General features: G+C 65.0%; 99 protein-coding genes, 2 tRNA genes and 2 pseudogenes (2 of these 103 cut by a window edge). 48 read left to right on the top strand and 55 right to left on the bottom strand.

Going from position 1 to position 114909, the window contains the following annotated elements; genetic code table 11:
• A protein-coding gene (locus LRC39_RS08225; protein ID WP_346296912.1) for an efflux RND transporter periplasmic adaptor subunit crosses the window boundary here: on the bottom strand, positions 1-788 show its 5' portion. Its footprint begins 475 nt before the window's first position; 788 of the gene's 1263 nt are visible here — the first part of the coding sequence; the start codon lies at positions 786-788; its stop codon lies off the left edge, out of view.
• Between the two features lie 152 nt (positions 789-940).
• Here LRC39_RS08225 and LRC39_RS08220 point away from each other — a divergent pair, with 152 nt between their 5' ends.
• From LRC39_RS08220 to LRC39_RS08205, 4 genes are all read left to right on the top strand, one after another.
• Positions 941-1942: an alpha/beta fold hydrolase gene (locus LRC39_RS08220; RefSeq protein ID WP_346296911.1), complete on the top strand. Its 1002-nt coding sequence runs from the start codon at positions 941-943 to the stop codon at positions 1940-1942.
• A gap of 77 nt (positions 1943-2019) precedes the next feature.
• Complete coding sequence (locus LRC39_RS08215) at positions 2020-2289, top strand: hypothetical protein (protein ID WP_264076024.1); 270 nt, start codon at positions 2020-2022, stop codon at positions 2287-2289.
• A 98-nt stretch (positions 2290-2387) separates the two neighbouring features.
• Positions 2388-2615: a DUF3222 family protein gene (locus LRC39_RS08210; protein WP_011157204.1), complete on the top strand. Its 228-nt coding sequence runs from the start codon at positions 2388-2390 to the stop codon at positions 2613-2615.
• Positions 2605-3354 carry a transglutaminase-like domain-containing protein gene (locus tag LRC39_RS08205; protein ID WP_346296910.1) on the top strand — a complete coding sequence of 250 codons (750 nt, stop codon included), beginning with the start codon at positions 2605-2607 and terminating at the stop codon, positions 3352-3354. The genes LRC39_RS08210 and LRC39_RS08205 overlap by 11 nt, the downstream gene beginning before the upstream one ends.
• On the opposite strand, the gene LRC39_RS08200 is transcribed toward LRC39_RS08205, so the two are convergent.
• The 4 genes from LRC39_RS08200 to LRC39_RS08185 all read right to left on the bottom strand — a co-directional run bounded on the left by LRC39_RS08200 (position 3345) and on the right by LRC39_RS08185 (position 7518).
• A complete protein-coding gene (locus tag LRC39_RS08200) occupies positions 3345-4211 on the bottom strand; it encodes an FTR1 family iron permease (RefSeq protein WP_346297484.1) in 867 nt (288 codons plus the stop codon). The genes LRC39_RS08205 and LRC39_RS08200 overlap by 10 nt on opposite strands.
• Before the next feature lie 196 nt (positions 4212-4407).
• Entirely contained in the window at positions 4408-5922 is a 1515-nt protein-coding gene (locus tag LRC39_RS08195; RefSeq protein ID WP_346296909.1) for a diguanylate cyclase, read from the bottom strand.
• A 422-nt stretch (positions 5923-6344) separates the two neighbouring features.
• Positions 6345-7439 (bottom strand): helix-turn-helix domain-containing protein, encoded by a 1095-nt coding sequence (locus LRC39_RS08190; protein ID WP_346296908.1) that lies wholly within the window; start codon positions 7437-7439, stop codon positions 6345-6347.
• Positions 7440-7442: 3 nt separating this feature from the next.
• Positions 7443-7518 (bottom strand) — tRNA-Ile (locus tag LRC39_RS08185).
• A gap of 572 nt (positions 7519-8090) precedes the next feature.
• Here LRC39_RS08185 and LRC39_RS08180 point away from each other — a divergent pair.
• On the top strand, positions 8091-9782 hold the full coding sequence (locus LRC39_RS08180; protein WP_346296907.1) for a methyl-accepting chemotaxis protein: 1692 nt from the start codon (positions 8091-8093) through the stop codon (positions 9780-9782).
• An 89-nt stretch (positions 9783-9871) separates the two neighbouring features.
• On the opposite strand, the gene LRC39_RS08175 is transcribed toward LRC39_RS08180, so the two are convergent.
• Positions 9872-11116 carry an MFS transporter gene (locus LRC39_RS08175; protein WP_346296906.1) on the bottom strand — a complete coding sequence of 415 codons (1245 nt, stop codon included), beginning with the start codon at positions 11114-11116 and terminating at the stop codon, positions 9872-9874.
• A 160-nt stretch (positions 11117-11276) separates the two neighbouring features.
• Here LRC39_RS08175 and flhA point away from each other — a divergent pair, with 160 nt between their 5' ends.
• On the top strand, positions 11277-13508 hold the full coding sequence (gene flhA / locus LRC39_RS08170; RefSeq protein WP_263991695.1) for a flagellar biosynthesis protein FlhA: 2232 nt from the start codon (positions 11277-11279) through the stop codon (positions 13506-13508).
• A 330-nt stretch (positions 13509-13838) separates the two neighbouring features.
• Entirely contained in the window at positions 13839-14039 is a 201-nt protein-coding gene (locus LRC39_RS08165) for a hypothetical protein (protein WP_107343628.1), read from the top strand.
• Between the two features lie 231 nt (positions 14040-14270).
• Here LRC39_RS08165 and LRC39_RS08160 read toward each other — a convergent pair whose 3' ends face one another.
• From LRC39_RS08160 to fliI, 4 genes are all read right to left on the bottom strand, one after another.
• On the bottom strand, positions 14271-15218 hold the full coding sequence (locus LRC39_RS08160; RefSeq protein ID WP_346296905.1) for an anti-sigma factor: 948 nt from the start codon (positions 15216-15218) through the stop codon (positions 14271-14273).
• Positions 15218-15766, bottom strand: a complete 549-nt coding sequence (locus LRC39_RS08155) for a sigma-70 family RNA polymerase sigma factor (RefSeq protein ID WP_107343626.1) — start codon at positions 15764-15766, stop codon at positions 15218-15220. Before LRC39_RS08155 ends, LRC39_RS08160 begins: the two co-directional genes overlap by 1 nt.
• Positions 15767-15942: 176 nt before the next feature.
• Entirely contained in the window at positions 15943-16371 is a 429-nt protein-coding gene (gene fliJ, locus LRC39_RS08150) for a flagellar export protein FliJ (RefSeq protein ID WP_107354820.1), read from the bottom strand.
• A 109-nt stretch (positions 16372-16480) separates the two neighbouring features.
• Positions 16481-17806 (bottom strand): flagellar protein export ATPase FliI, encoded by a 1326-nt coding sequence (gene fliI / locus LRC39_RS08145; RefSeq protein WP_263991109.1) that lies wholly within the window; start codon positions 17804-17806, stop codon positions 16481-16483.
• Between the two features lie 367 nt (positions 17807-18173).
• Between fliI and ctrA the strand changes: the two genes are divergently transcribed.
• A complete protein-coding gene (ctrA, locus tag LRC39_RS08140) occupies positions 18174-18875 on the top strand; it encodes a response regulator transcription factor CtrA (protein WP_011157191.1) in 702 nt (233 codons plus the stop codon).
• 291 nt (positions 18876-19166) lie between these two features.
• On the opposite strand, the gene LRC39_RS08135 is transcribed toward ctrA, so the two are convergent.
• The 6 genes from LRC39_RS08135 to chpT all read right to left on the bottom strand — a co-directional run bounded on the left by LRC39_RS08135 (position 19167) and on the right by chpT (position 25898).
• Complete coding sequence (locus tag LRC39_RS08135) at positions 19167-20045, bottom strand: CheR family methyltransferase (RefSeq protein WP_346296904.1); 879 nt, start codon at positions 20043-20045, stop codon at positions 19167-19169.
• On the bottom strand, positions 20042-21217 hold the full coding sequence (locus LRC39_RS08130) for a protein-glutamate methylesterase/protein-glutamine glutaminase (protein ID WP_346296903.1): 1176 nt from the start codon (positions 21215-21217) through the stop codon (positions 20042-20044). Before LRC39_RS08130 ends, LRC39_RS08135 begins: the two co-directional genes overlap by 4 nt.
• A gap of 78 nt (positions 21218-21295) precedes the next feature.
• On the bottom strand, positions 21296-21661 hold the full coding sequence (locus LRC39_RS08125) for a response regulator (protein ID WP_011157188.1): 366 nt from the start codon (positions 21659-21661) through the stop codon (positions 21296-21298).
• 67 nt (positions 21662-21728) lie between these two features.
• Positions 21729-22199, bottom strand: coding sequence for a chemotaxis protein CheW (locus LRC39_RS08120; RefSeq protein WP_174270123.1), 471 nt, complete (start codon positions 22197-22199; stop codon positions 21729-21731).
• A 26-nt stretch (positions 22200-22225) separates the two neighbouring features.
• Positions 22226-25051, bottom strand: coding sequence for a hybrid sensor histidine kinase/response regulator (locus tag LRC39_RS08115; RefSeq protein WP_346296902.1), 2826 nt, complete (start codon positions 25049-25051; stop codon positions 22226-22228).
• A 190-nt stretch (positions 25052-25241) separates the two neighbouring features.
• Positions 25242-25898 (bottom strand): histidine phosphotransferase ChpT, encoded by a 657-nt coding sequence (chpT, locus tag LRC39_RS08110; RefSeq protein WP_011157185.1) that lies wholly within the window; start codon positions 25896-25898, stop codon positions 25242-25244.
• A 133-nt stretch (positions 25899-26031) separates the two neighbouring features.
• Between chpT and LRC39_RS08105 the strand changes: the two genes are divergently transcribed.
• A complete protein-coding gene (locus tag LRC39_RS08105; RefSeq protein WP_346296901.1) occupies positions 26032-26859 on the top strand; it encodes a 3'(2'),5'-bisphosphate nucleotidase CysQ family protein in 828 nt (275 codons plus the stop codon).
• Between the two features lie 22 nt (positions 26860-26881).
• On the opposite strand, the gene LRC39_RS08100 is transcribed toward LRC39_RS08105, so the two are convergent.
• On the bottom strand, positions 26882-27469 hold the full coding sequence (locus tag LRC39_RS08100; RefSeq protein ID WP_346296900.1) for a TetR/AcrR family transcriptional regulator C-terminal ligand-binding domain-containing protein: 588 nt from the start codon (positions 27467-27469) through the stop codon (positions 26882-26884).
• An 85-nt stretch (positions 27470-27554) separates the two neighbouring features.
• On the opposite strand from LRC39_RS08100, the gene LRC39_RS08095 reads away from it, so the two are divergent.
• Positions 27555-28556 carry a ketopantoate reductase family protein gene (locus LRC39_RS08095; protein ID WP_346296899.1) on the top strand — a complete coding sequence of 334 codons (1002 nt, stop codon included), beginning with the start codon at positions 27555-27557 and terminating at the stop codon, positions 28554-28556.
• On the opposite strand, the gene LRC39_RS08090 is transcribed toward LRC39_RS08095, so the two are convergent.
• Positions 28499-29005, bottom strand: a complete 507-nt coding sequence (locus tag LRC39_RS08090; protein ID WP_346296898.1) for a YHS domain-containing (seleno)protein — start codon at positions 29003-29005, stop codon at positions 28499-28501. The two genes, LRC39_RS08095 and LRC39_RS08090, sit on opposite strands and share 58 nt — an antisense overlap.
• Before the next feature lie 107 nt (positions 29006-29112).
• Here LRC39_RS08090 and LRC39_RS08085 point away from each other — a divergent pair, with 107 nt between their 5' ends.
• The 3 genes from LRC39_RS08085 (at position 29113) to LRC39_RS08075 (ending at position 31444) form a co-directional block, all read left to right on the top strand.
• Entirely contained in the window at positions 29113-29706 is a 594-nt protein-coding gene (locus tag LRC39_RS08085; protein ID WP_107343619.1) for a DUF1134 domain-containing protein, read from the top strand.
• A gap of 240 nt (positions 29707-29946) precedes the next feature.
• Entirely contained in the window at positions 29947-31227 is a 1281-nt protein-coding gene (locus LRC39_RS08080; protein WP_346296897.1) for a hypothetical protein, read from the top strand.
• 142 nt (positions 31228-31369) lie between these two features.
• Positions 31370-31444, top strand: a tRNA-Val gene (locus tag LRC39_RS08075).
• A 188-nt stretch (positions 31445-31632) separates the two neighbouring features.
• Here LRC39_RS08075 and LRC39_RS08070 read toward each other — a convergent pair.
• Both LRC39_RS08070 and LRC39_RS08065 read right to left on the bottom strand, forming a co-directional pair.
• Positions 31633-33750 carry a carbohydrate porin gene (locus LRC39_RS08070; protein WP_346296896.1) on the bottom strand — a complete coding sequence of 706 codons (2118 nt, stop codon included), beginning with the start codon at positions 33748-33750 and terminating at the stop codon, positions 31633-31635.
• 537 nt (positions 33751-34287) lie between these two features.
• On the bottom strand, positions 34288-35916 hold the full coding sequence (locus tag LRC39_RS08065; protein ID WP_346296895.1) for an NRAMP family divalent metal transporter: 1629 nt from the start codon (positions 35914-35916) through the stop codon (positions 34288-34290).
• A gap of 946 nt (positions 35917-36862) precedes the next feature.
• Here LRC39_RS08065 and LRC39_RS08060 point away from each other — a divergent pair.
• The 3 genes from LRC39_RS08060 (at position 36863) to LRC39_RS08050 (ending at position 39008) form a co-directional block, all read left to right on the top strand.
• Complete coding sequence (locus LRC39_RS08060) at positions 36863-37855, top strand: sensor histidine kinase (RefSeq protein WP_346296894.1); 993 nt, start codon at positions 36863-36865, stop codon at positions 37853-37855.
• A complete protein-coding gene (locus LRC39_RS08055) occupies positions 37852-38505 on the top strand; it encodes a response regulator transcription factor (RefSeq protein ID WP_346296893.1) in 654 nt (217 codons plus the stop codon). The genes LRC39_RS08060 and LRC39_RS08055 overlap by 4 nt, the downstream gene beginning before the upstream one ends.
• A gap of 182 nt (positions 38506-38687) precedes the next feature.
• Entirely contained in the window at positions 38688-39008 is a 321-nt protein-coding gene (locus LRC39_RS08050) for a hypothetical protein (RefSeq protein ID WP_107354809.1), read from the top strand.
• 165 nt (positions 39009-39173) lie between these two features.
• Here LRC39_RS08050 and LRC39_RS08045 read toward each other — a convergent pair whose 3' ends face one another.
• Together LRC39_RS08045 and LRC39_RS08040 are read right to left on the bottom strand one after the other, a co-directional pair.
• Positions 39174-39605: a DUF5413 family protein gene (locus tag LRC39_RS08045; RefSeq protein WP_346296892.1), complete on the bottom strand. Its 432-nt coding sequence runs from the start codon at positions 39603-39605 to the stop codon at positions 39174-39176.
• 113 nt (positions 39606-39718) lie between these two features.
• Positions 39719-41263 (bottom strand): acetolactate synthase large subunit, encoded by a 1545-nt coding sequence (locus LRC39_RS08040; RefSeq protein WP_346296891.1) that lies wholly within the window; start codon positions 41261-41263, stop codon positions 39719-39721.
• Between the two features lie 180 nt (positions 41264-41443).
• Between LRC39_RS08040 and LRC39_RS08035 the strand changes: the two genes are divergently transcribed.
• Positions 41444-42025 (top strand): L,D-transpeptidase, encoded by a 582-nt coding sequence (locus LRC39_RS08035; RefSeq protein ID WP_107354806.1) that lies wholly within the window; start codon positions 41444-41446, stop codon positions 42023-42025.
• A 68-nt stretch (positions 42026-42093) separates the two neighbouring features.
• Positions 42094-42918 (top strand): DUF2927 domain-containing protein, encoded by an 825-nt coding sequence (locus LRC39_RS08030; protein WP_246701592.1) that lies wholly within the window; start codon positions 42094-42096, stop codon positions 42916-42918.
• On the opposite strand, the gene LRC39_RS08025 is transcribed toward LRC39_RS08030, so the two are convergent.
• Together LRC39_RS08025 and LRC39_RS08020 are read right to left on the bottom strand one after the other, a co-directional pair.
• A complete protein-coding gene (locus LRC39_RS08025) occupies positions 42915-43709 on the bottom strand; it encodes a class I SAM-dependent methyltransferase (RefSeq protein WP_346296890.1) in 795 nt (264 codons plus the stop codon). The two genes, LRC39_RS08030 and LRC39_RS08025, sit on opposite strands and share 4 nt — an antisense overlap.
• Before the next feature lie 94 nt (positions 43710-43803).
• Positions 43804-44976: an isovaleryl-CoA dehydrogenase gene (locus tag LRC39_RS08020; RefSeq protein ID WP_346296889.1), complete on the bottom strand. Its 1173-nt coding sequence runs from the start codon at positions 44974-44976 to the stop codon at positions 43804-43806.
• A 346-nt stretch (positions 44977-45322) separates the two neighbouring features.
• Between LRC39_RS08020 and LRC39_RS08015 the strand changes: the two genes are divergently transcribed.
• The 5 genes from LRC39_RS08015 to mdlC all read left to right on the top strand — a co-directional run bounded on the left by LRC39_RS08015 (position 45323) and on the right by mdlC (position 51803).
• Complete coding sequence (locus LRC39_RS08015; RefSeq protein ID WP_346296888.1) at positions 45323-46588, top strand: cytochrome P450; 1266 nt, start codon at positions 45323-45325, stop codon at positions 46586-46588.
• A 34-nt stretch (positions 46589-46622) separates the two neighbouring features.
• Positions 46623-47795 carry an acyl-CoA dehydrogenase family protein gene (locus tag LRC39_RS08010; protein ID WP_346296887.1) on the top strand — a complete coding sequence of 391 codons (1173 nt, stop codon included), beginning with the start codon at positions 46623-46625 and terminating at the stop codon, positions 47793-47795.
• Between the two features lie 158 nt (positions 47796-47953).
• On the top strand, positions 47954-49048 hold the full coding sequence (locus LRC39_RS08005) for a CaiB/BaiF CoA transferase family protein (RefSeq protein ID WP_011157170.1): 1095 nt from the start codon (positions 47954-47956) through the stop codon (positions 49046-49048).
• Between the two features lie 12 nt (positions 49049-49060).
• Positions 49061-49918 carry an FAS1-like dehydratase domain-containing protein gene (locus LRC39_RS08000; protein WP_346296886.1) on the top strand — a complete coding sequence of 286 codons (858 nt, stop codon included), beginning with the start codon at positions 49061-49063 and terminating at the stop codon, positions 49916-49918.
• Positions 49919-50174: 256 nt separating this feature from the next.
• A complete protein-coding gene (gene mdlC / locus LRC39_RS07995; RefSeq protein ID WP_346296885.1) occupies positions 50175-51803 on the top strand; it encodes a benzoylformate decarboxylase in 1629 nt (542 codons plus the stop codon).
• A 10-nt stretch (positions 51804-51813) separates the two neighbouring features.
• Here mdlC and LRC39_RS07990 read toward each other — a convergent pair whose 3' ends face one another.
• The 3 genes from LRC39_RS07990 to grxD are packed head-to-tail and all read right to left on the bottom strand — an operon-like array spanning position 51814 to position 54019.
• Positions 51814-53094: a serine hydrolase domain-containing protein gene (locus LRC39_RS07990; protein WP_346296884.1), complete on the bottom strand. Its 1281-nt coding sequence runs from the start codon at positions 53092-53094 to the stop codon at positions 51814-51816.
• 59 nt (positions 53095-53153) lie between these two features.
• Positions 53154-53696 carry an O-acetyl-ADP-ribose deacetylase gene (locus LRC39_RS07985; RefSeq protein ID WP_346297483.1) on the bottom strand — a complete coding sequence of 181 codons (543 nt, stop codon included), beginning with the start codon at positions 53694-53696 and terminating at the stop codon, positions 53154-53156.
• On the bottom strand, positions 53693-54019 hold the full coding sequence (grxD, locus tag LRC39_RS07980; RefSeq protein WP_107343605.1) for a Grx4 family monothiol glutaredoxin: 327 nt from the start codon (positions 54017-54019) through the stop codon (positions 53693-53695). Before grxD ends, LRC39_RS07985 begins: the two co-directional genes overlap by 4 nt.
• A gap of 281 nt (positions 54020-54300) precedes the next feature.
• On the opposite strand from grxD, the gene egtB reads away from it, so the two are divergent.
• Together egtB and egtD are read left to right on the top strand one after the other, a co-directional pair.
• Positions 54301-55560: an ergothioneine biosynthesis protein EgtB gene (gene egtB, locus LRC39_RS07975; RefSeq protein ID WP_346296883.1), complete on the top strand. Its 1260-nt coding sequence runs from the start codon at positions 54301-54303 to the stop codon at positions 55558-55560.
• Between the two features lie 44 nt (positions 55561-55604).
• Positions 55605-56573 carry an L-histidine N(alpha)-methyltransferase gene (egtD, locus tag LRC39_RS07970; RefSeq protein ID WP_346296882.1) on the top strand — a complete coding sequence of 323 codons (969 nt, stop codon included), beginning with the start codon at positions 55605-55607 and terminating at the stop codon, positions 56571-56573.
• A gap of 25 nt (positions 56574-56598) precedes the next feature.
• Here egtD and LRC39_RS07965 read toward each other — a convergent pair whose 3' ends face one another.
• The gene (locus LRC39_RS07965) at positions 56599-57327 is read right to left on the bottom strand and encodes a hypothetical protein (RefSeq protein WP_346296881.1); all 729 of its coding nucleotides are present in this window, start codon (positions 57325-57327) and stop codon (positions 56599-56601) included.
• Between the two features lie 144 nt (positions 57328-57471).
• Here LRC39_RS07965 and LRC39_RS07960 point away from each other — a divergent pair, with 144 nt between their 5' ends.
• A complete protein-coding gene (locus LRC39_RS07960) occupies positions 57472-57816 on the top strand; it encodes a hypothetical protein (protein WP_346296880.1) in 345 nt (114 codons plus the stop codon).
• A gap of 186 nt (positions 57817-58002) precedes the next feature.
• Positions 58003-58521, top strand: a complete 519-nt coding sequence (locus tag LRC39_RS07955) for a MarR family winged helix-turn-helix transcriptional regulator (protein ID WP_346296879.1) — start codon at positions 58003-58005, stop codon at positions 58519-58521.
• Between the two features lie 83 nt (positions 58522-58604).
• Here LRC39_RS07955 and LRC39_RS07950 read toward each other — a convergent pair whose 3' ends face one another.
• Entirely contained in the window at positions 58605-58841 is a 237-nt protein-coding gene (locus LRC39_RS07950) for a BolA family protein (protein ID WP_107346500.1), read from the bottom strand.
• 162 nt (positions 58842-59003) lie between these two features.
• On the opposite strand from LRC39_RS07950, the gene LRC39_RS07945 reads away from it, so the two are divergent.
• Both LRC39_RS07945 and LRC39_RS07940 read left to right on the top strand, forming a co-directional pair.
• Entirely contained in the window at positions 59004-59366 is a 363-nt protein-coding gene (locus tag LRC39_RS07945; RefSeq protein WP_346296878.1) for a DUF427 domain-containing protein, read from the top strand.
• Positions 59367-59440: 74 nt separating this feature from the next.
• The gene (locus LRC39_RS07940; protein ID WP_346296877.1) at positions 59441-60622 is read left to right on the top strand and encodes an acyltransferase family protein; all 1182 of its coding nucleotides are present in this window, start codon (positions 59441-59443) and stop codon (positions 60620-60622) included.
• 184 nt (positions 60623-60806) lie between these two features.
• On the opposite strand, the pseudogene LRC39_RS07935 reads toward LRC39_RS07940, so the two are convergent.
• The 4 genes and pseudogenes from LRC39_RS07935 to LRC39_RS07920 form a co-directional block, all read right to left on the bottom strand.
• Positions 60807-61666 (bottom strand): annotated as a pseudogene (locus LRC39_RS07935) (AIR synthase-related protein); the annotation flags it as partial.
• Between the two features lie 103 nt (positions 61667-61769).
• On the bottom strand, positions 61770-65084 hold the full coding sequence (locus tag LRC39_RS07930) for a pentapeptide repeat-containing protein (protein ID WP_346296876.1): 3315 nt from the start codon (positions 65082-65084) through the stop codon (positions 61770-61772).
• Positions 65085-65196: 112 nt separating this feature from the next.
• Positions 65197-67407 carry a phosphoribosylformylglycinamidine synthase subunit PurL gene (gene purL / locus LRC39_RS07925; protein ID WP_346296875.1) on the bottom strand — a complete coding sequence of 737 codons (2211 nt, stop codon included), beginning with the start codon at positions 67405-67407 and terminating at the stop codon, positions 65197-65199.
• Between the two features lie 287 nt (positions 67408-67694).
• On the bottom strand, positions 67695-69059 hold the full coding sequence (locus tag LRC39_RS07920; protein ID WP_011157153.1) for a TrpB-like pyridoxal phosphate-dependent enzyme: 1365 nt from the start codon (positions 69057-69059) through the stop codon (positions 67695-67697).
• A 154-nt stretch (positions 69060-69213) separates the two neighbouring features.
• Here LRC39_RS07920 and LRC39_RS07915 point away from each other — a divergent pair, with 154 nt between their 5' ends.
• The 7 genes from LRC39_RS07915 (at position 69214) to rpsD (ending at position 73458) form a co-directional block, all read left to right on the top strand.
• Positions 69214-69702, top strand: a complete 489-nt coding sequence (locus LRC39_RS07915) for a PaaI family thioesterase (RefSeq protein WP_346296874.1) — start codon at positions 69214-69216, stop codon at positions 69700-69702.
• A gap of 82 nt (positions 69703-69784) precedes the next feature.
• The gene (gene murI / locus LRC39_RS07910; RefSeq protein WP_346297482.1) at positions 69785-70579 is read left to right on the top strand and encodes a glutamate racemase; all 795 of its coding nucleotides are present in this window, start codon (positions 69785-69787) and stop codon (positions 70577-70579) included.
• A gap of 53 nt (positions 70580-70632) precedes the next feature.
• Positions 70633-71028 (top strand): cupin domain-containing protein, encoded by a 396-nt coding sequence (locus LRC39_RS07905; RefSeq protein WP_012495190.1) that lies wholly within the window; start codon positions 70633-70635, stop codon positions 71026-71028.
• Entirely contained in the window at positions 71028-71804 is a 777-nt protein-coding gene (locus LRC39_RS07900) for an acyltransferase (RefSeq protein WP_346296873.1), read from the top strand. The genes LRC39_RS07905 and LRC39_RS07900 overlap by 1 nt, the downstream gene beginning before the upstream one ends.
• A gap of 51 nt (positions 71805-71855) precedes the next feature.
• Positions 71856-72110, top strand: coding sequence for a hypothetical protein (locus tag LRC39_RS07895; RefSeq protein WP_346296872.1), 255 nt, complete (start codon positions 71856-71858; stop codon positions 72108-72110).
• Entirely contained in the window at positions 72091-72636 is a 546-nt protein-coding gene (locus LRC39_RS07890) for a helix-turn-helix transcriptional regulator (protein WP_346296871.1), read from the top strand. Before LRC39_RS07895 ends, LRC39_RS07890 begins: the two co-directional genes overlap by 20 nt.
• 204 nt (positions 72637-72840) lie before the next feature.
• The gene (gene rpsD, locus LRC39_RS07885) at positions 72841-73458 is read left to right on the top strand and encodes a 30S ribosomal protein S4 (RefSeq protein ID WP_011157148.1); all 618 of its coding nucleotides are present in this window, start codon (positions 72841-72843) and stop codon (positions 73456-73458) included.
• 132 nt (positions 73459-73590) lie between these two features.
• Here rpsD and LRC39_RS07880 read toward each other — a convergent pair whose 3' ends face one another.
• Positions 73591-74556, bottom strand: a complete 966-nt coding sequence (locus tag LRC39_RS07880) for an IS110 family transposase (RefSeq protein WP_346295137.1) — start codon at positions 74554-74556, stop codon at positions 73591-73593.
• 368 nt (positions 74557-74924) lie between these two features.
• Between LRC39_RS07880 and LRC39_RS07875 the strand changes: the two genes are divergently transcribed.
• Positions 74925-75992, top strand: a complete 1068-nt coding sequence (locus LRC39_RS07875) for a threonine aldolase family protein (RefSeq protein ID WP_346296870.1) — start codon at positions 74925-74927, stop codon at positions 75990-75992.
• A gap of 3 nt (positions 75993-75995) precedes the next feature.
• Here LRC39_RS07875 and LRC39_RS07870 read toward each other — a convergent pair whose 3' ends face one another.
• From LRC39_RS07870 to trhA, 3 genes are all read right to left on the bottom strand, one after another.
• Entirely contained in the window at positions 75996-76280 is a 285-nt protein-coding gene (locus tag LRC39_RS07870; RefSeq protein WP_346296869.1) for a hypothetical protein, read from the bottom strand.
• A gap of 185 nt (positions 76281-76465) precedes the next feature.
• Positions 76466-77266 carry an SDR family oxidoreductase gene (locus LRC39_RS07865; RefSeq protein WP_346296868.1) on the bottom strand — a complete coding sequence of 267 codons (801 nt, stop codon included), beginning with the start codon at positions 77264-77266 and terminating at the stop codon, positions 76466-76468.
• Positions 77267-77330: 64 nt separating this feature from the next.
• Complete coding sequence (gene trhA, locus LRC39_RS07860; protein WP_107343587.1) at positions 77331-78026, bottom strand: PAQR family membrane homeostasis protein TrhA; 696 nt, start codon at positions 78024-78026, stop codon at positions 77331-77333.
• A 241-nt stretch (positions 78027-78267) separates the two neighbouring features.
• Between trhA and LRC39_RS07855 the strand changes: the two are divergent.
• The 3 genes and pseudogenes from LRC39_RS07855 (at position 78268) to LRC39_RS07845 (ending at position 82708) form a co-directional block, all read left to right on the top strand.
• Positions 78268-79736: pseudogene (locus LRC39_RS07855) on the top strand (YcjX family protein).
• Positions 79733-80842 carry a YcjF family protein gene (locus LRC39_RS07850; protein ID WP_346296867.1) on the top strand — a complete coding sequence of 370 codons (1110 nt, stop codon included), beginning with the start codon at positions 79733-79735 and terminating at the stop codon, positions 80840-80842. Before LRC39_RS07855 ends, LRC39_RS07850 begins: the two are co-directional and overlap by 4 nt.
• Positions 80843-80935: 93 nt before the next feature.
• Positions 80936-82708, top strand: coding sequence for an adenylate/guanylate cyclase domain-containing protein (locus LRC39_RS07845; protein WP_430624927.1), 1773 nt, complete (start codon positions 80936-80938; stop codon positions 82706-82708).
• Between the two features lie 24 nt (positions 82709-82732).
• Here the strand turns inward: LRC39_RS07845 and LRC39_RS07840 are convergent, their stop codons facing one another.
• On the bottom strand, positions 82733-83380 hold the full coding sequence (locus LRC39_RS07840) for a hypothetical protein (protein WP_346296866.1): 648 nt from the start codon (positions 83378-83380) through the stop codon (positions 82733-82735).
• 143 nt (positions 83381-83523) lie between these two features.
• On the opposite strand from LRC39_RS07840, the gene putA reads away from it, so the two are divergent.
• From putA to LRC39_RS07825, 3 genes are all read left to right on the top strand, one after another.
• The gene (gene putA, locus LRC39_RS07835) at positions 83524-86532 is read left to right on the top strand and encodes a bifunctional proline dehydrogenase/L-glutamate gamma-semialdehyde dehydrogenase PutA (protein ID WP_346296865.1); all 3009 of its coding nucleotides are present in this window, start codon (positions 83524-83526) and stop codon (positions 86530-86532) included.
• 253 nt (positions 86533-86785) lie between these two features.
• The gene (locus tag LRC39_RS07830) at positions 86786-87994 is read left to right on the top strand and encodes a CaiB/BaiF CoA transferase family protein (RefSeq protein ID WP_107343582.1); all 1209 of its coding nucleotides are present in this window, start codon (positions 86786-86788) and stop codon (positions 87992-87994) included.
• Positions 87995-88307: 313 nt separating this feature from the next.
• Positions 88308-89081: a ferredoxin--NADP reductase gene (locus LRC39_RS07825; protein WP_346296864.1), complete on the top strand. Its 774-nt coding sequence runs from the start codon at positions 88308-88310 to the stop codon at positions 89079-89081.
• A 156-nt stretch (positions 89082-89237) separates the two neighbouring features.
• Here LRC39_RS07825 and LRC39_RS07820 read toward each other — a convergent pair whose 3' ends face one another.
• Positions 89238-90215: a hypothetical protein gene (locus LRC39_RS07820; protein ID WP_346296863.1), complete on the bottom strand. Its 978-nt coding sequence runs from the start codon at positions 90213-90215 to the stop codon at positions 89238-89240.
• 208 nt (positions 90216-90423) lie between these two features.
• On the opposite strand from LRC39_RS07820, the gene LRC39_RS07815 reads away from it, so the two are divergent.
• Complete coding sequence (locus tag LRC39_RS07815) at positions 90424-91035, top strand: glutathione S-transferase family protein (protein ID WP_346296862.1); 612 nt, start codon at positions 90424-90426, stop codon at positions 91033-91035.
• 81 nt (positions 91036-91116) lie between these two features.
• Here the strand turns inward: LRC39_RS07815 and LRC39_RS07810 are convergent, their stop codons facing one another.
• The 5 genes from LRC39_RS07810 to LRC39_RS07790 all read right to left on the bottom strand — a co-directional run bounded on the left by LRC39_RS07810 (position 91117) and on the right by LRC39_RS07790 (position 96734).
• A complete protein-coding gene (locus LRC39_RS07810) occupies positions 91117-91614 on the bottom strand; it encodes a TPM domain-containing protein (protein WP_346296861.1) in 498 nt (165 codons plus the stop codon).
• Between the two features lie 13 nt (positions 91615-91627).
• Positions 91628-92557 carry a TPM domain-containing protein gene (locus LRC39_RS07805; RefSeq protein WP_346296860.1) on the bottom strand — a complete coding sequence of 310 codons (930 nt, stop codon included), beginning with the start codon at positions 92555-92557 and terminating at the stop codon, positions 91628-91630.
• A 4-nt stretch (positions 92558-92561) separates the two neighbouring features.
• On the bottom strand, positions 92562-93176 hold the full coding sequence (locus tag LRC39_RS07800; protein ID WP_264054796.1) for a LemA family protein: 615 nt from the start codon (positions 93174-93176) through the stop codon (positions 92562-92564).
• 77 nt (positions 93177-93253) lie between these two features.
• Positions 93254-95584, bottom strand: coding sequence for a xanthine dehydrogenase family protein molybdopterin-binding subunit (locus tag LRC39_RS07795; protein WP_346296859.1), 2331 nt, complete (start codon positions 95582-95584; stop codon positions 93254-93256).
• Positions 95585-95858: 274 nt separating this feature from the next.
• Positions 95859-96734 (bottom strand): dihydrodipicolinate synthase family protein, encoded by an 876-nt coding sequence (locus tag LRC39_RS07790; RefSeq protein WP_164639737.1) that lies wholly within the window; start codon positions 96732-96734, stop codon positions 95859-95861.
• A gap of 130 nt (positions 96735-96864) precedes the next feature.
• On the opposite strand from LRC39_RS07790, the gene LRC39_RS07785 reads away from it, so the two are divergent.
• The 3 genes from LRC39_RS07785 (at position 96865) to LRC39_RS07775 (ending at position 101223) form a co-directional block, all read left to right on the top strand.
• On the top strand, positions 96865-98982 hold the full coding sequence (locus LRC39_RS07785; protein ID WP_346296858.1) for a S9 family peptidase: 2118 nt from the start codon (positions 96865-96867) through the stop codon (positions 98980-98982).
• Between the two features lie 159 nt (positions 98983-99141).
• Positions 99142-100437 carry an O-acetylhomoserine aminocarboxypropyltransferase gene (locus LRC39_RS07780; RefSeq protein WP_346296857.1) on the top strand — a complete coding sequence of 432 codons (1296 nt, stop codon included), beginning with the start codon at positions 99142-99144 and terminating at the stop codon, positions 100435-100437.
• A gap of 3 nt (positions 100438-100440) precedes the next feature.
• Positions 100441-101223, top strand: coding sequence for an alpha/beta fold hydrolase (locus LRC39_RS07775; RefSeq protein ID WP_346296856.1), 783 nt, complete (start codon positions 100441-100443; stop codon positions 101221-101223).
• A gap of 473 nt (positions 101224-101696) precedes the next feature.
• Here LRC39_RS07775 and cbbX read toward each other — a convergent pair whose 3' ends face one another.
• The 6 genes from cbbX to LRC39_RS07745 all read right to left on the bottom strand — a co-directional run bounded on the left by cbbX (position 101697) and on the right by LRC39_RS07745 (position 109140).
• Positions 101697-102629 (bottom strand): CbbX protein, encoded by a 933-nt coding sequence (gene cbbX / locus LRC39_RS07770; RefSeq protein WP_346296855.1) that lies wholly within the window; start codon positions 102627-102629, stop codon positions 101697-101699.
• A 2-nt stretch (positions 102630-102631) separates the two neighbouring features.
• A complete protein-coding gene (locus LRC39_RS07765; protein WP_013503624.1) occupies positions 102632-103054 on the bottom strand; it encodes a ribulose bisphosphate carboxylase small subunit in 423 nt (140 codons plus the stop codon).
• A gap of 154 nt (positions 103055-103208) precedes the next feature.
• On the bottom strand, positions 103209-104666 hold the full coding sequence (locus LRC39_RS07760; RefSeq protein WP_346296854.1) for a form I ribulose bisphosphate carboxylase large subunit: 1458 nt from the start codon (positions 104664-104666) through the stop codon (positions 103209-103211).
• A 199-nt stretch (positions 104667-104865) separates the two neighbouring features.
• Positions 104866-107577, bottom strand: coding sequence for a PAS domain S-box protein (locus LRC39_RS07755; protein ID WP_346296853.1), 2712 nt, complete (start codon positions 107575-107577; stop codon positions 104866-104868).
• 15 nt (positions 107578-107592) lie between these two features.
• Positions 107593-108429, bottom strand: coding sequence for a response regulator (locus LRC39_RS07750; RefSeq protein WP_011157116.1), 837 nt, complete (start codon positions 108427-108429; stop codon positions 107593-107595).
• Positions 108430-108450: 21 nt separating this feature from the next.
• Complete coding sequence (locus LRC39_RS07745) at positions 108451-109140, bottom strand: response regulator (protein ID WP_346296852.1); 690 nt, start codon at positions 109138-109140, stop codon at positions 108451-108453.
• Between the two features lie 568 nt (positions 109141-109708).
• Between LRC39_RS07745 and LRC39_RS07740 the strand changes: the two genes are divergently transcribed.
• A complete protein-coding gene (locus LRC39_RS07740; RefSeq protein ID WP_107343565.1) occupies positions 109709-110677 on the top strand; it encodes a LysR family transcriptional regulator in 969 nt (322 codons plus the stop codon).
• Between the two features lie 289 nt (positions 110678-110966).
• Here the strand turns inward: LRC39_RS07740 and hemA are convergent, their stop codons facing one another.
• The 5 genes in view from hemA to puhC are tightly spaced (at most 13 nt apart) and all read right to left on the bottom strand, a layout consistent with a single transcriptional unit that may run on beyond the window.
• Positions 110967-112178 carry a 5-aminolevulinate synthase gene (gene hemA, locus LRC39_RS07735; protein ID WP_107343564.1) on the bottom strand — a complete coding sequence of 404 codons (1212 nt, stop codon included), beginning with the start codon at positions 112176-112178 and terminating at the stop codon, positions 110967-110969.
• A complete protein-coding gene (puhE, locus tag LRC39_RS07730; RefSeq protein WP_107343563.1) occupies positions 112175-113239 on the bottom strand; it encodes a putative photosynthetic complex assembly protein PuhE in 1065 nt (354 codons plus the stop codon). Before puhE ends, hemA begins: the two co-directional genes overlap by 4 nt.
• A gap of 13 nt (positions 113240-113252) precedes the next feature.
• The gene (acsF, locus tag LRC39_RS07725) at positions 113253-114350 is read right to left on the bottom strand and encodes a magnesium-protoporphyrin IX monomethyl ester (oxidative) cyclase (RefSeq protein ID WP_164638052.1); all 1098 of its coding nucleotides are present in this window, start codon (positions 114348-114350) and stop codon (positions 113253-113255) included.
• Positions 114347-114646, bottom strand: a complete 300-nt coding sequence (locus tag LRC39_RS07720; protein ID WP_107343561.1) for a hypothetical protein — start codon at positions 114644-114646, stop codon at positions 114347-114349. Before LRC39_RS07720 ends, acsF begins: the two co-directional genes overlap by 4 nt.
• Positions 114647-114648: 2 nt before the next feature.
• Positions 114649-114909, bottom strand: the 3' portion of a protein-coding gene (gene puhC, locus LRC39_RS07715; protein ID WP_107343560.1) for a photosynthetic complex assembly protein PuhC. The gene runs 246 nt beyond the window's last position; 261 of the gene's 507 nt are visible here — the last part of the coding sequence; the start codon falls outside the window, past its right edge; its stop codon occupies positions 114649-114651.

The raw sequence follows: 114909 nt of genomic DNA, 5'->3' as shown, positions 1-114909 counted from the left end.
AGCACAAGCAGCGCCTTGCCGGGCTGCACCACGGTGCCGCGCTCGACATTACGGGTGATCAGCACGCCGTCGCGCGGCGCCACGATGGTGGCGTAGCCGAGCCGCGCCTGCGCGGTGTTGAGATTGGCGAGCGCCTGGCTGAGCTGGGTCTCTGCCATCACGAAGTCGCTGCCACCGGGACTGGTGGTGAACACCTGCAGCTCAGCGGTGCGCACCTGGGTGCGCGCGACGTCGAGATTTTTGGTGGCATCGTCGAGCGTCGCCTTGGTGCCGTAGCCGGAGGCGGCGAGCTTGGAGGCGCGCTCGTAAGTCGCCTCGGCATTCAGCAGATTGGCCTGTGCCTGCTTGAGGGCTTCGTCGGCGGCGGGCTTGGTCAGCTCGCGAAGCTGGCGCACCCGCGCCCGCGCCTGCGCCACGGCGCCCTCCGCCTGCACCACCGAGGCCTGCAGCTCCGACGCCTCGATCGCGACGAGCTGCCGGCCCTGATGCACCTGCTCGCCCTCCTTCACCAACACATCCTTGACGGTGCCGGTGATCTGGCTGGCGATTTCGACGCGGTAAGGTGTCTCGATATGGCCGCTGGCAACCACGGTCTGGACCAGGTTGCCGCGCTGGACCAGCGCCGCGACCACTTCGGGCCCGAGCAGCAACCGGGCAAGCCCGAGACCCGCCGCGATCAGGACGAGGGCGATGCCAAGCACCGGCCATTTATGACGCCACAACCCGCCCGCCCAGCGCACCGCCAGATTGGGCCGCGGCGTGTCGATTTGCTCGACTTTCTGCAACATGATGGTCCGCGGTCGATCGCCCTGGCGAGACCTATCCCCGGACCGTTGGGCAGCCATTGCGAAAGATCAATTGCGACCACACGTCCGCGTGCTCAATTTCGCCTGCCGCTGCGGAGTCGTCCGCGGCCGATTGCCTATGGCCGAAGGATACGATGACGACGTTGATCTTGCTGGTGCTGAGCGTCGTCGTGCTGTTCACGGCGGCGGGCTGGGTGTCGTGCCGGCTGGCGCGCCGGCTGGAAGCGCGCTACCCGCCCCGCGGCGTGTTCATCAATGCCAACGGCGTGCGGATGCACGCGCTCGATCTTGCGTCTGCCCGCCCCGCCGCCTCGGGCGAGCCGACCGTGCTGCTGCTGCACGGCGCCAATCTGTGCTGCGAAGACATGCGGATGTCGCTCGGCGAGCGGCTGGCCCAGCGGCTGCGGGTGATCATTCCGGACCGCCCCGGCCAGGGCTACAGCGTCACCGGCACCGGTCCGGTCGCCTCGCCGGCCTATCAGGTGACGCTGATCCGTGAAGTGCTGCGCGATCGCAACGCCGGCCCGCTGATCGTGGTCGGGCATTCGTTCGGCGGCCTGATCGCGCTGCGCTATGCGCTCGACAATCCCGATACCGTGGCCGGGCTGGTGCTGATCAATCCGACCACCCATCCGCGGCCGCAGGGCCTGCCGCTGTTCCAGCGTGCCGCCGAACTGCTGATGAAGCCGCTGGTCACCTACACGCTGCTGCCGCCACTGTCGCTGGCGATGATGAAACGGATTTCGGCGCGGATCTTCCGGCCGGAAACGCCACCGGCGGATTACGCCGAGCGCAGCCGGCTGGCGCTGGCGCTGACCGCCAAGCGGTTCGCCGCCAGCCTCGAGGAATATGCCGGGCTGCGCGACCAGCTGATCGATCATGTGCCGCGTTATGGCGGCATCCAGGTGCCGACCGTGATCGTCGCCGGCACCGCCGATCCGGTGGTGCCGCCGCAGGTCCATGCCGAGGCGCTGGCCCAGGCGGTGCCGCAGGCACGGCTGCTGCGGCTGAACGGCGCCGGCCACATGGCGCATCATGCCCACGCCGACACCATCGCGGCCGAAATCGAGCGGCTGGCGGATGCGGTCGCGGAGCGCGCGGCGCCGTCACGCGCTGAAGCCGCCGAGCGCAGCTGACGCCGACGACGTCCGCGGCGCGATGAAACCTCAGCGCGTCGGGGACGTTCCTTTTTGCGGAACCAACGGAGTGTGTCATGACCACGTTCAAGCTGGCCTGTGCCGTGATGATCCTGTCCACAGCCACCGCGATCCCGGCGCTGGCTGAGCATCGGCACCATCGCGCGCAGCATCACCACCATCATTCGCCCTATCACCAGTCCAGCGAGCCGTATCTGCATAACTATGGTCCGCCGATCTGGCCTGGGCACACTTACGCCACCTATGACGGTCCGGTACGGGCGCTGTGCGGCCAGGGAGCCGCCGCCTACCGTGGCCAGGACGGCCGCCGCCATCCCTGCTACTAAGCCCCGCACCGGGCCACCGTTCAGTTGCAACGCCCGGCGAACGGCGGCACACTCCGGCCGCGGTCGCCCGGCCGCCACGCGTTCCACGGAATCAAGCCATGACCGACACTGCCGCCGAAGACGTCCGCAAAATCGCCACCGCCCTATTGAAGACGGCCATCGAGATCGTCTCCGAAGAGGACGGCGGCGCGCACAACCAGTGCAAATTGTGCGGCGCATCGGTGCCGTGGCTGCAGACCGGCGACGAAATCAAGCACGCGGACGATTGCCCCGTCGTGATCGCCAAGCAAATCCTGTCGTCCCGGCCGAAGCTGCATGCGGTCTGAGCCCGGCAGCAGCGGCGCCAACGCCGGCATGACCAAGACTGCCGCATCCGAGATCGCGGTTTGTCTGGCGCCGGCAGAATTCATCGACAGCGACCATCCCGACGTGATCGCGCGCGCCGCGGAAGCCACGCGCAACGCCGAAACGCTCGCCGACAAACTCCGCGCGTTGTACCTCGCGGTGCGCGACGGCGTTCGCTACGATCCGTATGTCGACTTTTCCAGCCCCGAGATTTTCCGCGCATCGAGCGTGCTTCGCGCCGAACGCGGTTACTGCGTCGGCAAGGCTTCGGCGTTCGCGGCGCTGGCGCGCGCGTCCGGCATTCCCGCACGCGTATGCTTTGCCGACGTTCGCAATCATCTCGCCACCGAGAACCTGACCCGGACGATGGGCACCGACCTGTTCGCGTGGCACGGCTATGCCGAATGCTTCACCGGCGAACGATGGGTGAAAGCGTCGCCCACCTTCAATCGCACGCTGTGCGACAAGCTCGGCGTCGCGCCGCTCGACTTCGACGGCTCGTCCGACGCGGTGATGCAGGCGTTCGACAACAACGACGCGCGGTTCATGGAATATGTGCGCGAGCACGGCGCATACTTCGATGTGCCGGTGAAATTCGTGCAGGCCGAGATGAAGCGGCAGTACCCTCACCTTGCGCAACAGGGCACCCTGCGCGGCTCGATGGAAGACGAAGCGGCGCAGGACGCGGCGGCGCGCGCCGCTGGTGCGGCTCAGCGCTGAATTTCAGCACGATTCTCGGCGACGACGACCTGTTCAGGGGCCGTCGTCTTGCGCAATAGCAGAACGACGCAGATCCAATACGCTGCGTAGAAGCCGAGCTCGAGCAGAGTCGGCTGCGACCGATAGCCGGTGAGGCCCGCCACCAGCGCGCCGATCGGTCCGCGGTCGGACAGCGTCGCCGAACTGTCCCACAGCCGCGCGGTCGACGGTAGCAAGCCGAGCTTGCTCAAGGTATCCACCCCGCTCATCAACAGCGAGGCAGCGAGCAGCAACATCATCACTTCGGTGACGCGAAAGAACAGCCGCCAGGTGACGATCCAACTGCCGAGTTGCAGCAGCGCGTAGGTCGCCAGCGCAAGGCCGACCCCGACGATGCCGCCCAGGATCGGCTCGGCCGGGGATGCGCTTTCGCTTGCCGACAGCGCGCCGAGCAGGAACAGGATGGTCTCGGCGCCCTCGCGCGCGATCGCCAGGGCGGCCAGCGTGAACACGCCCCACCAGCTCGCCGTACTGGCCTCCTGGCGCAATGCCGCTTCAAGCTCGTCGCGTAGCAGGCGCCCCTGGCCGCGCATCCAGCTGACCATGTGGACGATCAGGCCGGCTGCAAGCAGGGTCGCAATGGCCTCATAGACCTCACGGCTGGTCACTGGAATCGTAGTGCTGGATAGCGCGATGGTGGTGCCGAAGCCGATCGCGAGGAGCAGGCCTGTGGCGGCTCCGGACCACAGATAACGCCGCCCGATGCCGCTGGCGTCGTTATTGCGCAGCCATGCATTGAGGATGCCGACGATCAGCAGCGCCTCGACGCCCTCGCGCCAGACCACAATGACCACGTTGCCGAACTGCGACCCGATCATCTGCGCCAACTTCGCTTCGCCCAACCGCCGGAAGCCGCCGCATCAAGGACGGCCGACTCGCCTGCAGCCAGAAGTTGCGAAGATACACCAATTTCGCGAAAAATCCCCGGGGGGAGGAAGCAATTTAAGATCACAGCCGCGCGAATGCGGCCCTATCCAGATAGGACCGACCAAGACGCCTCGGCCTCACCACCTGCTACAGCGACGACCGCCGTCGCTCGCGATGCACCGGGGCGACCCGACTCTGGGTGGCGGATGACGCGGGACGGTCGAACAACGGGAAAAACCGCCGGTCATCCTTGAGCATGTGGCCGAGGATGACCGAATTGACCAGGAACGCGCGTAGTTCGCCGAGCGACTGCTGCCCGGCGACCACCGCCTCGCTCACCTGCCGGGCACGGATCAGCAGATGGTCGTGCTCCATCCGGTGCAGCCCACATTCATCGTAGCCGGAAGCTTCGAGCACGGCCTGTTCGTACTGAAAGTGCTCGGCGACGCGGGTGAGTAGCAGTTCGACCACCTCAGCCAGCTTGGCGGGCTCCAGCGTCTCGATCTCGGGACCGAGAATGACGTTGGCGAGGTCGAACAGCTCGCGATGCTGAGCGTCGATCATCGGCTCGCCGCATGCGTAGGTCTCGTGCCACAGGATGTCGGGGCGCCGCTCGGCGGGATCACGAGCCGCGGCGTCGGAGACGGGCCGCGTCCTGTCACGACGCGCCTGCTTGGCCGCGTACATCCAATGATCGGCACGCTCGACGAAATCATCCGCCGTCTCGCCCGGCCTGAACTCCGCGGCACCGATCGAGATCAAGAGCCGGCCGAGGCTTTCATGGGTCGACCGGCGATGCAGCTCGCGCGCCGCGATCGCCGCGCGGATCGCTTCGCCGAGCAACAGCGCCTCGCGCAGCGGCGTACGGGGCAGGATGACGGCGAACTCATCTCCGCCATAGCGGCAAACCACGTCGTCACGGCGACAATTGTGCTTGATGGTCGAAGCCGCGAGCCGCAGCACGTCGTCGCCGACGACATGGCCGTGGCGATCGTTGAATTGCTTGAAATTGTCCAGGTCGACGATCAGCAGCGAGAGAGGGCCGCTGTCGTCGCTGGCGACATGCTGGGACAATTGGTTCTCGAAGTACTTGCGGTTGCCGACCTCGGTGAGCGGGTCGGTCATGCTTTCGAGCCGGACCTGATCCAATTGGTCCTGCAACTTGCGAACCTGATCTGCGGCGGATCTCAGCCGGTCCACCAGCACCGCGTTGGCGGTCTGAATGTCCATCGTCCAGTTCAGCAGTTCGTCGACGATCGTCTGCAGTCCGCCTTCCATCCGTCCGAGCGCCAGGCGCGGCGCCGCGCTCGACAGCCGGGTCTCGTAGCCATGGGTCGCATCCGACGCTTCTTCGATCACGTCGATCAGCGCGTTCGATTGGCTGTGGACCAGCGCGCCGATCGCATGGATGCGGGTCACCGCTTTGGTCGGATACAGAAACTGCTCGTACAGGCCCGTAATGTCACTTGCGCTGGGCCGCCCGGTCGCGGCCAAAAGTGCATTGACGGCCTCGGTGAGCGCTTTGTGCCGGCCGGAGAAGAACGTGTACCACAGCTCGAAGCTGTTCGGATCGAGGGCAAGATCGAGCTCCTGGATCTGCCTGAGAGCCTGCGCCGAAATGCGATTCTTCCAGTCGCGATCTGGATCTACGGATATCGTCATAAGCGGGTACTACAGTTTCTTCTGTCAGCGCACGGAGGCCGCAAAGGGTCGGCCGCTTTCCCGGTGCTGAAGTTTAAACCCTTGCGGGGCGGCGGGGCGTTGGCTTTTCGTCTCGCTTTCGAAACAACCGGTCCCAAAATCGACGGCGACCAATCGTTCCGACAACAGTATATAGTTACCCACAAAGAAGAGTCTGCGGCGGGCGTCGCAGGAGGGAAGCGGATCAGTTAAGCACGATTCGGCTCAGAGAGATGACACCCACTTACCAGTGAGCAGTTTCGACCAGGCTTATCGCTTGCTTGGGGCGGCAGAAGAGCTCGACCCGCATTCAGGATTTTGGCTGGACGGCTTCAACGTGACCGGCCGATCGAGCCGCGATCGGCCTGCATAGCAAGCTCGTCTCTCCTCCTGTACCCGCCCAGTCACGCCGTGGTCCGCAAGAATTCGCCCAGCGTCCGCCCGCCCTCCGCCGCCTGGCTGGACAGACGGCGGACCGATTGGCCGCAATCAGCGCGCAGTTCGGACGGGCTGTAGCCGTAGCGCTGGCGGAATGCGCGGCTGAATTCCTGCGCGCAGGTGAAGCCAAAGGAGTCGGCAATCTGTTGGATCTGCCGGGTCTCGGCGAGATCGCACAGCGCCCGATGCGCAGCGGCCAGCCGCGTGTTGCGGACATAGCGGGCCGCCCCGCCGTGCGGCTCGAACAGGCGATAGAGCGCGCTCCGCGACACGCCAATGCTGTTGGCGAGACTGCCGGGTGTCAGTTTCGGATCCGAAAGCCGAGACTGCACCACCCGGCGTGCCCGCTCACCGAGGCTGAGGATCATGCCCTCCCGCGCTTCTTCCGCGCTGTGCGGCGCCGGTGCCAGACAAGCAGCGACCATTGCCTCGGTGGCACGAACGATCGCCGGCACCTCGTCCTGTGTCAGCTCCGGCAACCGTCGCTCCAGCGCCAACATGTAGTCGGACAGCAGCCGTCCGCGTGCGGTGTCGATGATCGTGTTGTTGAGCCGGTCCAGCGTGCCGGCCTGCCGGGCGAACAGATCGCGCGGGATGAACAGCATCAGAATGTCCATCGGCTGCATCTCGCCGTGGAATGCTTCACCGAGCGAATAGAAGCCGACTTGGCCGGCCGCGCCGCGCGACACCTGCTCGGCCGAGCAGCCACCATCGCTGACCACCCAATTAGCGCCCTCCTTGATCAGAAAAAGATACCAGTGGTCGGCGAAGACGGTCTTGACCCGTCGCGTCGTCCGCGAGAACCGCGTGCCGGAACTCCGCTCCTGGCACATGGCAAAACTGCCAAGATCCCAGGCCGCCAGATCGATCGCAGCTGTCCGCGACCGATGGGCAACCGGCGTCAGATCGGCCACGGGGCGCAAATACTCCCGCCAGGCGTCGAACCGGTCGTGGTCAGGCAGCCCCGCAGTCGAGAATCGAGCCGGCCGCAGCGGAACTGACAAGGACGGGGATTGATTCATTGCGGATGCCTCCCTTACGGCAAGGCTCCGCCACAGCACCTGTGGTGGGCCCGGCAGGACTCGAACCTGCAACCAGACCGTTATGAGCGGTCGGCTCTAACCATTGAGCTACAGGCCCCGCCGGCGGCCGCGAGGCGGCGGACGGTGCGGCCTCCCCATACAATGACAGGACTTCGCGGGCAATCGGCCGGTTGCGAGCGCCCGGGACCAAAACCCGGCTGGTGCAGCCGTGATCTGACCGCGCTCACTGGGCATGGCGGGTGGTCGCGGTTTCAGCCCGGGCATGCCGACGATCAGCCACGATTGAAGGTCCTGCGTCCGAGCGAAGAGTCGAACCGCGCCGATGGCGACGCAAGGGCTGACGTTCGAGGCACCGACATGCTCGGCTCGACTCAGCGATCGGGAGCAGGGAAGGTCGGAGCTGTGAGCAAAATCGATCAGTCAGCACATCGAGCTTTTGAATATCTCCCGCGGTCTCCTCTTTCATCGGCCGAAAATCGTTTCATCGAATCGATTAGTTCCGTCCTCTCTTCGTAGTGTGCGCGGACCGTGAGATCTGCAGATCAAGTGCCGATGCGCAATATGTTTGACCGCGTACAAATCGATTAGCTTTTGAACAAACATTTTAACCGAGGATGCGGCCGATCATCGCGCGACATCTCGTCGCCTATAAGTTGAATTGGACCAGCCATGCTCGCCAATGTCCCGTTACGGACGAAAATCACCACCCTCGTCGCCGTCTTGCTGATCGCGCTCTCCGGCCTCGGTTTACTTGGTCTGCTGCAGATGCGGACGTTGAATGCGAGCACTGTCGATATCGGCACCAATTGGATGCCGTCGGTCCGGGTTCTTGGCGAGATGCGCACCAACGTGGCGTTGTATCGCAACACGCTGCGCGCGCATTTGTTGGAAGCCACCACCGAACGCAAGCTGGCAATCGAGAAGCAGCTCGCCGCATTCGATGAGGCGGTGAAGCAATCGCTGCGCACCTACGCGCCGATGGTCGCCACACCGGAGGAGCGCAAGCTGTATGACAACCTCGTCGCGTCGTGGGCGAACTACACCAGTCTCGCTCCCGCCGGCCTGGAGATGTCGCGCAAAGCCGCCGGTGAGCTTCCGGTCGCCGCCAACGACTACATGCTCAAGACGATGGGCCCGATGAGCGGACAGATCGACGAGGTGCTGAAGAAGGACATCGAGCTCAACGACAAGGGTGCGGCCGGCGCCACCGCGAGTGCAGAAGCGACCTATCTGTGGGCGATCTTCGTGATGATCGGCATCCTGGTTGTCGCAATCGCGATCGGCATCACCGCCAGCATCCTGGTGATCCGCGATCTGTCGCGGGGTATCGCCTCGATCGTCAAGCCGATGCAGGATTTCACCCGCGGCGATCTCTCTGCCGAGGTGCCGCATCGCGGCAAGAACACCGAGATCGGCGCCATGGCCGATGCACTGCAGGTGTTCAAGCAGGCGCTGATCGACAAGCGCGCGGCCGATGCGGCCGCAGCCAAGGACGCCGAAGAGAAGATCGCTCGCGGCCACCGCATCGACGCCGCCACCCGGCAGTTCGAATCCTCCGTCGGCGAGATCGTCGAGACCGTCTCGTCGGCTTCGACCGAACTGGAAGCTTCGGCGGGCACGCTGACGAAAACGGCGGAACACGCCCAGACGATCACCACCACCGTCGCAGCCGCCTCCGAACAGGCCTCCACCAACGTGCAGTCGGTGGCGTCGGCGACCGAGGAGATGACCTCGTCGATCAACGAGATCAGCCGGCAAGTGCAGGAATCCGCCCGCATCGCCGTCGAGGCGGTCGATCAGGCGCGCAAGACCAACGCCACCGTCGCCGAGCTGTCGCAGGCCGCCGCCCGGATCGGCGATGTGGTCGAACTGATCAACACCATCGCCGGCCAGACCAATCTGCTCGCACTCAACGCCACGATCGAAGCGGCGCGCGCCGGCGAAGCCGGCCGCGGCTTCGCCGTGGTGGCGGCCGAAGTGAAGGCGTTGGCCGAACAGACCTCGAAGGCGACCGGCGAGATCAGCCAGCATATCGGCGGCATCCAGGCGGCGACCGGCGAGTCGGTGTCGGCGATCCGCGAGATCGGCCACACCATCGAACGGATGTCGGAGATCGCCTCGACGATCGCGTCGGCGGTCGAAGAACAAGGCGCCGCGACCCAGGAGATCGCCCGCAACGTTCAGCAGGCGGCGCGTGGCACCAACGAAGTGTCAGCCAACATCGTCGACGTGCAGCGCGGCGCCACCGAAACCGGATCGGCATCGGCCCAGGTGCTGTCGGCGGCGCAGTCGCTGTCTCAGGACTCCAACCGGTTGAAGGTCGAGGTCGCCAACTTCCTGCAGAGCGTCCGCGCCGCCTGAACCGGCCTCCTCCACTTCACCTCACGAACGAGAGCCGCGCGGCCATCAGCTGCGCGGCTCTTTCGTTTCCGGCCCTCGACAAGATCGCGCTACGCCATCGCCACCTGCGGGCCCCGCCGCCGGCTGCGGAGCAACAGCATCAGCATGATCGCGACGTTGACGGCGTTCCACGCCATGCCGTTGACGAAGGCGGCCGCATAGGAGCCGGTGGCGTCGAAGATCACCCCGGAAATCCAGCCGCCGAACGACATGCCAAGCACCGATGCCATGATGACGATGCCGACCCGGGTCGCGGCCTCGCGCGCCGGCATCGCTTCGCGGACGATGATCGCATAGGCCGGCACGATGCCGCCCTGGAACAGGCCGAACATCGCCGAGATCACGTAGAGCGAACCGAGGCTATCGAAGAACAGATAGAACATCAGCGCCGTGCCCTGCGCTACGGAGCCGAGTAGCAGCGTGCGGATGCCGCCGATCCGGTCGGCCAGGAAGCCCGAGCCGATCCGGCTGATGATGCCGAACGCCAGCATCAGCGACAGCATCTCGGCGCCGCGCGCTGCGCCGTAGCCGAGGTCGCCGCAATAGGCGACGATATGGACCTGCGGCATCGCCATCGCCACGCAGCAGGCGATACTGGCGACGCTCAGCAGCACCGTGAGCGTGTTGGTGGGAAGCTGCAGATCGATCTTCGGCGGCGGCGCTGCGGCGTGACTGGCAGCGGCGTGGCCGCGCATCCTGGCACGCAGGATCAGCACCATCAGGGTCATCGCGACGACGCAGAATCCACCAATCGCCAGATGGGTTGCGCGCCAGCCGATGCTGGCACTGCCCCAATTGACCAGCGGCGGCCAGATCGTGCCGGCGAGATAATTGCCGCTGGCGGCGATCGTCACTGCCAGCCCGCGATAGCGCTCGAACCAGTGCGAGGCTTCGGCCATCAGCGGGCCGAAGGTTGCCGAGGCACCGGCGCCGATCAGGAGATGGAAGGCGGCGAACTGCCAGAGCGCAGCCGACAGCCCGGCGCCGACATAGCCGAGCCCGAGCAGGCCGATGCCGCTGCCGATCGCCACCACGATGCCGAACCGGTCGGTCAGCTTGCCGGTGGCGACACCGCCAAGGCCGAAGCCGAGCATCGCCATGGTGAAGGCGAGCGACGCGGCGCCCCGGCTGGCGGCGAACTCGGCCTGGACCAGGGGCAGCACCACCACCACCGACCACATCCCGACGCTGCCGATCGAACCGATCACCAGCGCCACTCCGAGCCGGACCCACGCCTGGCGCGAGTCGAGCGTGAACGCCGGCGTTTTGCCGGTCTTTTCCACGAGCGTTTCCATTTGCACAGAGTTTCGGGCGCCGGGCTCGGGGTCAAGACCGCCGACCAACGCCCTGCCATGCGGTCGCACCCCGGGCGGCGTTAACACTTTGCTAACCATGAACCGGGCAAATTTTGCCCAGTGAAGAAGTGTCGTCGGCCGCGAAAAACGGGGAATGCCCGTGGACGCCAGTGCGCTGCCTCACGTCGGACCCAGCGCCCCTCCGGTCGCGGCGAAGACGTCCGGCCGGCGCAAGCGACGCGCACAGGGGACTGCGGCTGAAATGACGGACACTACGGTCGGCCAGGGCACGGGCGCCGGCATTCCCAGCCTCAAAGAAATGATCGCCATCCTGCGGCGCGGCGATCTCGCGCTCGCGATCGGCGTGCTGACCATCCTGGTCGTGCTGATCCTGCCGCTGCCGGCGATCATTCTCGACCTGTTCCTGGCGATCTCGATCACCCTGTCGATCCTGATTCTGATGACGTCGCTGTTCATTCAGGCGCCGCTGGAATTCTCGTCGTTCCCGACCGTGCTGCTGATCTCGACCATGCTGCGGCTGTCGCTGAACATGGCATCGACCCGGCTGATCCTGTCGCACGGCCATGAAGGCACCGCGGCCGCCGGTCACGTCATCGAGGCGTTCGGCGGCTTCGTGATGGGCGGCAATTTCGTGATCGGGATCATCGTGTTTACGATCCTGATCATCGTCAACTTCGTGGTCATCACCAAGGGTTCGGGCCGTATCGCTGAAGTCGCGGCACGCTTCCAGTTGGACTCGATGCCCGGCAAGCAGATGGCGATCGACGCCGACCTGTCGGCCGGCCTGATCGACGAAGCCACCGCCAAAGCGCGGCGCAAGGAGCTGGAAGACGAAAGCGGCTTCTTCGGCGCCATGGACGGTGCCTCGAAGTTCGTCCGCGGCGACGCCATCGCCGGCCTGCTGATCGTGTTCATCAACGTGATCGGCGGCATCATCATCGGCGTGGCGCAACAGGGGCTGTCGTTCTCCGAAGCCGGCCACACCTACACGCTGCTGACGGTCGGCGACGGCCTGGTGACGCAGATCCCGGCGCTGATCGTTTCAACCGCGGCGGGCCTGCTGGTGTCGAAGGCCGGCATCTCCGGCTCGGCCGACAAGGCGATGATGGGCCAACTCTCCGGCTATCCGCAGGCGCTGGGCATGGCGGCCGCGGTGATGCTGGTGCTGGCGGTGCTGCCGGGCATTCCGACCCTCCCGTTCCTGGCACTCGGCAGCGGCTCGGCCTTCCTCGCCTTGAAGGCGCGCAAGCGGAAGGCGGAAGTCACCGCCGAAAAGGCGCAGGCCGCAGTGGCACCCGAAGCCGCCGCAGCAGCAGCCGCGGCAGCGTCCGCCGAAGAACCGATCGCTGCTGCGCTGAAGATCGACGATCTGAAGATCGAGCTCGGCTACGCGCTGCTGCCGCTGGTCAACGGACCGGACGGCACCGATCGCCTCACAGAACAGATCAAGGCGCTGCGCCGCTCGCTGGCGATCGAAATGGGCTTCGTGATGCCGGCGGTGCGTATCCTCGACAACGTCCAGCTCGAGGCCAACACCTACGTCATCAAGATCAAGGAAGTCGACGCCGGCACCGGCCGGATCTGGCCGAACCAGTTCATGGTGATGGACCCGGCCGGCGAGCAGGTGACGGTGCCGGGCATCCACACCACCGAGCCGACTTTCGGACTGCCCGCCACCTGGGTCGACGCCAACTTCAAGGAAGAGGCGTCGCTGAAGGGCTACACCGTGGTCGACGCCGCCACCGTGCTGTCGACGCACCTGACCGAACTGCTTAAGGCCAACATGTCCGACCTGTTGTCCTATGGCGAAACCCAGAAGCTGCTCAAAGACCTGCCGAAGGAACAGGGCGAGCTGGTCAAGGACATCGTCCCGGGTCAAATCACCGTCTCGGGCATCCAGCGCGTGCTGCAGCTGCTGCTCGCCGAGCGCGTCTCGATCCGCGACCTGTCGACCATCCTCGAAGGCATCGCCGAAGCGCTGGCGTTCTCGCGCAATCCGTCGACGATCGTCGAGCACGTCCGTGCCCGGTTGGCCCGCCAGATCTGCGCGCAGAACACCTCGTACAACGGCTACCTGCCGCTGATCGCGCTGTCGGCGAAGTGGGAGCAGGCGTTCGCCGAATCGATCATCGGCCAGGGCGAAGACCGCACTTTGGCGATGGCGCCGTCGAAGCTGTCGGAATTCATGACCGCGGTGCGCGACAAGTTCGAACAGGCCGCCCGCGAAGGCGAGGCGCCGGTGCTGGTGACCTCCGCCTCGATCCGGCCGTTCGTCCGCTCCCTGGTCGAACGCTTCCGGGCCCAGACCACGGTGATGTCGCAGGCCGAGATCCATCCGCGGGCTCGGTTGAAGACGGTCGGCAGCGTTTAAAGCCGGCCGGTTCCACCCCGTGGAAGACAAGGCGGCTGCGCGACTTTTGCGCAACAGACAAGGCCTATTGGCCTCGGGCGGTACTTTGATGCCGAGGGCTGTGAGAACGGCCACAGCAGCCTCGCTGACCCCGATTTGATTAATTTTCAGTAAGTTAGGCCGACTTTTCGCACTGCATTCTCGCGCACTATCACGCTTGTTCACGCGTTTGTGACGCCCTCTGCGGAACGGCCGGGCGATTTCCTACGTTTTCTGCGTGAGTTCTTTGAACCTGCTTCGGGATCGCAAACACGAATTTCCGAGGGTGGAGAAGACAGCAGGAGGCTCCGCATGAACCATTCGATCTACAGTGCCGATCGCAGCACCCACTTGAAGATTGTGGCAGTGGCTCTGGTCGCCGGGATCGCGGTGGCGGGCCTTGGCATCACCGCGCGGCTCGGGGCCGACGACGGCTACACCCAGACTGCCAAAGTGATCAAAGCCGGCAAACCGACCGCGATCAGCAAGGCGGAAACGATGGTGATCCGCTAACCGTTCCAGCGTTCACGCATGCCAGATAGCCCCCCTGGCTGACGCGTGAGCTGAGGAGGTCCCACTCACCCCAAGTGGAGACCCAAAGGAAAACGCCCGCTCCCCACGGGCGTTTTTCTTTTGTGCGATGAAGTTTTCGCGCCGTTGGTCGAGCTTTCAGCGTTATCCGCACGCTGTCTCAGAGCGCGCTGCGAACTAATCAGCTTGGGCAAAACCTGAGGGCGCAGTCCATTACTGCTTAGGCGTGTTTCGGATCGGCTCCGGCGGCACGCTTTCCACCAGCTTGCCGGTGAACACGATCGGGCCGGTGGCGACGCCGGTCGGCGAGCCGCCTTCGGGCTCGACCGTCACAGCATAGGTCGCTTTGCTCACAAGGTCGGGATCGTACGACGACAGCGCCGGATTGACGGTGAAATCGCGGTTGCCGATCACGCCGAGCGAGCGCGGCTTCTGCAGCTTGTCGGAGACGATCCAGAGTTCGTAGCTCTTGCCAGGCTCCGGCGTCGCGGCGACGCGGCGCACCGTGAAGGTCTTGCTGCCGGCATCGACGGTGAGGATGAAGGCCGGCGCATTGCCGTCCTTCTGCAGCACGGCGACATATTGCGCAGGCACCGCCGGCGGCGGCGTTTCGACCTTGACGATCTGGGTGCGGATCGGCGGACGCACCGCGTCCGGCAACAGGTCCGGCTGATACACCTGGGCGCCGACCACCAGCAGCAGCGACGCTGCGATCGCGCTCGACAGCATCGCCACGCCGCGCCAGATGTAGGCGCGCTTGGCGAAGTGCACGACGCGTTTGGATTCCGGGCTGAGTTCGGTCGACTCGCTGACGGGTGCGGGACCGGTGTCGTTGGCAGGGCGCGGCAAGATCGGATCTCCCGGCGCGCCGAGCACCCCGGCACTGGCGACGTCACCAATCGGCGGCGCAGCCGGCGGCGGCACCGCGCGCTGTGACTCGGCGGCGATCGCCGCCTTGATCCGATCCCATACCTCGCCGCGCGGCTCGACCAGCCCGACCATCTGATTAAGCGCGCCGAGCTTCAGCTCCCACGCTTTGACCAGCGCGGCGAACTCCGCATCGCTGCGCATCAGCGCCTCGGCTTCCGCCCGTTCGGCGACGTCGAGCGTGCCGAGTGCGTATTCCGCGGCGAGCGCGCTATGGTCTTCGCTGTGGGCCATCAGGTCAGTCCCAAACACCCCCGAACATCGAGCAGGCTGCGGCGCAGCCAGGTCTTGATCGTGTTGGCCGGAGCGCCGAACTTGGCGCCGAGCTGCTCACGGCTCCAGCCGTTGTAGTACGCCAGCAGAACCAGTTTCTGCCGTTCGGGCTCCAAACGGCCGATGCACTCCAGAAGCCGCTTCAGCTCCTCGGTCATCTCCCGGCGCGCCAGCGGGTCGGGCGTTTCCGCCGCGACGTCATTGGCGGACGGCTCCTCCTCGATCGAGACTTCGCCGCGCTTGCGCGCGACGTCGATCGCCCGGTTGCGCGCGATCGACGCCATCCAGGTGATCGGCGAAGCCACCTTGGAATCGAACTGCGCAGCGTTGTTCCAGATCTTGACGTAGGCGTCCTGAATGACTTCTTCGGCGAGATCCTGTCGCCGCAAGATACGGAGCACGACGCCGAACAGTTTCGCCCGCGTCGCATCATAGAGTCGCTGGAACGCGTCCTGGTCGCGCTCGGCGACCGCGGCGATCAGCGAAACCAACTCAGCCGGCGACAGCATTCCGAGACCTCACCATGGCCGTTGCGGCCACGCCCCCCGTTCCGGCCGAGCGGCCCGAACCACAGCAGCATATCGTGCAACGCAATGTTCCACCACGCCAGTGCATAGGCTGTGGATACCGCAAACGAAAGCCCGGACCGAGGGCCCGGGCTGTTTCGACGCAAAGTTGCGAAAGGTCAGGCGACGGCGCCCGCCCCACCGAGCCGTGCACGCATCAGGCCGATGCTGTCGAGGTCGGCCTGTTCGCGGGCGCTTTCCTCGGCGCGTTCGCGCGCCTGGTCGCGCTCGTCGAGCAATTCGACCTTCTTCATCTCGTCGAACGCCTCGGACAGCTGGCCGCGGGCTTCTTCGAGTTGCACCCGCAGCTCGTCGGCAGAGCGGGTCAGGTTCTCGCGGCGCTGAATCGCCGCCTTGGCATAGGTCGGATAAGCGAAGTGGCTGGGGTCCGTGATCCCCGCGCGTTCCTGCTCGGTGACGATTTCGCGCTCGAGATCGGCCGACATCCGCTCGAAATCCGCGATCATCGCTTCGATCTGGGCAACCCGTCTGCGCCGCTCGTCGACCTGAAACTTCTTCAGACGGATCAGCGTTTCGCGTGACTTCATCGACTCGTACTCCCCAGAAGTCCCAGTTCAACGCGGGACATCGCCGGATGGTCACGACGGGGCCACCCGGCAAATCGATTGACGTGCCAAGCATGATGGCCGGACAAAGTTAGCGTTCCGTTTCCGAATTACTCAGGATCTGCTCCAATTGGGCATATCCTGACTGCAAGCTGGTCGCCTCGTCCTTGCCTTGGCGGAGAAAATCCTCCAGCGGCTCGTGCAGCCGCACCGCCTCGTCGACCTCGGTGCTGGAGCCGGGCCGATAGGCGCCGAGCCGGATCAGCTCTTCCATGTCGGCGTAGGTCGCCATGATCTGCCGCGCCCGCTTGATCATGGGCAGATAAACCGGATCGGCCGATTTCGGCATGGTTCGCGACACCGACTTCAGCACGTTGATGGCCGGATAGCGGCCGCGCTCGGCGATCGAGCGCTGCATCACGATGTGGCCATCGAGAATGCCGCGCACCGCGTCAGCGACCGGCTCATTATGATCGTCGCCGTCGACCAGCACGGTGAAGATGCCGGTGATGGTGCCCTCGCCCAGCCCCGGGCCGGCGCGTTCGAGCAGCTTCGGCAGTTCGGTGAACACCGTCGGCGTATAGCCTTTGGCGGTCGGCGGCTCGCCGGCCGACAGCCCGATCTCACGCTGCGCCATCGCAAAACGCGTGACCGAGTCCATCAGGCACAGCACGTCCTTGTCGTTGTCGCGGAAGTATTCGGCGATCGCCAGCGTCAGATACGCCGCCTGCCGCCGCATCAGCGCCGGCTCGTCCGACGTCGCGACCACAACCACGGAACGGGCAAGACCTTCCTCGCCGAGGTCGTCCTGCAGGAACTCCTGCACCTCGCGGCCGCGTTCGCCGATCAGCCCGATCACCGAGACCGCGGCATCGACGTTGCGAGCGAGCATCGACAGCAACACGGACTTACCAACGCCGGAACCGGCGAAGATACCCATGCGCTGCCCCCGGCAGCAGGTGAGAAAGGTGTTGAGCGCACGCACGCCGAGATCGAGCGGCATGCCGACGCGCTTGCGCGAATGCGCCGGCGGCGGCTGATTGCGGAACGGCATCGGCGACGGACCTTGTACCAGCGGCCCCTTGCCGTCGATCGGTTCGCCCAAAGCGTTAACGACGCGGCCGAGCCAATGCGGCGACGGTCGCACCTGAGCGGCAGCGTTCGCGATGATCGCCCGGCAGCCGCGGCGCACGCCTTCAAGTCCTGCGAACGGCATGACGATGGCGTTGTTACCGGTGAATCCGATTACTTCGCACGGGATCGCTCGGTTGGCGCCGGTTTCGACAACGATGCGTGCGCCAACGCTCATCGCGTGAATTGGCCCGGCGATCTCGACCATCAGACCGCGCACACCGACGACGCGTCCATAGGTATTGACGCTGTCGATGTCGCCGATCTGTTCCGCCAAGGCCTTCATTGCGAAACTCTTAAGTTCGTCGACGCGGGGCCTGTCGCCTTAACTTCGTGTTTACCCGCATCGTTAATCATTGCGTCACTGTCTTTGGTAGCTGAGCACGCTTGCCCCTCAGAATGAAGGGTGAGTCGCAAGAGTCGGTTGACGCCGACTCTTAAAGTGGAACTTGAAGGGGCCGGCCAACAAAAAGCTGCTTTCCCGCAACACCTTAGTGCGATTCGACAAAAATTGCACTGCAGGACCTTGCGGAGCCGAATCAGTTTTTGTTAACCATTCCTCGTCAGGATCCGAATCAGTTCTTCAAAGGCGTTTCCAGTGCCGCAAGTGTGCGGACGCCTGACGCCCGTAGCGGCGCTTAGAGGGGACTGGCATGCGCGTATTGCTGATTGAAGATGACAGCGCGACTGCGCAGTCGATCGAATTGATGCTCAAATCCGAGAGTTTCAATGTCTACACGACGGATCTCGGTGAAGAAGGCGTCGACCTCGGCAAGCTGTACGACTACGACATCATCCTGCTTGATCTGAACCTGCCGGACATGTCCGGTTATGACGTTCTCAAGCAGCTTCGCGTCTCCAAGATCAAAACCCCGATCCTGATCCTGTCCGGCCTCGCCGGCATCGAGGACAAGGTGAAGGGTCTGGGCGTCGGTGCCGACGACTACATGACCAAGCCGTTCCACAAGGACGAGCTGGTCGCGCGCATCCACGCGATCGTCCGCCGCTCGAAGGGTCACGCCCAGTCGGTGATCCAGACCGGCGATCTCGTCGTCAATCTCGATACCAAGACCGTCGAAGTCGGCGGCCAGCGCGTGCATCTGACCGGCAAGGAATATCAGATGCTGGAGCTGCTCTCCCTGCGGAAGGGCACCACGCTGACCAAGGAAATGTTCCTGAACCACCTCTATGGTGGCATGGACGAGCCGGAACTGAAGATCATCGACGTCTTCATCTGCAAGCTGCGCAAGAAGCTCGCCAACGCTTCCGACGGTCGCAACTTCATCGAGACGGTCTGGGGCCGCGGCTACGTGCTGCGCGAACCGTCCGAGGACGACGTCCGCATCCCGGCCTAACTGGTTCTACCAAGAGCGCCCTCGGGCGCTCTCCTTCCGAGTGGTCCTTGACCCCGCCGCGAATGGCGGGGTTTTTGTTTTGGGGATGCCGCTCTGTCCCCGCCAAGTCCCCTCGCCTCAGTCGGTGCGGGGTGCGCCAATCGGGGCGTACCTGCAATCTGACGCGGGGACGACTTGGGCGAGCTTGCATAACGACGTCGGGATTCCGGGCTCGCTCGCTGGCGCGAGCGCCCCGGAATGACGAAGGGTGTGGAGCAGTGATGCGGCTGACGAGCCCGAAGGCTCTGCGCCTCAGCTGGCCCGCAGGCTGCTGAGCGCGGTAGTCGCGGGGAACGACGGGACGATCGACGGCGCCGACTTAAGGTTTGGCAGATACACGCCGCGGCGCGAATTGTGCGGCTTGAACGCGTCGGTCAGGCCCACCACGGTCTCGGCGGCGCCGAGGGTCAGATAGCCGTCCGGCTCCAGCCGCTTGGCGATCCGCTCCAGAATGCCGACCTTGGTGGTCTGATCGAAATAGATCAGCACGTTGCGGCAGAACACGATGTCGAAGGTGCCGAGCGACGAGAAATCGTGCAGCAGATTGAGCTGGCGGTGCTGCACCATAGCGCGGATCTCGGGGCTGAGCTCCCACACCTCGCCGGCCTGCTTGAAGTACTTCACCAACAGCTGGATCGGCAGCCCGCGCTGAACTTCGAACTGACTGAACAGGCCCGATTTGGACTTCTCCAGCACCTGCGGCGACAGATCGGTGGCGATGATCTCGAACCGCCAGCCGGCCACTGCCGGACCAAGCTCCTTGAGCGTCATGGCGATCGAATACGGCTCCTGGCCGGTCGACGACGCCGCGCACCAGATCCGCAACGACCGCCGCGCCGCGCGCGCCTGCAGCAGCGCCGGCAGCATCTCCTCGCGCAGGTGATCGAACGGCACCTTGTCGCGGAAGAAGAACGTTTCGTTGGTGGTCATCGCCTCGACGACGTCGGAAATCAGCGCTTCTGCGCCCATCCCTTTCATCTTCTGCACCAGCTCGCTGATGCCGCCGAGGCTGAGCCGACGCGCCAGCGGCAACAGTCGGCTCTCAACCAAATATTGTTTGTCGGCCGACAGATCGAGGCCGGAGCGATCCTTCAGGAGCTTGCGGAGGAATTCGTAATCCAGCGGCGTCACGAACGGTCTCCTGCAAACAGGCGGACCACCTTCGGACCAATCTGATTGAGCGGCAGTACCGCAGCGCAGACGCCGGCATTGGCGACCGCGCCCGGCATGCCCCAGACCACGCTGGAGGCTTCGTCCTGCGCGATCACGCTGCCGCCGGCCGCGACGATGTCCTTGCCGCCGCGCATGCCGTCCGACCCCATGCCGGTCAGCACCACGGCGAGAATGCCGCTCTGCCACACTTCGATCGCCGACATGAACAACGGATCGACGGCGGGCTTGCAGAAATTCACCGGCGGACCGTCGTCGAGCGCGATCACTGGGTTGCCGCCCTGCTTGGCGACACGCATGTGCTTGCCGCCGGGGGCAAGATAGATGTTGCCGGGTTTGATCGCTTCGCCTTCGATGCCTTCATGCGCCGGACGGCGGCTGGCGCGCGCCAGGTGCTCGGCCAGAATGGTCGTGAAGGTCGGCGGCATATGCTGGGTGATCAGCACCGGGAAACGATCGATCACCGGGCCGATATCCGCCACCATCGACATCAGCGCCTGCGGCCCACCGGTCGACGAGCCGATCAGCAGAACGCGCGGGGCGGTCGGACCGAACGAGCGCTTCACCAGCGCAGCCTGGCTGGCAACGGTCGGCGCAGCCACTGCGGGATGCGGCACCGGCGCTGGATGCGGATCACGCGCGATCGCAGGCGCGGCAACTCCGGGAACGGCGCGGCGTCGAACCCGGCCACCGAGCGACCGGATCTTCTGCAGCAAATCGTGCTTGAAGATATCGGCGGCCTGCGGCTCGCGGGTTGTTTCCGGCTTCGGAATGTAATCGGCGGCGCCGAGCGACAGCGCCTTGAAGCTGATCTCCGCGTTGCGGCGGGTCAGCGTCGACGCCATGATCACGACCAGATCGCGCTTCTTGGCGAGCAACTGCGGCAGCGCCGAAATGCCGTCGAGCTCCGGCATTTCGATGTCGAGTACCGCAACGTCCGGCTTCACCCGTTCGAGCTGATTGACGGCGTCGAGCCCGGTGCGCAGCGATGCTGCGACCACCATGTCCGGCTCGGCCTCGACCCATCTGGAGATCAAACCGCGGATGACCACCGAGTCGTCGACGATCATCACGCGCAACGGCTCGTATTGCGCCGAATTCGTAGCGGGACTACCTGCCAGAGCTACGCTCATAGAACACCGACGCAACGCATACTTCCACTCCCCACCGCGTCCCACACCGCGGCGCCAAAACCGGCCATCCGACCCCCGTCAGATCAGGCCGACTTCCTGAAACTTCGCCGTGACGATGTCCTTGTCGAACGGCTTCATGATGTATTCGTTGGCGCCGGCATGCAGCGCCCGCGCGATGTGCGCGACGTCGTTCTCGGTGGTGCAGAACACCACCTTCGGCGCGTCGCCACCGGGCATCCGGCGCAGGTTGCGCAGAAACTCGTAGCCATCCATCACCGGCATGTTCCAATCGAGCAGAACGGCGTCGGGCAGCCCGTGCTTGCAGGCTTCGAGCGCCTTCTCGCCGTCTTCAGCTTCGACGATCTCGAAGTCGAGACCTTCGAGGATGCGCCGCGCGACCTTCCGGATGACGCTCGAGTCGTCGACCACCAGACATGTCTTCATTTTCTGCCTCTATCAGTTCACGCCCGGATGGGCAGTTCCTGCGATTGCGCCGCAATCAGTCCAGACGTTATGCAGCCATACGTTGAGTTGCGATTTCGAGCACTTTGTCGACGTCGAGGACGACCATGAGCTGTCCGTCGAGGCGGTGGACGCCGTTGGCGAAGGAGGCCATGCGGGGATCGAGGTTGACCGGGTTGGTCTCGCGGCCCTCGTCCGGCAGGGTCAGCACTTCGCCGATGGAGTCGATCAGAAGGCCGTAGGATTCGCCGCGCAGGTCGACGCCCATCGCCATCGGCGGCTTGCCGTCCTGGTTCTTGGGCAGGCCGAGACGGGCCCGCATGTCGATCGCGGTGACGATCCGGCCGCGCAGGTTGAGAACGCCGGCGACGTCGTCCGGGGCCAGCGGCACCCGGGTCAGCCGTTCCGGCATGAACACATCCTGCACCCGGCTGATCGGCAAGCCGAACAGCTGGCCGCCGATCATCGCGGTGGCGAACTGGGTGGTGTTGCCGCTGATCGCGTCGATGGTGCGGCTCATCGCGGGGGTGTCCTTCCTGGTCTCGCTCATGCCGCCTGCTCCAGCACTTCGGGCGTCGCATGCATCGTGGTCTGTTCCTTCAGCGCCGCGATCAGGCCGGGACGGTCGAACTTGGCGATGTAGTCGGTCAGACCGGCCTGGCGGCCGCGCTCGATCGCCGCCGGCGACACCAGCGAACTCAGCGCGATCACCGGCAGGTTCGACATCTTGGTGTCAGAGCGGATCGCTTCGGCGAACTCGAAGCCGTTCATCTCCGGCATCTCGATGTCGGTCAGGATCACGTCGAACTGCGCACCCGAGCGCAGCACCGCGAGGCCCTCGACCGCCGAGGTCGCAACGCGGACCTTGTAGCCCGCCGCCTTCAGCACCGGACCCAGCATGTTGCGGAAGAATGCACTGTCATCGACCAGCAGCACCGAGCGCGTGGTCATCGTCTGCCGCATCTCCTTGCGCGCCAGCCAGTCGGAGAACGCCATCGGCAGGAAGTGCGCGACGTCGATCACCTCGGTGGCCTGGCCCTTGATCACCGCCGAGCCGAGAATGCCCTCGCGGCTGGAGCCGACCTGGATGTGCAGATGCTCCTCGACGATGTCGACGATCTCGTCGACCACAAGGCCCATCGACCGGTCCTCGTCGGCGAACACCAGGATCGGCTGCACGCCGCTTGTTGCCACATCGACGCCTTCCATCAGCACCAGCGGCATCAGCTGGTCGCGGTACTGCACCATGTAGCGGCCGTTCGACCTCTCGATCTTGTCGGCGGCGATCTCTTCCAGGCGCGTCACCAGCGACAGCGGCACCGCCTTGGGCTGGCTCGAACCGGCGCGGAACACCAGAAGCGAGGTCAGCTGTTCGGCCGAGGCGTTGCGGCTCGCCGCCGCCTGGTCGGAGATATCGTGCTGCGCCGACACCGCGGTGCCGAGCGCCTGCGCGATCCCGTTCGGATCGACGATCATGATCACCGCGCCGTCGCCCAGGATGGTGTTGCCCGAGAACATCCCGATGTGACGCAGCTTGGTCGACATCGGCTTGACGACGATTTCTTCGGTGTGGAACACGCCGTCGACCACGATGCCGAAGGTCTGGCTACCGACCTGAGTCACCACGATGAAGCCGTTCTCCGGCTCGCTATTGGCGCCCTCGTCGATGCCGAGCAGCTTCTTCAGATGGATCAGCGGCAGCAGCTTGTCGCGTAGACGAAGAACGGGCGTGTCCTTGATCCGCTCGATGCGGTGCTCGGAGTTGGCCCGCGCCCGCACCAGTTCGACCACCGCCAGCTGCGGGATCGCGAACCGGTCGCCGCCGGCCTCCACGATCAGCGCCGAGACGATCGCCAGGGTCAGCGGGATCTTGATGGTGATCGCCGAGCCTTCGCCCGCGACCGACTTCACTTCAATCGTGCCGCCGATCTGGTCGATATTGGTCCGCACCACGTCCATGCCGACGCCGCGGCCGGACACCGAGGTGACGGCGGCAGCGGTCGAGAACCCCGGCGCGAAGATGAACTTGTGGATCTGCGCCTCGGTCATCTTCTCGAGTTCGGCCTCGGTGACCAGACCGTTGGCCAAGGCCTTGGCCTTGATCCGTTCGGTGTCGAGCCCGCGGCCGTTGTCGGCGATGCAGATCACGATATGGCCGCCCTCGTGATAGGCGGACAGGCGGATGGTGCCCTGCTCGGGCTTGCCGGCGCGCGCCCGGTCCTCGGGCTTCTCCAACCCGTGGTCGGCGGAGTTGCGCACCATGTGGGTGAGCGGGTCCTTGATCAGGTCGAGCACCTGGCGGTCGAGCTCGGTGTCGGCACCGTGCATCTCCAGCTCGATGTGCTTGCCGAGTTCGGCGGCGAGATCCCGGACGATCCGCGGCAGCTTCTGCCAGGCGTTGCCGATCGGCTGCATCCGGGTCTTCATCACCCCGTCCTGCAGCTCGGCGGTGACGGTGGAGAGCCGCTGCAGCGGCACCTTGAACTCGTTGTCCTCGTGGCGCCGGCTGATCTCGAGCAGCTGGTTGCGGGTCAGCACCAGCTCGGACACCATCGTCATCAGGTGTTCGAGGGTATCGACGTTGACGCGGATCGACTGGTTGGCGACGCCGCCGGCGGCACCGCCTTCAGCTGCGCCCTCGCCGTCGCCGCCAGACTTCTTCGCCGCCGGCTTGGCGGCAGGTTTGGCGGGCTTGGCCGGCTTCGGCTCAGGCTGCGCAACCACCTCGGCCACGGCCGCCGGAGCCTCGCTCACAGCCGGCTGCAGCGGCGGGGAAGCCATCTCGATCTCGGTCTCGCGGAAGGCGCGCTCCAGCTCGTCCAGCGACACTTCACCCGGCCGCAGCGGACGCTCCAGCGTCTGCGCCACCAGGGTGCCTTCGGTCGAATTGGCGTCGGCCGCAGCCGCCACAACAGCTTCGGCAGGGGCTTCGGCCACAGCAACCTCGGCGACGTCCACCGGCGCCGCGCCGCCAAGCTCGGCCGCGATCTCCTCCGGCGAGCGCATCGACAACCGCTCCAGCTCCCCGATCAGGTCGCCGTCCTCACCCTCGGGCTCGGCCTGGGTCGCCTCCAGCTGGGTCAGAATGTCCTTGATCCGGTCGATCGTGGTCAGGATCAGCGTCACCGCCTCCCCCGTCACCGGCATCCCGTCCCGGAATTTGCCCATCAGGGTCTCGGCCGCATGCGCAAGCGCTTCAAGCCGCGGCAATCCTAGAAACCCGCACGTCCCCTTGATGGTGTGAACAAGACGAAAAATATTGTCCAATATCTTCGCGTTGTTCGGCTCCTGCTCAAACCGGACCAACTGGTTGTCAACCGTGTCCAGGCTCTCGAAGGTCTCCGTCAAAAACTCACGAAGAAGATCGTCCATACGCGTGGCCTTCACTGCACGCGGGCACGCGACCGTCGCCAATGCCCGACTAATGCGGCCACTGTGTGCGGAAAGCGTTTAATATTGGTTGCGTGCCGCGGGACGATGCGGCGGAAGTTGAAATAGTTAGGGCCTTCGTACGATCCCGAGGCTCGTCGTCAATACAATCTTCACTATATCACTGCGCCCCTCAGGACGCAGTTACCACCATGGTGTCGCCTTCCGGGGCGAGTGAAACGGTCAATCCGCAGGCCTGCGCAAGCAATCGCGTGTAGTACGGCTGCACGCCGTGCGACTCGATCGGGCCGCTCTGAGTCCCGTTGAGCAGATCGACGATGTTGTGCGGCGTGCGGGCGTTGATACCGGCTGCAACGATGCGGAAGGACAAATTGTCGCCTTCTCCGATCGGGTCGATCGTCAACGTACCACCGCGCGGAATCGTCTGCTGAGCAATCACCAGCATGTTGAGCAGCAGCTTGACGCGGTTCTTGGCGAGCAGCAGCCGCGGCAGATTCCAGGTCAGCTTGGTCTTGTCGTCTTCGAGGTGACCGCGCGCCATGTTCTGCGCATCGCCGAGATCGATCTGCGCACCGGCCGAGCCGGCCGCGCCGAACGCCAGCCGACAGAACTGCAGCCGGGCCGATGCGGTTTTGGCGCTCTTTCGAATCAATTCGAGCGCGAAATCGCGGTCTTCCTGCTTGGAGCTGTCGTCGAGCACTTCCAGGCCATTGACGATCGCGCCGACCGGGCTGATGAGATCGTGGCACACCCGCGAACACAGCAGCGCCGCGAGCTCCAGCGCATCGGGAGCGGGAGCCTGCACAGCGGGAGATTGGGTGTCGGACATCAGTCTGTTCCTCGGAAAACCGCTCGCAAGACGAATCAGCCTTGGTTAATGGCTTGATACACTGCGGCCGCTGGCAGTGCCAACACAACGGTCCGGCTCCAACCAGACCACCGACGGAGGATGACACAGCTTGATGACTGCCGCGTTCGAACAGCCCGCCGCCGTTTCCTCCGAGCACGCCGTAGCGTTGCTCGAACCGCTCACCGAATTGGTGCTGCGCGCCGGGGCGGCCATCATGGCGATCCCGCGCGACGCCAAGGTGACCCAGAAGCCTGACGGCTCGCCGGTGACGCCTGCTGATCTCGCCGCCGACCAGGTGATCGCCGAGGGACTGGCGCAGATCGCGCCGCACGTCCCGGTGCTGTCGGAAGAGTGCTGCAGCAACGGGCGACCGACATCGGGCAGTTTCTTCGTGGTCGATCCGCTCGACGGCACTAAGGAGTACATCGCCGGTCGCGACGAATTCACCGTCAACCTGGCGCTGGTGTGCGACGGCCTGCCGGTGCTCGGCATCGTCGGCGCGCCGGCTCTGGGGCTGGCGTGGCGCGGCGCGGTCGGCCATGGCGCCGAACGGCTGACGGTCGCCGCTGACGGGATCAGCTTCACCGCCAGCGCGATCCAGACCCGGCCGCTGCCGCAGCCGGGCGAGCCGTGGATCGCCACGGTCAGCCGCTCGCATCTCGATCCTGCTACTGTCGCCTTCATCGACGCCCGCCCCGGCGCCGTGCACGCGACGCTGGGGTCGTCGCTGAAATTCTGCCGGATCGCCGAAGGCGAGGCCGACATCTACCCGCGGCTGGCGTCGATCTGTGAATGGGACATCGCGGCCGGCGCCGCGCTGGTCATCGCCGCGGGCGGCAAGGTGACCGACCGGACCGGCGCACCGCTGCGGTTCGACGAACCGCGGCCGAACTTCATCGTGCCGGAGTTCATCGCCTGGGGCGATCGCAACGGGCGGTAATGTTGGCCGGCCGGGCGCTACCTCAACCGGCCTGGGCGAGCGCGATGGTGCGGCGGACGAAAAGGGCGATGCTGTGCTGATCGAGGCCGTCGCCCAGCACGGCGGCATGCAGATAGACCGGCGCGATGGCAAATTCGAGCAACGGGCGCGCGGCCGTCGTCGCCGGTATTTCGCCGCGCGACTTGGCGCGCTCGATCATGGCGGCTGAGAGTTCGAACCGTTCGCGCCAGAACGCCTGCCTGATCCTGTCGGCTTCGCCGCGCGCGGTAAGCTGCAACGCCAGCAGCGCGCGTCCGAGCGGTGAACGCACGTAAGCATCGAGATCGGTGAGAAACCGCGTCAGGTCGCCGGCCAGCGTCCCGGTATCCGGGATCGCCACCTGGGTCATCGAACGGTCCCGGATCGCGTCGAGCGCCAGCGCCTCCGGATCCGGCCAGCGGCGATACAGCGTGGTCGGATGCACGCCGGCGCGCTGGGCGATCGCCGGCAAGGTCAGGCCCGACAGCCCATGGGCCACCAGCTCCTGCAGCACCGCCCCGAACACCTGCTCGCGGATTCGCGCACTCCGCCCGCCAGTCCGACGTCGAATCGATTCAGCGCCCTCAGCCATCCGCTCAACCTAACGCAGCGAAAGTTGACTTTACAGGCCACGCCTCCTATCGCAACATTCATTGCGTTAACGAGGAGAGCTGCGCATGAGGATCGCGGTGCTGGGTGTCGGCGTGATCGGGTCGATCTACGCCGCCAAACTCGCAGCGGCCGGCCATAACGTCACCCTGGTGGCGCGCGGCCCGCGCAGGCGGCAGCTGGAAAGCTCCGGGCTGCAGCTCGAGGACGCCCTGAGCGGCGCGACGCTGTGCTTGCAGCTTCCGGTCTCTGATCAGCTTCCCCGCGACGCCGAGCTGGTTGTGGTCGCGATCCGGAATGCGCAGGTCGATGCGGCGCTGCCGCAGCTCCGGCAGTCGCCCTCGGCGACGCCGATCCTGTTGATGCTGAACGGTCCGTTGCAGGTCGGGCGTTTGGGCGAAGCGCTGGGACCGGAGCGCGTGTTCTTCGGTTTTGCCGGTGCCGGCGGCGTGCACGACGGGCTATCCGTTCGCTACACGGCGGTGCGCGCCCAGCCGACGACTTTCGGCCCGGTGCGCGGCCAGCCGGAGACAAAGCCTCGCGCCTTCGCGGCGCTGTTTGCCGACGCCGGCCTCGCCACCAGCGTGGTGGCGGATATGGAAGCGTGGCTGCTGACGCATGCGGTGCTGATCACCGCGCTGTGCGGGGCGCTGTATCGCAACGGCGGCGTCTCGAAAGCGCTCGCGGCGGACAAGTCCGGATTGAACGACCTGATCGCCGGACTGCGCGAGGGACTGCGCGTCGTGACCTCGCTCGGCTTCACGGTCTCCCCGCTCAAGCTCCGGCTGCTGCCGCGATTACCGGCCCCGCTGGTCAGACTGGCCCTGAGCCGACAGCTCGCCTCGGACTTCGCCGCATTTGCGATCGACGGTCATGCCAATGCGGCGCCGGAGGACATGCAGGATCTGGCACGGGACTGCCGCACCATGATTGCGCGCAGCGGCCAGGCCGCACCCGTGCTGCTGCGGCTCTGCGACGAGGTCGAGGCGTTTCGTCGCGCTGACCAGCGCGCCTATTCGGCGAGGGTTGCCAACAGTCCCGGCCAGCGCTCGCGGGCGTCGTGGAGATAGCGCTCCGGGTTGGCCGCGAAAGCGTCCCGGTTTTCCTCGCGGTCGAACAGATACAGCCGCTGGCCGCTGATCAGCCAGATCAGCGCGTTGCCGGCGAGCGGCACGCCGCGCGCCACCGCGACCGGATCGTAGCCGCCGAACTGCGGGCCGTAGATATCCGGCCGGGCGAGAAAGAACTTGCGATTGTCGTCGTTGCAGAACCGCCAGACCGCGCCCTTTGCGGAGGCCTCGAACTCGGATTGGCCTTGCCGCGCCTGATGATCGGTGAAATACGCCACCGGATCGAAGCCATCGATCGCAAGACCGGTGGTGCGATCGACCACGAGGCGCTCGGTCGTGCCGGCGTGCACGATCGTGGGCACAGAACTGCAGACGGCAACGAGGCCGAGCAGTCCGATCAAGGCGATTCGAAGGCGCATCCGGTTCCGTTCCTGCCGCTGTGCCGTCATAGTTGCTGCCGATAACGTTCCGAGTCGGGGACAAACGTCGCTACAGGATGCCCGTCAGCATCCGGTTAAAGCGGCGCAAGGGATTTGAAGACCCAGGGGTGAATTGCATGAGCTTCGTGACGCGTCGCGCCGCGCTGGCCTTTGTTGCGCTGGCGGCCCTGAATGTGCCGGCTGTGGCGCAGCAACAGCCATTGCCACCGAAGTCCCCCGCCGGCCCGAACACTTATGGGCCGGACGAACTGGTCGGCGCCGGCCACCGCTTCTTCGGCAACGTCTCGCGCGGCCTCGCCTCGGTGATCGAGCGCGCGGTCAGCCAGTGGGGCCTGCCCAACGGCTATGTGCTCGGCGAAGAAGGCTCGGGCGCGTTCGTGGCCGGCCTGCGCTACGGCGAAGGCACGCTCTACACCAAGAACGCCGGCGACCTGAAAGTGTACTGGCAGGGCCCGTCGGTCGGCTTCGACTGGGGCGGCAACGGCGCCCGCACCATGACGCTGGTGTACAACCTGCCCTCCACCAACGCGATCTATCAGCGGTTCGGCGGCATCGACGGCTCGGCCTATGTGGTCGGCGGCTTCGGCATGACCGCGCTGACTGCCAACGGCATCGTGCTGGTGCCGATCCAATCGGGTATCGGCCTGCGGCTCGGTGCCAATATCGGCTACCTGAAGTTCACCCCCTCGGCGACCTGGAATCCATTCTGATCCAGGCCGCCTGCGCGGCTTACAGCCAGAGCGCGTAATCGGCTACCGATTCACGTTAACGCCGCAATGCACTGGCGCGAAGGCGCCGGCTTATGGCATTGTGCTGCAAATGGATTTGCGGCTGGACGGCGACGTTCGCCCGCGCCATCAACGGTTCATCGTCCGAATTCGCGCCGACGCGCTCCGCGCCAAGCTCCGCGGAACGCGCGCGCCTTGCCAAAGCGCGTGTGGGAGACATCGATGGTCGAACAGATCATGTATCTGGCGATCGGCTTTCTGGTCGCGATGCTGCTCGCGCTGATGCTGGCACCGCTGGTGCATAATCGCGCGGTGCGGCTGACGACGAAGCGGCTGGAAGCGGCGACGCCGCTGTCGATGGCGGAGATCCAGGCCGACAAGGACCAGCTCCGGGCCGAATTCGCGATGTCGGCGCGGCGGCTGGAGATGAGCGTCGACCAGCTCAAGAACAAGACCACCAGCCAGTTCGCCGAGATTGGCAAGAAGACCGACGCGATCAATCGCCTCAAGCTCGAACTTGCCGAGAAGAACGCCGCGATCGAGACGCTCGAAGCGCGCGAAAAGGCGGTGCAGGAGCAGCTTCGCACCACCGAGCAGGACTTCGCCGCCAGGACCGAGGAGCTGCGCGCCGCCGAGAGCGCATTGGCCGAGAAGCAGGCCGAACTCGCCCGCATCAACGCCGAGCTCAACGAGCGCTCCACCCTGGCCGACACCCGACAGGTCGAACTGGTGGCGCTGCACGCCAAGATCGAGGAGCTGCAGGCGCGGGTCGGCGAAGCCGAGAAAGAGTTTGCCGCCACCCGCAGCCGGCTCGAAGCGCAGCGCGGCGAATCCGCCTCCACCACGCGCGAGCTGGATGAGGCCCGCGGCCGCGTCGAGGCACTGAGCCTGCGCGTCGGCGAGCTCGACCGGCAATTGCTGCTGCAGGTCAAGGAAGCCGAGCTGCTCGGCGGCCGCGTCCACGAACTGGAAGAGCGTCTCGCCGCCCAGAGCAAGCTGCTGGCCGAGCGCGAATTCGAGAACAACCAGCTCCGCGCCGCCAACGAGGCCGCGCTGCGCACCGTCGGCGAGCTGCGTAACGAGCTCGACGCCACCAGCAGCAAGTCGCCGGACCTCGCCCGCATCCGCAAGGACAAGGCCGCGCTCGAAGACCAGCTCACCCAGGCCCGCGACGAACGCGCCAAGGCGCAGCGCGAGCTGGTGGCGCTGAAGCAGCAGGCGGAAAGCTCGTGGGAAACCGAGCGGATGGAGAACGCGCTGCTGCGCGAGCGGATCAACGACATTGCCGCCGAGGTCGCCAAGCTGGCGATCACGCTGGAAGGTCCGGATTCGCCGATCCAGGCGATGCTGACCGCGCCAGCGCCGGCCAAGCCCGCGAAGGGCACCAAAGCCGCCAACGGTACCAAGAGCGCCGGCGTCACGCCGGTGGTGGCCGGCGGCACACTGGCCGACCGTATCCGCGCGCTGCAATCCCACGCCTCGCGCGCGCGCCAGACCGGCTGAACCGCGCCGCACCCTGCGACGATCTGGGCAAATCTGCCAAAGCCGGGTGTTGCCGCTTGACACCCCCGCCCCGCACTTCGTAAATCGCGCCTCTACGGTGGTTCGACCGGCCGCTTCGCGGCCCCTGTCCCCAACCGGTCCCGGGCGCATAGCTCAGCGGGAGAGCGTTCCCTTCACACGGGAGAGGTCCAAGGTTCGATCCCTTGTGCGCCCACCATTTTCCCCAGCAGACCTGAAATCATCAACCGAAGATCGCCGCCGAACAGGCGTGACAGTCGGATCTAATCCGCCAGCGAACGGCGTCCTGCAGAATCCAGCGCTGCTCGGACAGGCTCATAAGGCACACCGATCCTGCGACAGTGCACGCACTGCCGTTTCACCGGCAGGCGTGCGCTCTCGACCGCATCAGAACTCTGCGTGCAGCCGGCCGGAGACGACCGACACCGGACCGCGATCGGCGTTGTAGGCCGGGTTCACAATGAGCTGATAGTCAGCCGTCAACGTTCGTCCCTGGCCGAGGGACCACGCGTAGTAGCTCTCGAGAATCCGCTCGGTGCCGTAGTTCAGAGCCCCGTCTCCGATCAGGAGGCCGGTTCCGCCAGCGGCCAAGAAGTCGCGATGGGCCGCAGACAGACCATTAATGGCCACGCCGATTCCCAACGTGTCGGCCTGCCGTCCCCAGTAGCTCCCCTTGATCGACAAGCCGCCCGAGATACTGCGGTCAATATCCGTAAAAGAGAGCGTCTCCGCCTGACCGTCATTCCAGCTCGCCCGACCGAACAGGCCGACATCAGTTGCAATCTGCTGCTCGAGATTGACGTAGAACCCGTACTTCGAGTTCACGTGGCGGAGATTCGCAGTCACGGTGTCGATATCCTGCGTAACGTTCTGAGATTCGACCGCCAGGACCTGACGATAATTCGCAGCGTTACCCTGATTGCCGAAGGCTCCAAGCCTCAATTTACCGGCCTGTTCGCCGATCGTGTAGCGCTGTTCGAACTCCACGACCGCGCCCCCAGTATTGAAGTTGAGCACATCGCTATTGGGCGCCGACGGAACCTGAACAACCGCCGCCCTGACAGCCCACTCCTTCCTGTTCAATTCAATGACGGCGCCTCGGGTGTATCCCGGAAGATCCGCCGGGAAATCGTACGCCGCAGAAGACCACAAAGCCCAGTTCATGAAATCCGCGCGAGGATCGTGAGCGTACGCGTTGTTGTCGAAAAAGTCCCCGATCGCGAAGCGACCGACAACCAGCGTGATCCGATCAATGTCACGCTTCCCGGAAAGCTGATTTGGGCCGTCCGCCACCTCCTCTTGCTCACCGCCAAGACCGAACGTCTGCTTGATGTAGTAGCGTTGCGGGCGAATCTTAGGATATGCCGCGCCAGCCTTCTGCGCCTCACCGTTCGAAAAGCCTGCCAGACCTAACGTTCCATTCAGGCCGAAGCCCTGCGCCGTCTCGGGATTGAAATAGAACTCGCCGCCTTCCCAAAGCCTCACACCCAAAAAAGCCGTCGTGGTCCACGTCTCGCGAACTTGGCCGCCGCCGGGCAAGGAATTCGCGCCAGAATAAGGCGAGCGAAAAGCCGGGTACCCCTGTCCGATGAAGGTCGTTTGCGCGTGAACGTTCCAGCTATCCGAATTCAACGACGGCGCTGCCGGCTGAATCAACTGCGCTGCGGTGTTGGACACCGCATCGAAGTGATAGTTCAGCCCTCCTTTCACGAGATGAAGGCTCGGCACCAGACTGCTGTCCGCCAGACCGAAACGGCTCAGATCGAGATTCGCAGATGATAGATCAACGTAGTTGTATTCCAACTTGGCCGACCAGTTGGCGCTGAGCCGCACTTCAGCACCCATGCCCGCAGTCCAGCCCGCTCTGTCGCTACCCAACTGTGCGCTGCTGCCGCTGTTGAGATCGAGATGACTATGTCCCCACGCAAAGCCGGCGGTGACATACGGCAACCATCGGCCATACGCATAGCCGAGGCGGCCTCGAACGGTGCCGACATAATCAACCGCACTATTGAACGGGACAGCAGTCAAGGACGGCCGGTCGATCGGACTGGTGAATGACGCATCGGCCTCAAGACCGAGAACGAAATTGCTGTTCAGCTGATAATTATAGCCGATCTGAAAGCCGCCAATGAGCCCCGTCGAACTGGTGGGAAATACCACACCCTGCAAAGGAGTCGGATTGGCGCCATCACCGAGGCCGCCCCCGCCATAACCGAAATGGCCGCCTGCATAAAGGCCGGTCCATTCGTAGGCTATCTTCCTTGTCGCTCGTTCGGAGCTCGATTCGGCCTCACTCGGAAGATCGACCGATCGTTCGACTCTCGCACCGTAGCCATCGCGTACCTCCTCGGCAGCGACGGATCCCGCAGTCGCTGCAGCAAAAGCCACGATGAGGCGTAAACCCACCCGCACGACAGCCCCGCCACGATCGAACTGCGATGGGGCTGCGTCTTCGTTACCGATCCGCTTCGGATGACGGGCTTCAGTCTTGTCGTACATCATTATCAATTCCCGGTTGGATAGCTGACGCGCAAGTCCATTCGCAGGCTCGCGAGAGCTGCGTATTCACTCAGGGATATGCGGGGATGGTTCCGTCGCGCCGCGCTACGACGGAGATCGCGGAGGTCGATCGAACGAAACGCTCGTGTCGCAAGCGGCCTCGCGTTCGCGACGTCTGAGATAGAGACCGTGACGGCCCATCTTCGAAGCGACCTGAAGCACAGCTCGAGCGGACTTCACAGGGATCAAGCCCCTCCTGGTGAGCCTAAATGCCGATCTGGCCAGCAAGAATGCACTGTTGGCCAGGAGCCCGCAGAGCCAAAGCCTCGCAGCGACCTTGAAGGATGACCTTCGGGTCATTCGGTGTCCCCGAAGCGCCGGCCCCTCGTCGCCGTGGCACGATAGATCCCGAGCTGGACATTGCGTCGGCCAGTTCACCGAACTAGGCCGCTCTGAATTCGGCAGACCGACATCCATGCGACGCTTTCGACCACGAAGTCGGCCAGACCGCGATGATTGAACCAGCATGCGCTACACCTCTCATTGGACGCCGAGTGAGAGTTGCACGATCCGGAATAGGATCAGTCCTCCCGCGACAACCAGATAACCCCGCAGGACCGACATCCAAACGAACGTCAGCGGAGTCATCTGCGGCCGCGGAAGTTCGTCGAGCGGCCGCATCCGCCATGACTCCCGTGCGGTCTGGAGAGGCAGCTTCGTCCCGTCGCGACGACCGATGAAGAAGAAGGCGATTGCTGTGCCGATGATAGTGACGCCACCCACGGCGAGGATGACGAGGATCGTCGTCTCACTCATGTCCGGATAGAGAACCGACGCGGTCAGAATGACAGACAACATCACCAGGACGCCAATGACCGTGCTGGTGAACAGGTTCATCCAGCGCCCGTTGATCCACGGTCCCAGCACCGCCCTGTCATTGCAGAGCAGCAGCAGGAACACCGTGGCGCTCGGCAACAGCACTCCCGCCAACGTCTGCACCGCATTCGTGAGTAGCCCCAGCGGCGTCCCGGGGGTCAGAACCAGAGCCGCAGCCAGCACGATCAGCCCGCCATAGACCGCATAGAAACCCTTCGCGTCTTGAGGCTTGCGATGCAGGGAATGACGGAGCGACAACACGTCTCCGATCGCATAGGCAGTCGCCAACGACACCGCCATGGCCCCGATTACGCTGGCGTCCAGCAACGCGAGGGCGAAGAAGACACCGGCCGTGTGACTGACATACTTGCCGATCCCGGCGGCGACGGCTCCGGCGTCCTGAAAATTGCCGAACTCTTCGCGCCCGGCAAACGTCGCGGCAGTGAACGCCATCATCGCAACCGCACCAATCACGACCAGGACAATGCCGATAATCAGATCGATCCGGCCGTACTGCAGGAAGCGGGTCGTGATACGCTTGTCGATGACATAGCTCTGCTGAAAGAAGAGCTGCCAGGGTGCGACCGTCGTACCGACAATGGCGATGATAAGCAGCATCACCTCGTTCAGCTTCCCACCTTCCGGAAACTGCGGCACGATCAGATCGGTCGCAACCTGCATGACAGGCGGATGGACCCAGACGACGACGGGCACCAGTAGCAGGCTGCCGAATACGAGGAGCAGCGAGAAACGCTCGAACCTCCGAAAGTCTCCTGTCCCCGCAGCGGCGATGATGACCGCCGCGGCCGCAATGACGCCGGCACCTTTCGGAAGCCCAAGGTAATCGAGCGCCAGGCTGATGCCGATGAACTCGGTGACAATGGTGAGCGCGTTCAACAGGAACAGGTCGATGACGCTGAAGGCGCCCCAGAACTTGCCAAATCGTTCGAGAATCAGGCGCGCATGACCGACGCCGGTCACTGCGCCGAGCCGCAGAACCATTTCCTGGTTGACGTATAGGACGGGGATCAGAAGAAAGAGCGTCCACAGCAAGGTCGTGCCGTAATTCTGGCCGGCCTGCGTGTAGGTACCGAAAGCGCCGGCGTCGTTGTCTCCGACCATAACGATCAGGCCTGGTCCGAGAATCGCGAGCAGAGTCGTCAAACGGCGACGCAACCCGCTCCTCGGACCGATGTCGTCCTGCTTGATGGTGCCGAGCGCCCCTTGGATGTCGCCAATATGGGCCGTGTCCAGCACGGCATGGCGCGCCGGAGCGTCGATTTTAGTCAGCATGATATCTGCTTTCGAATGACGTTGATGTGGGTATCGATGCGGCTAAGACTGTCGGACTCGCCAATCAGCGCGCCCGACATGCGACGGCGCTCAGTCCGGCGCCATGTACCAGACACATTCGAGGCACCCGCTCGGCGCCATTCGCCAGCAGGACTTCAGCCGCAAAGGCGGGTTATGGGCAGGCTGAGCTACCGCGGTTGCCAGCGATTTGTCTTGCGGATGTAGATTGAAGAACCGGAAGGTCATCTTCGCCTCCTGATGCCGAGCTCAGGAGGCCCACGCATCAAGGCAGCGCGAACGGTCTCGCGCGGCGATCGATAGCCGTGATGTCCTGAGCAAAGGCGCGGTCCAGCGAAGCGAGAGTACACGCGAAGCATGTACTGTCGCATTCGTCGGACCGATTGCTAGGTTGGGGGTTCATACCGATCTCTTGTGTCGATGGGCATCCAGACCACAACGGGGCTGGACCACGTCCGCAAATTTCTTTGAAATTCATGGCGTGCAGTGCGTGATAGTCATTCAATTTGGTATATTTCAACTATACCCGCGTATATTTTCGGGTCGGCTCACTCGCACCATTCCTTCGCCTTCCCTCTTCGCTGGAATTGCACGAGACAATTTCCGTGCTATCGCCTCCCCATCGTGTTTGAAAGTAGCCGGGATATGGCAGGCCCGAGATGCTCGACGCCAGACATCTACGTGTCGGTTTCGCATCGAACCTGACGGCAAGCCGCAGACTCGTCGGGGCGCAGCGGATCAAGAGAAGGTAAGCCGGATGCAAGCGAGAGACCCTCTACCGCATTCCCCGAACCAATCGCCGCGTACGACATCGGCGAAGAGCTTGGAATCGGCCAGATCCAAGCCTTCTCTGCTTACAGGAACTGCAGCTCGTTGGTCTCAGATCGCACGGAAAACGATCGTTCCCGTGATAACTCTTGCGCTCGTCGTGGCGACCTTTGTTGTCGACACAATCACCGACTACGAGATCGCTGGCGCCACCTTCTACGTAGTCGTCGTCCTGCTCTCCGCCCGTTTCTCGGGCAGGCGAGGTGTGCTGGCAATCTCCGCGGCGTGCTTTGTTCTGACACTGTCGAGCTATGCCCTGACCGCCGATGGAAACTACCAAACTGGCATCATCAACACCTCGATCAGTCTGCTTGCGATCGCCGCAACCACCTATCTCGCCATTCAGGGCCAGGCCGCCAGTGCGCGGGCGGAGCAAGCTCAGGCGCATTTGGCGCATGTCGCGAGGATCACCACCCTTGGCGAACTCGCGGCCTCGATTGCGCACGAAGTCAACCAACCGCTGTCCGGCATCGTAACGAATGCCAACGCATGCACCCGCTGGATCCGAATGGCGCCCCCGAATCTGGAACGGGCAATCGCCTCCACCGAAAGCATCGTCGAGGACGCCAATCGAGCGAGCGAGATCATCGCCAGAATACGGGCCCTCACAAGCCCGACCGTGCCTGCGCGAAGCCGGACCGACATCAACGAAATCATCCAGCAGGTGCTCTCGCTTCTTCAGACGCAGCTTCGGGAGAATCGCATTTCCGTGCGGACGAGCCTGTCGAACGACTTGCCAGTGATCTTCGCAGATCAAGTCCAGCTCCAGCAGGTACTGATTAATCTCGTGGTCAACGCCATCGACGCGATCAACATCGGGGCTTCGGACGAGCGCGAAATCCGCATTACGTCCATATCGGAAAGGGGGCGCGACGTTGCTGTCACGGTTTCGGACACCGGGGTCGGCATTGCCCCAGTAATCGCGCCCCACGTATTCGACGCCTTCCACTCGACCAAGAGCAACGGGATGGGCATCGGTCTTTCGATCTGCCGATCGATCATCGAGGCTCACGGCGGCCGCATCATGGTGATTTCCAGCGATACGAGCGGCGCCAGTTTCAAATTTACGGTGCCCGGAGACAGCGCATCATGATCAATCCTCGACAGGCCGACGCTACAGAAGCCAAGATCGTGATCGTGATCGATGACGATCCGTCGGTGCGCAAATCTCTGACAAATTTACTTCAGTCTGTCGGATTGGACGCACGGACATTCGCATCGATCGAGGAATTTCTACGGTGGCCCTTGCCTGATGCCGCGGTGTGCATGGTCCTGGATATCCGGATGCCGGGCCGAAACGGCCTCGACTTCCAGCAGGATTTGGCAAGCTCCGATGGAGCAGTCCCGATCATCTTCATCACCGCGCACGGAGACATCCCGATGTCGGTCCGGGCGATGAAGGCCGGCGCCATCGAGTTTCTGACGAAGCCGTTTCGGGATCAGGATCTTCTGGACGCGATTCAACTGGGCCTAGAATTATCTCGGTCGAGACGGGAGGAGATTGCCGCAGCCTCGCTCCTCATGTCGCGATACGAATCTCTATCGGGGCGCGAACGCCAGGTGATGGAATTCGTCGTGAGCGGGCAACTGACCAAACAGATCGCAGCCAAACTGGGCTTGAGCGAAATCACCGTCAAAGTCTGCCGCGCAAACCTCATGAAGAAGATGTGTGCCGGCTCTATGCTCGAACTCGGCAAGATGTCCGAAAGGCTCGCAAGACTACGCGGCGCCCAGCCCGAGTAGAGAGTTTCGGGTGGTGGGACCAGTGCGCTTGAGGAGAACGCATCAGTACAGACAACTCGGCCACCAGCCCGCCGCCCAGCATCGCACCGCACCAATTGATCCAGCACAATGCGGCCGCACTGCACGCTCGTTTAGCGACGATTGCAGATGGCGTCTGTCCATCGTCGGGAAGGGAGCGGTCCATGCCTCACACCATCGATCAGAAGATCAACGCGCTGCTCGAGCAGGAGACTTCGCTTCGGCAGTGGCTGGAGCAGATCCGGGCGCTGACCAAGGATGCTCGCGGCGCCACCGTGATCGCCGGACTGACGCAGAAGGAAACCGAGGAGTTTCTGCTGCTCAGCCCACTGGTCCGCGCCTTCGACAGCGGTATGACCGCCGACCATGCGGCCGCGGTCCGGGCGCGCCATGCCGAGCTGAAGGCCAAGCTCGAAGGCGCCCTGCAGGACAACGCGATCGAAAGCCTGAGCGGCTGGGGCGAAGCGGCCGCGGCCGCCCGCTGAGCCGCCAAGACAACATCCGCAGCGCGGAAGGTTCGAGACGGCGCGGGCGCGCGCCGTCTCATTAGGCTGCGCCTATTGCAAGCTCGTCAGCAGTCGCCCGGCGGCATGATGGGCTTCGCTGCGCTCACCCATCCTACCGGGGTAGTTCGCTGACAGCCTTTTCGGTCACGCCGAGGCTTGCTTGGCCTCGGCGGTGACGGGGGCGCAGAACTTGTTGGCCAGCCAGGACGACAACGTCGCCGGCACCAGGCCGACCAGGCCATACAGCACGAATTGCAGGACGCCGGCATCGGCGCCGCGGTTGCCGTACATCACGGCGGTGGCGAGGAAACCGATCAGGCCGACGATCACCACCCGGCCGCCGGGGCTGACCCGGCGGATGTGGCTGATGATCTCGTCGATCGCCGCCATCATCAGCGCCGGCAGCAGGCCGAACAGGTAGCTGTATTGCAGCGACTTGAACAACACGACGAAGAACTTCTTCACTTCGGTCAAATGGGTGTGCGCCCAATAGCCCGACAGATAGGTCGTCGCGAACAACAGCAGCAAGCCGCCGATCAACGGACCGATCGCGGCAAAGATCACGTAGCGCTTCATGCCTGCTCCACCCGCGGCCATGCCCGGCCGCGGCCGACAGGCTACGCTGCCGGCCACCGGTTCGACAACTGTCCGAAACGGGAAGGCCCTGGGTGGCAGGGCCGTCCGCGGTGCTACATCTGCACCGCGATCACGTTCGGGCCGCCGCTGGCGAGGCCGGCGGCGAGCGCGGCGTTGAACTCATCGGCGGTCGACACGTTCCGCGCCGGGACGCCCATGCCCTTGGCGAGCGCCACCCAATCGAGGTCCGGCCGGTCCAGCGTCAGCATGTCCTCGGCGCGCTGGCCCGGCTTGCCGGCGCCGACGCCGTCAAACTCGCCGCGCAGGATCTGATACTTGCGGTTGGCGAACACCACGGTGGTGACGTCGAGGTTCTCGCGGGCCTGGGTCCACAGCGCCTGCACGGTGTACATCGCGCTACCGTCGCCGACCATGCACAGCACCTTGCGGTCCGGGCAGGCCACCGCGGCGCCGACCGCGACCGGCGGCGAGAAGCCGATCGAGCCGCCGAGGTTCTGCAGCCAGTCATGCGGCGCGGCGGCCGCCGTCGGCGGGAAGAAGCCGCGGCCGGTGGTGATCGATTCATCGATCACGATGCCGTTCTCCGGGATCGCCATCGCGATCGCCTGGGCAATATTGTCGAGCGTCAGCGTGCCGGTCGGCTTGGCGATCTCGACCAGCTTCTGCGGCGCGGCGTCGCTCGCCTTGGCGCCGAGCGCGCCGGCCAGCGCTTCCAGCGCCGCGACGGAATTCTCGCCGACCTCGGTGACGCGATGCGCCTCGCAGCCTTCCGGCTTCAGCAGGCTCGGTTTGTCCGGATAGGCGAAGAACGCCACCGGATCCATTGCCTCGACCAGCACGATGTGGCGGAACTGCTTGAGGATCGGCAGCGCGGCATCGACCACATAGGGAATCCGCTCGATCCAGTAGCGCCCCTGCCCGCGTGCCATCCGGGCGTTGTAGGTCTGGCCCATCACCTTGCAGCCGGTCTTGCCGGCGATCCGCTGCGCCAGCGCCAGGCCATGCTCGGTGAGCGCAGCGCCGGACAGCAGCAACAGCGTCGGCTCGCCGGAGCGCAGCACGCGCGCGGCGGCTTCCACCGCCTGCGGCGAATAGGTCGGGCGCTGGCTGTCCTCCGGCACGTCGGCGACGCCATCAGCTTCATTCCAGGCGGTGTCGGCCGGCAGGATCAGGGTGGCGATCTGCGCCGGCGAGCTCTTGGCGGCGGCGATCGCGGCGGCGCCGTCGCGCGCCACTGACTTGGCGTCCGGCGAGGTACGGACCCAGGCCGACATCGGTCGCGCCAGGCCCTCGATGTCCGAGGTCAGCGGTGCGTTGTAATCGATATGGTAGGTGGCGTGCTGGCCGACGATATTGACGATGCCGGAAGCGGCCTTCTTGGCGTTGTGCAGGTTAGCAAGGCCGTTGGCGAGGCCGGGGCCGAGATGCAGCAGCGTCGAGGCCGGCGTGCCCTTCATCCGATAGTAACCATCGGCGGCACCGGTGACGACGCCCTCGAACAGGCCGAGCACGCAGCGCATCCCCTCGACCCGGTCGAGCGCGGCGACGAAGTGCATTTCCGACGTGCCAGGGTTGGTGAAGCAGACATCGACGCCGCCCTTGACCAGCGTCCGCACCAGACTCTCGGCACCATTCATAGTTTCGCTCCCGATTTGCAATTTGTGCGCCCGATCAATCATTGTTCCATCGCTTCGTCAAAGGGGGACGGCGCGCGGCAGGACTGCGGCGAACGCGTGCGCCGACGTACAGCCGCCGGCTTGCGCAATCGCTGCGATTATGGCCAGTTCGGAGCGAAACGAAGATTGCGAGGTTTCGGAATGGTTCGTCGACTTGCCGCCAGCGCGCTCGCGCTGATCTCGATCGCCACCGCCCTGCCGACCGCCGCTTCGGCGCAAGAGCTCGACCTGCGCTCGGTGATGGGATTCGGACCGTTCTATCGCTCCGGCCCGAGCGCCAATCCGATCCCACGCGAGACCGTGATGTTCGACGGCAACTATGCCCCGGGCACGATCGTCATCAGCACCCGCGAGCGCCGGCTGTATCTGGTCCAAAGCGACGGCACGGCGTTGCGCTACGGCATCGGCGTCGGCCGCGACGGCTTCCGTTGGTCGGGCACCCACCGCATCACCGCCAAGAAGGAATGGCCGGGCTGGACGCCGCCGGCCCAGATGCTGCGCCGCCGCCCCGACCTGCCTCGCTACATGGCGGGCGGCGAGGACAATCCGCTCGGCGCCCGGGCGATGTATCTCGGCTCGACGCTGTACCGGATTCACGGCTCCAACGAGCCGGAAACCATCGGCCAGGCGGTGTCGTCCGGCTGCTTCCGCATGACCAATGACGACGTCAAGGACCTGTATGACCGGGTTCGGGTCGGCACCGTGGTGGTGGTGAAAAACTAAGCCAGCCGGGCGATCGGCCGCGTGCACAGGTGGCTGCGGCCGAATTGCTGGTTGTGCGCCGGACCGGAATGCGGCAGCCTTTCGTGATGCACTGCGGCGCCCGGCATCTTAGACCTGCGCTCGCGGCGGTTACCGCCGCGATCACGCTCCTCGCGACGGCCCCGGCCGGCGCCGCCGAGGCGACCGACTTCTCCGCCACCCAGCGCAGCGAGAAGACCGACTTCACCGACAGTCAGATCGTCGACGGTTTCTTCCGCACCGCGTTCGGCGCTGAATTCCACATGGCGGGACGGGTCGACCGGATTCGCAAATACGAGGCCCCGGTGCGGGTCTATGCCGAAGGCGACGGCCAGGCGCATCGCCGCGCCGAGCTCGCCCGGATCGTCTCGGACATCGCCGGTCGGGTCGAGCATCTCGACATCGCGATGACCGACAATCCGGACGAGGCCAACGTCACCGTCCACCTCGTCCGCGACCGCAACCTCGGCAAGACCATTGCGACGTTCTACGGCGAGGAACGCGCCCGCGAGATCCGCGAAAGCCTCGATCCGCAGTGCCTGTCCGGCTTCCGCAAGAACGACCGGTACGAGATCGAGCGCTCCGACGTCATCCTCACCATCGACAACGGCGACTTCGTGTTCCGCGACTGCGCCTATGAGGAGCTGCTGCAATCGCTCGGCCCGATCAACGACACCGACAAGGTGCCGTGGACGATGTTCAACGACGACGTCCAGAAGGGCTATTTCGACGTCTACGATCAGTACCTCTTGAACATCCTGTACCACCCGGCGATCCGCCCCGGCATGACCGTGCCGGAGGTCAAAGCCGTGCTGCCCCAGGTCCTCGCCGACGTGCGCAGCTACGTCGCCAAGGTGAACAAGCTGACGCGTTAAGGCGTCATCGGGCGCTTCGCCAACACGTGCAAAAAGATCGGGGCGACCCGGGTGTCCGCGACGATCGGTTCAGCTGCAGCGACCTCCTCCGAGGCCATCGGCTCGCCGAAAGCCTCGATCCTGAGCCCTGCCCCGACGATCATCGCAACCCAGGTCGACAGCGTGCGGTGAAATCGCGGAACCGCAAACGGTGTCAGCGTGGCGTTCTGCTCCGGCGAGAGGCCGGAAAACAACCACCGCTCAACCCGGCCGTCGCTCTCGTCGAAGTAATCGGCCAATTCGATGGCCACCGGAACGCCGTGCTCATCGCGGATGTTGCGGCGTGTCGGCGGCACGAAGCAGGGATGCAGGATGGAGAATTGCAGAAAGCCGCCCGGCTTCAGGATTCGCGCAACCTCCCGGAGCACAGCCGCCTGGTCGACCATGTCCATCATCGACATGAAGGCCGTCACAAAATCGAAACGGCCGTCTGCGAACGGCAATGTGAGGCCGTCTCCCAGCACGTAGTCGATGCCGAGCGGATCACGTCGCTCGGCATCCTGGGCGTGACGCAGAAAAGTCGGGGCGATGTCGAGGCCGGTCATCGAGGCGCCGAGCCGCGCGACGGCGCGCGTGTTGGTGCCTTCACCGCAGCCGAGGTCCAGCCCTTTGAGGCCAGCGACCGGCGGCAACATCGCGAGGAAAGCCGGCGTATTCAGCGCATCGCGGTATCGGTCGTGGCCGGCACGCGAGAGCATCGTCCACGTCTCGGCGTTGCTTTCCCAATGCACGGCGACCTCCTTGGCGTCCATTTTGTCCCTCCGATTTCAAGCGAGGGGCGGAGCCATAGGAGTCACAGATGTCAAAGCAAGGGCGCCAAGATGGCGCCCTTGCAACGGTGACGTCTTACGCCGTCTTGGTGAACAGCTCGCGGCCGATCAGCATGCGGCGGATCTCACTGGTGCCGGCGCCGATCTCGTAGAGCTTGGCGTCGCGCAGCAGGCGGCCGGTCGGGTAGTCGTTAATGTAACCGTTGCCGCCGAGCAGCTGGATCGCATCGAGCGCGCACTGCGTGGCGCGTTCGGCGGCGTACAGGATCGCGCCGGCGGCGTCTTCGCGGGTGGTCTCGCCGCGGTCGCACGCCTTGGCCACCGCATAGACGTAAGCGCGCGAGGCGTTCATCGTCACGTACATGTCGGCGACCTTGCCCTGCACCAACTGGAAGGTGCCGATCGGCTCGCCGAACTGCTTGCGCTCGTGCACGTAGGGCAACACCACGTCCATGCAGGCCTGCATGATGCCCACCGGGCCGGCGGCCAGCACCGCGCGCTCGTAGTCGAGCCCGCTCATCAGCACATTGACGCCGCGGCCGACCTCGCCGAGCACGTTCTCCTCCGGCACTTCGCAATCCTCGAACACCAGTTCGCCGGTGTCGGAGCCGCGCATCCCGAGCTTGTCGAGCTTCTGCGCCGTCGAGAAACCCTTGAAGCCCTTCTCGATCAGGAACGCGGTGATGCCGCGCGGCCCGGCGTTCGGATCAGTCTTGGCGTACACCACCAGCGTCTCGGCGATCGGGCCATTGGTGATCCACATCTTGTTGCCGTTGAGGATGAAGCGGTCGCCCTTCTTGTCGGCGCGGGTCTTCATCGACACCACGTCGGAGCCGGCGCCCGGCTCGCTCATCGCCAACGCGCCGACGTGCTCGCCCGAAATCAGCTTCGGCAGATATTTGCGCTTCTGCGCTTCGTTGCCGTTGCGGCGGAGCTGATTGATGCAGAGGTTGGAATGCGCGCCATAGGACAGGCCAACCGAGGCCGAAGCGCGGGAGATCTCCTCCATCGCGATGCAGTGCTCGAGATAACCGAGCCCGGCGCCGCCGTAATCTTCCTCGACGGTGATGCCGTGCAGGCCGAGCGCGCCGAGCTTCGGCCACAGGTCGCGCGGGAACATGTTGGTCTTGTCGATGGCCTCGGCGCGCGGTGCGATCTCGTTAGCGGCGAAGTCGCGAACGGTCTCCCGGATCGCGTCGGCGGTCTCGCCGAGATCGAAGTTGAACAGGCTCTGCGCGTTGGGAATCATGCTGGGTGCTCGCTCCGCTCGGCGACGCCTGGCAGCGTCGCCGTGTGTTGTTTGCGCGCACCATGTCACGGCGCCGGGAGCCTGAGAAGGCTCCAATGGTCGGGCGGTGCAGCACGGTCTCCAGCTTGTCGACGCAAGTCGCGCGCGGAGCGCTTTTCTACCGTCAAATCAATTTGTTCGAGCGGCCGGTCAGGCTCCCCGAAAGCGCCCCACCGCTGCCGCCTCTTGACGATCTGATCAGACGGCCGAACCCGCCGGACCAAACCATGGCGGGACCGAAAATCCGACCGCGACCGCCGCCGCCCACCCGCGGCGAGCATCCATGACATGGCCAGGGAGGACGACGATGCACGGCACCATCGAGACCGGAAAAGCGGCGCGGCTGCGGGCGGCGCGCGAGGAAGCCTATGCGACCCCGCTGAAGGACTTCCATCCCGGTGCCCCGCGGCACTTCCGCGACGATACGCTGTGGCCGTGGTTCGAACGGCTGCGCAGGGAAGAGCCGGTGCATTACTGCACCAACGCGCCGATCGAGCCGTATTGGAGCGTCACGAAGTACAACGACATCATGCATGTCGACACCAACCACCAGATCTTCTCGTCGGACTCCACGCTCGGCGGCATCTCGATCCGCGATGCGCCGGTCGGCTACGACTGGCCGAGCTTCATCGCGATGGACGAGCCCCGGCACTCGGCGCAGCGCAAGACGGTGTCGCCGATGTTCACGCCGGATCATCTGGACGAACTCGCCGTGCTGATCCGCGGCCGGACCCAGAAGGTGCTGGACGGCCTGCCGCGGGGCGAGACCTTCAACTTCGTCGACCGCGTCTCGATCGAGCTGACGACGCAGATGCTGGCGACGCTGTTCGATTTTCCGTTCGACGAACGCCGCAAGCTGACGCGCTGGTCCGACGTCGCCACCGCGCTGCCGAAGAGCGGCGTGGTCGAATCCGAGCAGCAGCGCCGCGACGAGCTGAACGAATGCGCCGTGTATTTCGCCCGGATGTGGAACGAGCGGGTGAACTCGGAGCCGCGCAACGACCTGCTGTCGATGATGGCGCATCACGACGCCACCCGGACGATGGACCGCGACAACCTGATCGGCAACATCCTGCTGCTGATCGTCGGCGGCAACGACACCACCCGCAACACCATGTCGGGCTCGGTGCTGGCGCTGAACGAGAACCCGCACGAATTCGAAAAGCTGCGGGCCAATCCGAAGCTGATCGACACCATGGTGCCCGAGGTGATCCGCTGGCAGACGCCGCTGGCCCACATGCGCCGCACCGCCCTCCAGGACACCGAGCTCGGCGGCAAGACCATCCGCAAGGGCGATCGCGTGGTGATGTGGTACGTTTCGGGCAATCGCGACGACGAGGTGATCGAGCGGCCGGAGGAATTCATCATCGACCGCGCCCGGGCCAGGATCCACCTGTCGTTCGGTTTCGGTATCCATCGGTGCGTCGGGATGCGCTTGGCCGAATTGCAACTGAGGATCGTATGGGAGGAGATGCTCAAGCGTTTCGAGCGTATTGAAGTTGTCGGGGCGCCGAAGCGGGTGTATTCGAGCTTCGTCAAGGGCTACGAGTCCTTGCCGGTCCGGGTCTCATGACCTTCCCCCCAAAACCAACAAGAAGACGCAGCCGATGAAACACCATGCCGCGGAGCAGGACGAATACCACGACATCCGCGACGCCGTCGCCAAACTGTGTGCGCAGTTTCCCGGCGAGTACTGGCGCAAACTCGACCGCGAAATGGCCTATCCCAAGGCGTTCGTCGACGCCCTGACGGAGGCCGGTTACCTTTCCGTTCTGATCCCCGAGGAATACGGCGGCGCCGGCCTGAAGCTGTCGGCTGCGGCGGCGATCCTGGAAGAGATCCAGCGCGCCGGCTGCAACGGCGGCGGCTGCCACGCCCAGATGTACACCATGGGCACCCTGCTGCGGCACGGCAGCGACGAGCAGAAGGCCAAGTGGCTGCCGAAGATCGCCAGCGGTGAACTCCGTCTGCAGGCGTTTGGCGTCACCGAGCCGACCTCGGGCACCGACACCACCTCGCTGAAGACCTTCGCCAAGAAGGACGCAGGCGGCGACTACGTCGTCAACGGCCAGAAGATCTGGACCAGCCGGGCGGAATATTCCGACCTGATGATCCTGCTCGCGCGCACCACGCCAAAGGATCAGGTGACCAAGAAGACCGAGGGCCTCTCGGTGTTCCTGGTCGACATGCGCGAAGCGCGCGGCCATGGCCTCGAGATCCGCCCGATCCGCACCATGATGAACCACGCCACCACCGAAGTGTTCTTCACCGACATGAAAGTGCCGAAGGAGAACCTGATCGGCGAAGAGGGCAAGGGCTTCCGCTACATCCTCTCCGGCATGAATGCCGAGCGCATCCTGATCGCCTCGGAGTGCGTCGGCGACGCCAAGTGGTTCATCGCCAAGGCCAGCGCCTACGCCAAGGACCGCACCGTGTTCGGCCGGCCGATCGGCCAGAACCAGGGCATCCAGTTCCCGATCGCCAAGGCCTACGCCGCCATGCGCGCGGCCGAGCTGATGGTGAAGGAAGCCACCCGCAAGTACGAAGCCGGCATGGATTGCGGCGCCGAGGCCAACATGGCCAAGATGCTCGCGGCCGACGCGTCGTTCGAGGCGGCCAACGCCTGCATCCAGACCCACGGCGGCTTCGGCTTCGCCGAGGAATACGACGTCGAGCGCAAGTTCCGCGAAACCCGGCTGTATCAGGTCGCCCCGATCTCGACCAACCTGATCCTGTCGCATCTTGCCGAGCACGTGCTCGGGATGCCGCGGTCGTACTGATTGCCAGCCGCCCACGGCGTGCGCCCGCCGCCGGACAACACGCTCGTCATTCCGGGGCGCGCGGAACGCGCGAACCCGGAATCTGACACGCAGATAACATCTGGATTCCGGGTTCGCCGCTACGCGGCGCCCCGGAATGACCACTGTGGGGACTATTGATGCTTCCGCTCGAAGGACTGACCGTCATCGCCGTCGAACAGGCGGTTGCCGCGCCGTATTGCAGCTCGCGGCTCGCCGATGCCGGCGCGCATGTCATCAAGATCGAACGGCCCGAAGGCGATTTCGCCCGCGGCTATGACGCCGCCGCCAAAGGCCAGAGCAGCTACTTCGTCTGGCTCAACCGCGGCAAGGAATCCGCGGTGGTCGACCTCGCCACCAAGGAGGGCCGCGCCGAGCTGGAGAAGCTGATCGCCTCGGCCGACGTGCTGCTGCAGAACCTTAAGCCCGGCTCGATGGACAAGCTCGGCTTTGCGCGCGAGCGGCTGCGCAAGGATTATCCGAAGCTGATCATCTGCACGATCTCCGGTTACGGCGACGAGGGCCCCTACGCCCATCGCAAGGCCTATGACCTCCTGATCCAGGCCGAAAGCGGTCTCGCCTCGATCACCGGCGGCCCGGAAAGCGCCTCGCGCGTCGGCATGTCGATCGTCGACGTCGCCACCGGCGCCACGGCTCACGCGGCGATCCTCGAGGCGCTGATCGGCCGCGGCCGTACCGGCCAGGGTGCCGACATCCGGATCTCGATGTTCGACGTGATGGCCGACTGGTTGACCGTGCCGCTGCTCAACGCCGAGGCCGGCAATCCGCCCAAGCGTCTCGGCCTCGCCCATCCGTCGATCGCGCCCTACGGCGTGTTCACCTCGAAGGACGGCAAGGACATCCTGATCTCGATCCAGAGCGAGCGCGAGTGGAAGAAGCTGTGCTCGGACGTGCTGCGCCAACCCGACCTGCCGAACGATCCGCGGCTGTGCAACGGCGTCGAGCGGGTGAAGAACCGCGCCTACACCGACAAGATCGTGGCCGACATCTTCGGCTCGCTGACCCGCGACGATCTGCTCGAACATCTGGCCGCCGCCGACATTGCGTTCGCCGAAGTCAACGCGATGGAAGACCTGTCGCACCATCCGCATCTGCGCCGGATCGAAGTTGACACCCCGAACGGCAAGGTCAGCTATCCGGCGCCGGCGGCGATCTTCGTCGGCGACGAGCGCCGCTACGGCGCAGTGCCGGGCATCGGCGACAAGCGCAAGTAAGCGAGGACCAACATGACCGACGCGCTCGACATCGATCATCTGCGGCAATGGATCGGCCGCAGCGAACAGGCCACCGACCTGGTCACCCCGCAACTTGTGAAGGGGCTGCGCGCGACGCTGTTCCTCGACATCGGCAAGCCGCAGACCGGTGACGCCGCGCCCTTCACCGTGCACTGGTGCCTCGGGCAGCCGGTGTATCCGATGGACCAGCTCGGCCCCGACGGCCACCCGACCCGCGGCGGCTTCCTGCCGCCGGTGCCGCTGCCGCGCCGGATGTGGGCGGGCGGCGAACTGCAGTTCGTCGATGCGCTCAAGGTCGGCGACGAAGTGACCCGGACCTCGACGATCGGCGACGTGACGATCAAGCAGGGCTCGACCGGCACGCTGTGCTTCGTCACCGTCAATCATGAGATCACCACGCCGCGGGGCGTTGCGATCCGCGACCGCCAGGACATCGTCTATCGCGACGTGCCGCCGCCCTCGTCCGCGACCGCAGCGCCGGCCAAGCCCGCAGCTGCGCCGCCGGCCGCCAAGCACCGCGAGAGCCACCTCGCCGATCCTGTGCTGCTGTTCCGCTATTCGGCGCTGACATTCAACGGCCATCGCATCCACTACGACCGCGATTACGTCACCAAGGTCGAGGGCTATCCGGGCCTGATTGTGCATGGCCCGATGCAGGCCGCGCTGCTGGTCGAATTCGCCGCCAAGCTCAAAGGCAGCGTGCCGAAGACCTTCAGCTATCGCGGCGTGCAGCCGCTGTTCGACGGCGCCGACTTCAGCGTCAACGCCAACGAGACCGCCACCGGCCTCGATCTGTGGACCGCCAACGCCGACGGCGTGCCGACCATGAAGGCCACGGCGAGCTGGTAGCATTTGTCACGCGGCGGCCGCGAAACCCCTCCCCCTTGCGGGGAGGGTCGGCCGAGCGAAGCGGAGGCCGGGGTGGGGGTCCCCGAGCACAGTGCCTGCGTCCACCCCCACCCGACCGGCCTTACGGCCGGCCACCCTCCCCGCAAGGGGGAGGGAAATTTGGCATCGCGGCTGATGCTGTTGACTCCCCTCGCCGCCTGCGGATTTGATCGGTGCAAACAACAACACCGGCATTCGCCGCCCGAGGAAATCGCCTTTGTCCGCGAACAAGTCCAAGCAGCCGAGCGCTGCCGTCACCACCATCAAGTCCGCCACGCTCGACCTGCTGCGCGCCTTCAAGATCGACAAGGTGTTCGGCAATCCCGGCTCGACCGAGCTGCCGTTCCTCAGCGACTGGCCGGACGATATCGACTACGTGCTGGCGCTGCAGGAAGCCTCTGCCGTGGCGATGGCCGACGGCTACGCGCAGGCTACGCGCAACGTCGGCTTCGTCAATCTGCATTCGGCGGCCGGCGTCGGCAACGCGCTCGGCAACATCTACACCGCGTTCAAGAACCAGACCCCGCTGGTGATCACCGCCGGCCAGCAGGCACGCAGCCTGCTGCCGCTGCAAGCCTTCCTCGGTGCCGAGCGCGCGAGCGAATTTCCGCGGCCTTATGTGAAGTACAGCGTCGAGCCGGCCCGCGCCGAGGACGTGCCCGCCGCGATCGCCCGTGCCTACTACGTCGCGATGCAGCCACCGTGCGGACCGACCTTCGTGTCGGTGCCGATCGACGATTGGGCCCGGCCCGCCGCGCCGGTGCCGCCGCGCACGATAACGCGCGAACTCGGTCCGGATCGTGCAACGATGCAGGCGCTGGCCGATGCGCTGACCAAAGCCAAGAAGCCGGCACTTGTTGTCGGCCCCGCGGTCGATCGGGCCGCCGCAGTCGAACTGATGGTCCAGCTCGCCGAGCGCACCAAGGCCCCGGTGTGGGTATCGCCGTTCTCGGCGCGCTGCAGTTTCCCCGAGCGGCACCCGCTGTTCGCCGGCTTCCTGCACGCGTCTCCGGGACAACTGTCTGAAGCGCTCAGCGGTTACGACGTCGTCGTGGTGATCGGCGCGCCGGTGTTCACCTTCCATGTCGAAGGCCACGCCGCGATCTTCGAGGGCGGCTCGAAGCTGTTCCAGATCACCGACGATGCCGAAGCCGCGTCCGTGACGCCGCTCGGCACCAGCATCATCGCGACGATGACGCCTGCCCTCACGCTGCTGCTGGAACTGCTGCCGGAAACCAAGCGGGCCGCACCGCCGGCTCGCGCGGTGCCGCCTGCCCCCCGGCCGGCCGAGCCGATGCCGGTGGAGTATCTGCTGCACACCCTGCGCGCCGTGATGCCGGAAAGCGCGATGCTGGTCGAGGAGGCGCCGTCGCATCGTCCGGCGATGCAGAAGTTCATGCCGATGCCGGGCCAGGACAGTTTCGCCACGATGGCGAGCGGCGGCTTGGGGTGGTCGCTGCCGGCCTCGGTCGGCTTCGCGCTGGCGCATCCGAACCGCCGCACCGTCTGCCTGATCGGCGACGGCTCGGCGATGTACTCGATCCAGGCGCTATGGACGGCGGCGCAGCGCAAGCTGCCGCTGACGGTCGTGGTGCTGAACAATGGCGGCTACGGCGCAATGCGCTCGTTCAGCCAGGTGATGCAGGTGCGGAACGTGCCCGGGCTGGAACTGCCCGGGATTGACTTCACCGCTTTGGCGCAATCGCTCGGCTGCGATGCGGCGCGGGTGACGCGCAGCGAGGAGCTGGCGCCGGCGCTGACGCGCGCCCTTGCATGGGACGGCGTCAGCGTGGTCGAGGCGATGCTCGATACGTCGGTGCCGATGCTCTACGCGCGCAACGGCTGACGCTGCGTCGTCAGTTGTCCAGCGCCTCGTAGACCAGCTTCTTCAGCTCGCGCTGGATCGGCTGGCGATGCGACGGGGTCTGCTCCATCAGCACGAAGAACATGTCGAGCTTCGGATCGACCACGAAGTAGCAGCCCGAGGCGCCGTCCCACTTCAATTCGCCGAGCGAACCGGGCGGCGGCGGCTTGGCGTTGCCGGCATCGGTGCGAACACCGAGGCCATAACCGTAGCCGAACCCGTCACCCGGGAAATAGAAGTAGTCGCGTTCGACGCCGGAGTTCGGAGGGATGTGATCGGTGGTCATGTCCTTGAACACCGCTTCGCTGAGATAACGCTTGCCGTCGAGCTCGCCCTTGTTGTGCAGCATGCGGACGAAGCGGATCACGTCTGACGGAGTCGAGGTGAGGCCGCCGCCACCGGATTCCCATTTCTTGACGATGTCCGGCCGGCTCGGCCGCCCGACCCGGAAGTCGGCGTCGTTCGGCATCGGCTGCGCCATCCGCGCCTTCTGTTCCTCGGTGGTCAGATAATAGCGGGTGTCCTTCATCCCGAGCGGATCGAACAGCCGCTCCTTCTGGTACTCATAGAACGACTTGCCGGAGGCGACCTCGATCACCCGGCCGAGTACCTCGTAGGAATTGCCGTAGTCCCACAGCGTGCCGGGCTGCTCCTGCAGCGGCAGCTTGGCGATCCGCTCGGCGAATTCGGCATTGCTCGGATCGTTATCGTAGATCTTCGCCGCCGCGATGGTTTTGCGCACCAGGCTGTCGCCATAGAAGCCGTAGGTGATGCCCGAGGTGTGCAGCAGCAGATCGCTGATTAGGATCGGCCGCTTCGGGGCGACGAAATCGAGATACTTCTCGCCATCCTCGCGCTTCTTTTCGACGCCGACCTTGGTGTCGGCGAAAGCCGGGATGTATTTCGAGACCGGATCGTCGAGCTTGATCTTGCCGTCGTCGACCAGCGTCATCACCGCAAACGCCGTGAACGGCTTGGTCAGCGACGCCAGCCGGAAGATGGTGTCGTCGGTCATCGGCTCTTTGGTGGCGACGTCGCGAACGCCGAAGTACTTGTGATAGACCGGCTTGCCGTGGCGCTCGATATACACGATCGCGCCGGGAATCTTGCCTTCGGCAATGATCTTGTTGAAGAACTCGTCGATGCGTTCGAGTTTCTTATCGGAGAACTGCACGCTCGGCGGCAGGTCGAAGGTGGTCTCGGCGATCGCCGGGCTCGCGGCCATTACGGCCAGCGCTCCTGCCATCAACCATCGCGCAGCGCGACGCAGCATTCTCGTATCCTCCTGAGTTCTTTTTCGTGGATGTGATGGTAGCGGCGCTTGGAGCGGTTTCAAGGGGCCGCTTCCGCGAGCGCCGCGCGGTGCAACTCCGCACTCGCGGGCGAGAAGCAACAGAACACCGCTCGGGTCACCGAAGTGTTGGAGCGCAGCGCATCCAAGGTGGTCTTGACCGCAATCGGCGCCGCGCGCTCGGGCGGGAAACCGTAAACGCCGGTCGAGATCGCCGAAAAGGCAATCGAGGTTAGCCGATGCTCGTTCGCGAGCTGCAGGGCGCGGGCGTAACAGGAGGCGAGCGCGGCCTCTTCGCCATGGCCGCCGCCGTGCCAGATCGGGCCGACGGCGTGGATCACATGGCGCGCAGGTAAACGGTAGCCGTGGGTGATTTTGGCATCGCCAGTGGCGCAGCCGCCGAGCGTTTCACATTCGGCGACGAGTTCAGGACCGGCCGCACGATGGATCGCGCCATCGACGCCGCCGCCGCCGAGCAAAGACGAATTGGCGGCGTTGACGATCGCGTCGACGGCGAGGGTGGTGATGTCGGCGACGACGACCTCACAAGTCGCCGTGCCGATCTGGCGGACGAAGGGGCTCAGGCGGCGGCCTTGATGCCCTTGTCGGTGAACAGCTTCTGCAGTTCGCCGGCCTGGAACATTTCACGCACGATGTCGCAGCCGCCGACGAATTCGCCCTTCACATACAGTTGCGGGATGGTCGGCCAGTTCGAATAGACCTTGATGCCGTCGCGCAGCTCGGCGTTCTCGAGCACGTTGTGGCCCTTATACGGAATGCCGATGTGATCGAGGATCTGCACCACCTGACCGGAGAAGCCACACTGCGGAAACTGCGGCGTGCCCTTCATGAACAGCACGACGTCGTTGGCCTTCACTTCGTTGTCGATGAATTGCTCGATGCTCATGGCGAATCCTTTTGCGGCGCGGCCGGCTGACCACCAGCGGCCGGGTCGAACGGTCATATATGTATCCTGAAACCTCTGAATAGCCCAAGTCAAAACCGATTGAGCCCGGCTGTCGCGTTGACTTCGCTGCCCTTTTTCGGGCGGCCCGGGGCCGAACCCGAGTGGCCGCCTGACCATCGGTAAAATCTCCACCGGTACGCCGCTGGCCTTTCATCCGGGTCGCCAGCGCCTATCTGATCTGGAACTCATTCCCAACAGCAGCGTTTTCCACCAAACCGGAGATGCTCGTGACGATTTTGCCCTCCGCCGCAAGCTCTGCAGCCGAATCTTCCACATCGTCCGTCTCCGCCCGCGATCTGGCCGCTCAGCTGGCCCACGCCTTTCGTACCGTGCGCGACGAGACCGAGCGCCGCGCGGCTCCACTGTCGCCGGAAGATCAGGTGGTTCAGTCGATGCCGGACGCGAGCCCGGCGAAGTGGCATCGGGCCCACACCACTTGGTTCTTCGAGCAGTTCCTGCTTGGCCCGCATTGTCCGGGCTATCAGGTGTTCCATCCGGACTATGCCTTCCTGTTCAACTCCTATTACGTCTCGGCCGGACCCCGGCATACCCGCGCGGCCCGCGGCCTTCTCACCCGTCCCGGCGTCGCTGAGGTCGCGGCCTATCGCCGCCACGTCGATGAAGCGATGCTGAACTGGTTCGCGACCGCCGATGCGGCAAAGCTCGAAGAGATCGCTCCGCTGATCGAGGTCGGGCTCAATCACGAGCAGCAGCATCAGGAATTGCTGCTCACCGACATCCTCCATGCTTTCGCGCAGAATCCGATCCCACCGGCCTACGACCCGGCGTGGCGGCTGCCGGCAACGGACCATCGTGGTGAGGACTGGGTAACGCTGCCCGAAGGCATCCACCCGATCGGCCACGCCGGCGACAGCTTCCATTTCGACAACGAAAAACCGGTGCACCGCGCGCTGGTGGGACCGGTCAGGCTGGCGCGGCACCTTGTCAGCAATGCCGAGTGGCTGCAGTTCATGGCCGATGGCGGTTATCGCACCGCCACGCTGTGGCTGATGGACGGCTTCGCCTGCGCCGAGCGTGAAGGCTGGGAAGCGCCCGGCCACTGGCGACAGGTCGACGGCGAATGGAAGATCATGACGCTCGGCGGCCTGCAGAGCATCGATCCCGCCGCCCCGGTCTGCCACATCAGCTACTACGAGGCCGACGCCTTCGCCCGCTGGGCCGGCAAACACCTGCCGACCGAAATGGAATGGGAGGTCGCGGCGCGCGCCGGTCAGCTTCCAGACGCCTTCGGCACCGTCTGGCAATGGACCCGCAGCGCCTACGCGCCCTACCCGGGCTACAAGGCGATCGACGGCGCGCTCGGCGAATACAACGGCAAGTTCATGGTCAATCAGCTGGTGCTGCGCGGCTCGTCCTGCGCGACGCCGGAGGGCCACAGCCGCGTCACCTATCGCAATTTCTTCTATCCGCATCACCGCTGGCAGTTCACCGGACTGCGGCTCGCCGACTACGGCGCCTGATCTGAAATCTAAATGCGCCACGCGCGCAGCACGGAGGATCGCCTATGAACGTGCACGTCGCTGTGCAGACGCAAGCGCATCGGCTCGATTCCAATACGGCTGCGTTTGCGCGGGACGTGCTGGATGGGCTGACGAGACCGCAGAAGGAGCTGTCGCCGAAATACTTCTACGACGACGCCGGCTCCGAGTTATTCGTCGAGATCACCCGCCTGCCGGAGTACTATCCGACCCGCACCGAGCTCGGCATTTTGCGGGACCACGCCGCCGAGATCGCAGCCTTTATTCAACCGGACGCGGCGATCGTCGAATTCGGCGCCGGGGCCACCACCAAGATCCGCCTGCTGCTCGCCGCCCACCAGGTCGCAGCCTATGTGCCGGTCGATATCTCGGGCGATTTCATCATCACCCAGGCCGAAACGTTGCAGCGGGACTTCCCGCAGCTCGCGGTGCATCCGCTCGCCGCCGACTTCACCAAGCCGTTCGCGCTGCCGCCTGCTGTCCGCGACCTGCCGAAGGTCGGGTTCTTCCCCGGCTCGACGATCGGCAACTTCGAGCCGCAGGAGGCGCGGCGTTTCCTGGAGAGCGCCCGCGACATACTCGGCCACGGCGCCCGGCTGATCATCGGTGTCGACCTGGAGAAAGACGAGCGCGTTCTGGTGCCAGCCTATGACGATGCCGCAGGTGTCACCGCCAAGTTCAATCTCAACCTGCTGATCCGCATCAACCGCGAACTCGGCGCCGATTTCGATCTGTCCGCCTTCGCGCACCGGGCGATCTACAACCGCGATCAGCACCGCATCGAAATGCACCTGGTCAGCCTGCGCGACCAGACCGTGCATCTGTCCGGCGAACGCATCAGCTTCCGCGACGGCGAAACCATTCACACCGAGAACAGCTACAAATACAGCCTGGAGCGGTTTCGCGCGCTGGCGCAGCAGGCCGGCTGGACTCCGGCGCGGTGCTGGACCGATCCGGATGCGATGTTCTCCGTGCATGCGATCGAAGCGAACTGACAACCGCGTCTCGTCGGTCGCCTGACTAAACCGCAGCGTCCTGTGCGGCGGCGATCCGCGCGGTGCGCCGGCGGCGTGCCTCGGCGGCGCATTTGGCGACGTGGACCTCGCGATTGATCACCTGCAGGTTTGGCAGCCCCCAATAGCCGAGCAGCTCCGGCCATCCGCGATCGCGGTGCTGCCGCCAGACCTGAAACAGCGGCACGAGGTGATCGACCTCTGCAGTCCGCCATAGCCGCCGATTGGTCTCGCGGCAGCGGCGGCCCTGCAGGCGCCGCAGCAGCTTGGTCTGGCCACTCGGCGCATTCCAGAACTGCCAGGCCGTGACGCAGGCGCTGTGCCAGGTGGCGTTCTTGTTGATGCCGGCGTCCCACAGATCGGCGTGCCAGCCGAACCGATACACCGGCTGGCCGCAGACGCAGCAGAAGCCGGGGCCGCGCTGGTGCGCTCTCTCACGATATGGCGCAGGCGGGGTTCGAAACGTCGCCGGCAGTCCGGCCTCGGGATCGCCGACGTGCCACTGCCAGCCGACGGGGGCGCCGCTGCGCGCCGCGAGCACACGCGCCAGCCGCTCCGCCCGCAGCGGATGCGCCCGCCAATACGAGTCGACGGCGACTCTCAGGGTCGATGGCACATAGGCGCGCGCTTTGGCATGGATCAGCACGGCCTGCGGGAAGACCTCCGGCAAGCGCTTGGTCAGCCGCGCTAGCGCCAGTGCATTGGCCTTCGCCTTTTCGTCCCGCCAGTTCGACATGTGTCCCACCCGCCGACACGGTGCTACGCGGCTGTAAAGCCTTCGTTAACGTTGGCGCCGCGCCGCGGACCATGGCCGTGCGCTCGCCCCGCCTTTGCGGATTGTGACAGATTTGTTATGCGATCCCGCATGAGAAGCGGATTCATGCAATGGCTTTCGACCGACACGGCACAGCCGGGCCGTCGCCTGTCGTTGATCGTGGTGATCTCGCTTTATCTCGTCTCAGGCCTGCTGCATCAGATCGCCTGCCTCCATCCGACAGAGGTGGCGGCGACCGCCGTATTCAGCACGCATTCTGTCGATGACAGCACGGACTCATCGGCCATCTCGGTCTGCGATCGGTGCCCCTCGTGTTCATCTGCCGTCATGCCGGCCTCCTTGGTCGGACGCCCATCGCCCGACAGCCAAAAGGCCGCCTTTGCCTGGGCTTCGCTGGTGATCGCGCTGCGGGCAAGTCCCGATACGCCTCCGCCCAAACAGGCCGTCTGACCGACGACGAGTCCGGGCGCCGCGACACCGCTCCGCCCGCCAAACGCCGATGACATTTCGCCACCCGTGCCGGGCGCATCAGCGCTCGCCGGCCTGACTCGAAGCATCCGCTCCGATCTGTCTGGAGAGGCGATGCTTCGCGCAGGGCACGAAACGCGTGGCACGTGCTGAAAGGACGACGGGATAATGCCCGAGACGAACAACAAATCCGCCGACGAGCCGATCGGCACCGACATCGATCATGCCGATCGTCTGCTACGTCGGCTGGTCTGGGACGTATCAGCCATCGGCTTTTCGATCCTGCGGATGGCCGAACTGCTCGGGCGCCGAGGCGGCCTGACGGGATCGCAATGGCTGCTGATCAAGGCAGTCGACTTTCTGGCCGATCGGGATGGCGTTCCGGTCGGCGAAGTCGCGGCGCTGCTCAATATGAAGGGATCGTTCGTCTCGGCGCAGATCCGACCGCTGGAGCAGCGTGGCCTGCTCAACCGAACTCAATCGGCTGAGGACCGGCGGGTCGTTCTGCTGTCGCTGACCGGGAGCGCGAGACAGACGCTGGCGCGTGTCGAGGACGAGATGTGCAAAATCGAGGAGATTGCCCGCGGCACGCTGGTCGATCAGCATGTCGGAGAGCTGTCCGACAGCGTCAATGCAATGCGCCGGCGCATGGATCGCGCAACCGCGCGCGTGGCGCGGCTCGACTAGCAGCAGCTCGACTAGCGATCGTGCGAGACGCAGGGCGGCCTAACGGCGAGGCCGCCCGGCGTCGGACAGGGGTTTGTCTGCCGTCAGGCTTCCGGCACGCCGGTCTGCAGCGCGAGCGCGTGCAGCACGCCGCCCATCTGCCCCTGCAGCGATTGATAGACGATCTGGTGCTGCTGGACCCGCGACTTGCCCCGGAACGACTCCGAAATCACGGTCGCGGCGTAATGATCGCCGTCACCGGCGAGGTCGCGAATCGTCACCTCCGCGTCGGGAATCGCGGCCTTGATCATGGCCTCGATGTCGCGGGCATCCATCGGCATTCGGTCATCCTCCAGATCGTCGCGGCCGCCGGCGCGGGGCGCGCGGTGGCAATCTTGCACCGCCATCCTATATGGCAGTGCGTCCCTTTCAAAGCCACCACGCCGGCACATCGCGGCGAGGTGACCGCGACGCCGGTCCGAAACGCACCCTGAGGTCCGCCCATGAAGCTCCCCGGCCCCGATCATCCGATCACGATCACGGCAAATCCGAACGGCGTCCGGATCAGCGCGGACGGCAAGGTGATCGCCGAGACCCGCCGGGCTCTGACGCTGCAGGAGGCGAGCTATCCGCCGGTGCAGTACATTCCGCGGGAAGACGCGGACATGAGCCTGCTGGAAAAGACCTCGCGTGTCACACACTGCCCCTATAAGGGCGATGCCAGCTATTTCAGCATCGTGGCCGGGGGCGAGCCGCAGCCCAACGCGGTGTGGAGCTATGAGGAGCCGTTTCCGGCGATGGCGGAGATCACCGGCTATCTGGCGTTCTATCCGCAAAAGGTTCAAATCGAAGAATTCAAACCCTAGCAATTCGCCGAAGAGGCGATTCAGCTATTGCGCAGTATCGTAATTCACCGGCGGCATCGCGCGGGGCTCTTGTCGTGACTGTAACCTATCCCACCACCGGCGGCATGACCGCGCACGCAGCTTCGCATGTGCGCGACCTGTCCCTCGACCGGACCCGGACCTTCCTCACCATCCTGGTGCTGATCCACCATTCGGTGATCCCGTATACCTATTTCGGTCACACCGATCCGTCGTCGTTCATCGGCTTCGACTGCATCGTGCTCGCCACCGACAGCTTCTTCATGGCGATGTTCTTCATGCTGTCGGGGCTGTTCTTGTGGCCGAGCCTCGACCACCGGCCGAAATTCGGCTCGCTGGCGCGCGACCGGCTGATCCGGCTCGGCATCCCGTTCGTGATCGCAGCCTTCACCGTGATCCCGATCGCCTACTACGCGCTGGCGCTGCGCGCCGACCCGACCGAGACCTTCGCCAAGTTCTACGAGAACATGATCACGGTCGGCCCGTGGCCGAGCGGACCCTTGTGGTTTCTGTGGGTGCTGTTCATCTTCAGCGTGATCGGCGGCGGGCTGTACCGGATTTCGCGGCATTCGCTCGATCCGATCAATCATCTGGCCAAGCTCGGCTACAAGTCGCCGGCGCTGTTCATCGGCGCCGTGTTCGTCGTCACCGCGATCCTCTACGTGCCGTCGCGGCTGTACTACACCTCGACCTATTGGTTCGAATGGGGACCGTTCGCGGTGCAGGCCAGCCGGGTGCTGCTGTACACCGCCTACTTCTTCATCGGCGCCGGCATCGGCGCCTGCCATCCCGAGCAGAGCGTGCTCGGCGCCGGCGGCAAGCTGGCGCAGCAATGGTGGATCTGGCTGCTGGTGGCGCTGGTACCGTATCTCGGGATGTGGGGCCTGATCGGCATCAAGCGCGGCATCCTCGACAATCCGGACGACCTGCCGATGTGGTACGAGGCGAGCTACAGCGTGGCGCTGACCGCCTTCAGCGCCGCGATCATCTTTGCGATCCTGGCCGTATTCCTGCGCTTCCGCCGCGGCGGCTGGAGCCTGCTCGATCCGCTGCAGCACGACGCCTACGGCATCTTCCTGGTGCACTACGCCTACATGCTCTGGCTGCAGTACTGGCTGTACGACTACGACCTGCCGGCGATCATCAAAGCCGCCATCGTGTTCACCCTCGGCCTGCTGCTGAGCTGGGCCACGACGTATCTCTTGCGGAAGATTCCAGGCGCGTATCGGGTGCTGTGAGGCCACTCGTCCGTCATTCCGGGGCGCGAGCGCAGCTCGCGAGCCCGGAATCCATAACCACCGAATCTGTTGCTCGCGCACGGCGTCATCCGCCGTGCTCATCCGCGAGTGCAGGGGCTATGGATTCCGGGCCTGCGCTGCCACGCAGCGCATCCCGGAATGACGATGGAGAGACCTAAGGCGGCTACGCCTTCCCGCCCATATAGTCCGGCAGCCAGTGCTCGTGGGCGTGACGCAGCGCCTTGATGTCGACGGTGCGTTCGCCTTCGATCTTCAGCGCGTGGCCGCCGGTGACGCCGATCTGGGTGCAGGGCACGCCGATCGTCTTCAGCTTGGTCTTCACCGCGAGCAGGTCGGCTTCCTTCACCGTGACCAGATAGCGCGCCTGGTCCTCACCGAACCACCAGGCGTGCGACACGATCTCGGCCGGCGGCGCGTCGAGCGCGGCGCCGATGTTGCCGGCGATCGCCATTTCGGCCAACGCGACCAGGAGGCCGCCGTCGGACAGGTCGTGCACGGCGGTCGCGGTGCCGGCGTGGATCATGCCGCGGACCACATTGCCGTGGCGCTTCTCGACCGCAAGATCGACCGGCGGCGGCGCGCCTTCTTCGCGGCCGCAGATGTCGCGCAAGTACACCGACTGGCCGAGCCACCCTTTGGTCTCGCCGATCAGCAGGATCGCCTCGCCTTCAGCCTTGAACGCCAGCGTCGCCGATTTGGTGAAGTCGTCGAGCACGCCGACGCCGCCGATCGACGGGGTCGACAGGATGCCGCGGCCGGAGGTCTCGTTGTAGAGCGAGACGTTGCCGGAGACGATCGGCGAGTCGAGGGCGATGCAGGCTTCGGAGATGCCCTTCAGGCAACCGACCAGTTGCCCCATGATCTCGGGCCGCTCCGGATTGCCGAAATTGAGGTTGTCGGTGATCGCCAGCGGCTTGCCGCCGACCGCGGTGATGTTGCGATAGGCTTCGGCGACCGCCTGCTTACCGCCCTCGAACGGATCGGCCTCGCAGTACGCGGCGTGACGTCGACCCAGCATGATAGAATTCACCGCGTATGACCAAAGCAGTTCGTCAACAGCGACGACGGTCATGCGCCATACAGCCCGCGATCTAAAAGTTCTGGCCGCCAGCCCTCGATCCATTGCTCAAATAGACGGGGCCACTCCATGTTGACGCGTCGAGTCAATCTTTCTCTTTGGTTTCCTTACCCCCCTTCTTGCGACATCTCCGAGCACCCCTTCAAATCTAACGGCGGTAAGATCCGCCGCTTTGAGCTGCTCCCTATCAACTGACTGCAGCGTTCCTCCGGCGAAAGTCGCGCCTTGCACCTTAGAGTGAGCAAAATCTGCACGCCATAACAATGCATATCGAAATACAGCATCGGTCAAATCCGCACCCTTGAATTTGGTTTCTCCACCAGCCACCAAATGACATTGGAGCCTTGTGCCAAAACAGAACTCAAAATCTGCTGCACGACCAAAATGGCATTGGTTAAATTCAGCGTCGGCGATTCTTGCATACCGAAAAGAGACCGGCCATTCCATGCCCATAGAAAGCCGGTCAAGAACGACGGACTCGAGATCAACTCCACTCATATCCAACCCCGCGGGGAATTGCCCCATGGGTCGCCACCCGGCCGAATTGATTCGTGCGCAGTACTGACGCATGTAGCCATTCTTGCCATCGGGACTGTCGGGTGAAAACACGACAAACTCTTTATCATTTCTGCTAATCGACGTCTGATATCGATGACCCGACCTTTGGATCGCGCCTCTCCAAAGTTCACTTGGATTCAAGCTCACTTCGGACAGGTCCTTCGTCGGATGCTGATCCAACCACCCCAATTTCTTGTTGATCGCAAAATGCACTGTACAGTTGATTTGGAACAGAGCATCCCCCAGATGAGCATCAATCGTTGTTGTTCTGATTGGTTCCGGCAACTTATCGCGAGGCAAGTCTGTTGGCGCGATTTTCTTTATGAGCCTCGAAGCAAACACCTCCTTGTAGTCAAGGGAGGACGTATCATCGCAAATAAACGGTTGCGGCCTTAGATGAACGCCCTCACCCCACCAATCCCAAAGCTCTGCGAGAAAATCTCGGATTTCGAGCCACACCGACTCATGAATGACCCGTGTTTCATCCGCAAGCCGTGAAGGGACTTGGATCGGATCGTTCGTCGAGCGCACAATTTCCCATCTTAGCAAAGCATGAAGGTGCCGCGAAACTTCGGGAGTAAGCCACTGGGCCGCCAACAACGGAAGTAGCCGTTGGACGGCATGAAATCGCGGATCATCAGAGCCAAAGTCCTTCCAATACGGCGCACGCGAAGGTCGGGGTTTCAACTCCAGACCGATTCCCTTCAACGTTTCAACGACGCACTCGGCGAATAGGTACTCACGGAATGTCTTATGAATGAACTCACAGCCGTGCTCACGAGAGCCAACGTTGAAGAAGAAGCTAATCATTAGATTAGCTATGGGATTGTTCTTCATAACGTCTTTAATAGCGTCGTCACGTGCGGGGACACCGGCATCTTTCAGACGGCGCTCAAGTTCCAAATACGAGACATGCTCAGTTCCGCGCATGGTCATTGCTGCGGCAGTCCTGCGGAGCAACTCTCGCAGCTTATCGCCAACTATTCTTGGTGCGGTCGCCGAAAGTTCTTCGACATTCCCACCGTGCTTACACGTCATGTCGACCAACCGACGATAGAGCGTAGTCTCATCGTTACCGACCGCCTCGGGCGCCCAATCGTCGTTGATTGAAAGCCAAATTGCGAGCATCGCCAGAAGGGGAAGCCCCATAATACCCAGCCCTGCCCCTTTCGACGTAGAGCCTTCATTTCCGTGCTGAACCAGCGCCTCTATTCGCTCAAGTAGCCGCTGACGCCCACCCACCTCATTTTTCGAACGATAGGCAAGTAAGTTCGTATAGAAAAACCTCAACTGGTCTGGCGTAAATGGCCTAATTGTTAAAATGGACGTCTCTGATTGAAGAAAACGACTCTCTTCAACGTCTAGCGATGGCCTACCTGTTAATATTACACGAATTGGACGAGGCCTATTGCCGAGAAACTCCCGACGAATTGCTCGAAGCGTCTCTTCAATCCTCTGCCGGAACCCTTCACTCGCGGAGACACTTATTTCATCCCACCCGTCGAAAATCAGCACGTATGGACAAATTTCCGTCTCGCCGAAAGGTACAGACTCATCGAAGATCGTCGGGAGCTCGATTTTTGACGCAATGAATCGTGGCCATTGTCTTGCCTCGTCAAATGCTTCATCGCCGCTATTCTGCGCAATCGCCTGCGCCAAATCGTCGAGCAAAGGAATACGGGGATCTAGCGAAAGATCACGCATTCGAATGCGGATAGGGCGCAACCCAGACTGCCTTAGTTCAACGCAGAGATTCAGCGTGAATGCTGATTTCCCCGCTCCTGCGACCCCTTGAACAACAATAGCTTCTCTAAAGCCTTTGGCACCAATAAGCTCAATGATATGTTTGACAATCGGAAAACGCCCGCCCACCGATTCGTCAAATGGACTTTTCTTTCGCTCTTCTCCCTCATCGGCCTTTTGAAGCTGAACGATATCGCCCCAACGGAGGGCGCCGCAGTCCAACGGGACATATATGTCCTTTAGAGGACATTGAATCATCTTCAGCTCAGTAGTTGAGTTTCGTGCACCTAAGACTGGTGCCTCATTGAAACGCCAGAGTTGATATTCGATATGGGCCGCAATCGCTTCGAACGTACTCGAATAGCTAGCCTCAACGTTCATGAAGCGAAATAGAGGATCAAACTTATCCTTAGTCCGACCATCTGAAATGATGGCGCGGAACGTGGTTGAAAACCTAGTATGCACCTTTTCAACAAGCAACCTTCGCATATTCGCAGGCCATCCCGCAGCTTCTGCGAACTTCTCGAGCAAGGCATCCGCTTGCCGTGTGAGCTTGTGACCAAGGCAGTTGCTTAGGTTAAAACCTTCAAAATCTTCGAGTGATTCTTTTGAGCCCGTAGGCAATTCACGAAGCAATCGTTTCTTTAGTTTGCCAGCGCTACTGCTCTTAAATTCGTCAGAATCCTTAAGCGAAAGAGCAGCTTCTTCAAGTGCGGATTGATATGCCAAAGAGAATGCGAGCAATCCGAGCGCCCGTGGATCGGTCTCTTTCGTTAGGAGACCAACAATTTTGAGTGCCGCCTTAACCGGCGGTATCGCGTCACCAGTGATTTCAGCAGCAGTTTCGACCCAAGGAACGGCTACCTCAATTGCATCAAACAGGGTACTCGCGCTGGAATGCAACAGCTTGTCGGCAGCGTTCACGACGAACTCGGTTACGGTGCCGAACTTGTCAACTCCTTGTTCCGATAGCTCTGCTACCGCCTTGAGCTTCTCTGCGCCGTCTTCGATGCGGCTACTAGTAACCTGTGAAACCCCTAGTACCTTAGTCAACCAACTCACAATGATCCCCCAACCAAATCTTTATGCGGTTGAGCATGCAGGACCAAGAATTGGTTGTAAAGAATTGAAGATACACCACGATCTAAAGTTGAGCCTCCATACTCCTGCGGGACTACGCCTTCCCGCCCATATAGTCCGGCAGCCAGTGCTCGTGGGCGTGGCGCAGCGCTTTGATGTCGACGCTGCGTTCGCCTTCGATCTTCAGCGCGTGGCCGCCGGTGACGCCGATCTGGGCGCAGGGCACGCCGATCGTCTTCAGCTTGGTCTTCACCGCGAGCAGATCGGCTTCCTTCACCGTGACCAGATAGCGCGCCTGGTCCTCACCGAACCACCAAGCGTGCGACACGATCTCGGCCGGCGGCGCGTCGAGAGAGGCGCCGATATTGCCGGCGATCGCCATCTCGGCGAGCGCGACCAGGAGGCCGCCGTCGGACAGGTCGTGCACGGCGGTCGCGGTGCCGGCGTGGATCATGCCGCGGACCACATCGCCGTGGCGCTTCTCGACCGCAAGATCGACCGGCGGCGGCGCGCCTTCTTCGCGGCCACAGATGTCGCGCAAGTACACCGACTGGCCGAGCCAACCCTTGGTGTCGCCGATCAGCAGGATCGCTTCGCCTTCGGCCTTGAAGGCGAGCGTCGCCGATTTGGTGAAGTCGTCGAGCACACCGACGCCGCCGATCGACGGGGTCGGCAGGATGCCGCGGCCCGAGGTCTCATTGTAGAGCGAGACGTTGCCGGAGACGATCGGCGAGTCGAGCACGATGCAGGCTTCCGAGATGCCCTTCAGGCAGCCGACCAGCTGGCCCATGATCTCGGGCCGCTCAGGATTGCCGAAATTGAGGTTGTCGGTGATCGCCAGCGGCTTGCCGCCGACCGCGGTGATGTTGCGATAGGCTTCGGCGACCGCCTGCTTACCGCCCTCGAACGGATCGGCCTCGCAGTAGCGCGGCGTGACGTCGACGGTGAGCGCGAGGCCCTTCGGGCCGTCCTCGATGCGGACCACCGCGGCGTCGCCACCCGGACGCTGCACGGTGTTGCCGCCGATGACGTGATCGTACTGCTCCCACACCCAGCGCTTGCTGCACAGATCCGGCGTCGCCAGCAGCTTCTCCAGCGCTTCGGCCGCGCCCATCGGCGCGTTGATGTCGCGGGCGTGGATCACCGGTAGCTTCGGCGACTCCACCCACGGACGATCATAGAGCGGCGCCTCGTCGCCGAGCTCCTTGATCGGCAGGTCGGCCTTGACCTGCCCGCCATGCTTGACCACGAAGCGCTTGGTCGGCGTGGTGTAGCCGACGATCGCGAAGTCGAGGCCCCACTTCTTGAAGATCTCTTCGGCTTCCTTTTCCTTCTCCGGCTTCAGCACCATGAGCATGCGCTCCTGGCTTTCGGAGAGCATCATCTCGTAGGCGGTCATGCCGGTCTCGCGGGTCGGCACCGCGTCGAGATCGAGCTCGACGCCGAGGTCGCCCTTGGCGCCCATCTCGACCGCCGAACAGGTCAGGCCGGCCGCGCCCATGTCCTGGATGGCGATGACGCAGTCCTTGGCCATGATCTCGAGGCAGGCCTCGAGCAGCAGCTTCTCGGCGAAGGGGTCGCCGACCTGCACGGTCGGGCGCTTCTCCTCCGAACCCTCGTCGAACTCCGCCGACGCCATGGTGGCGCCGCCCATGCCGTCACGGCCGGTCTTGGAGCCGAGATAGACGATCGGCATGCCGACGCCGGACGCCGCGGCGAGGAAGATCTTGTCGGCATCCGCCAGGCCGACCGCCATCGCGTTGACCAGGATGTTGCCGTCGTAGCGGGTGTGGAACCGGGTCTGGCCGCCGACGGTCGGCACGCCGAACGAGTTGCCGTAGCCGCCGACACCGGCAACCACGCCGGACACCAGGTGCCGGGTCTTGGGATGGCTCGGATCGCCGAAGCTCAACGCATTGAGGCAGGCGATCGGCCGCGCGCCCATGGTGAAGACGTCGCGCAGGATGCCGCCGACGCCGGTGGTCGCGCCCTGATACGGCTCGATGTAGCTCGGATGGTTGTGGCTCTCCATCTTGAAGACCACCGCCTGATTGTCGCCGATGTCGATCACGCCGGCGTTCTCGCCCGGGCCCTGCAGCACCCACGGCGCCTTGGTGGGCAGCCCCTTGAGGTGGATGCGCGAGGATTTGTACGAGCAGTGCTCGTTCCACATCGCCGAGAAGATGCCGAGCTCGGTGAAGGTCGGCTCACGCCCGATCAGGTCGAGAATGCGCTGATATTCGTCCGGCTTGAGGCCATGGCTGGCGATCAATTCCGGGGTGATCTTCGGCTCGGGAGCGGACATAGGGCAGCATTCCTCGGCACGCCGGAGGGGCCGGCGCGGACCGCTGTTATGTAGAAAGAACGGCCCAAAGGGGAAAGGTTTTTCTGCACGCCTGGGGATGGCGCTCGGTGCCGGCGATCGCTGCGAACCCGTTGATCTGGCAAAGGATCTTGCCCGATCCGTCATGGCCGGGCTCGTCCCGGCCATCCACGGCCGCGGGCACCGTGCCCGAAAACGTGGATGCCTGGGTCAAGCCCGGGCATGACGTCGTTCTTGGATGGGGCGTCCGAGGAGGACGCCCGTGCTGCTCAGGCGGCGACCGCCGGCAGGCCGGCCAGCGCGGTGGCGAGGTCGGCTTCGTCGTAGTCCTGGTCGACCAGCTTGCCTTCGAAGTAGTTGATGTAGGCCTGCATGTCGAAATGGCCGTGGCCGGAGAGGTTGAACAGGATCGTTTCCGACTTGCCCTCCTCCTTGCAGCGCAGCGCCTCATCGATCGCGCAGCGGACGGCGTGGGTCGATTCCGGCGCCGGCACGATGCCTTCGGTGCGGGCGAACTGCACGCCGGCTTCGAAGCAGCCGACCTGCTTGTAGGCGCGCGCTTCGATCAGGCCGAGTTCGTAGGCGTGCGACACCATCCCGCTCATGCCGTGATAGCGCAGGCCACCGGCGTGGAAGCCCGGCGGCATGAAGGTCGAGCCGAGCGTGTGCATCTTCACCAGCGGAGTGAGATGCGCGGTGTCGCCGAAGTCGTAAGCGTAAGTGCCGCGGGTCAGGGTCGGGCACGCCGCCGGCTCGACCGCGATGATGCGCCGCTTGCGCCCGCCGCGGAGCTGCAGGCCGAGGAACGGGAAGGCAAGGCCGGCGAAGTTCGAACCGCCGCCGGCGCAGCCGATCACCACGTCCGGGTCATCGCCCGCCATTTCGAACTGCTTGATGGCTTCTTCGCCGATGATGGTCTGGTGCAGCATCACGTGGTTGAGCACCGAACCCAGCGCGTACTTGATGTCCGGGTTCTTGGCGGCGACTTCCACCGCTTCGGAGATCGCGATGCCGAGCGAACCTGGGCTGTTCGGATTTTTCTCCAGAATGGCGCGGCCGGAGTCGGTCTCGTTCGACGGCGACGCGATGCAGCGGGCGCCGTAGGTCTCCATCAGCGCGCGGCGATACGGCTTCTGGTCGTACGACACACGGACCTGGAAGACGAGGACGTCGAGCCCGAACAGCGAGCCGGCGAACGCCAGCGACGAGCCCCACTGCCCGGCGCCAGTTTCGGTCGACAGCTTCTTGATGCCGGCCTGCTTGTTGTACCAGGCCTGCGGCACCGCGGTGTTCGGCTTGTGCGAGCCGGCCGGCGAAACGCCTTCGTACTTGAAGTAGATCTTCGCCGGGGTGCCGAGCGCTTGCTCGAGGCGGCGCGCACGGATCAGCGGCGCAGGGCGCCACATCCGGAATACGTCGCGGACCGGCTCGGGAATCTCGATGTAGCGCTCGGTCGCGACCTCCTGGAGGATCAGCTCCATCGGAAACAGCGGCTCCAGATCGCTCGGGCCGACCGGCTGATGCGTGCCCGGATGAAGGACCGGCGGCATCGGCGTCGGGAAGTCGGCGTTGAGATTGTACCAGGACTTCGGGATGTTCTCCTCGTCCAGCACATACTTGATCTGGTCGCTCATTCTATTCTCCCTTACGCGGCCGGTTTTGCGGCCCGGGAGGGTATACAGCGGCGACCTGCCTGCCAATTGCGCAGTGTCAATTAGATTTGTGGATTTGCATTGCAGCGCGGCATCAGTTTTATGGACCAAACGATAGACCAAAGGATAACGCCCCTTGACCACCACCGTCGAACCGACACGTCCCAGTCGCCCGGACCTTTTCACCGCAACCGAAGGTGAGTTCGCCGGATGGCGGACGTGGACGCGGGACACTTTCGAATCGCACAACGGGCCGTTCTGGCATCGGATCGATGAGGACGGCCGCGTCCGCTGCGCCTTCCGGGTCGAGAAGAAGCACCTCAACGGCATGAAGGCGGTGCACGGCGGCTGCTTCATGACCTTCGCCGACTACTGCCTGTTCGCGATCGCTGTGCGCGAATTGCAGGGACCGGGCGTGACGGTGGCATTCGGCGCCGAATTTCTCGATGCGGCATTCGAGGGCGAGCTGATCGAAGCGACCGGCGAAGTCACCCGGGCCGGCAAGTCGCTGATCTTCGTGCGCGGCATCCTCAAGAGTGGCGAGCGGCCGCTGTTTACGTTCTCGGGCACCATCAAGCGGGTCAAGCGCAAGGTGCCGCCGACCGAGGTCGCCGACAGCCACTGAGCCGGTGGCTTTGCCGTCTCCGCAGGGCTGCATCGCGCGATCGACAACCGAAAGCTAACCAAGATCGGGTATGGTCGCCGCCGTGACCTCGCTCCCCACAATCCTGGTGTTCGATTCGGGCCTCGGCGGCCTGACGGTGCTGCGCGAAGTGGTCCGCGCCCGCCCCGACGCGCACTACGTCTATGTCGGCGACGACGCGTTCTTCCCCTACGGGCAGCGCAGTGAAGAGGCGGTGATCGGCCGCGTCGTGCCGCTGATGGGCGAGCTGATCGCGGCGCATGCGCCGGACCTCGTCGTGATCGCTTGCAACACCGCCTCGACCATGACGTTGGCGCCGCTGCGGGCCCGCTACCGGGTGCCGTTCGTCGGCACCGTGCCGGCGATCAAGCCGGCCTGCGCAGGCTCCCGCACCAAGCGTGTCTCGGTGCTCGGCACCTCAGCGACGGTACGGCTCGAATACACCCGCGCGCTGATCCGCGATTTTGCCCAAGGCTGCGAGGTGTCGCTGGTCGGATCGATCCGGCTCGCCACCCTGGCCGAAACCGCGCTCGGCGGCGGCGAAGTGACCGACGCCGCGATCCGCGCCGAGATCGCGCCGTGTTTCGTCGAAGCCGACGCCAAACGCGGCCGCACCGATGCGGTGGTGTTGGCCTGCACACATTATCCCCTGTTGCTCGACCGGCTGGTCCGGCTGGCGCCCTGGCCGGTCGATTGGATCGATCCGGCCCCGGCAATCGCCCGCCGCGTCGTCACCCTGCTCGGCCCGGCCACCGGCCACGCGCCCACGCCGGGCGCCGAGATGATCTTCACCTCGGGCCGCCATCCTCGGGCGAGCGCGGCGCTGGCGCCGTATTTCGGCGGCCGCGTTCCGGCCTGAGCGCTTTTCCGCCTGCCGGGACGCTGCTAGCTTTGCGCCCCGGAGGAGCCCCAATGACAATCAAAACCTTGCGTCACATCCTGGTCGCATGCGCCGTGGTAGCTGCTGCGGGCGCTGCCGTCGCGCAGCAGAGCGGCATCAAGCGCACGCCGCTGCAGAAGATTGAATTTCCCGACGGCTATGTCACCGTCAGCGGTCTCGCCGAGCTGCCGCCGGGCGGCAATATCGGCCGGCACACCCATCCCGGCATCGAGACCGGTTATCTGCTCGAGGGCGAAGCAGTGATGAGCATCGACGGCGAACCCGACAAGCACCTCAAGGCCGGCGATTCCTACGTGATCCCGGCCGGCGTGGTGCACGATGCCAAGGTGCACGGCGACAAGGGCGCCAAGGTGATGGCGGTGTGGGTGGTCGACAAGACCAAGCCGCTCGCAACACCCGCCAAGTAATGCGGGGCAAAACACGTCGGATCTCGGCGCCGCGCAGGTTGATTGCTGATCTGATGCACGCCTCGCAGGGCGTGCCGCTGATCAGCTATCGGCGCACGTTGCATCTTGGCCCGCTGGCGCGAGCCCGGGCTGCCGCGGCATCGCCGCCAGGCTTCGCCGCGATCTTCGCCAAGGCATTCAGCCTGGTCGCCCGCGACGAGCCGGTGCTGCGCACGCTGTATATCGACTTCCCGTGGCCGCACTTCTTCGAGGTGCCGAAGAGCGTCGGCATGATCGCGGTCGCCCGTCGCATCGACGGCGAAGATTGCGTGCTGATGCAGAAGGTGACTGCTGCCGACACGCTGCCGCTGCCCGAGGTCGACGCGATCATCCGCAGCGCCAGCACCGCGCCCATCGACAGCGTGCCGATGTTCCGCAAGCTGCTGCGGATAAGCCGGATGCCGTGGCCGCTGCGGCGGATCGCCTGGTGGGCCGGGATGTCGCTGGACCGGCCGCGGGCGAACTTCTTCGGCAGCTTCGGACTGTCCTCGGTGTCGGCCTTCGGTCCGGGCGACCTCTATCCGGTCAGCCCCGGTCCCTACATCCTGAGCTACGGCCGACTCGCCGACGACGGCCGCCTGGAGGTGATCGTCCGGTTCGACCACCGTGTGATCGACGCCGCCCCGATTGCGCGGCTGACGACCCGGCTCGAACAGGTGCTGAACACCACGATCGCGGCCGAGATCGAGCACCTGGACCGCCCAGCCCGGGCACTTCGGGCCGCAGCCCGGCCTTGAATCCGCAAGCCTGTTGACATATGTTAACACTCGTCCAGCGCGGGCGTCACGATGGCAAAGCGGCCGTGCCATCCGAACAAGGAAATCGAGGCGGCGGTCAGCCACGCCGAAGCGTTGGGCTGGAGATGGAGCAAAGTCGGCGGCCATGCGTGGGGCCGACTGCTGTGTCCACATCACGATCGCGACGGCTGTGTGCTGTTCATCTGGTCGACGCCGCGCAATCCCGAGAACCATGCGCGGCAACTGCTGCGCCAGATCGCACGCTGTCCCCACGCCAAGCAGGAGGATGATAGTGAAGACCTATGAATTCAGTATCGTTGCCTCCGGTCTCTCCCCGGCGGCCGAAGACTTCGCCGACCGGTTCTTCAACGCCGGATGCGACGACGCCGCCATCGCGTTTCAGAAGGGCCACATCGTGCTGGACTTCGCGCGCGAGGCAGAGTCGATCGGCGATGCGATCGCTTCGGCGGTCGCGGCGGTCGAGAGTGCAGGCGCCAAAGTCGAGCGGATCGAGCCGGACCCGCTGGTCAACCTTTCCGACATTGCGGCGCGCTGCGGTCTCACCCGGGCTGCCCTGACCCAATACGCGAAGGGCCAGCGCAGCCGCGATTTTCCCGCGCCCAGCGTCCGGGTAACCTCGGACAGCCCGCTGTGGGACTGGGCCACAGTGGCGCGATGGCTGTATGCGCAGCAGAAGCTGAGCCGGGAGGCCGCTGTCGAAGCCGAGGCGGTGCGCCTCGCCAATACCGCGCTGGCCGCCGGCGACCGGCCGCTGGCCGCGCCGCTCGCCCAGCGGCTGCGAGCTTATGAGCAGACCCTCGAAGCCGCCTGAGCGCGCATCGGCCTGCCTGGCCCGAATTGACATCCCAGGGCTTTCCCCCTAGAAAGCCCCCGCTCGCGGGCCGGTTTCGGCCCGCGTTGCGTTTCGCGACCCGTGGTCCTCCCCTTATGCTTTAAGGACGGACCTGTCGGCAGGGGATTTTTCCCCATGCACAGGAGGGCGCGTTTCCTCACAACTCAAACCCTAGAGGACGCGATGACAAAGCGCGCTGAAGCTAAGTATAAAATCGACCGCCGGATGGGCCAGAACATCTGGGGCCGTCCGAAGAGCCCGGTCAACCGCCGCGAATACGGCCCCGGCCAGCACGGCCAGCGCCGCAAGGGCAAGCTGTCCGACTTCGGCGTCCAGCTGCGCGCCAAGCAGAAGCTGAAGGGCTACTACGCCAACATTTCCGAGCGTCAGTTCCACGCCATCTACGTCGAGGCGACCCGTCTGAAGGGCGACTCTGGCGAGAACCTGATCGGCCTGCTCGAGCGCCGTCTCGACGCCGTGGTGTACCGCGCCAAGTTCGTGTCGACGATGTTCGCGGCCCGCCAGTTCATCAATCACGGCCACATCAAGGTCAACGGCAAGCGCGTCAACATCCCGAGCTACAAGGTGCGGGTCGGTGACGTGATCGAGGTCAAGGAAGCCTCGAAGCAGCTCGCCTTCGTGCTCGAAGCCAGCCAGCTCGCCGAGCGCGACGTGCCGGACTACATCGAAGTCGACCACAACAAGATGACCGCGAAGTTCGCGCGCATCCCGGCTCTCTCCGACGTGCCGTTCGCGGTGCAGATGGAGCCGCATCTGATCGTCGAATTCTATTCGCGCTAATTTCTTCGTACTGATTGCTGCTCAGTCCGATGCATCAAGGCCCCGGTTCGCCGGGGCCTTTTTGTTTGCGCGGCGTATTCCAAAGGCTCTTCGTCATTCCGGGGCGCGCGAAGCGCGAACCCGGCGACTGTCTCATGTGTCAAGGGTCTTACCTTGATATGGCGTGTCGGCTTTGACGAGTGCGTTGGCTGTGACGAGCAGTTTTCGGGCGATTGCGATGAGCGCGACCTTTCCGGGTTTTCCTTGCAGGCGAAGGGCGTTGTAGTCGTCGCGGAGCTTGGGGTGGTGGCGGGCGGCGACCAGGGCGGCCATGTAGAGGGCGGCGCGAACGCAAGGACGTCCGCCGGCGATGGCGGCGCGAGGCGGCGCTGCGCCGGATTGGCTGACGTGGGGCGCGAGCCCTGCGAGGCTGGCGATGGCCTTGCGATCGCGCTGGCCGAGTTCGGGTAGGTCGGTGATGAGGAGCGTAGCCACCCGTTCGCCGATGCCGGGGATCGATTTGAGGATGTGAAGGACGCGGCGGAGTTCGGCGTCGTCGCCGATGCGCCTGGCGAGTTCGGCCTCGATGGCTTGGCACTGCGCCGACAACGCGGCGATCGCGGCCCGATGACTATCGAGCAGGAGCGTGCCGCGGACCTGCTTCATCCGGGTCTTCTCCATCGCGATCATCTCGGTGAGCTGGCGGCGTCGGAGCGACAACGCCTTCAGCTCGAGTTGGGTGTCGGTCGGCAGGGGCAGGGGGCGCAGGGTCTCGGGCATAGTGAGAGCGAAGCGCGCAATCAGTCGCGCGTCCAGCCTGTCGGTCTTGGCGCGACCGCCTTCGGCCTCGCGGAACGCCTTGATCCGGCGCGGATTGACGATGCCGACTTCGAAGCCGGCGACCGAAAGCGCTTTGACCAGCGGTTCGGCATAGGGACCGATCGCCTCCAGAACCACCCGCCTGACGCCGGAGCGTTCGAGGCGGGCGATGATCTCGGCGATGCCATCGGCCAGATTAGGCATCCGGAAGGTCTGGCCCGACGGAGCCAGCGCGACATCGAGGAAACGTTGGCCGGCATCGACGCCGGCCGCAACCGCAAGCGGCACTGCAATCGTCATGGGCATCGGTCCTGTATGCGGGCGATCACCGCAACGGCAATGCCCGTGCGACTGTTCGATCAAGCAACACCGACAGAGGCGCCCGCACCGGGTTACGGCGAGATGATCGGCCGGGAATCTACCGAGCGGCCTCCGTCGTGCTGACTATGCACCAGCACCTCGCAGATACAGGAATCTCGAGGATGTTGCGAAGGGAAGTTCACCGCCTGCGCGGCAAGGCCGCATCCGTTCACTGCGAGATTCCGGGTTCGCTCACTTCGTGAGCGCCCCGGAATGACGTTCTCGGGATGGTACCAATCACATCCCGCTGACCTGATCGTGTCCGGACAGATCCCTTCCGCTCCGCGCCCGGCGTGTTAGCCTCGGGCATGGCTTACATCCCTCCCCAACCCGATCCCAACGCGCCGCCGGTACGGATCAATCTGCTTTCCGACACCCAGACGCGCCCCACGCCGGCGATGCGCGAGGCGATGGCGCGCACCGAGGTCGGCGACGAACAGACCGGCGATGATCCGACCACCAACCGGTTGCAGGAGCGCGTCGCGGGGCTGCTCGGCAAGCAGGCAGCCGTGTTCCTACCCTCGGGCACGATGTGCAACGTCACGACCACGCTCGCGACCTGCCGGCCCGGCGACGAGATCATCGCGCATCGCACCGCCCACATCCTGTCGCGTGAAGGTGGCGCGCACGCCGCGCTCGGCGGCTTTCAGATCACGGGCCTGGACGGCGACGACGGCCAGTTCTCGCTGGAGGCGTTCCGCGCCGCGCTGCATCCGAGGACCCGCTACGAACCTCCGCAGGTGATGGTCAGCGCCGAGCAGACCGCCAATATCGGCGGCGGCACGATCTGGCCGCAGGCCACGCTCGATGCGGTCGCCGCGGCCGGCAAGGACGCCGGGCTGTGGACGCATATCGACGGCGCGCGGCTGATGAATGCGGTGGTCGCCACAGGTATCAGCGCCAAGGAGATGACCAAGGGCTGGGATTCGGCGTGGATCGATTTCAGCAAGGGACTTGGTGCGCCAGTCGGCGCGGTGCTGGCCGGCCCCCGCGACTTCATCGATGAAGTGTGGCGTTGGAAGCAGCGGCTTGGCGGCGCGATGCGGCAGTCCGGCGTGATCGCCGCGGCGTGTCTGTACGCGCTCGATCACCAGGTCGATCGCCTTGCCGATGATCACGCCAACGCGCGTCGCCTCGCATCAGGGCTGGCGCAGATCGACGGCATCGAGGTGCAGACGCCGCAGACCAATCTGGTGTTCTTCAAGCCGGACGGCGCGGGCGTCTCCGGCACCGAGATGGTCGCACAGCTCCGCCGGCGCGGCGTCGTGCTGGCGATGATGGAAGGCCGGATCCGCGCCTGCACGCATCTCGACGTCAGCGCGGACATGATCGAGCAAACGCTCGACCACGTCCGCGAGATCGTGCGGGCAGCCTGACCGTTACAGGCAGATTCGGACGCCGGCGGCGTTGACGACGCAGCGACCGTAATACCCGCCGCGGCCCCGTCCACGTTCCCAGCCGCGACCGCGGCCGCGGCCCCGACCGCTATAGCCCCGGCCGCCATAGCCGCGTCCACGCCCGCGCTGGGCATGCGCTTGAGTACTGGTCACGCCTGAGACCACCGCCGCGGCGCCGACGAAGCTGAAGCAATAGATGCTGGTGAGGGCGATCGCCGCGAGGCTGCGCGCCACCCAGCTTGGCCGGCGATGGGAATGATCTGACATCAAGTTCTCCGTTGGCTGCCGATAATAAGAATCGCCCCCCGGACGACGGTGCGATCGCATAACAGACGCCGCAGTGTGCGCCTGTACAGACGGAACGCCGAGTGGGCGATCCGTTTCTCCGCGCCGCTGTGACATACTGAAGCAGATGCCAAACGACAGGGCGCCGAGAAGACAAACGATACGGACTAAGCCTTGCCGCCGAAGGTCTCGCGCAGCTTGGCCTGGATCTTCGCCATGCCGCCGATCCAGCGGTCGTAGTTCTCGGTCTTTTTGCGCATGTAGTCGATCACTTGCGGGTGCGGCAGGATCAGGAAGGTTTCCTGTTCGATGCCCTGCAGCGCATCCTTGGCCACCTGCTCGGCGGAGAGATCACCGTCGGCCGATTGCGGCCCCTTCGGGATCGAGCGCAGCATGTTGGTGTCGACGCCCTGCGGGCACAGGATCGAGACGCGGATGTTGTGCGCCTTGTGGGCGATGGCGAGGCTTTCAGCAAAGCCGACCGCGCCGTGCTTGGTGGCCGAATAGGCCGGGCTGCCGACCTGCGACAGCAGCCCCGCCGCCGAGATGGTGTTGAGGAAATAACCGCCGCCGCGCGCCTTGTAGCGCGGCACCAGATGCCGCGCGGCGTAGACATGCGCCATCACGTGGATCATCCAGCTCTTCATGAACGGCTCGTCGGAAGAGCCGCCGGCATTCTCGGCCATCGGATCGAAGCCGCCGCCGATCCCGGCGTTGGAGCAGAACAGATCGATCGGCCCGAACTGGCGCTCGGTCTCCTCGATCACGTGCTTGATGTCGGCCTCGCTGGCCACGTCGCATTTGAACGCCGCGCCGCCGATCGATGCGGCGACCGCCTCGGCGCGGGCCTGATCGAGGTCGGCGACCACGACCTTGGCGGCGCCGGCCTTGTGAAAGGCCTCGCACAGCGCCTGCCCGATTCCATTGGCGCCGCCGGTGACGACGACGACTTTGCCCGCGATCTGCATGGTTGTTTCCCCCGCTTGTTGTTGGCGGGGGCGTTCATATCGGAAAGATCCGGCTCCGGCTACGTTACGCCAGCACCAGATCCATCACCGCGACGTAGTGGCAGCCGGCGGCGACCAGCACGAAAGCGTGCCAGATCGCGTTCTGAAACCGCAGCCGCCGCCATGCATGGAAGATCACGCCGAGCGTATACAGCAGGCCGCCGATCGCCAGGAACCACATCGCCGTGGTCGGCAGCGTCTCGACCACCTGGTCATAGGCGATGATGCCGCTCCAGCCGAGCGCGAGGTAAAGCCCGACCGACAGCTTGTCGAACTTACCGGGCTTGAACAGCTTGAGCAGGATGCCGACCACCGCCACGCCCCAGACGCCGGCGAGCAGCGCCAGGCCGAACATCTGATCCTTGATCTGGCTGATGATCGGTGTGTACGTTGCGGCGATCAGAATGTAGATCGCCGAATGGTCGAACCGCCGCAGCAGCCATTTGCGCGGCGATACCGGCCAGAGATTGTACGCGGCCGACAGGCCGAGCATCGCCAGCAGCCCTGCAACATACACCGATACCGAGACGATCGTCGGCGTGGATGCGAACACGCCGGTCAGCGTGACCAGCGCGGTCGCGGCGATCAAACCGGCGACGAGGCCCAGCACATGCACGACGCCATCGGCGATCAGCTCGGCGCGATCGTAGTTCCAGTGGACCGCGCCTTTGGCGTCGATCCTGGCATGCGACACGATTTGCTTGAGGCGGAAGATCGTCATTCTGCAGCGAACACCCTGTTCTCGAACACCTTATCCGAATTGATCTGGCGCATTCATGACGCCGGTCGGCGATGCGATACACATCCTGCGGCACGCTCGGCCACCGCCACCGTCCGATCGAGCACGAATTTTCCGCCGGAAAGGCGGCAAAGCCAAGACCGGCAGTACAGGTCGGATTGTCGCACGAATCGGCGGTTTCCGGCTAGTTTCGCCGGCAACTCTGACGATTGAACCTTGGCGCATGGCCTTCAATTTTTCCAATCTGCTCGAAGATGCGTGGCTCTCGGCGCGGGCGCTCAAGGACTACAGCGAGAACCTGTTCAATCCGACCATCCGGCTCGGCGTCACCGGTCTGTCGCGCGCGGGAAAGACGGTGTTCATCACCGCTCTCGTGCACGGGTTGTGCCGGGGGGCCGGTTTCCAATCTTTGAATCGATGTCGACCGGGCGGATCGCCACCGCGCGGCTGGCGCCGCAGCCGGACGATGCGGTGCCTCGCTTCGCCTATGAGAACTTCCTCGCCACGCTGATCGAGCAACGGCAGTGGCCGAGCTCGACCGTCGACATCAGCGAGTTGCGGCTGGTGATCGACTATCAGCGCAAGAACGGCTCTGAGCAAACGCTGACGCTCGACATCGTCGACTATCCGGGCGAATGGCTGCTCGACCTGCCGCTGCTGACCAAGAGCTACGAGCGCTGGGCGGCCGAGAGCCTGGCGCTGTCGCGGCAGGACCCGCGAGCCCGGGTGGCGCGCGAATGGCACGCCCATCTCGCCACGCTCGATCCCAAAGGACGCGAGAACGAGCAGGAAACCCTGAAAGCGGCGCGGCTGTTCACCGCTTACTTGCGCGCCTGCCGCGACGAGCAGTTCGCGATGAGCCTGCTGCCGCCGGGCCGCTTCCTGATGCCGGGCAATCTTGCCGGTTCGCCGGCGCTGACCTTCGCGCCGCTGGACGTGCCGGACGGCGGCATCGCGCCGGACGGTTCGCTGTGGGCGATGATGCGGCGCCGGTTCGAAGCCTATAAGGACGCCGTGGTGCGGCCGTTCTTCCGCGATCACTTCGCCCGGCTCGATCGCCAGATCGTCCTGGCCGACGCGCTGTCGGCCTTCAACGCCGGGCCCGAGGCGCTGCAGGACCTCGAAGCCGCGCTGGCCGGCATCCTCGAATGCTTCCGGGTCGGCCGTTCGACGCTGCTGAGCTCAGTGTTCCGGCCGCGGATCGACAAGATCCTGTTTGCGGCCACCAAGGCCGACCATCTGCATCATTCCAGCCACGACCGGCTGGAGGCGATCCTGCGCAAGCTGGTCGAGCAGGCGATGCGACGGGCCGAATTCGCCGGCGCCAAGGTCGACGTGGTGGCGATGGCCGCCGTCCGCGCCACCCGGGAGGCCCAGGTCCAGCGCGGCCGCGACCGGCTGCCCTCGATCGTCGGCACGCCGATCGCCGGCGAAATGGCCGAGGGCGAGGTGTTCGACGGCGAAACCGAGGTCGCCACCTTCCCGGGCGACCTGCCGACCAATCTGCAGGGCCTGTTCCGCGGCGAGGACACCTTCCGCGGGCTCGCCGCCGGCTCGCACCAGGAAGCCGACTTCCGCTTTTTGCGCTTCCGCCCACCACGGCTCGACAGCCATGATCCCGACGGTCCGGCGCTGCCTCACATCCGCCTCGACCGGGCGCTTCAGTTCCTGATCGGAGACCGACTGCAATGACCGAGCGGGTTCCTCCTCGCCGGCCGGCGACCTTCAAGCTCAGCGACCCGAGCGTGGTGCTGATCGATTCCGATGACGGCGGCGGCAGCTATACGGCCAAGCCGTCCGCGAAAGCGGACGCCAAGCCTGCTGCGTCTGCGGCCGGCGCCGCACCGCCACCCCCGCCGCCGCGCGCCAGGGTCGAGCTCGCCCGCGAAGCCGAGCCGCCGATCTCGGCGCCGAAAGCGCCGAAGAGCGTCATCAACCCGAAGAAGGGCTTCCGCTGGGGCACCGTGTTCTGGAGCGCCGCGACCGGACTGGTGTCGCTGGCGTTCTGGCTGTGGATCAGCAAGCTGGTCGAGGACCTGTTCGCACAGAGCCAGACGCTCGGCACCATCGGCATGGTGCTGGCGATCCTGGCCGGCAGCTCGCTGGCGATCATCATCGGCCGTGAGGCTTTCGGCCTGATCCGCCTGGCGCGGATCGAGCAGCTCCACGCTCGCGCTGCCCGCGTGCTGGAGACCGACAACAGCGCCGAAGCCCGCGCCATCATCCGCGAGCTGCTGAAGTTCGAACATCCCAACCCGCAGCTCGCCCATGGCCGCGCCACGTTGCAGAAGCATATCGACGACATCATCGACGGCGCCGACCTGATCCGCCTCGCCGAGCGCGAACTGATGACGCCGCTCGACCTTGAAGCGAAGGTGCTGATCTCGAAGGCCGCGCAGCGGGTGTCGCTGGTGACCGCGATCAGCCCGAAGGCACTGATCGACGTGCTGTTCGTGGCGATCGCCGCGACCCGGCTGATCGGCCAGCTCGCACGGCTGTATGGCGGCCGCCCCGGCGCGCTCGGCATGTTCAAGCTGATGCGCCAGACGGTGTCTCACCTCGCCATCACCGGCGGCATCGCGCTTAGCGACAGCGTGATGCAGTCGGTACTCGGCCACGGCCTCGCCTCGCGGCTGTCGGCCAAACTCGGCGAAGGCGTCGTCAACGGCATGCTCACCGCACGTCTCGGCCTCGCCGCCATCGACCTCACCCGCCCGCTCCCGTTCGATGCCCTGCCCCGCCCGCAGCTCGGCGATCTGGTCAAGGATCTGATGAAGAAGCGGGAGAAGGACGAGTAGTGGCGCTCTGGCACCTGCGGCAGAGGTTCGGCAGTGCATTGGCTGGGGACACAGCGTGTTGACGCTGGCCGCTATTCCTTCGACAACTGATCGATGAAGCAGTCTCCTGCCCCAGCCGGCTCCTCCAAGACTCGGAAAGCCAAACCCAAAGGTCTGAAAGCCTGGCTTCGCCGCATCGGCGTTCGACAGGTCCGGATGTTCTGCGGGTTGGTGCTGTTCACCTACCTGCTCAGCCACTTCCTCAACCATGCGCTCGGCAACATCTCGCCGGCGGCTCTGCATGCCGGCGTGATGTGGCACCTGGAGATCTGGCAGTTCCTGCCGGTCGCGATCCTGTTCTACGGCTCGGTAACGGTGCATGCCGGGCTCGGGCTGTGGGCGCTGTATCAGCGCCGCCAGTTCCGCTGGAAGACGCTGGAGCCGCTGCAGCTCATACTCGGGCTGTCGGTGCCGCTGATGATCTACAGCCATGTCATCGTGATGCGGCTCGGCAACGTGCTGTACGACCAGGACCGGCTGTATCCGCAGGTGCTGTACAATTACTTCGTGGCTTCGCCGTCGTATCGGGCCTGGCTGATGGTCGCGGTGATGCTGATCGCCTGGACCCACGGCTGCATCGGCCTCTACGTCTGGCTGCGGATCAAGCCGGCGTTCCGCCGCGCCATGCCGTGGCTTCTCGCAGCCGCAGTGCTGATCCCGACGCTGGCGCTGCTCGGCTTCTACCAGGGCGGACGCGAGGTGGCGCGCGAGGCAACCTCGCCGCAATGGCAGGCCGATAATCTCGCGCCGGCCAACCTCGGCACGCCGGAACAGCAGCAGACGCTCGAAGCGATCGGCAACGGCTTCCTGATCTTCTATCTCAGCCTGATCGCCCTCGCGCTGATCGCCCGCGCGGTGCGCGCGATCATCGAACGGCGCGGCGGCATGGTCCGGCTCACCTATGACGGCGAGCACAGCATCAGGGTGCCGAAGGGCCTCACCGTGCTGGAAGCGACCCAGCGCCACAACATCCCGCACGCCTCCGCCTGCGGCGGCCGCGCCCGCTGTTCGACCTGCCGGATCCGCGTCTTGGGCGATCCCGCCGCGTTGCCGCCGCCGTCACCGCGCGAGGCCTTTGTGCTCGCCTCGATCGGCACCGGCGACGATCCGTCGATCCGCCTCGCCTGCCAGCTCAAGCCGACGCAGGACCTCGCCTTCGTGCCGGTGTTTCAGCCGCGCAACGTCGCCGCACGGAAGGCGGCGCGCGCGGCGCGGGTCGGCGAGGAGCGCTATCTGGTCAGCATGTTCGTCGACATGCGCGGCTCGACCAAGCTCGCCGAAAGCCGGCTGCCGTTCGACACCGTGTTCATCGTCAACCGTTTCCTCGGCGCGGTGTCGCGCAGCGTGATCGCCTGCGGCGGCCAGCCCAATCAGTTTGTCGGCGACGGCATGCTGGCGCTGTTCGGCCTCACCGAGGCGCCGCGCGAGGCCTGCCACAACGCGATCCGCGCCGTCAGCACGATCGCCGCCGCGATCGACGAGCTGAATAGTTTTCTCGGCCACGATCTGCCGGAACCGATTCGCTTCGGCATCGGCATCCACGGTGGCGAAGTGGTGCTCGGCGAGATCGGCTATCGCGACAACATGGTGTTCACCGCGCTCGGCGACTCCGTCAACGTCGCATCGCGGCTGCAGGACATGACCAAGTCGCTCGGCTGCGAGACCCTGCTGTCGGACGAACTCCGCGCCACCGCCGGCCTGTCCGAACAGGCGCTGCCGACGCTGGAGCTGGAAATCCGCGGTCGCACCGAACCAATGCTGGTCTGCGTGGTCGAACGCGCCGGCGATCTTGCCGCCGTGCTGAACGAGGATCTGGTGCTGGCCTGACGGCCTAAGCACCAAACGATTATCTCAGTCGAGTTTGACCCACTGATCGACCGGCATCACTTCCGGCGTCTGCGCATAGGCGCGGGTCCACATGTCGACCACCCATTGCGCGCCGGTGGCACGCTCGGTCAGCACCGCGGTGTTGTGCGGCGTCTGCAGCACCAGGACATTGCCGCGATACTTAGGATCGCCGACGCTGTGATACTTGAACAAGCCCCACTCCTGCATCACCAGCAGCACGCTGGTGGTGTTGCGAGTGGTGTCCCAGCAATCGAAATTGTGCTTGTCGTCGAAGTAACGGAAATCGGCGCGCGCAATCCGCTTGTCGGTGCCGAGCACCGGACCCAGACGGCGGTCGAGCCACACCACCGCCTTCTGCACCGCGGCGCGTTCGGCCGCGGCCGAGACCTTGCCGGACGCCATGATCCGCGACAGCGCGGCGCGATCGCCGGCTGAAAACGCAAGTTCGTAGCGGCGGCGGCAGACGAAGCCGTAGCACACCGTCATGCCCTTGGCGGTCGGCGGGAAGATCGACACCGAACTATACAGATACGAGACCTGCGAGCTGAGTTCGGCCGCCTTTGCCGGCGCACCGAACCAGGCGGCAGCCAGCGCTACGGCCGCGAGCGCACCGAACCGTCGTGCGTTGGACTTGCCGCGCGTCACCCTCATCCCCGCTCCCAGCCTCCCTGTGGTGGAGGCGAAGCTAGCGTCCGGCCCCGGCCGTGCCAATATGGCAGCCTGGATGGCGCTGCATTTGCTGGCTGCACTGATGCGTGCCGTCCACAGCTATCTGGCTTCGGGAGCCGACCGCCATGCCGTCAGACCCGCCGCTTGCCGAATTCACCGCGGCTTACGCGCCGGATGATGCTGCGCTGGCCGCCGAGCTGCTGACGACCGCCGCGCTGCCGCCCGATCGTGAAGCTCAGATCGACCCTCTCGCCACCGAACTGATCACGGCGATCCGCGGTTCCGAACATGGCCTGGGCGGCGTCGAGGCGATGCTGCGCGAGTTCGCGCTGTCGACCAAGGAAGGCCTGGCTTTGATGGTGCTGGCCGAGGCGCTGTTGCGGGTTCCGGATGCCGCGACTGCGGACGCTTTCATCGAGGACAAGCTCGGCCAGGGCGACTTCGCGCAACATCGCATCAAGTCCGATGCGGTGCTGGTGAATGCCTCGGCCTGGGCGCTCGGCCTATCGGCCCGTCTCGTCCACGCCGGCGAGACGCCGCAAGGCACGCTGGCGGCCCTGACGAAGCGGATCGGCGCGCCCGCGGTGCGCGCCGCGACGCGCCAGGCGATGCGGCTGATCGGCAATCACTTCGTCCTCGGCGAGACCATCGAGGCCGCGCTCGCCCGCGCCCAGGCGCAGCCGCGCGAGGGCTCTCGATATTCTTACGATATGCTCGGCGAAGGCGCCCGCACCGCCGAGGATGCCGAACGCTATTATCAGTCTTACGCCGATGCGATCACCGCAATCGGCCGCAGTGCCGGCAACGCTGCGCTGCCGGCGCGGCCGGGGATCTCGGTGAAGCTCTCGGCGCTGCATCCGCGGTTCGAGGCAATCAGCCGCGACCGCGTGATGCGGGAATTGACGCCGCGGCTGCTCGAGCTGGCGCGGCTCGCCAAGAGCCACGACCTCGCCTTCACGGTCGATGCCGAAGAAGCCGACCGGCTCGAACTGTGGCTCGAGGTATTCGCCGCCTGCTTCACCGATGCCTCGCTCGCAGGTTGGGACGGCTACGGCCTCGCCGTGCAGGCTTATCAGAAGCGTGCCGCCGCGGTGATCGACCATGTCGCCGAACTGGCGGGCGCGCTCGACCGCCGTATGATGCTGCGGCTGGTGAAGGGCGCCTATTGGGACACTGAGATCAAGCGCGCGCAGGAGCGCGGGCTTGCCGACTATCCGGTGTTCACCAGGAAGCCGATGACCGATCTCAACTACCTGCACTGCGCGCGCAAGCTGCTGGCACTGCGCCCGCGCCTGTTCCCGCAATTCGCCAGCCACAACGCGCTCACGGTCGCGACCATCCTGGCCGAGGCTGAGAATTGCGACGGCTACGAATTCCAGCGGCTGCACGGCATGGGCGAAGCGTTGTATGCGCGGCTGCTGACCGATCGCCCGCAAGCCGTGTGCCGGATCTACGCGCCGGTCGGCGGCCATCGCGACCTGCTGGCCTATCTGGTGCGGCGGCTTTTGGAGAACGGCGCAAACTCGTCCTTCGTGGCGCAGGCCGGCGACGACAGCGTGCCGATCGCCGAGCTGCTGGCGCGACCGGCCGTACTGATCGGCAATGCGAAGACTGCACGCAACCAGGCGATCCCTTTGCCGCGCGATCTGTGTCAGCCGCAGCGGCTGAATTCGCGCGGCATCGAATTCGGCGACCGCAGCGCGCTCGCCGCACTGCTCGGCGACGTCGAAGATGCACGCCGGTCGCTGCCGCCCCTCGCATCCGCCACACCGGAGCAAGCCACGGCAGCAGTCCGGGCCGCACGCAAGGGCTTCGAATCCTGGAGCCGAACCTCCGCCGATCATCGCGCCGCGATCCTAGAGCGCGCCGGCGATCTGCTGGAGCAGCGCCGTGCGGCATTCATCGCCCTGCTCCAGGACGAAGGCGGCAAGACGCTCGACGATGGCGTGGCGGAGGTGCGCGAAGCGGTCGACTACTGCCGCTACTACGCAAGCGAGGGCCGCCGGCTGTTCGGCGAGTCCCTGGAACTCCCCGGCCCGACCGGCGAGCGCAACACGCTTGCCTTGCGCGGCCGCGGCGTGTTCGTCGCGATCAGCCCGTGGAATTTTCCGCTGGCGATCTTCCTCGGCCAGATCACCGCGGCGCTGATGGCCGGCAACGCGGTGGTCGCCAAACCGGCAGAGCAGACGCCGGTGATCGCCGAGGTGGCCGTGCGGCTGTTGCATGAAGCCGGCGTGCCGCGCGAGGCGCTTCAACTGCTACAAGGCGACGGCCGCATCGGCGCCGCACTGGTCGAACAGCCGGACATCGCCGGCGTCGTGTTCACCGGATCGACCGAGGTGGCGCGGGCGATCAACCGCACGCTGGCCGCCAAGGACGGTCCGATCGTGCCGCTGATCGCCGAGACCGGCGGCATCAACGCGATGATTGTCGACGCCACTGCGTTGCCCGAGCAGGTCGCCGACGACGTCATCGCCTCCGCGTTCCGCTCCGCCGGGCAGCGCTGTTCGGCGCTGCGGCTGCTGTGCGTGCAGGACGACGTTGCCGATCGGGTGATCGCGATGATTGCCGGCGCGGCGCGCGAACTGAAAATAGGCGATCCGCGCGATCCGGCGACGCATGTCGGACCGGTGATCGACGCCGAGGCGAAAGCCAGGCTCGACGCGCATATCACCAAGATGAAACGCGAAGCGAAGCTTCACTTCGCCGGCACGGTACCGACCAGCGGCAACTACGTTGCGCCGCACATCTTTGAACTCAGCCGCGCCTCGCAGCTCGCCGAGGAAGTATTCGGCCCGATCCTGCATGTGGTGCGCTACAAAGCGGCGGAGTTCGACGATCTCCTCGATGACATCGCCGCCACCGGCTACGCCCTGACGCTCGGCGTGCAGTCGCGGATCGACGACACGATCGCGCGCGTGGTCGCACGGCTGCCGACTGGCAATGTCTATGTGAACCGCAACATCATCGGCGCCGTCGTCGGCGTCCAGCCGTTCGGCGGCGCCGGCCTGTCCGGCACCGGGCCCAAAGCCGGCGGCCCGCATTATCTGCCGCGCTTCGCGCTGGAACAGACGGTGTCGATCAACACCGCAGCCGCCGGCGGCAATGCCGCTCTGCTGACGGACCAAAATTAGCTGCCGTCATTGCGAGGAGGCGAAGCCGACGAAGCAATCCATAGCTTAGTGCTCGACGCGCTGGATTGCTTCGCTGCGCTCGCAATGACGCGGCTAATTCCATTCTGATCCCGCATAGCACCCGGGATGACCGCCATGCCGGTTCCTATATTGCATCACGCTACGAAGCCGGCTCATATGCGGACGTATCCGGCGGCACGTAGCACCGAGAATTCCGGATTGCGAAAAACAAGAAAACAGGGAGCTCACGCGCATGGACGAGAACGGCATCTTCAGCGGCCTCAAGGTGCTGGATTGCGCGAGTTTCATTGCTGCACCGGCGGCCGCGACCGTGCTGTCGGATTTCGGGGCCGACGTCATCAAGATCGAGCCGCCGGGTGCCGGTGATCCCTATCGCAACCTGCCGAACCTGCCGGGCTATCCGATCAGCGACCACAACTACGCGTGGATGCTGGAGGCCCGCAACAAGCGCAGCCTCGCGCTCGACCTCGCCAAGCCCGAGGGCAAGGAGGTGCTGCGCAAGCTGGTCGCCGAGGCCGACGTGTTCATCACCAACTTCCCGCCGCCGGTGCGGGCGCGGCTCGGCGTCGCTTACGCCGACCTCGCGCCGCTGAACGAGCGGCTGATCTATGCGAGCTTCACCGGCTATGGCGAGCGCGGCGAGGAAGCCAACAAGCCCGGCTTCGACAGCAACGCCTGGTGGGCCCGCTCGGGCATGATGGATCTGGTGCGCGCCGACGAAGACTCCACGCCGGCGCGATCGGTCGCCGGCATGGGCGACCATCCCTGCGCGATGTCGCTGTTCGGCGCGATCGTCACCGCGCTGTACAAGCGCGAACGCACCGGCAAAGGCAGCGAGGTGAAGTCGAACCTGATGGCCAACGGGCTGTGGTCGACCAGCGTGCTGGCGCAGGCCAAGCTGGTCGGCGCCGAGTTCCAGCCGCGGCGGCCGCGCGAGCGCGCCCTCAACGCGGTGGCCAATCACTATCGCTGCCGCGACGGCCGCTGGCTGATCCTGTCGCTGCTCAATGAAGAGAAGCAGTGGCCGACGCTGACGAAGTGCCTCGGCCGCGAGGATCTCACCGACGATCCACGCTTCGCCACCAAGGCGGACCGCCACGCGCGCTCGATCGAACTGATCGGCATCTTCGACGAGATCTTTGCGACGCGCGATCTCGCCGAATGGCGCAAAGCGCTCGACGGCACCGGTCTGGTGTTCGGTGTCGTCGGCATTCTCGACGACATCACCACCGACAAGCAACTGATCGAGAACGAAGTGCTGGTGCCGTTCGAAAACGACACCACGCTCACCATCAACAGCCCGATCTGGATCGAAGGGAGCACCAAGACCCGGCCGCGCAAGCCGCCGGGCGTCGGCGAGCACAGCGACGAAGTGCTGCGCAATGCGGGCTACGACGACGCCGCCATCAAAGCGCTGCGTGCATCGGGCGCCGTCGGTTAGGAGGCGGCGCGCCCCTCCGCGAGCTGCCACGTCGAGCACGCGAGATCGACCTCGATTTCGCCGGATGCGTGCACTGTCTCGATAAGGGTCTCTCCCGTCGAAGGGGCGTGAGGCTGGCGCGAGACCACCTCGGCGCGGAAACAAATTGCTCGGATCCGCAAAAAATCAGCACGGCGCGCCTCTCGGCGCCGCCCTCCGGGAAATTTTGCAATTTATTGACGGCGAGTGCGATTTCGCAATTGCGAAAAGGGGTCGATATCCGCGACATCGTCTCATCGGACGCAGGAGATGACCTGCGGGTGAGGAGAAGACGATGAGTGCATTCCAAACCGAAACAGTGTTGTCGGTCAGGCACTGGACCGACACGCTGTTCAGCTTCACCGCGACGCGCGACCCTGGATTCCGGTTCCAGAGCGGCCAGTTCGCGATGATCGGCCTGGAAGTCGACGGACGGCCGTTGATGCGCGCCTACAGCATGGCGAGCGCCAATCACGAGGAAGAGCTGGAATTCTTCAGCATCAAGGTGCCCAACGGTCCGCTGACGTCGCGGCTGCAGCAGATCAAGGAAGGCGATCAGATCCTGGTCGGGCGCAAGGCGACCGGAACGTTGATCGCCGGCAATCTGATCCCCGGCAAGCGGCTGCTGCTGCTGTCGACCGGCACCGGGCTGGCCCCGTTCGCCAGCCTGATCAAGGATCCAGAGATCTACGACATCTACGAATCCATCGTGCTGGTTCACGGCTGCCGACAGATTCCCGAACTGGCCTATGGTGAGCAGTTGGTCGAGGGCCTGCGCGACCACGAGTTCCTCGGGGATCTGATCCGCGACAAGCTGCACTACTACCCGACCGTGACCCGCGAGCCGTTCCGCAACCGCGGCCGCGTCACCGATCTGATCGCGTCGGGCCAGCTGTTCGAAGATCTCGGCCAGTCTGGTCTGGATCTCGAGTCTGACCGGGTGATGCTGTGCGGCAACCCGGCGATGCTCGCCGAACTGCCGGCGATGCTGAGCGAGCGCGGCTTCCGCGAGGGCAACCACAGCGAGCCTGGCCACTTCGTAGTCGAGAAGGCGTTCGTCGAGCGCTGACGCGCCGTTCGGTAATCGCGCGCCGGCGACAACTCATTGCTATCGTCCGGCGCGCGCCTGAACAACTCTGCAAGGCTTCGCAGGAAAGCCAAATCAAAACGGCGCCGGCTGTCTCACAGCCGGCGCCGTTGAAATTTCAGGAATGAGGCTGCGCGATCAGCGGGCGACGATCAGGCCGCGGCTGGTGACCACGACCCAGCGGCCGTCCTGGCGGCGGATCGCATCGACGCGGCCGACACCCGGGATCGGATCACCGGCATAGACTTCGTAAGTGCCGGAGCGGCCTTCGACCACCGCGCCGCCGTCATACACATCGCGCAGCACCCAGCCTTCGACTGTCGGCAAGCGGCCCGGCTTCGCGGTGTCGGCCTTCGGCGTGATCGAGCCGGTGACGTCCTTGGCGGGGACCGCGGCGACATTGGCCGGAGCCGGCGCGGGCACAGCCGGCGGCTGAACCTGCGCGGTGCGCAGCTTCTCGACCGTCTCGGTCAGCTTGGCGATCTTGGCGACCGGCTCGGCTTGCGCCTTCTCGAGCTTCTCGATCCGGTCCGCGGTCTTGCCGAGCTGCGCCGTGCTCTGCTTGGCGGCGTGGTCGAGATCGGCCTTGAGCGCCGACAGTTCGGTCTGGAGCTGCGCCACCTGCGCGTCGAGCGTCTTCACCTGCGCCGAAGCCGCAGTGGTCTCGGCATCGCTCCGATGCGACAGGCTGGCGGTGGCGAGTGCACCACCGACCGCACCTGCAATCGCCGCAAGAATCACGGCCGCAGCGACCGCCGCGAGCTTACGCACGCCGAAGCGATGAACCGCAGACTGGCTCGCCTCATCGGGCGCCTCGACTTCGATCTCATCGTCCCAGTGCCGATACAGATTTTCGCGAGGCGACGGCGCCATGATGGTCACGGTGCCGGGGCGCGGACGGCTGACGCCGTCCGACTTCTCGATCTCGGATTTGCCGGCGGGCTTCGCTTCGCTCGGCTTGGCGGCGCCCGCATCGGCCGGGGTATTGGCCGGGGTCGCCTGATGCGCGGAGGCCGAGCTTGTTTCGGCGCTGCCGGCGTTCGCCGGCGCTCCGTCCGTCGCGGCGGCCGCGCCGGTCTGCTGTTCACCGATGGGCTCGTTGCGATGCTCGTCCACGTGTCAAATCCTCCAGATCAGCTTGATACTATTCGGTAACTTTTATTACTTGCGAAATCGTTACTTCCGCCGACGGTTACGGAAATTTCACGAATCGTGAGGAACGCGCACAGCATCACGCACCGCGCGGCTTTGCACCGCACGGTGTCCCGCGCTAGGACAGATCGATCAGCATAGGCGCAGCCAAGCGCCGATCAGGGAGACGACCATGAAGCTGTACGATTCGATCGGGCCCAATCCTCGCCTGGTGCGGATGTTCATCGCCGAGAAGGGCCTGACGATTCCGACCCACACGCTCGACGTCCGCGCCGGCGAGAATCGAAAGCCCGAACATCTCGTGCGCAATCCCCACGGCCAGACGGCCACTCTCGAACTCGACAATGGCAGCTTCTTGGCGGAGATCACCGCGATCTGCGAATATCTCGAGGAGAAGCATCCGCAGCCGCCGCTGATCGGCACCACAGCGGAAGAGCGTGCCGAGTGCCGGATGTGGACGCGGCGGATCGACCTGTACATCTGCGAGCCGCTGCTCAATGGCTTCCGCTTCGCCGAGGGCTTGAAGATGTTTCAAGATCGGATGGTGTGCGTGCCGGAAGCCGCGCCCGGGCTGAAGAAGATGGCGGCCGATCGCATTCGCTGGATGAACGAGCAGATAAAGGGCAAGGAATTCGTCTGCGGCTCGCGGCTGACGCTGGCCGATCTGCTGCTGTACTGCTGGCTCGACTTCGGCGCCAAGGTCGGCCAGCCGCTCGACCCCGCCAACACCAACATCGCCGAGTGGTTCAAGCGCATCGACGCGCGACCATCGGCGAAGGCGTGAGGCGCTTTCGTTTCGATAACCAAGCGCCGACGCTTGCTCCCTCTCCCCGCACGCGGGGCGAGGCGGAATGCCGTTGTGTTACTACACCACCACCGGTGCGTCGGGGATTTCGTTGGGGCTCGGGCCGCTGCGCGGGAAGTGTTCGGCCAGATGCGCGGTGATGCGGTCGATACCGCGGAGCACGCCCTGCTCGAACCGGCCTTCGCGAAACTCGGCTTCCATCTCGCGGCAGATCGCCTCCCAGGTGTCGGCGCTGACGCGGCCGTCGATGCCGCGATCGGCGATGATCTCGACGTTGCGGTCGGCCAGCAGCAGATAGATCAGCACGCCGTTGTTGTGCTCGGTGTCCCAGATCCAAAGCTGCGAGAAGATGTCGAGCGCGCGCTCGCGCACCGGCTGATCGCGAAACAGCGGCGCGCCGTCGAGCGCGCCCTCGACGACGAAGCGGATCTGGCCGACGTGGCGGGTTTCGCTCGCCTTGATGGCGCGCTCGATCGCATCGAACGCATCCGGCGAAAATGCGCGGTGCACCGCGCCGCGGCTGGTGAACAGGTGTTTGCCGATCCGCCGGATGCCCATGCTGCGTTTCTCCTCACCAGCTTCCCGAGGCGCCGCCGCCGCCGAAGCTGCCGCCACCGCCGCTGAAGCCGCTGTCGCTCGAACCGCTCGACCACGACGAGCCGCTGCTGCTGCCACCGGTCCAGGTGCCGCCCGACCAGCCGCCGCGTCGTCCCGAGGAGATCGTCGGCCCGCCGAACAGATCGATCACCAGCGCCAGCAGGAACGCGGCGAAGCCGGCGACCAGCGCGATGTACCAGACCAAACCGAACAGCATCGCCACCGCGCCGACGATGATGCCGGTCAGCCCCGACGCCGCGACGCGGCCGAGCGCCGCTTTCAAAAAGCCATTGAGCACCAACGTGCCGAACAACAGCGGGATCGCCCAGCCGGTCAATTCATCCATCGATTCCGGCGCCGCCCATTCGTGCTGCGGCTGCGGCGTCGGCAGCGGTTCGCCGTCGATCACGCCGATCATCCGATCGACGCCGGCCTCGATGCCGCCGTCGAAATCGCCGGCCTTGAATTTCGGCGTGATGATCTCGTCGATGATCCGCTTGGCGGTGACGTCTGGCAGCGCGCCTTCGAGGCCGTAGCCGACCTCGATGCGCAGCTTGCGGTCGTTCTTGGCGACCAGCAGGATCGCGCCGTCATCGACCTTCTTGCGGCCGATCTTCCAGGCCTCGGCGACCCGTATCGAGAACTGCTCGATCGCCTCCGGCTGGGTCGTCGGCACGATCAGCACCGCGATCTGGCTGCCCTTGCGGGCCTCGAATGCCTTCAGCTTCTGGTCGAGCCGCGCCACCGCAGCTTCGGACAGCGTGCCGGTCTGATCGACGACGCGGCCGGTCAGCGCCGGCACCGCGACATCGGCACGGGCGGACTGCGCCAGCACCGCCGTGATCGCAATCAGCAGCAGCGCCAGCCATCCGGCGCGGACGGCGCGCATCGTCGCCGCGGTCATGCGCTTACTTGGCCGGCGCAGGCGCCGGCGTCGGAGTGAAATCGACCTTCGGCGCGGTCGAAATCTCCTTCTCGTTCTCCACCGTGAAGTTCGGCTTTTCCTTGTAGCCGAACATCATCGCGGTGAAGTTGGTCGGCACCGAGCGCACGGTGACGTTATAGGCCTGAACCGCCTTGATATAGCGGTTACGCGCCACGGTGATGCGGTTCTCGGTGCCCTCGAGCTGCGCCATCAGGTTCTTGAACAGCTCGTCGGACTTGAGCTGCGGATAGTTCTCGGTGACGACCAAGAGCCGCGACAGTGCGCTCGACAGTTCGCCCTGCGCCTGCTGGAACTTCTGGAACGCGGCCGGGTCATTCAGCACCTCGGGCGTCGCCTGGATGCTGCCGACCTTGGCGCGGGCGTTGGTGACGCCGAGCAGCACGTCCTTTTCCTGCTGGGCGAAACCCTTCACGGAGTTGACGAGGTTCGGCACCAGATCGGCGCGCCGCTGATACTGGTTCACCACCTCCGACCAGGTCGACTTCACCTCCTGGTCTTCGCTCTGGATGGTGTTGTAGCCGCAATTGCTCAGGCTGAGCGCGGCGAGCGCCGCCAGCACCGTCAGAAACTTCCGCATCGATCTCTCCCGCACGCGAACCGGCGCAGCATAGCATGCGCCGGTGTGTCTTTGTCGGTATTGCGGGCGTTGAGGTTCTAAGCCGCCTGGGCCGACTTGGCGTCCTGGATCGCGCGCCAGACCTTTTCCGGGGTCAGCGGCGTGTTCAGCGTGGTGACGCCGAGCGGAGCCAGCGCGTCGAGCACGCCGTGCACCACGCAGGGCGGACCGCCGATCGCACCGGATTCGCCGCAGCCCTTGGCGCCCAGCGGATTGGTCTTGCACGGCGCCGACGGATCGAGCGTGACGTTGATCGGCGGCAGGTTGTCGGCGCGCGGGATGCAATAGTCCAGATAGCTCGCGGTCAGCAGCTGGCCGTCGTCATTGTAGGCGGCGTTCTCATACAGCGCCTGGCCGACGCCCTGGGCAACGCCGCCATGGATCTGGCCGGCGACCAGCATCGGGTTCACCGCATTGCCGACGTCGTCCACCGTGGTGTAGCGCACCACGCGGCTGACGCCGGTTTCCGGGTCGACCTCGACCTCGCAGATATGCGCGCCGTTCGGCCACGACGGGCCGTCGACCTCGCCGGTGGAGTCGACGCTGAGGCGCGCGCCCTTCTCCTTGGCGGCGATCTCGAACAGGCTGATCTTGCGGTCGGTGCCGGCGATGGTCAGCATACCGCCGGAGTACTCGATGTCCTCGATCGAGGCTTCGAGAATGTTCGCGGCCTTCTCGCGCGCCTTGGCGATCATCTCGGCCGACGAGACTGCAACCGCGGTACCGCCGACGAACAGCGAGCGCGAACCAACGCTGCCGAAGCCGATCGCCAGATCGGTGTTGCCCTGCACGACGTCGATCTTGTCGAGCGGAATGTCGAGCGCTGCGGCGATCATCTGGGTGTAGGTGGTCTCCAGCCCCTGCCCCATCGCCTGGGTGCCGGAATGCAGCACGACGCGGCCTTCGGCGGTGGCGTGCAGCTTGACGTTTTCGGTGTGGGCGCGGCCGCCGGTCCATTCGATGTAGCTGGTGACGCCGCGGCCGTAGAGCAGGCCCTTCTTCTGCGCCGCCTTCTTGCGCGCCTTGAAGCCGTCCCAGTCGGAGAGCTCGGCGGCGCGGTCCATCATGTGGGCGAACGCACCGCTGTCGTACACCTGGCCAACCGCGTTGGTGTAGGGCAGCTGCGACGGCTTGATGTAGTTGATCTTGCGGATCGCGCGCGGGTCCATGTTGAGCTTGCGCGCGGCGGCGTCCATCAGCCGCTCGACGATGTACACCGCCTCCGGCCGTCCGGCGCCGCGATAGGCGCCGACCGGCGCGGTGTGGGTCATCACCGCCTTGATGTCGAAATGCACCACCGGCAGGTGATACACGCCGGTCTGCACGAACGGGCCGAGCACCAGCGGAATGATCACGCCAGCACCCGCCAGGTAAGCGCCGGTGCCGCCGATCGAGGTGACGCGATAGGCCAGCACCTTGCCCTTGGAGTCGAGCGCGAACGACGCGGTCGAGGTCAGGTCGCGGCCATGGGTGCCGCCGACGAACTCATCGGTGCGATCGCCGCGCCAGCGGATCTTGCGGTTCAGCTTCACCGCCGCGTAAGCCACCAGCGCGTCTTCCGGATAGACGCCGGTCTTCTGGCCGAAGCCGCCGCCGATGTCGCCAACCAGCACCTGGATGCTCTCCTTCGGCCGTTTCAGGATGGCCTCGGCGAGCGCGTCGCGGGTCTGGCCCGGGGTCTGCGACTGGGTGTGCAGGATCAGCCGGCCGGTCTTCTTCTCGATCTCCGCAATGGTCGAGCGCGGCTCCATCGCCGACGGGATCAGCCGCTGGCTGACGAGATCGAGCGACACGGTGTGGGCGGCGCTGGCGAACGCAGCATCGACCTTGGTGGCATCGCCATAGCTCATCGCCGCCACGATGTTGTCGGGCGTCTCCGCCCACACCGCCGGCGCGCCGGGCTGGATCGCCGCGGTCGGATCGGTCACCGCCGGCAGTTCGTTGTATTCCACCGCGATCGCCTCGATCGCCGCCTGCGCGGCGAGCTGCGAGGTCGCGACCACGGCGGCGACCGGCTCGCCGACGAAGCGAACCTTTTCATGCGCCAACAGCCGGCGCAGCGGCAGCGCCATCGGCGAGCCGTCGGGTCGCTTGAAGATCGGCAGCGTCGGAATCGTGCCAACGTCGTCGGCGATCAGATCGGCGCCGGTCAGCACCGCTTCCACGCCCGGCATCCCCTTCGCCGCCTCGGTGTCGATCGAGACGATGTCGGCATGCGCATGCGGGGAGCGCATCACCACCAGCCACAACGCGCCATCGGCGGCCTTGTCGTCGAGATAGCCGCCGTGCCCGGTAAGCAGGCGCTGATCCTCGAGACGCTTGACGGGCTGGCCCGCACCGAACCGCATGGAGCCGGGGAGAATGTTCATGCCGTTTCCTTTTGTTGCTTGCTTGGCCGCAGTTTTAGCGGAGAACCGAGCGGTACGCCAAGAGGGGCGCCTCTTCTCCCCTCCCCCTTGCGGGGAGGGGGCGGACGGTATCGTGGCGATGCGCGCGCCGCGCACGGAGCAGCACTCTAGACCTCTCCGTCGTCATTCCGGGGCGCGCGAAGCGCGAGCCCGGAATCCATAACCACCACCTGTGAATATGGATTCCGGGCCTGCGCCCCGATGGGGCGCATCCCGGAATGACGATGGCGGGCGCTCAGACGATCTCCGCCAGCACCTTCTCCACCGCTTTACGCTCCTCCGCCGTCAGCGCGGCTTGCGGCGGGATGGGGTCGCCGACGTCGTAGCCTTGCAGCGCCAGGCCTGCCTTGATGCAGGCGGCGAGGTTGAATTTGGCGAAGGCTTCGTTGACGCGCCACAGCTTGCGCTGCAGCTTCAAGGCCTCGTCCCAGCGCTGCGCCTTGCACAGTTCGTACAGCTCAACGCTCTGGCGCGGCGCGATGCAGGCAGGGCCCGCCATCCAGCCGACGCCGCCGATCAGCATCACCGCGGCAGGAATATGCGCCGAGGCCGAGAACACCTGCAGCGCGTCGCCGCAGCGATTGATGATCGACAGCAGCCGCCCGGTATTGGTCGAGGCGTCCTTGATGTAGCGAATCCGCGGATGCTCGGCGAGCCGCGCGATCACGTCGAGCGTCAGATCCGAGCGCTGGAATTGCGGGTTGGTGTAGATCACCACCGGGATATCGACCGCATCCGCGATGGCGCGGAAATAGCTTTCGATCTGCGCATCCTTGAGCGGGAAATACGCTTCGAGAATCGCCAGAATGCCATCAGCGCCGAGCTTCTCGTACAGCCTGGCTTGCGCCACCGCATCCGCCACCGAGGTCGAGGCGACCCCCGCCACCACCGGCACGCGGCGCTGCGCGGCCTCGATCGTCGCCCGCACCACTGCCTCGCGCTGCGCGGTGCCGAGATAGGCGAATTCCCCGGTCGAGCCGAGCGGCGTCAGCCCATGCACACCGGCCTGGATCAGATCGTCGCACAGCCGGCCCATCACATCGGCGCGAACGCGGCCCTCCGCATCGACCGGAGACACCAGATAAGGGAATACGCCGTGAAAATCCGCCATCATCCAATCCGTCACTTGTCCACATCCGGCCACCGGAACCGGCGCCCCGGCCTATCCAGCGCAATCCGCCCGGCGCCGCAAGGCCGAAACGTGCTAAGCCTGCCCGACCCACCTTGAACGAGACCTGCCGATGACCTCTGCCCTGCCCCGTGCCGCCAACCAGCAACCGCCGGTCGCGCCGCGCCGCCCGCATAGCTTCACCACCCACGGCATCACGCTGATCGACGACTATGCCTGGCTGAAGGATCCGAACTGGCAGGAGGTGCTGCGCGATCCGTCGCTGCTCGAGCCAGACATCCGCAGCTATCTCGAAGCCGAGAACGGCTACACCGACAGCGTGCTCGGCCACACCACGAGCTTGCAGAAGAAGCTGGTCGCGGAGATGCGCGGCCGGATCAAGGAGGACGATTCCAGCGTCCCGTCGCCGGATGGGCCTTACGCTTACTTACGCAAATATCGCGAGGGCGGCCAGCATCCGCTGTACGGCCGCGTCGCCCGCGACGGCAGCGGCGAGATCGACATCATTCTCGACGGCGACGAGCTCGCCAAGGGCCACGACTACTTCCAGTTCGGCGACCGCCGGCATTCGCTCGATCATAGACTCGAAGGCTGGAGCGCCGACACCAAGGGCTCCGAATACTACACCATCCGCGTCCGCGACTGGGTGACCAAGCAGGATCTGCCCGACGTGGTCGAGGAGACCGACGGCGGTCTGGTGTGGACCGCGGATTCGAGCGCGTTCTTCTACGTCAAGCTCGACGACAACCACCGCCCGATGCAGGTGTGGCTGCACAAGCTCGGCACGAAGCAGGCCGACGACCTTCTGATCTACGAAGAGCCGGATTCCGGCTGGTTCACCCACATCCACGAAAGCACCAGTGGCCGGTTCTGCGTCATCGCCGGCGGCGATCACGAGACTTCCGAGCAGCGGCTGATCGACGTCTCCGATCCGACCGCGCCGCCGCGCCTGGTCGCCAAGCGCGAACTCGGCGTGCAGTATTCGCTCGGCGACCGCGGCGACGAACTGTTCATCCTGACCAATGCCGACGGCGCGATCGACTTCAAGATCGTCACAGCGCCGCTGGCTGAGCCGACCCGGAACAATTGGCGCGATCTGATCCCGCACCGGGCCGGCATCTATGTGATCGACTTCGACCTCACCACCGGCCATCTGATCCGGCTGGAGCGCGCCAATGCGCTGCCGTCGATCACCATCCGCGACCTCAAGAGCGGCGACGAACACGCCATCGCGTTCGCCGAGACCGCTTATTCGCTCGGCACCATCGGCGGCTACGAGTTCGACACCACGAACCTGCGGTTCTCATATTCGTCGATGACGACGCCGTCGGAGGTCTATGACTACGACATGGCGACGCGGCAGCGCGTCTTGCGCAAGCGCCAGGAGATTCCCTCAGGCCACAATCCGGCCGATTACGTCACCACCCGGATCATGGCGAAGGCGGACGACGGCGCCGAGGTGCCGGTGTCGATCCTGCATCGGGCCGGCCTCAGGCTCGACGGCCATGCGCCGCTGCTGCTGTATGGCTACGGCTCCTACGGCCACGCCATGGGCGCCGGCTTCTCGGCCAACGCGCTGTCGCTGGTCGACCGCGGCTTCGTCTATGCGATCGCCCATATCCGCGGCGGCGCCGACAAGGGCTGGGGCTGGTATCTTGACGGCAAGCGCGAGAAGAAGACCAATTCGTTCGACGACTTCGCCGCCAGCGCCCGCGCCCTGATTGCAGCGAACTACACCTCGCCCAAGCGGATCGTCGCCCACGGCGGCAGCGCCGGCGGCATGCTGATGGGCGCAGTCGCCAATCGCGCCGGTGAGCTGTTCGCCGGGATTGTCGCCGAGGTGCCGTTCGTCGACGTGCTCAACACCATGCTGGACGACACCCTGCCGCTGACGCCTCCCGAGTGGCCGGAGTGGGGCAATCCGATTGCGAGCGAAGCTGACTTCAAGACCATCCTGTCGTATTCGCCCTACGACAACGTCGCCGCCAAAGAGTATCCGGCGATCCTGGCGATGGGCGGGCTCACCGATCCGCGCGTCACCTATTGGGAGCCGGCCAAATGGGTCGCGCGGCTGCGCGCCACCATGACCGGCGGCGGCCCGGTGCTGCTGCGCATCAACATGGGCGCCGGCCACGGCGGCGCCTCCGGCCGCTTCAGCCGCCTCGACGAAATCGCGATCGTCTATGCCTTCGCGCTTTGGGCGGTCGGCCTGGCTGACGCCGAAGCGTGAGCGTGGCATAAAGCCAATCAGACAGCCTCTCCCCGTCATTGCGAGGGAAGCGAAGCAATCCAGAAGCGCCGAGCACTGAGCCTGGATTGCTTCGTCTCTCCGCTCCTCGCAATGACGGAGCCCAACTAACAAGTTTTCAGGAAACAACCCGAGCACATCATGGCCGCACCCAAACCGCCCGGATTTGAAACCCTCAGCCTGCACGCCGGGCAGCATCCCGATCCGCTGACCGGCTCGCGCGCGGTGCCGATCTATCAGACCACGTCCTACGTGTTTCAGGACACCGACCACGCCGCGGCGCTGTTCAACATGGAGCGGCCCGGCCACCTCTACACGCGAATCTCCAACCCGACGATCGCGGTGCTGGAGGAGCGGATCGCCGCGCTGGAGAACGGCGTCGGCGCGGTCGCGACCGCGAGCGGCATGGCGGCGCTGCATCTGGCGATCGCCACGCTGCTGAGTGCCGGCGATCACATCGTGGCATCATCCTCGCTGTACGGCGGCACGATTAACCTGCTGGCGCACACGCTGCCGCGGTTCGGCATCACCACCACCTTCGTGGCGCCGCGCGACCACGCGGGCCTCGCGACAGCGATCCAGCCGAACACCCGGCTGATGATCGGCGAGACCATCGGCAATCCGGGCCTCGAAGTGCTCGACATCCCGAAGGTCGCGGGAATCGCCCACGCGGCGAAGATTCCGCTGCTGATCGACAACACCTTCGCAACGCCATACCTGAGCAAGCCGATCGAACTCGGCGCCGACATCGTGATGCACTCGGCGACCAAATGGCTCGGCGGCCACGGCATCGCCATCGGCGGCGTGCTGGTCGACGGCGGCCGGTTCGACTGGCGCGGCTCCGGCAAGTTTCCGACGCTGACCGAGCCCTATGCCGGCTATCACGACGTCGTCTTCGACGAGCAATTCGGGCCGCCGGCCTTCGTCATCCGCGCGCGAATGGAAGGCCTGCGTGACTTCGGCGCCTGCCTGTCGCCAACCAACGCTTTCCAACTGCTGCAGGGCATCGAGACGCTACCGGTGCGGATGGATCGGCATGTCGCTAACACCAAGGCGGTGCTCGACTTCCTCCAGGCCAACAAGGCAGTCGATTGGGTGCTGCATCCGACGCTGGAGAACCACCCGGACTACGACCTCGCTAAGACGCTGCTGCCGAACGGCGCCGGCTCGATCATCTCGTTCGGCATCAAGGGCGGCCGTGCCGCCGGGCGCAAGTTCATCGAAGCGCTGCGGCTGACCAGCCATCTCGCCAATGTCGGCGACGCCAAGACGCTGGTGATCCATCCGGCTTCGACCACGCATCAGCAGATGAGCGCCGAGCAGCTCGAGGCCGCCGGCATCGGCGAGGAGCTGATCCGGCTGTCGGTCGGCATCGAAACCGCCGACGACATTATCGCTGACCTGGCGCAGGCTCTGCGCGTTTCGCAGAAGGGCTGAGTCATGCAGATCAAGGTCAACGGAACAGACACCTTCGTTGCCACCGGCGGCAAGCCGTTCGACGCGTCGCTGCCCGCCGCGGTGTTCATCCACGGCGCCGGCTTCGATCGCTCGGTGTGGGCGCTGCAGACGCGCTGGTTCGCGCATCACGGCTACGCCGTGCTGGCGCCGGACCTGCCCGGTCACGGCCGCTCCGGCGGCGAGCCGCTGAAGACGATTGCCGAAATGGCCGACTGGATCGCCGCGCTGCTCGACGCGACAGGCGCGCAGCCGGCCAAGCTGATCGGCCATTCGATGGGCTCGCTGATCGCGCTGGAGACCGCCGCACGGCACCCGGCCAAGGTGGCGTCACTGGCGCTGATCGGCACCACCTCGACGATGGCGGTCGGCCCCGATCTGTTGAAAGCCGCCGAGGCCAACGATCCCGCGGCAGTTGCGATGATGACGATCTGGGGCCTTGGTCCGGATGCGGAGATCGGCGGCAACCTCGCGCCCGGCTTGTGGATGCACGGCGGCTCGGTACGCGTGCTCGAAGCCAACAAGCCCGGCGTGATCTTCAACGATTTGTCGGCGTGTAACGACTACAAGGACGCGCTGACGGCGGCGGCGAAGGTGACGGTGCCGACACTGTTCATCCTCGGCGAACGCGACTTGATGACCCCGACCAAGAACGGCAAGACGCTGGCAGCCGCAATCGCCCGCTCACGCACCGTGATCCTGAAAGGCGCCGGCCACACCATGATGGTCGAGCGCCCGGACGAGGTGCTGAAGTCGCTGCAGGGGTAAGCGTCTCTTAGTCCCACGCCCGTCATTCCGGGGCGCTCGCGCCAGCGAGCGAACCCGGAATCCCGAGCTGTGGAGCACCCGGCGTTTGCAACAACTTCTGGATTCCGGGTTCGCGCTTCGCGCGCCCCGGAATGACGGTGTTGGGGCTAGGCTTGAATCGTCCCCCGAGCACAGCGAACTTCCTCGCCCCGCTCTTCGCGGGGAGAGGGTTGGGGTGAGGGGCGACGCGGGCAACTCGATGCGGAAAGGCGCAGGAAAATACGATGATGGTCGAGCGCCCGGACGACGTGCTGAAGGCACTGCAGGGGTAAGACTCTTCTAGCTCCGCGCTCGTCATTCCGGGGCGCTCGCGCCAGCGAGCGAACCCGGAATCCCGAGCTGTGGAGCACCCGGCGTCGCAACAACCTCCGGATTCCGGGTTCGCCGCTGCGCGGCGCCCCGGAATGACGTTGGTGGTTGGAAGAAGGCGACGACTAACTGCCGCTTCCGTTCCCCTCACCCTTCCCAAACACCCGGCTCGCCAACACATCGCCCGCTTCGATCGTCATGATGTCCTCGGCGGTCAGTGAACGATCGAGGTCGGCGATCAGGCGGTTAGCCTGGCGGAGACGGATGCGGTCGAGCGCGTTGCGGATCGAGCGGGCGTTGGCGAACAACGGCTGGGTCTTGCGGATGCCGATGTAGCGCTCGAACGCGGCCTTCGCTTCAGGGGCGAAGTGATAGTTCTGCTCGTTCAGCATCCCTTCGGCGATCGTCAAGAGTTCGCCGTCGGTGTAGTCCGGGAAGTCGATATGGTGCGCGATCCGCGAGCGGAAGCCGGGATTGCTCTGGAAGAACTTCTCCATCCGGTCGGCATAGCCGGCCAGGATCACCACCAGATCGTCGCGCTGGTTCTCCATCACCTGGAGCAGGATCTCGATCGCTTCCTGGCCGTAGTCGCGCTCGTTCTCCGGGCGATACAGATAGTAGGCCTCGTCGATGAACAGCACGCCGCCCATCGCCTTCTTCAGCACTTCCTTGGTCTTCGGCGCAGTGTGGCCGATATATTGCCCGACCAGTTCGTCGCGGGTCACCGAGACGACGTGGCCGCGGCGAACGAAGCCGAGCTTGTGCAGGATCGAGGCGATGCGCAGCGCCACCGTGGTCTTGCCGGTGCCGGGATTGCCGGTGAACGACATGTGCAGCGTCGGGTTGCCGGTGGCGAGCCCCATCCGCTTGCGCAGGCGTTCAACCAGGAGCAGCGCCGCGATTTCGCGGATGCGGGTCTTCACCGGCTTGAGCCCGACCAGCTCGCGATCGAGCTGATCCAGCACCTCGCCGATGCCCACCTCGTTGAACTCGGCGCGGAGATCGACGCGCGCGGGCGGCGCGTCGTCTCCATTGGGTGTCGTTGCTGTCGCGTCCACGATCAGCCTCCGTAGCGGCGGCCTTCAGGCTTGTCGGCCGAATAGGCACGCGTGGTGTAGCGCATGTTGCGGCCGTCGGACTCCTGACGGTCGAGCCGGAAGCCGGGCTCGTCCTTCGGGCGGTTGACGATGAACGACAGCCGCACCGATTCCCAGCCATGCGAGGAGTCGAACGCCGACAGCCGGATGTAGCGGTCGCCGTAGATCTTGCGGCATTCGTTCAGTTCCATCATCACGCCGGCGGCGTCCTGCAGATCGAACATCGGCAGGCCCCACATCTCCCAATAGGTGTTGCGGGGATGCGGATCGTCGGTGAATTCGAGGTTCACCGCCCAGCCCTTGGACAGCGCATATTGCACCTGGGCGGCGATCTGCTCGTCGGTGAGATCGGGCAGGAACGAGAAACAGCCTTGGGTCAGTCGCATTGGAAATTGCTCCTTGGTTTTCGCCGTGCACCGAAGGCCTGCGTCATTGCGAGCGAAGCGAAGCAATCCAGCGCAGTGCACCGGGCTTCTGGATTGCTTCGTCGCTTCGCTCCTCGCAATGACGGGTCAACGCCTATCGGCCGGGTTGAGGTTGTTAGACCGACACCGACGGAGTCGGCGCGTAGTCGGGGGTGTCGGTGGATTCGTAGTTGAAGGTCACGTTCTTCCAGGTGTCGAGCGCAGCCTTCAGCGGCGTGCAGGTCTGCGCCGCCTTGGCGAGGATTTCCGGACCTTCGTGCAGGTAGTCGCGGCCCTCGTTGCGGGCGAGGATCATGGCTTCCAGCGCGACGCGGTTGGCGGTGGCGCCGGCCGCGATGCCCATCGGATGGCCGATGGTGCCGCCGCCGAACTGCAGCACGACGTCTTCGCCGAGCAGATGGAGCAACTGGTGCATCTGGCCGGCGTGGATACCGCCCGAGGCCACCGGCATCAGCTTGTTGAGGCTGGCCCAATGCTGGTCGAAGAACAGGCCGTTCTCCAGCGCCATCGGGTTGAAGTCCTCGCGGCAGATGTCGTAGTAGCCCTTGGTGGTCGCCGGATCGCCTTCGAGCTTGCCGACCACGGTGCCGGCATGGATGTGGTCGACGCCGGCGAGCCGCATCCACTTGGCGATGACGCGGAACGACACACCGTGATTGCGCTGCCGCGTGTAGGTCGAGTGACCGGCACGATGCAGATGCAGGATCATGTCGTTCTTGCGCGCCCACTTCGCCATCGACTGGATCGCGGTGTAGCCGATCACGAGGTCGATCATCACGATGATCGAGCCGAGCTCCTTGGCGTATTCGGCGCGCTCGTACATGTCCTCCATCGTCGCCGCGGTGACGTTGAGGTAGGTGCCCTTGATCTCGCCGGTCTGGGCCTGCGCCTTGTTGACCGCCTCCATGCAGTACAGGAAGCGCTCGCGCCAGTGCATGAACGGCTGCGAGTTGATGTTCTCGTCGTCCTTGGTGAAGTCGAGACCACCCTTTAGCGCTTCGTACACCACGCGGCCGTAGTTGCGGCCCGACAGGCCGAGCTTCGGCTTGACGGTGGCGCCGAGCAGCGGCCGGCCGAACTTGTCCATGCGCTCGCGCTCGACCACGATGCCGGTCGCCGGGCCCTGGAAGGTCTTCACATAGGCGATCGGCAGCCGCATGTCCTCCAGCCGCAGCGCCTTCAGCGGCTTGAAGCCGAACACGTTGCCGATGATCGATGCGGTGAGATTGGAGATCGAGCCCGGCTCGAACAGATCGAGGTCGTAGGCGATGTAAGCGAAGTACTGACCGGGCGAATTCGGCACCGGATCGACGCGGTAGCACTTGGCGCGATACTTCTCCGCCGCAGTCAGACGGTCGGTCCACACCACTGTCCAGGTCGCGGTCGACGATTCACCGGCGACGGCCGCGGCGGCTTCGATCGGATCGACGCCGTCCTGCGGAGTGACGCGGAACAGCGCGATGACGTCGGTGTCCTTCGGCTCGTAGTCGGGCTCCCAATAGCCCATCTTCTTGTATTCCATCACGCCGGACTTGTAGCGTTCCTTGCCGCGGATGGTGACTGCTTCGTTCATGTCGTCCTCCTTGAAAGCCCTGGCCGGCCGAGGCGGCTGGATGGTCGACGCCGTTCGGGAACTCGGTCGCGAAGTTCGCGCTATGCCGATCAGCGTCGCGGGATGCGTGCGGGAGGACTTTGACCACAACGCCGAAAATAAGAGAAATTTTATTATCTTCGATATCGCAAAAGTATTTCTTATATCGAGGCAGACGCGATCAGGTCAGCTCATACGGGGCGTCGAGCACCGGCTCGGCATTGTCGAGCGCGGCATGCAGCGCCGCAAACGCATCGTGGATGTCCCTGTGAGGCGCGCAGGCGGCCTCCATCCGGCGACACGCTGCTGCTAACTGCTTGAAGCCGAGCTGACCGGCGAGCGACACGGTCTTGTGAGCTGCGGCGCCGAGCGCGGTCCGCGCCTCGTGATCGAGCTTCATCGCGTCGATGTGGTGCGGCCACTGCGTCCTGATACGCGTGATGGTGTCGCGGAGCTGCTCGGCAAAGCCCGCGATATCGTGCTCGGTGGCAAACATCCGCAGATCTTCGAGCGCAGCCTGATCGCGTACCGGATGCTCCGGCTCGGAGCCAAGCTCGACCGGCGCCAATGGCTCGGACGGCACGTGCGCGATATCGCCGTCGATCCATCGCGCCACGCAGGCCAGCAGTTCGGCGCGATTGATCGGCTTGCCGAGATGGCCGTCGACCCCCGCCGCTTTGTAGCGCTCCACCTGTTCGGGAAGCACGTTGGCCGTCAGCGCGATGATCGGCACGTCCCGGTAAGCATGACCGAGCGCCCGAATCCGGCGGGTAGCTTCGAGCCCGTCCATTTCGCCCATCTGAACGTCCATGAAGATCAGGTCGTAGCTGCGGCTCGCGACCATCGCGATCGCGGTGGCGCCGCTGTCGGCGAGATCGACGTCGTGGCCGGCCCTGGTCAGCATCGTCTTGCACAGATCGCGGTTCATCTCGACGTCGTCGACCACCAGGATCTTGACCGAGCGGCTGCAATGGACCTGCGCATCGAGCCGCTCGATATCGATCCGCTCGGCGACCGGCAGCTCGACTTCGAAATAGAACGTGCTGCCGACGCCCGGCTGGCTGTCGATCTTGAGTTCGCCGTGCATCGCCTGGACGATCCGCTGCGAGATCGCCAGGCCGAGCCCGGTGCCGCCGAATTTGCGCGAGATCGTCTCGTCGGCCTGGCTGAAGCGCTTGAACAGCCCCTTCTGCGCCTCCGGCGAGATGCCGATGCCGGTGTCGGCAACGGAAATGCGCAGCCGGACTAGATGATCGACCCGCCCGATGCACGACACGATCAGCTCGACCGAGCCGGCCGTGGTGAACTTGACGGCGTTGTTCATCAGGTTGAGCAGCACCTGCCGCAGCCGCCCTGCGTCGCCGATCAGCACCGGCGGTGTCGCCTGGGCGGTTGCGATCAGCTTCAGCCCCTTCTCGTCTGCTTTCGGCTCGATGATCGAGGCGCAATTGGCGATCAGCTCGTTGATGTAGAGCGGCTTGCTTTCCAGGGTGAGCCCGCAGGCTTCGATCTTCGAGAAATCGAGGATGTCGTCGATGATCACCCGCAGCGAGTCGCTGGCCTCGAAGATCCGCATCACCTGACGGCGCGTATCCGGCGCCAGCGTCTCGTCCTCCAGCACGAGATCGGCATAGCCGATGATGCCGTTCAGCGGGGTACGGATTTCGTGGCTCATATTGGCGAGGAAATCCGCCTTGGCGGCACTGGCCTGTTCGGCGCTGGCGCGCGCGGCCTTGAGCTCGTCCTCGTATTTGAGCTGCTCGGTCAGGTCGACAGCGATCCCCAGCACGCCGAGATTGACGCCGGTCTTGGTGCGCAGCCGACTGAGCGTGAGCCGGGTCGGGATCCGGTTGCCCATCGCATTGATGTAGGTCCACATCGCGGTGTCGGGATCGTTGCGGGCCAGGCGAGCCTGCAGCACACCGAGATTGGAGCTGACCGAGATGCCCTCTTTCCGCATCGCCTCGGCGCGCGCGGCGAGTTCGTCGGAATCGTGGAACAGCATCGCGCTCGCCCGGCCGATCAGATCCTCGGCCTTGTAGCCCAGCATGCGCTCGGCGGCCGGATTGAACAGCGTGATGGTGCCGGTGACGTCGGTGGCGATCACCGCATAGGCGGCGCGTTCAAGGATGGCGGTCTGTAGCGTCAGGGTCTTCTCGAGCTGGCAGGTGCGTTCGGCGACCTGCCGCTCCAGCGCGGCGTTGAGGTCGTGAACCTCGCGCTCCGCCTGCACCAGATCGGTGATGTCGCGCATCGATGCCGCCATCCCGATCAACCGGCCGTCATCGGCGCGGATCGGCGAGATGCTGACCGCGACATCGACCAGCGTGCCGTTCGCCCGCTTGCGCTTGGTCCAGAGATACGCGAACGCGGTGCCGTCGCTGATGCCGGACAACATCTGCTGCTCTTCGTCGCGCAGATCGTCCGGGACCATCAGCTCGGTGGCATTCTGGCCGATCGCCTGCTCGGCGGTGTAGCCGAACAGCCGCTCGGCGGTCTTGTTCCAGCTCAGCACCGTGCCGTCGATCGACTGGCCGACGATCGCGTAGCTCGATCCCTCGACGATCGCCGCCAGATGCGCCTGCCGGAGCTTGTGTGCGTTGCGCCGCTCGTAGCGCGACAGTTGCAGCTCGATCAGGCCGGCGATCGACAGGCCGACCGCGAGCGAGATCACAAAGATCCACCAGGGCACGTCCAGCCCGTGCCCGACGCCGGGAGGCTCCCAGGCGCGGGTGTGCTGCGAGGCGATCCGCCCCGCCATGACGCTGAGCGAGACGATCACCGCGACCCCGAAAAGTCGGATCAAGGCACGCCCGCCCCGTCGCACCGGCCGGCGCGGCGCGGGAACCGGTGCGCCTTCGAACTTCCGCTTGGCGTCTTTGAAGTCGTTCATCGGTGCGCCATCCGCCTAGACCGCGGCGTCCGGCCTGGACTCGCCCGTGCAGTATTGCTGGATCGTGTCGAACAGCGCCTGCACGTCGAACGACTTCTTGAAGATCGCGATAGCGCCGGAATAGCCCAGAATATCGCGCTTCAGCAGTTTGGCGGTGACTTCATCGATCTCCCACCCGCTAAGGACGATGACGGGGATCTGCGCGGTCGAGCGCGAGCTGCGCAGCCGCATGATCAGGAAATCGGCATCGCCTTCCGGCATGTGATAGTCGGTGACCACCACGCTCGGATACTGACCGGCCGCGATCCGTAACGCACGGGCGGCGTTCGGTGCATACAGCACCTCGATCCCGAGCTTCTTCAGCCGGCTCGCCAGGAATTGGCCGACCTGCTCGTCGTCGTCGACCACCAGCACGCGGGGCCGGATCGGAAGCACATCGGGCCCGGCGATCAGCGGCCCGGTGTGCTCGGCGATCGCTTCGGCCATCTGCGGAAAGATCTCGGTGAGCGCGCGGCTGATGTGATGCCAGAACTGCTCACATTTGCAGGCGTAGAACATCCCCATCGCCTCGCAGCGCTCCAGCGTCTCCTCGCAGGTGACGCCGGTGACGACGATGACGTCGACCGGCAGGCCGCCCGGTTCGAGCAGGTGAAACGAGGCAGTGAGCCCGTCGAGCTTCGGCATGTTGATGTCGACGATGATCAGGTCCGGCGACTTGCGCCGCGCCTTGAGCAGCATCTGCAGCCCGTTGGTGGCGGTGTCGACTTCGAAGCCGATCTTGCGGCATCGCGCCGACAGCGCAGCCAAAACCGCCGGATCGTCGTCCGCAATCAGGATCACAGGGGCGCTCATACGGCTCTCCAGTCGCGCTGATCAATCCGGCCGCAGGCCGCTGTTCTGGTCCAAGAGGTCGAGCAAGTCGTCGAGACGGGACACCACGTCGGCCCGGGAGCTGGCGTGCTGCACCACCTGCTTCAGCGCGCGCTCCACTTCGGCCGCAGCCGCGCTGATCGCCGCAAAGCCGTAGATCCCGGCAACGCCGACCAGCTTGTGAGCCACATGGCGCAGCCCGTCCGGGGCCGCGCCGGATTCGAACGGCTCCCGCAGCTCGCGCAGCAGCGCGGCGTCTTCCCTGAAGCGGTCGCGGATCTCGATCTCCGGAGCAGGCGCTTCATCGTCGACGGCCGCCGCGGCCAGCTCGAGATAGCCGCGCACGCTGCTGATCAGTTCGCGCAGATTGAACGGCTTGGCGATGATGCCGGAGGCGCCGAGCGACTTGAAATCGGAGATGTCGTCGAACCGGCCGCACGCGGTGGTGAAGACCACCGGGATGCTCATGGTGATAGGCTGATTGCGGAGTTCTTCGAGGAATTGCACGCCGTCGACGTCCGGCATCGAAACGTCGCTGAGGATCAGGTCCGGCAGCCATTCGGCCGCGGCGCGCACGCCTTCCTCGGCGGAAAGGCACCCCCTGGTTTCAAGATCCGGATCTCGGGACAACACCGCGGCGACGACCTTCAGCATCGCTGGATCGTCATCAATATGCAGAATACGACTTTTCACACGACCTCCCTTTCGACGATCGCATGTCGCTTTTGCCGTGGCGGCAGCCGGCCACTCCGTAGTACGCAACGAAACCGCGAGAAGAATGCTAACTCGCCTGCTAATATACCGTTTAAATGACCTTGATTCTCGTGCACTGCAAAGCCAAACCGGCCGATACTCGTTATCTCACGTAGTTACGTAGTAATCTTGGCATTCACTGCAGCGCATCAAAAGAGCTGCATTCTAATGCACATTTCTGCGGTCAAATCACAAGACCAGCCAGTGCGGCGAACTAATCACTAGATCGTTCAATTCGTGAGGGAGCCGCAACAGCCAACCAACAGGATCAGGCACAGCCTCCCCACGCTGCGCGCCCAATTTCGTGCGGGCATCCGCCTCGCCAGCGCCGCGCCCGACGAATCCGGCCATGGCAGAGTCAGTCGGCGACCTGCTCAATGCAGACACGCTTCGTGCACCCGTTCCCCCCATAAGGCACGGACCAAGGGTGACAGCCCCGCGTCTAGGTTGACCCTCCCGGGCGAATAGCCGACAGTTCGCAATCGTTCCCGTACGCCGTGTTTGTTTGATGAGCCGACAGTTCAAAACCGTCTCGATTCGCCAGCTCCGCGCGCTGGCGGCGCTGGCCGAGACCGGCAGCATCACAGCGGCGGCCGGCAAGCTGAACCTGACCCAACCGGCGGTCACGCTGCAGCTCCGCAATCTGCAGGCGCTGGCCGATCTGCCGCTGATCCAGCGCAGCAACGACGGGATGCGGCTGACCGATGCCGGGCGCGAGGTGCTGGCGCTCAGCGAGCGGATCGAGGCGGCGATCGCGGCCTGCGAGACCTCGCTGGAGATGATCGCCGGCAAAACCGCCGGGCGGATTTCGATCGGTGCGGTGTCGACCGCAAAGTACTTCGTGCCGTTCGCGATCTCCGGCTTCCTCAAGCGCCATCCGAAGATCGACGTCCACCTGTCGATCGGCAACCGCCAGGAGATCGGCGCGGAGCTGCGCAACTACGAGCTCGACATCGCCATCATGGGACGGCCGCCGGTCGATCTGGAAGTCGATGTCCACCTGATCGGCGATCACCCCCACGTCATCATCGCGCCGACCGCGCACCGGCTGGCGCGCAAGGACAACATCGCGCCGCAGGAACTCGCGAACGAGACCTTCGTCACCCGCGAGCCCGGCTCCGGCACCCGCAGCCTGATGGAGCAGTTCTTCGGCGGCGCCGGAATCAGCCCGCCGGTCGGCATGGAGATGAGCAGCAACGAGACCATCAAGCAGGCGGTGATCGCCGGGCTCGGCGTCGCTTTCATCTCCGCCCACACCGTCGCCACCGAGCTCGACGAGCGGCGGCTGGTGATCCTGGACGTCGAGGGGCTGCCGGTGGTGCGGCAATGGTTCCTGGTCAGCCGCAAGGACAAGGTGCTGCTGCCGCCGGCGCGGGCGATGCTGGAGTTCATCAAGGCCGAAGGCTCGCACTTCCTGCCGCGCACCCATGGCCGGATGCGCCTGACCCGGCCATCGCCGCGCGGCAAGCGAGGCTGAACCGAGGGGGCCGGTGGCTCTGATCCGCTGAGCCCGGCCCTCGCCGTCGAAAGATCTGAAGCTCGGATATGCCGAACCGCCCCTCACCCGGATTGCTGCGCAATCCGACCTCTCCCCGCGCGCGGGGAGAGGTTAGGCCGAGCGCGAGACTGAGGCTCTCAAACGCCCGAGCCAGTGTGGGCTTCGGCGTTTGACCGAAGCACACCGCCGCAGCGCAGAGCCCCGCCAAAAACAAAGGCGCGCGCCGGGAGGCGCGCGCCAGTCTTTCTCGGGTAGATCAGTGAAGAGCTTAGGCAGCCTTGGCGAGGCCGACCCGTGCCCAGATTTCAGAGAGCGCCTGCACCAGATGCTCGATGTCGGCGTCGGTGTGCTGCGGCGACGGCGTGATCCGCAGCCGCTCGGTGCCGCGCGGCACGGTCGGATAGTTGATCGGCTGCACGTAGATGCCGTAGCGGTTGATCAGCTCGTCGCTGATCTGCTTGCACAGCACCGCATCGCCGACCATCACCGGCACGATGTGGCTCGGGTTCGGCATGTGGGCGACGCCGACCTGGTCGAGCCGCATCCGCAGCCGGGCGACACGATCCTGGTGACGATCGCGCTCGGCCGAGCTGGAGCGGATGTGGCGGACGCTGGCCAGCGCGCCGGCGGCGACCGCCGGCGGCAGCGAGGTCGAGAAGATGAAGCCCGAGGCGAAGCTGCGGACGAAATCGCACAGCGCCGCCGAGCCGGTGATATAGCCGCCGACGATGCCGAACGCCTTCGCCAGCGTGCCTTCGATCACGGTGAGGCGGTGGCTGAGGCCTTCGCGATCGGCGATGCCGCCGCCGTTCGGGCCGTACAGGCCGACGCCGTGAACCTCGTCGAGATAGGTCATGGCGTTGTGCGCGTCGGCGACGTCGCAGATCTCGGCGATCGGCGCGATGTCGCCGTCCATCGAGTACACCGACTCGAACGCCACCAGCTTCGGCGCGTGCGGGTCGAGATCGGCGAGCTTGCGCTCGAGGTCGCGCGGGTCGTTATGCGCGAAGATCCGGGTCTCGCTGCGGCTGTGACGAATGCCTTCGATCATCGAGGCGTGGTTGAGCTCGTCCGACAGAATCACGCAGCCGGGCATGCGCGATGCCAGCGTCGACAGCGTCGCCCAGTTCGAGACGTAGCCCGAGGCGAACAACAGGCCTGCTTCCTTGCCGTGCAGCGCGGCGAGCTCCTGCTCCAGCAGCACGTGATAGTGGTTGGTGCCCGCGATGTTGCGGGTGCCGCCGGCGCCGGCGCCGCAGCTGTCCAGCGCCTCGTGCATCGCGCTCAGCACCGCCGGGTGCTGGCCCATCCCGAGATAGTCATTGGAGCACCACACCGTAACTTCGCTGGTGCCTTCGGGCCGATGGTGAGTCGCGCGCGGGAAAGAACCCGCATGACGCTCGAGGTCGGCGAACACGCGATAGCGACCCTCGCGATGGAGGCCTTCGATCTGCCGCTTGAAATAGGCTTCGTAGTTCATGACGTCCTCCCGTTGAGCGTCGCGGCGGGTTCTGCGACCCGTGCCGTTGCCAAGCCGCTCCGTGGATGTTGCTCCAGGAAGGTCTGGCGGAACTGGTCTTCCAGCCGCTGCCGGGCGCACAGCTGGCGCGCCTTCGGCTGCGCCTCTTCGGCGCGGGCGGTGGGGACGACGACGAGCTGCGGCGCGGCGGAGCGAGCCTCAGCGGCGGTCGGAGCTTCTGAAAGCTGCGCAGACGATCCCTGCGCGGATGCAGCCGTGATGGTGGCGGAGGGTTTCTGTTCCATGACGTTGTTCTCCGGCGAGAAACCTGGACGAATGCCCCAGCTCCACAGCGTGATGGCAGGCAGGGGCAGCAGCATGAACCAATGCTCAACGACGCCGAGCGCAAACAGCGTCGACACCAGCGTGAGACCAACCACTTCAAACGGCGTATCGGCGACTTCGACAATGCGCTGGATCATAACCACCAGCACTGCGGTCGCCATTGTCACAGAAATCGGGAAGAACGCGCTCACCGGCTTGCGGGCGAAGTAGGTCTTCAGAAACTGGACGGCATCCGGCATCAGCTCGTCATTGGTCACGGGCACGCCGAGGAACAGATTGATCTTGGCGCTCTGACGCAGCACCCACAGCGCCGTATAGGTCCACAGCCCGACCTGGTTTTCGGCGCCGAACGTCACCGCGAGCACCACAGCGCCGCAGGCGAGCAGGCAGAGCTCGTGATACAGGATGGCCTGCAGCGCGTAGCTGAAGCGCATGAAGCCCTTGGCGTCGGGCGGGCACGGTTCGGCCCGCGGGCCGGTGAGCCAGCCCGACAGGAACGCGATTTCCTGCGCGCCCCACAGGAAGATGATGCAGCTGAACGCCATGTAGGCCGCGCCGACGCTGACGTCGTGCGCGGTGACCGACAGGCCGCACAGCGCGATGGTGAGCATTCCCCCGGCGCACACCGCCCGCAGCAATTCGGAGCGGCCGACGCTGCCGACCAGGAGCAGCACCGCTCCGGTGGAGAACCACCAGACGAAGGCTGCGAAGACCGGTGGGCCGAGGTAGCTGACCATCACACCGTCCCCCTCACCACGCCGGACGCAGGCCGATGACGCGCGGCAGTTCGTTACGCTTGGCCGGCAGCAGGAACAGCCGGCCGAAGGCCAGCGCCGCCGAGGCGGCGTAGAACGGCCGCTTCAACTTGCCGAGCAGGCCCTGGCGGTGGCTCTTGTCGATCTTCTCCGCGGCGATCCGCAGCCGCTCGAGGTTCTGGAGAAAACGCGGGTCGTCGAGATTGATCGTCACCGGGAAGACCTGCTTGGAGATCTCGGTGGTGATGCGGAACACCTGCATGCCGTAGTCGGTGGCATCGACCCCGAGCGCCTCATAGAACGCCGGACGCATGTGGTCGCGCACGTACATCGTGGCGAACACCGCGAGCAGGAAGAACCGGATCCACAGCTTGTTGACGCCGGACAGCAGCGACGGATCGGCGCGCATCAGCAGCGCGAACGCCTCGCCGTGCCGGAACTCGTCGTTGCACCAGCGCTCGAACCACTTGAAGATCGGGTGGAAGCGGAGCTCCGGATGGCGCTCCATCTGGCGATAGATCGTGATGTAGCGGGCGTAGCCGATCTTCTCCGACAGATAGGTCGCGTAGAAGATGAACTTCGGCCGGAAGTAGGTGTACTTCTTGACCTTGGTCAGGAACGACAGGTCGACGCCGATGCCGTGATCCTTGAGGATCTCGTTGATGAAGCCGGCATGACGGGCTTCGTCGCGGCTGAGCAGGCCGAACAGTTCGCGGATCTCCGGGTTCTTGATCCGCTTCTTGATCTCGGCATAGAGCACGCAGCCGGAGAACTCGGCCGTCAGCGACGACACCAGAAAGTCCTTGAACTCGGCGCGCAGCTCGGGCGGCAGCTTGTCGAGGTCGCTGTTCAGAAACTCGTCGGTCTTCTTGAAGTGCGACTTGTTATAGTCAGCGCGCAGCTCGTTCATCATCGCGGTCCATTCGGCCCGCACCAGACTGACGTCGAGCTTGTCCATCGCCGCGTAATCGGTGGTGTAGAACCGCGGCGTCAGGATGGTATCTTGCTTGGCGATGTTGAGGCTGTCGACGCTGCCCTTGATGTCCGGCCGCGTTCGCAGCGCGCCTTGGGCGCCACCCTCCATTGGAATCATTGAACCCTCCCGGTCGAAAAGCTGACTTCGTACAGTTCGGTCAGTTCACGGTAGCCTTCGAACCGCGCACGAATCTTGTCGAGAAGACCGGCACGGACCACGGTTGCGGTGCGACGAACGACCAAACGTTCGCCGAAGTCGACGTGGGTCGGCGCATCATGAACCAGGACTTCGTCGCCAGGTCCGATTTCGATGTCGCCGTCGAGAGTGACGTGCGCATGCAGGGTTTCCGAGGTCTGTTCGATCTCGACCGTGCAGGGGACGTCGAAGCTCGTGCGTTTCCCTAGTCCGAACATGCTTATTTCGAAGCGCCCTTCTCGTTGAGGATCTCATTATTGGAGGTGGTTTGATCGGTGCCGTTGCCGGCGGGCATCAACTGCGAAAAGGCGCGCAGATTGTCGGCGCCGAACGCATTGAGGTCGATCACCTTGTTGGTGACCGGATCGGTCAGCGTGTACTGACCGTTGACGTAGCGGGCGAGCTTGAACGACGGCTGCGAGCCGACGCCGGCGAGTTGACGCTCGCGCGCCAGCCCGTGCAACACCACGCGGACGAAGCC

Origin of the sequence: Rhodopseudomonas sp. P1, from assembly GCF_039642825.1 — a bacterium.
Classification (GTDB): domain Bacteria; phylum Pseudomonadota; class Alphaproteobacteria; order Rhizobiales; family Xanthobacteraceae; genus Rhodopseudomonas; species Rhodopseudomonas palustris_H.
The sequence above is the reverse complement of the archived record's forward strand: the minus strand, read 5'-3'. Positions and strand labels throughout refer to the sequence as shown.

Excerpts from the sequence above, each read along its gene's own strand:
- ctrA (WP_011157191.1), top strand. The coding sequence starts at position 18,174 with ATGCGCGTATTGCTGATTGAAGATGACAGCGCGACTGCGCAGTCGATC.
- LRC39_RS07800 (WP_264054796.1), bottom strand. The coding sequence starts at position 93,176 with ATGCGGAAGTTTCTGACGGTGCTGGCGGCGCTCGCCGCGCTCAGCCTG.
- LRC39_RS07990 (WP_346296884.1), bottom strand. The coding sequence starts at position 53,094 with ATGCTGCGTCGCGCTGCGCGATGGTTGATGGCAGGAGCGCTGGCCGTA.
- LRC39_RS07905 (WP_012495190.1), top strand. The coding sequence starts at position 70,633 with ATGACAATCAAAACCTTGCGTCACATCCTGGTCGCATGCGCCGTGGTA.
- LRC39_RS08035 (WP_107354806.1), top strand. The coding sequence starts at position 41,444 with ATGGTTCGTCGACTTGCCGCCAGCGCGCTCGCGCTGATCTCGATCGCC.
- LRC39_RS07790 (WP_164639737.1), bottom strand. The coding sequence starts at position 96,734 with ATGGCGGATTTTCACGGCGTATTCCCTTATCTGGTGTCTCCGGTCGAT.
- LRC39_RS07845 (WP_430624927.1), top strand. The coding sequence starts at position 80,936 with ATGAAGCAGTCTCCTGCCCCAGCCGGCTCCTCCAAGACTCGGAAAGCC.
- LRC39_RS07950 (WP_107346500.1), bottom strand. The coding sequence starts at position 58,841 with ATGCCGATGGATGCCCGCGACATCGAGGCCATGATCAAGGCCGCGATT.
- LRC39_RS08200 (WP_346297484.1), bottom strand. The coding sequence starts at position 4,211 with ATGATCGGGTCGCAGTTCGGCAACGTGGTCATTGTGGTCTGGCGCGAG.
- LRC39_RS08005 (WP_011157170.1), top strand. The coding sequence starts at position 47,954 with ATGCTTCCGCTCGAAGGACTGACCGTCATCGCCGTCGAACAGGCGGTT.
- LRC39_RS07965 (WP_346296881.1), bottom strand. The coding sequence starts at position 57,327 with ATGTCGAACTGGCGGGACGAAAAGGCGAAGGCCAATGCACTGGCGCTA.
- LRC39_RS07740 (WP_107343565.1), top strand. The coding sequence starts at position 109,709 with ATGAGCCGACAGTTCAAAACCGTCTCGATTCGCCAGCTCCGCGCGCTG.
- LRC39_RS07920 (WP_011157153.1), bottom strand. The coding sequence starts at position 69,059 with ATGAGCGACCAGATCAAGTATGTGCTGGACGAGGAGAACATCCCGAAG.
- LRC39_RS08180 (WP_346296907.1), top strand. The coding sequence starts at position 8,091 with ATGCTCGCCAATGTCCCGTTACGGACGAAAATCACCACCCTCGTCGCC.
- fliJ (WP_107354820.1), bottom strand. The coding sequence starts at position 16,371 with ATGAAGTCACGCGAAACGCTGATCCGTCTGAAGAAGTTTCAGGTCGAC.
- LRC39_RS08160 (WP_346296905.1), bottom strand. The coding sequence starts at position 15,218 with ATGGCCCACAGCGAAGACCATAGCGCGCTCGCCGCGGAATACGCACTC.
- LRC39_RS07840 (WP_346296866.1), bottom strand. The coding sequence starts at position 83,380 with ATGAGGGTGACGCGCGGCAAGTCCAACGCACGACGGTTCGGTGCGCTC.
- chpT (WP_011157185.1), bottom strand. The coding sequence starts at position 25,898 with ATGTCCGACACCCAATCTCCCGCTGTGCAGGCTCCCGCTCCCGATGCG.
- LRC39_RS07785 (WP_346296858.1), top strand. The coding sequence starts at position 96,865 with ATGACCTCTGCCCTGCCCCGTGCCGCCAACCAGCAACCGCCGGTCGCG.
- LRC39_RS07815 (WP_346296862.1), top strand. The coding sequence starts at position 90,424 with ATGAAGCTGTACGATTCGATCGGGCCCAATCCTCGCCTGGTGCGGATG.
- grxD (WP_107343605.1), bottom strand. The coding sequence starts at position 54,019 with ATGAGCATCGAGCAATTCATCGACAACGAAGTGAAGGCCAACGACGTC.
- LRC39_RS07900 (WP_346296873.1), top strand. The coding sequence starts at position 71,028 with ATGCGGGGCAAAACACGTCGGATCTCGGCGCCGCGCAGGTTGATTGCT.
- LRC39_RS07945 (WP_346296878.1), top strand. The coding sequence starts at position 59,004 with ATGAAGCTCCCCGGCCCCGATCATCCGATCACGATCACGGCAAATCCG.
- LRC39_RS08115 (WP_346296902.1), bottom strand. The coding sequence starts at position 25,051 with ATGGACGATCTTCTTCGTGAGTTTTTGACGGAGACCTTCGAGAGCCTG.
- LRC39_RS07825 (WP_346296864.1), top strand. The coding sequence starts at position 88,308 with ATGAGTGCATTCCAAACCGAAACAGTGTTGTCGGTCAGGCACTGGACC.
- LRC39_RS07810 (WP_346296861.1), bottom strand. The coding sequence starts at position 91,614 with ATGGGCATCCGGCGGATCGGCAAACACCTGTTCACCAGCCGCGGCGCG.
- LRC39_RS08215 (WP_264076024.1), top strand. The coding sequence starts at position 2,020 with ATGACCACGTTCAAGCTGGCCTGTGCCGTGATGATCCTGTCCACAGCC.
- LRC39_RS07850 (WP_346296867.1), top strand. The coding sequence starts at position 79,733 with ATGACCGAGCGGGTTCCTCCTCGCCGGCCGGCGACCTTCAAGCTCAGC.
- LRC39_RS08050 (WP_107354809.1), top strand. The coding sequence starts at position 38,688 with ATGCCTCACACCATCGATCAGAAGATCAACGCGCTGCTCGAGCAGGAG.
- LRC39_RS08100 (WP_346296900.1), bottom strand. The coding sequence starts at position 27,469 with ATGGCTGAGGGCGCTGAATCGATTCGACGTCGGACTGGCGGGCGGAGT.
- LRC39_RS07955 (WP_346296879.1), top strand. The coding sequence starts at position 58,003 with ATGCCCGAGACGAACAACAAATCCGCCGACGAGCCGATCGGCACCGAC.
- LRC39_RS08020 (WP_346296889.1), bottom strand. The coding sequence starts at position 44,976 with ATGATTCCCAACGCGCAGAGCCTGTTCAACTTCGATCTCGGCGAGACC.
- LRC39_RS08220 (WP_346296911.1), top strand. The coding sequence starts at position 941 with ATGACGACGTTGATCTTGCTGGTGCTGAGCGTCGTCGTGCTGTTCACG.
- LRC39_RS08090 (WP_346296898.1), bottom strand. The coding sequence starts at position 29,005 with ATGACGGCACAGCGGCAGGAACGGAACCGGATGCGCCTTCGAATCGCC.
- LRC39_RS08165 (WP_107343628.1), top strand. The coding sequence starts at position 13,839 with ATGAACCATTCGATCTACAGTGCCGATCGCAGCACCCACTTGAAGATT.
- LRC39_RS07875 (WP_346296870.1), top strand. The coding sequence starts at position 74,925 with ATGGCTTACATCCCTCCCCAACCCGATCCCAACGCGCCGCCGGTACGG.
- LRC39_RS07795 (WP_346296859.1), bottom strand. The coding sequence starts at position 95,584 with ATGAACATTCTCCCCGGCTCCATGCGGTTCGGTGCGGGCCAGCCCGTC.
- LRC39_RS07755 (WP_346296853.1), bottom strand. The coding sequence starts at position 107,577 with ATGAACGACTTCAAAGACGCCAAGCGGAAGTTCGAAGGCGCACCGGTT.
- LRC39_RS07780 (WP_346296857.1), top strand. The coding sequence starts at position 99,142 with ATGGCCGCACCCAAACCGCCCGGATTTGAAACCCTCAGCCTGCACGCC.
- LRC39_RS07960 (WP_346296880.1), top strand. The coding sequence starts at position 57,472 with ATGCAATGGCTTTCGACCGACACGGCACAGCCGGGCCGTCGCCTGTCG.
- puhE (WP_107343563.1), bottom strand. The coding sequence starts at position 113,239 with ATGGTCAGCTACCTCGGCCCACCGGTCTTCGCAGCCTTCGTCTGGTGG.
- LRC39_RS08015 (WP_346296888.1), top strand. The coding sequence starts at position 45,323 with ATGCACGGCACCATCGAGACCGGAAAAGCGGCGCGGCTGCGGGCGGCG.
- LRC39_RS08070 (WP_346296896.1), bottom strand. The coding sequence starts at position 33,750 with ATGATGTACGACAAGACTGAAGCCCGTCATCCGAAGCGGATCGGTAAC.
- LRC39_RS08120 (WP_174270123.1), bottom strand. The coding sequence starts at position 22,199 with ATGAGCCGCACCATCGACGCGATCAGCGGCAACACCACCCAGTTCGCC.
- fliI (WP_263991109.1), bottom strand. The coding sequence starts at position 17,806 with ATGAAGGCCTTGGCGGAACAGATCGGCGACATCGACAGCGTCAATACC.
- acsF (WP_164638052.1), bottom strand. The coding sequence starts at position 114,350 with ATGATTCCAATGGAGGGTGGCGCCCAAGGCGCGCTGCGAACGCGGCCG.
- LRC39_RS08130 (WP_346296903.1), bottom strand. The coding sequence starts at position 21,217 with ATGAGCGTAGCTCTGGCAGGTAGTCCCGCTACGAATTCGGCGCAATAC.
- LRC39_RS08155 (WP_107343626.1), bottom strand. The coding sequence starts at position 15,766 with ATGCTGTCGCCGGCTGAGTTGGTTTCGCTGATCGCCGCGGTCGCCGAG.
- LRC39_RS08025 (WP_346296890.1), bottom strand. The coding sequence starts at position 43,709 with ATGGACGCCAAGGAGGTCGCCGTGCATTGGGAAAGCAACGCCGAGACG.
- LRC39_RS07880 (WP_346295137.1), bottom strand. The coding sequence starts at position 74,556 with ATGACGATTGCAGTGCCGCTTGCGGTTGCGGCCGGCGTCGATGCCGGC.
- LRC39_RS08055 (WP_346296893.1), top strand. The coding sequence starts at position 37,852 with ATGATCAATCCTCGACAGGCCGACGCTACAGAAGCCAAGATCGTGATC.
- LRC39_RS07720 (WP_107343561.1), bottom strand. The coding sequence starts at position 114,646 with ATGTTCGGACTAGGGAAACGCACGAGCTTCGACGTCCCCTGCACGGTC.
- LRC39_RS07890 (WP_346296871.1), top strand. The coding sequence starts at position 72,091 with ATGATAGTGAAGACCTATGAATTCAGTATCGTTGCCTCCGGTCTCTCC.
- LRC39_RS07830 (WP_107343582.1), top strand. The coding sequence starts at position 86,786 with ATGGACGAGAACGGCATCTTCAGCGGCCTCAAGGTGCTGGATTGCGCG.
- LRC39_RS08080 (WP_346296897.1), top strand. The coding sequence starts at position 29,947 with ATGGTCGAACAGATCATGTATCTGGCGATCGGCTTTCTGGTCGCGATG.
- LRC39_RS08085 (WP_107343619.1), top strand. The coding sequence starts at position 29,113 with ATGAGCTTCGTGACGCGTCGCGCCGCGCTGGCCTTTGTTGCGCTGGCG.
- LRC39_RS08065 (WP_346296895.1), bottom strand. The coding sequence starts at position 35,916 with ATGCTGACTAAAATCGACGCTCCGGCGCGCCATGCCGTGCTGGACACG.
- putA (WP_346296865.1), top strand. The coding sequence starts at position 83,524 with ATGCCGTCAGACCCGCCGCTTGCCGAATTCACCGCGGCTTACGCGCCG.
- LRC39_RS07865 (WP_346296868.1), bottom strand. The coding sequence starts at position 77,266 with ATGCAGATCGCGGGCAAAGTCGTCGTCGTCACCGGCGGCGCCAATGGA.
- LRC39_RS08210 (WP_011157204.1), top strand. The coding sequence starts at position 2,388 with ATGACCGACACTGCCGCCGAAGACGTCCGCAAAATCGCCACCGCCCTA.
- LRC39_RS07760 (WP_346296854.1), bottom strand. The coding sequence starts at position 104,666 with ATGAACGAAGCAGTCACCATCCGCGGCAAGGAACGCTACAAGTCCGGC.
- LRC39_RS07765 (WP_013503624.1), bottom strand. The coding sequence starts at position 103,054 with ATGCGACTGACCCAAGGCTGTTTCTCGTTCCTGCCCGATCTCACCGAC.
- LRC39_RS07750 (WP_011157116.1), bottom strand. The coding sequence starts at position 108,429 with ATGAGCGCCCCTGTGATCCTGATTGCGGACGACGATCCGGCGGTTTTG.
- trhA (WP_107343587.1), bottom strand. The coding sequence starts at position 78,026 with ATGACGATCTTCCGCCTCAAGCAAATCGTGTCGCATGCCAGGATCGAC.
- LRC39_RS08010 (WP_346296887.1), top strand. The coding sequence starts at position 46,623 with ATGAAACACCATGCCGCGGAGCAGGACGAATACCACGACATCCGCGAC.
- LRC39_RS08195 (WP_346296909.1), bottom strand. The coding sequence starts at position 5,922 with ATGACGATATCCGTAGATCCAGATCGCGACTGGAAGAATCGCATTTCG.
- LRC39_RS08030 (WP_246701592.1), top strand. The coding sequence starts at position 42,094 with ATGCGGCAGCCTTTCGTGATGCACTGCGGCGCCCGGCATCTTAGACCT.
- LRC39_RS08045 (WP_346296892.1), bottom strand. The coding sequence starts at position 39,605 with ATGAAGCGCTACGTGATCTTTGCCGCGATCGGTCCGTTGATCGGCGGC.
- LRC39_RS08000 (WP_346296886.1), top strand. The coding sequence starts at position 49,061 with ATGACCGACGCGCTCGACATCGATCATCTGCGGCAATGGATCGGCCGC.
- LRC39_RS07775 (WP_346296856.1), top strand. The coding sequence starts at position 100,441 with ATGCAGATCAAGGTCAACGGAACAGACACCTTCGTTGCCACCGGCGGC.
- LRC39_RS07870 (WP_346296869.1), bottom strand. The coding sequence starts at position 76,280 with ATGTCAGATCATTCCCATCGCCGGCCAAGCTGGGTGGCGCGCAGCCTC.
- egtD (WP_346296882.1), top strand. The coding sequence starts at position 55,605 with ATGAACGTGCACGTCGCTGTGCAGACGCAAGCGCATCGGCTCGATTCC.
- LRC39_RS08105 (WP_346296901.1), top strand. The coding sequence starts at position 26,032 with ATGACTGCCGCGTTCGAACAGCCCGCCGCCGTTTCCTCCGAGCACGCC.
- egtB (WP_346296883.1), top strand. The coding sequence starts at position 54,301 with ATGCTCGTGACGATTTTGCCCTCCGCCGCAAGCTCTGCAGCCGAATCT.
- hemA (WP_107343564.1), bottom strand. The coding sequence starts at position 112,178 with ATGAACTACGAAGCCTATTTCAAGCGGCAGATCGAAGGCCTCCATCGC.
- LRC39_RS08125 (WP_011157188.1), bottom strand. The coding sequence starts at position 21,661 with ATGAAGACATGTCTGGTGGTCGACGACTCGAGCGTCATCCGGAAGGTC.
- LRC39_RS07805 (WP_346296860.1), bottom strand. The coding sequence starts at position 92,557 with ATGACCGCGGCGACGATGCGCGCCGTCCGCGCCGGATGGCTGGCGCTG.
- rpsD (WP_011157148.1), top strand. The coding sequence starts at position 72,841 with ATGACAAAGCGCGCTGAAGCTAAGTATAAAATCGACCGCCGGATGGGC.
- LRC39_RS07895 (WP_346296872.1), top strand. The coding sequence starts at position 71,856 with ATGGCAAAGCGGCCGTGCCATCCGAACAAGGAAATCGAGGCGGCGGTC.
- LRC39_RS08040 (WP_346296891.1), bottom strand. The coding sequence starts at position 41,263 with ATGAATGGTGCCGAGAGTCTGGTGCGGACGCTGGTCAAGGGCGGCGTC.
- LRC39_RS08175 (WP_346296906.1), bottom strand. The coding sequence starts at position 11,116 with ATGGAAACGCTCGTGGAAAAGACCGGCAAAACGCCGGCGTTCACGCTC.
- purL (WP_346296875.1), bottom strand. The coding sequence starts at position 67,407 with ATGTCCGCTCCCGAGCCGAAGATCACCCCGGAATTGATCGCCAGCCAT.
- LRC39_RS08205 (WP_346296910.1), top strand. The coding sequence starts at position 2,605 with ATGCGGTCTGAGCCCGGCAGCAGCGGCGCCAACGCCGGCATGACCAAG.
- LRC39_RS08095 (WP_346296899.1), top strand. The coding sequence starts at position 27,555 with ATGAGGATCGCGGTGCTGGGTGTCGGCGTGATCGGGTCGATCTACGCC.